Raw genomic sequence first — 114,683 nt, forward strand, 5'->3', positions numbered from 1 at the left:
GGGTTCGTCATCAACGATCAGGACATTCATATTGCGCTGGATTCCTGCGTGAGTCTCGCACAAGGATAGCGTAGACAGGTGAAGTGACGTCCGTCACCGCGATCCACGCTAAGACTAGCCCGAGCCCCAAAAAGTGCCGTACGTCGGCCAGCAATATTTGCCAGCGTTCGGGTCGCACCGCTCAGAGCCCGCTGTTTCCTGCGTTTCTCACGGGGTTGACTCAAGGACAACTCACCCGCCCCCTCTTCTTAACAGTCGGTGGCCGGACCTTTGCATGATCCGCATTCGCACCAACCCTTATGTCCACTGTAGACGTTCGTCGGAACGATATTGCTCAATCGAAAAATATCCTTTCGCAAATTCTTTGCAGAAAACGCAGGCCAGCGCTCCCCGGCCGGAAAAAACGTATCGACCTGTGTCAACGACACGATTGGCAACCCTGTTATTATCCGCGCCTGCATTCCACGCCTTTTCTCCAAGCCGATACGAGCGAATTCATGAGCACTGACAAGACCAATCAGTCCTGGGGCGGCCGCTTCAGTGAACCCGTCGACGCCTTCGTCGCCCGCTTCACCGCCTCCGTCACTTTCGACCAGCGCCTGTATCGCCACGACATCATGGGCTCGATCGCCCACGCTACCATGCTGGCCAAGGTCGGCGTGCTGACCGATGCCGAGCGCGACAGCATCATCGATGGCCTGAAGACCATTCAAAGCGAAATCGAGGCCGGCCAGTTCGACTGGCGCATCGACCTTGAAGACGTGCACATGAACATCGAAGCACGCCTGACCGACCGCATCGGCGTCACCGGCAAGAAGTTGCACACCGGGCGCAGCCGTAACGACCAGGTCGCCACCGACATCCGCCTGTGGCTACGCGACGAGATCGACCTGATCCTGGCCGAGATCACCCGCCTGCAAAAAGGCCTGCTGGAGCAAGCAGAGCGCGAAGCCGCGAGCATCATGCCGGGCTTTACTCACCTGCAGACCGCGCAACCGGTGACCTTTGGCCACCACATGCTGGCCTGGTTCGAAATGCTCAGCCGCGATTACGAGCGCCTCGTCGATTGCCGCAAACGCACCAACCGCATGCCGCTGGGCAGCGCTGCGCTGGCGGGCACGACTTATCCGATCGACCGCGAGTACACCGCGCAACTGCTGGGTTTCGACGCCGTCGGCGGCAACTCGCTGGACAACGTTTCGGACCGCGACTTCGCCATTGAATTCTGCTCGGCCGCGAGCATCGCGATGATGCATCTGTCGCGGTTCTCCGAAGAGCTGGTGCTGTGGACCAGCGCGCAGTTCCAGTTCATCGATCTGCCGGATCGCTTCTGCACCGGCAGCTCGATCATGCCGCAAAAGAAAAACCCGGACGTGCCGGAGCTGGTGCGTGGCAAGACCGGTCGTGTATTCGGCGCGCTGATGGGCCTGTTGACCCTGATGAAAGGCCAGCCGCTGGCCTACAACAAGGACAATCAGGAAGACAAGGAACCGCTGTTTGATGCCGCCGACACCCTGCGCGATTCGCTGCGTGCGTTCGCCGACATGATCCCGGCGATCAAACCGAAACATGCCATCATGCGTGAAGCGGCCCTGCGCGGTTTTTCCACAGCGACCGACCTGGCGGACTATCTGGTGCGCCGTGGCCTGCCGTTCCGTGACTGTCACGAGATTGTTGGCCACGCCGTGAAATACGGTGTCGACAGCGGCAAGGATCTGGCCGAAATGAGTCTTGAAGAACTGCGCCAGTTCAGTGATCAGATCGAGCAGGACGTCTTCGCCGTGCTGACCCTGGAAGGCTCGGTGAATGCCCGAGACCACATCGGTGGGACTGCCCCGGCGCAGGTCAAAGCCGCCGTCGTGCGCGGTCAGGCCTTGATTGCCAGCCGTTAAGCGCTAAAAGCTAAAAGCTTCGCGAGCAGGCTCGCTCCCACATTGGAATGCGTTCCTTTGTGGGAGCGAGCCTGCTCGCGAATAGGTACGACACAAACCCTACTTCTTCGCAGCAATCATCGCCAGAAACGCCGGCATCGCCGCATCCTTGTCCGCTGCAATCTTCTGCGCATGCGGATTTTGCTCAAGCCGCTCCAGCAACGCTTTCGCCTGCGGCATGTCGGCCAGCAAATCGATTCCGAACAGCTTTTGCCCGACCGCACAGGCGAGCGGCACGCTATAAAGAAAATACAAATCGGCAATGCTCAGGCTGTCACCCGCCACATACGGAGCGAATTTGCCGTGGCGGCCCAGCGCTGCAAAACCCAGCAGCAACTCGGTCCGGGTCTTTTCCTTGATCGCCTCCGGCAGGCTCACGCCGAAAAACGCTTCGCCATAACAGGCCCGGCCGGGCAGCTCGATATACAACTCGATCTCCTTGGCAATCGCCAACACCTGTGCACGCTCGAACGGATCGCCCGGCAGCAGCGGCTTGCCTTCCTGGGTCTGTTCGAGATATTCAAGGATGATCGCGGTTTCGTTAATGTAACCGGCCTCGACGCCCAGCACCGGAACCTTGCCACGCGGGCTGATCGCCAGTGATTCCGGGGTTTGCGTCGGGGCGAAGGTCACCTCTTCGAATGGCAAACCTTTTTCCAGGAGGGCCAGTTTGACCATGTTGTAGTAGTTGCTGACGCAGAATCCGTAGAGTTTGAACATCACAGAGCCTCCAGGCCGGGTGGGGTGGGCAGTGCCTGTTTATAGATCGCGGCGGCATTTCCCGCCAGCAGCATCACGCCGCTGAATGCGGGTAAACTGGCGCCTTTCCTTGAGGAGCCTGCCATGAGCGAGCCGACAGATATCGTCAACGATGACGACGAAGAAGCATTCACCGAGGCGACGCTGATCGAAGCCATCGAAAACCAGATCGAAAGCGACAACCCGCCGGCAGCCAAGGCGACGTTCAACAAGCTGACGCTGGTGGGCATGGAGCGCGAGGAGATTCTCAACCTGATGGCCCACGTTCTGGCCCATGAGATTGATGCGATGCTCGATGAAGACCGCCCGTTCGACACCCAATGGTACGAAACGGCGTTGCGCGCATTGCCAGAGCTGCCACCTGAAAAACAGTAACAACATGATTTCTGTGGGAGCGACCTGCTCGCTCCCACAATGTTTGTTACGTATCTATCCAGCCAACTTACTGGCCCCGACTACACTGGAATTCGCCTCAAGACAAAATCCCTGGCCTGAGCACTGGACAGGCCGCAAAAGCGGGTTCACCTTATTGGCGTTGTCGTCCAATTCCTAGAAAGTCTGGAGTCCTTATGTCGCTTAGCCCTGAGTTGGTTGCCGAACTGGAAGTCCTTGCACTCTTCCCCCTGGACAGTTCCCAGGAAGGCCTGAAAATTCATCAGACCGCTGCCCCGAAACACATTGCCGCCGCCCAACGCCTCTTTGAAAAAGAACTTACCGACCAGCCGGATGGCGGTTATCTGACCAGTCTGGGACGCGATGCCGCGCAAAATGTGCAGACCGTGCTGACGATTCTGAAAGAGCAAGAAACCGCCTGATCCTCCCTGACTTTGCCCACGGGAACTCCTGCCACGGGATTTCCGCGGGCCCACCCGGCCACTCCCGATGGAAATCTGACGTCAGAGCACAAATTCAGCTTAAACGTCCTGCAGCGCAGAGGCTAAACTGCCGCCATTCCCAGACCCTCTACGTCCGAGCCTGCAAGCCGGTTTGAGCTGACATGACGCGCACCCACGAAATCCGCCCCGACCTGGACGAAGGAATCGACCGCAAGGTACTCAGCCAACTGCGCGCACGGTTTCTCAAACTCAATGAAGGTCGCCTGAGCCGAGCGCTCGAAGGTTTATCGACGCGCCAGCAAAGTGTGCTGACCCTGCTGCCGCTGTTCTTTCACGTCAATCATCCCTTGCTGCCCGGTTATGTCTCGGGCAGTACACCGGCCGGCCTGTCGAATTACGAACCGGACGCCGAAACTCTGGCCGAAGCGCAACGCCTGACCCGTTCGTTTGCCTACAAGCCACGCCATGGCAGCAACCCGCCGCGACCGATTCATGGCCTGTTTCTGATGGGCAGCCTCGGCACGCTGGCGCAGGCCGACCAGAGCGACATGGACGTGTGGGTCTGCCATGCGCCTGACCTGAGTGAAAGCGAACTCGCCGAGTTGAGCAAAAAGTGCCAGTTGCTGGAAACCTGGGCCGCAACTCAGGGCGCAGAAGCGCATTTCTTCTTGATCGACCCGGTGCGCTTCGTCAAAGGCGAACGGGATTCCCAGCTCAGTTCGGAGAACTGCGGCAGCACCCAGCACTATCTGCTGCTCGACGAGTTTTACCGCACAGCGATCTGGCTGGCCGGGCGCACGCCGATCTGGTGGCTGGTGCCGGTTTATGAAGAAACGGCCTACGACGCTTACACCCATACCCTGCTGTCCAAACGCTTTATACGCGCCGACGAAACCCTCGACCTCGGACACATGGCGACGATTCCGCCAGGTGAGTTCATCGGTGCCGGGTTGTGGCAGTTGTTCAAAGGTATTGAGTCGCCGTACAAATCAGTGCTCAAACTGCTGCTGACCGAGGTTTACGCCAGCGAACACCCCCACGTGCAGTGCCTGAGCCTGCGTTTCAAAAAAGCCGTGTTCGCCAATCAGCTCGATCTCGATGAGCTGGACCCGTACATGGTCGTGTACCGGCGCATCGAGGAATACCTCATCGCCCGCAACGAGCCGGAACGCCTGGAACTGGTGCGCCGCTCGCTGTACCTCAAGGTCAACCGCAAGCTCACCGGCACCAGCCGTGCCCAGAGCTGGCAGCGCTCGCTGCTGGAGCGTCTGGCCAATGAGTGGCAGTGGGACCAGCGGCAACTGGCGCTGCTCGACAGTCGGAGCCAGTGGAAAGTCCGTCAGGTCAGCGCCGAGCGTCGCGCGCTGGTCAATGAACTCAACTACAGCTATCGCTTCCTGACCCAGTTTGCCCGCAGTGAACAGACCGTCAGCCTGATCAACAAGCGCGACCTCAATGTCCTTGGTCGTCGTCTGTACGCAGCTTTCGAGCGCAAGGCCGACAAGGTCGAGTTCATCAACCCCGGCATCGCCCCGGACCTGGCCGAAGACACGCTGACGCTGGTGCAGTCGCCGAACAAAAAAGAGCCGGGGCAGACCCATTGGGGGCTGTACAACGGGAGCCTCACGGCGCTGGAGTGGGAGCATTTTGCGCCGATCAAGCGCAGCCGCGAATTGCTCGAACTGCTGACCTGGTGCCACCGCAACGGCGTGATCGACAGCAGCACTCGCCTGGCGCTGCACCCCGGCACCAGCGACCTGAGCGAGTTCGAGTTGTTCAACCTGCTTGGCAGCCTGCAGCAATGCATCGCCCTGCCTTTGCCTACCGTTGCCGAAGAGCCGTTGCTGCGCGCCGCTGTGCCAACCGAAGTACTGTTGCTGGTGAACGTCGGCGTTGACCCGCTCAAGCATCACCGCGACCTGAACATTCTGATGACCACCGAACGTACCGACTCATTGAGTTACGCCGGGGTACGCGAAAACCTCGTCCTCACCCTCGATCAGGTCACGCTCAACAGCTGGAACGAAGTGTTGGTCAATCGTTTCGACGGTCCGCACGCGCTGCTCGACTGCCTGCGCGACTACCTCAACAACCTGCCACGCGGGTCTGTGCAGCCATCGTTGAAAGTGCGCTGTTTCTGCCACAACCGGGCGCAATTCATTGCCCGCCGCGTCGAAGAAATCGTCGACACCGCGCAGACCCTGCTCCTGAGTGACTTGAATCATCGCTACCTGATTCAGGTACAGCAGCACTATCACGTGCTGGAGTTGGTGCCGGGTCAGGTCAATCACGTCGCCCTCGCCACGTTGCCGGCACTGCTCGATTACCTCGGCGAAGAGCAACCGCGCTACAGCCCGCTGCACCTCGACCCGATGGCACTTGAAGACCACGACCTGGCGCTGATCCTGCCGATGGGCCAGCCGGAATGCATTCAGGTGTTCTATCGCATCAGCGAAGAGCAGGCCGAGCTGTACGTGCTGGATGAGTTCAATGCCTTGTGGCAGCAGCAATTGCCGTATCACGACGAGCAAAGTCTGCTGGTGCCGTTGCAACGTTTTCTGCAATCGATCCAGTACCGGCGTGAAGCGCTGCAGCCGATGGACGGCGGCCCTGCTGGCGGTCTTGAAACGTTGTATTACCAGCTGTTGCCGTCCGGCCCGGGGCGCTCACGCAGAGTCGAAACCCGATCGGCACCGCAGACACCGGCCAACAAGCCGTTCTACGACGTGCAGGCGATCATCGGCAAAGCCGCGCACGGCGAAGTGCAGGTCACCCTGTATTGCAATCAGCGGGAATTCAGCGAGCTGGAGCATGGCGACCAACTGTTCAGCGTGGTCGCCCGGGAAATCGTCAAGCAGCGCCGCGAGACCGAGCGCTATCGCTGCTACATCACCGATCTCGACCTGTCAGGCCTGCTCGGCGACGGCCACAGCTCAAGCAATTTGTATCTGCGCTACAAGGCGGACCTGGAGCGCTCGTTGAATGAAGCGCTCGAACAGGTTTGAGGCGAGGGTTTACTCGGGAAACGCGCCGCCGTTGACCGGCTGCGATTCCACTTCCAGCAAGGTCAGCTTCAGCGACTTGCCGCCCGGAGCTGGCCAGTCGATGTGCTGACCGACCTTCAGGCCCAGCAGCGCACTGCCTACCGGCGCCAGAATGGAGATTTTGCCTTCGTCGGCATTGGCGTCTTTTGGATAAACCAGCGTCAGGTGGTAATCCTTGCCACTGCCTTCTTCGCGGCAATGCACGCGGGAATTCATCGTCACGACATCAGCAGGCACTTCATCGTGGCCGACCACGGTATCGGCGCGGTCCAGCTCGGTTTGCAGTGCAATCACGCCCGGCGCAGCCTGGTCTTTCTCGTTCAGGCTGTCGATCAGGCGTTCCAGACGTTGCACGTCCAGACGGGTAAGGGTGATGGAAGGTGCGGTCATGATCCAGGCAGACTCCTTTCTTCTGCACAAAAAAAGCAAAACCCCGCCAAAAAAGACGGGGTTTTCACCGTGCCTCGGTGGTTTGAGGCGTCTGCGGACACTATCACAGCTCAAAAAATATACAAGTCACGCCCCGTTGGACTGCTTGCGCTGTGACGCCTGGGAGACGATCACGCGACGCCGCTCATCGTCTGCCGAGCGCCATTCGCGGATATCTTCCACATGCCGGAAGCAGCCCAGGCAAACCTTCTGTTCATCCAGCCGGCAAACGCCGCTGCAAGGCGAAGGCACCGCCGGGCTGACATTGCTGTAAAGCGGCTTCGGCGGACGGATTGGCGCGGTGTCGGTCACGAAATCACAGACCTTCGAAATCGAATTCGGCACCGGCCTGTTGCTTGACGATGCGCTCGAGCATTTCGCCCAGTTGTTCTTCGCTTTTGTCACACATCCAGCGCTCGCTCTCTTCGTCGTAGTCGAAGTGGAAACCACCGGACACGGCCGCCAGCCACAGCTGACGCAGAGGTTCCTGGCGGCTGAAAATCAATTGGCTGCCGTTTTCGAATTTGACGGTCAGCACGCCGGCCGAGCTTTCCAGATCGATGTCCAGTTCGCTTTCGTCAAAAATGTCTTCCAGCGATTGCTGGGTGGCGTCGACCAGGTCGTGGAAACGGGCTTCGGTCAAACTCATTGCGGCAACCTCAAAAAAATGTCTGATCAGGCTCAAGCAGCCGAAAGATACGGACGCTGCCGGCCGATTGCAAAGGAATACGACCAAGCACCCGCAGCGCCATTACAAACACCGCCGGACGGGAACCCCCTCGCATAGGCAAGCTGCCGGGTGGCCGGTATACTCCGGCGCAATTAACGCATTTTCAAGGATTTCGCCATGAAGCGCCTGATCTCTTCCCTTGCTGCGCTCGTCGCGGTTGCCTGCCTGGTGTCGGCCTGTGGTCAAAAAGGCCCGTTGTACCTGCCCGACGACGACCAGGACCCGGCCGAACAAGCACAGTCTTCGCAAAAGCAACCGTCCAAAGCACACAAGCACGACGTTTACTAAGGGATCGCCATGGACGCTTTTAACTACCGTGGCGGGGAACTGTTCGCGGAAGGTGTGGCGCTGTCCGCCATCGCCGACCGCTTCGGCACGCCCACCTATGTCTATTCGCGCGCGCACATCGAAGCTCAGTATCTGGCCTTCGCCGATGCGCTGGCGGGCATGTCGCACCTGGTCTGCTTTGCCGTCAAAGCCAACTCCAACCTCGGTGTTCTGAATGTCCTGGCCCGTCTAGGCGCCGGTTTCGACATCGTTTCCCGTGGCGAACTGGAACGCGTACTTGCCGCCGGCGGCAGCGCCGACAAAATCGTATTCTCCGGTGTTGGCAAGACCCGAGACGACATGCGCCGGGCGCTGGAAGTCGGGGTGCACTGCTTTAACGTCGAGTCCACCGACGAGCTTGAGCGTCTGCAACTCGTCGCTGCCGAACTGGGCGTTCGCGCGCCGGTGTCGCTGCGCGTCAACCCGGACGTCGATGCCGGTACCCACCCTTACATTTCCACCGGTCTTAAAGAAAACAAGTTCGGCATCGCCATTGCCGACGCCGAAGACGTGTACGTGCGTGCCGCGCATTTGCCGAACCTGGAAGTGATCGGTGTCGACTGCCACATCGGTTCGCAACTGACCACCCTGCCGCCGTTCATCGATGCACTGGATCGTTTGCTCGATCTGGTCGACCGCCTCGGCGATTGCGGCATTCATCTGCGCCACATTGATCTGGGTGGCGGTTTGGGCGTGCGCTATCGCGATGAAGAGCCGCCATTGGCTGCCGACTACATCAAAGCCGTGCGCGAGCGTCTGAGCGGGCGTGATCTGGCGCTCGTGTTCGAGCCGGGCCGCTTCATCGTCGCCAACGGTGGCGTGTTGCTGACGCAGGTCGAGTACCTCAAGCACACCGAACACAAGGACTTCGCCATCGTCGATGCGGCGATGAACGACCTGATCCGGCCAGCGCTGTATCAGGCGTGGATGGACGTCACAGCGGTCAAGCCGCGTGACACCGCTGCGCGCAAATACGACATCGTCGGCCCAATCTGCGAAACCGGCGATTTCCTTGCCAAGGACCGCGAACTGGCCCTGGCTGAAGGCGATCTGCTGGCCGTGCATTCGGCAGGCGCCTATGGGTTTGTGATGGCTTCCAACTACAACACCCGTGGCCGTGCTGCCGAAGTACTGGTAGATGGCGATCAAGCATTTGAAGTGCGTCGCCGCGAAACCGTGGCCGAGCTGTTTGCCGGCGAAAGCCTGCTGCCGGAGTAACCCATGCTGCTGCGTTTTACCAAAATGCACGGCCTGGGCAATGACTTCATGGTTCTCGACCTGGTCAGCCAGCACGCGCACATTCAACCCAAACACGCCAAGCAATGGGGTGATCGCCATACCGGTATCGGTTTCGACCAGTTGCTGATCGTCGAGGCGCCAAGCAACCCGGACGTGGATTTCCGCTACCGCATCTTCAACTCCGATGGTTCGGAAGTGGAACAGTGCGGCAATGGCGCACGCTGCTTCGCCCGCTTCGTGCTCGACAAGCGTCTTACCGCCAAGCGCCAGATCCGCGTCGAAACCAAGGGCGGCATCATCGAGCTGGACGTGCGTAACGACGGCCAGATCGGCGTGAACATGGGCGCACCGCGCCTGGTGCCTGTGGACATTCCGTTCGAAGCGCCAGCCCAGGCCAACAGCTATAAGCTTGAAGTCGATGGCATCACGGTCGACCTGGCCGCCGTGTCAATGGGCAATCCCCATGCAGTGATTCGCGTGGAGGACATCAACAGTGCGCCCGTGCATGAACTGGGGCCGAAGATCGAGCACCATCCGCGCTTCCCGGCACGGGTCAATGTCGGCTTCCTTCAAGTCATCGACCGCCACCGTGCGCAATTGCGCGTCTGGGAACGCGGGGCCGGGGAAACCCAGGCCTGCGGTACCGGCGCCTGTGCGGCGGCGGTTGCGGCCATCAGTCAGGGGTGGATGGATTCGCCGCTGTTGATCGACCTGCCCGGCGGGCGTCTGTCCATCGAGTGGGCAGGCCCTGGCCAACCGGTGTTGATGACCGGTCCGGCAGTGCGTGTATACGAAGGACAAGTACGTCTTTGAGCGAGCAGAAATCATGACCGACAAGCCTCAGGTACCCGCCCGACCGTCCGACGAATCAGCGCCCGAAAGCCTTGAGGCGGCGGCGGTAGCCGCCTACCTGGAAGCTCATCCGGATTTCTTCGTCGAGCACGAAGAACTGCTGCCGGCGATGCGTATTCCGCACCAGCGCGGTGACACTGTCTCGCTGGTCGAGCGCCAGATGACGATACTGCGCGAGCGCAACATCGAGATGCGCCATCGGCTTTCGCATTTGATGGACGTGGCCCGTGACAACGATCGCCTGTTCGAAAAGACTCGCCGCCTGATCCTCGCCCTGATGGATGCATCGAGTCTGGAAGACGTGGTGATCGGCGTCGAAGACAGCCTGCGCCAGGATTTCCAGGTGCCCTTCGTCAGCCTGATTCTGCTCGGCGACAACCCGGCACCGGTCGGCCGCTGGGTGACCCACGCCGACGCGCAAACCGCCATTGGCGGTCTGCTTACCGAAGGCAAAAGCGTCAGTGGCAGCTTGCGCGAACACGAACTGGACTTCCTGTTCGGCGAAGAACAGCGCAAGCAGATTGGCTCCACGGCCGTCGTCGCGATCAGCCATCAAGGCATTCACGGCATTCTGGCCATCGCCAGCCGTGATCCGCAGCACTACAAGAGTTCGGTCGGCACGCTGTTCCTCAGCTATATCGCCGAAGTCATGGGCCGCGTGCTGCCACGGGTCAACAACCCCCTGCGCTCGGTACGCTGAACATGGAACGGCAACTGGACGCTTACTGCGAACATCTGCGCAGTGAGCGACAGGTGTCGCCGCACACGCTGTCGGCTTATCGCCGCGACCTCGATAAGGTGCTCGGCTGGTGCATCAAGCAGAACATCGGCAGCTGGGCCGCGCTGGACATCCAGCGTCTGCGCAGCCTGGTCGCCCGTCTGCATGCGCAAGGCCAGTCCTCGCGCAGCCTCGCCCGCCTGCTGTCGGCGGTACGCGGCCTCTATCATTATCTGAACCGTGAAGGCCTGTGCGACCACGACCCGGCCACCGGCCTGGCACCGCCAAAAGGTGAACGCCGCCTGCCGAAAACCCTCGACACCGACCGCGCCCTGCAACTGCTGGAAGGCGCGGTGGAGGATGACTTTCTCGCCCGACGCGATCAGGCGATTCTCGAGCTGTTCTATTCTTCCGGCCTGCGCCTGTCTGAGCTGACCGGGCTTAATCTTGATCAGCTTGATCTCGCCGACGGCATGGTTCAGGTGCTCGGCAAGGGCAGCAAGACCCGGCTGCTCCCGGTGGGCAAGAAAGCTCGCGAGGCGTTGGAGCAATGGCTGCCGCTGCGGGTCATGACCAATCCGGCGGACGACGCCGTGTTCGTCAGCCAGCAAGGCCGGCGCCTAGGTCCACGGTCGATTCAGGTGCGGGTCAAACTGGCCGGCGAGCGCGAATTGGGGCAGAACCTGCATCCGCACATGCTCAGGCATTCCTTCGCCAGCCACTTGCTGGAGTCCTCGCAGGACCTGCGCGCGGTACAGGAACTGCTCGGCCACTCGGACATCAAAACCACGCAGATCTACACCCACCTGGACTTCCAGCATCTGGCGGCGGTCTACGACAGCGCCCACCCACGGGCCAAACGCATGAAAGGCGATGATTCATGAGCATTCAGCTGGTCACCTTCGATCTTGATGACACCCTGTGGGATACCGCGCCCGTGATTGCCAGCGCCGAAACCGTATTGCGCGAATGGCTGAGCGAACATGCGCCGAATCTTGGCGCGGTGCCGGTCGAGCATTTGTGGGCGATTCGCGAACGCGTGCTCGCCAGCGAGCCGGGGCTCAAACACCGCATCAGCGCATTGCGTCGGCGCGTGCTGTTGCACGCGCTGGAAGAGTCCGGGTATGCCCACGGCGAGGCGTCGACGCTGGCCGACAAGGCTTTCGACGTGTTCTTGCATGCGCGTCATCAAATCGAGGTCTTCCCGGAAGTCGAGCCGCTGCTGGAGCTGCTCGCCAATGATTACGCACTAGGGGTGGTCACCAACGGCAACGCCGATGTAAGCCGGTTGGGGCTGGCGGATTACTTCAAGTTTGCGCTGTGTGCAGAAGACATCGGCATCGCCAAACCGGATGCGCGCCTGTTTCACGAGGCATTGCAGCGAGGCGGCGTAAGCGCGGAAGCGGCGGTGCATATCGGCGATCATCCCGGCGATGACATTGCCGGTGCGCAGCAGGCTGGTTTGCGAGCGGTGTGGTTCAATCCGGCAGGCAAGGTCTGGGAAGCCGAGCGCTTGCCGGATGCCGAGATTCGCAGCCTGACTGAATTGCCAGCGGTGTTGGCACGCTGGAATGCCTGATATTTAAACCCCTGTGGGAGCGAGCCTGCTCGCGAAGGCGTCCGGCCTGTCAACTTCTTGGTTGAATGAAGACCGTTTTCGCGAGCAGGCTCGCTCCCACATTTGCCTCAGGCATAAAAAAACCCGCAGCGACGGCGGGTTTTTTCAGCAAGCAAGCGGCACGCCTCAGATAGGGCGGCTACCGTACTTGTTGTCCGGCTTCTTGGGCGGATCGGCAACGACGTTGGCTTCGACTTCCTGCACCTTGCCACCGCGCGCAAGGAACTCTTCCATGGCTCGCGCCAGGGCATCACGCTCCTTGTTCTTGGCTTCGATGCTCGGCAACTCGTCTACCGACACCGCCGCCTTGGCTTTGCCTTTGGCAGCCGGGGCCGGCGTATCGTCACCGCCATCGTCTCCAGCAACGTCTTCCGCTGCCGCTTCCAGGCCTTCCTCGGCCTCGTCTTCGTCGCCTACTTCGAGGTCGTCGTTTTCCAGATCATCGTCGCTCATGTTCTACCTCATGACTTGCCAAAAGCAGATTAGTTATAGACCAGCTTTGGCGGCTGTCGAAGCCGCCGTTAAAAAATCTTCCACCGCTGCTGATCAGCGGCTTATGTCTCTTCACCGTGCAAAGTGGCGAGAACCTTGCGGGCACCGCCATGATCACGGTGCTCGCCCAGATAAACGCCTTGCCAGGTACCCAGTGCCAACCGCCCTGCCGAAACCGGCAGACTGATCTGGCAACCCAGCACGCTGGCCTTGAAGTGCGCCGGGAGGTCGTCCAGGCCTTCGTCGTTGTGCTCATAGCCGTCCGTTCCTTGTGGGATCAGACGATTGAAAAAACGTTCGAAATCGCGACGAACCGCCGGATCGGCGTTCTCGTTGATCGTCAACGAGGCCGAGGTGTGCTGCAGCCACAAATGCAACAGACCGACCCGACAGGTCTTGAGTTCAGGCAAGCTTTTGATCAGCTCGTCCGTTATCAGATGAAAGCCCCGAGGCCTTGCCTGCAGGGTTATCAGAGTCTGTTGCCACATACAGTTCTCCGCTCGTTCGGGGCGCATTCTAGCGTGCTCTGAAAAAAAACAAAGGCCCTAATATTCCTGCAGCGGTGTAAGCCATTGCCCGCAGAAAAACCCTCGTCGTAAAGACGACCAAAGCCGTAAGAAAAAACCTTTCAGCCGCTCATTGAATGACAAATCCCGGACAAAAAAATGCCCGGCGAACCGGGCAATTTTTTACTGCGCGTGCCTACAGGTTGTAGCCGCGTTCGTTGTGCTGTGCGAGGTCGAGGCCGACCGACTCTTCTTCCTCGGTCACACGCAGACCCATGACGGCGTCCAGGACCTTGAGGATGATGAAGGTGACGATCGCGGTGTAGATCACCGTGAAGCCCACGCCCTTGATCTGAATCCAGACCTGCGCGCCGATGTCAGTCACGGTGCCAAAGCCGCCCAGCGCAGGTGCTGCAAACACACCGGTCAGAATCGCGCCGAGGATACCGCCGATACCGTGCACGCCAAACGCGTCCAGAGAATCGTCGTAACCGAGTTTGCGTTTCAGGGTAGTGGCGCAGAAGAAGCACACTACGCCTGCGGCCAGACCGATCACCAATGCACCCATCGGGCCCACGGTGCCAGCGGCCGGAGTAATCGCAACCAGCCCGGCAACCACACCCGAAGCAATGCCCAGTGCGCTTGGCTTGCCGTGGGTGACCCACTCGGCAAACATCCAGCCCAGTGCGGCGGCGGCGGTAGCGATCTGGGTGACCAGCATGGCCATACCGGCAGTGCCGTTAGCCGCAGCGGCGGAACCGGCATTGAAGCCGAACCAGCCGACCCACAGCATCGCCGCACCCATGAGGGTATAACCGAGGTTGTGCGGGGCCATCGGCGTGGTCGGGAAGCCTTTGCGCTTGCCCAGCACCAGGCACGCCACCAGACCGGCGATACCGGCGTTGATATGCACCACGGTGCCGCCGGCGAAGTCGAGTACGCCCCAGTCCCACATCAGGCCGCCGTTACCGGACCAGACCATGTGCGCGATCGGTGCATAAACCAGAGTGAACCAGACGCCCATGAAAATCAGCATCGCGGAGAATTTCATCCGCTCGGCGAATGCACCGACGATCAGCGCCGGGGTGATGATCGCGAACGTCATCTGGAACGTAATGAACACCGCCTCAGGAAACAGCGCCGCTGGGCCGGTAATGCTCGAAGGCGTGACACCGGCGAGGAACGCCTTGCCCATGCCACCGAAGAACGAATTGAAGTTGACGACGCCCTGTTCCATGCCAGTGGTGTCGAAGGCGATGCTGTAGCCATAAATGACCCACAGGATGCTGATCAGACCGGTAATGGCGAAGCACTGCATCAGCACGGAAAGAATGTTTTTGGAGCGAACCATGCCGCCGTAGAACAGCGCAAGGCCCGGGATGGTCATGAACAGCACCAGAGCCGTCGAGGTGAGCATCCAGGCGGTGTCGCCTGAATTGAGGACTGGCGCTGCCACTTCGTCTGCCGCCATGGCGATGCCGGGCATTACGATGGACAACAGGGCGCCTAGCCCTGCGAATTTACGCAGAGTCATATTGTTTTCTCCTGGGGCGTTGGGTTTGTGGCGGCGCTTAGATCGCGTCGGTATCGGTTTCGCCGGTACGGATGCGGATCGTCTGTTCCAGATTGACCACGAAAATCTTGCCGTCACCGATCTTGCCGGTGTTGGCCGCCTTGGTTATCGCTTCGATAACCCGATCCAGATCCTTGTCGTCGATGGCTACATCGATTTTCACCTTGGGCAGAAAATCGACGACATATTCCGCGCCGCGATACAGCTCGGTGTGCCCCTTCTGCCGGCCGAAGCCTTTGACTTCAGTGACAGTAATGCCCTGCACGCCGATTTCGGACAGCGACTCGCGCACGTCGTCCAACTTGAACGGCTTGATGATGGCAGTGACTAGCTTCATGAAACTCTCTCCCGAATTGGTGGACTTGCCCCAGGAAAACAAACCCGTCTCAAGTCTAAGCGCAGTGCCTGGCTTTGTAACGCATCGTTGACGCCAGCTAACCGCATCAGACGAAACTCCCCGCCTCGTCTGTCGCACTGCATTCGTCACAGCGACTGCATCAGTGCATGGGTCGATGGTGACTAAGCAGAAACCTTGCCAGCTCGACAAAAACCCTGCATTTCAATCTCTTGGCAACTATTGTTGGCACTCATGCGGTGAGGCGTCTGCCGATACGCACAACAACGGTGCGCAGCAGTCCGTCCCTCTGCGCGAAAAGCGTGCATCCCTGGCGACGCGATTTGACGATAGACACTGCGTGATACACTGCCGCCCATTGCTTACAGGACACTTCCCATGCTCGCGCCCAAAGACTTCCTCGACGCCCTGAGCGGCACCGCCTCCCGCCTTTTCAGCGGAGACACTCCACTGCCGAAAGCCGAAATCGAAAGCCAGTTCAAAATGCTGCTGCAAAGCGCCTTCAGCAAACTGGATCTGGTGAGCCGCGAAGAGTTTGATAGCCAGATGGTGGTGCTGGCGCGCACTCGCGCCCGCCTCGAAAGCCTCGAAGCGAAAGTCGCCGAGATGGAAGCCAAGCTGACACCGCCGGCTGAATAATCCGCTCCCCCTGTAGGAGCTGTCGAAGGCTGCGATCTTTTGATCTCCAGCCCTTCAACCATCCAGGCAACGTCCTACAACCTGCACCACCTCCGTCCGATTGCGCCTAAAAGCCCAGATTTTTCTAAGCTCACCCGATGCTGAATGTTCAGCACCGGGATTGGCGACCTGGATCGGATTTGACGCAATGCAACTAAACTCACAGAGATTTTTCTCTCAACGAGTTATGGCGGCTTTGCGTGAAAGACCTCAGGGTCTGCCGGTTTCGAATTCACCGGCTCGCCAACCCGCGCATAGCTGCCAGCCTATTCGTTTGGCGGGCAACCAGTGACAGCCCATCGGGTCTTGATACGTCTTGTAAACCTCTATTTCAGCACTGAAACCCGGCTCGACTACCCTTCAAAAACCCGCAGGAAGCGGCACCCGATTCAGCTCAAGGAACGAACATGTCCCTCTCCATCGTCCACAGTCGCGCCCAGATAGGCGTGGATGCTCCCGCCGTTACCGTCGAAGTCCATTTAGCCAACGGCCTGCCGTCGCTGACCATGGTCGGCCTGCCCGAAGCGGCGGTGAAGGAGAGCAAGGATCGGGTGCGCAGCGCGATCATCAATTCCGGGCTGCAGTTTCCGGCGCGGCGGATTACCTTGAACCTGGCACCGGCGGACCTGCCCAAGGATGGCGGGCGGTTTGATCTGGCGATTGCTCTGGGGATCCTGTCGGCGAGTGTGCAAGTGCCTTGCCTGACGCTGGATGAGGTGGAGTGTCTTGGCGAGCTGGCGTTGTCCGGCGCTGTCAGGCCGGTGCGTGGCGTGCTGCCGGCAGCACTGGCGGCGCGCAAGGCCGGGCGCGCCCTGGTGGTGCCGCGCGCGAATGCCGAAGAGGCATGTCTGGCTTCTGGATTGACAGTATTTGCGGTGGATCATCTGCTTGAGGCAGTGGCGCATTTCAACGGCCATACGCCAATGGAGCCTTATATTTCGGACGGTTTGATGCATGCCGCCAAGCCCTACCCCGACCTCAATGAAGTGCAAGGACAGGTAGCCGCCAAGCGTGCATTGCTGATTGCGGCTGCCGGGGCGCACAACCTGCTGTTCAGCGGGCCGCCGGGAACAGGCAAGACTTTGCTGGCGAGCCGCTTGCCGGGACTGTTGCCGCCGCTTTCTGAATGCGAAGCCCTGGAAGTGGCAGCGATTCAATCGGTCGCCAGTGGTGTGCCTTTGACTCATTGGCCGCAACGCCCCTTCCGTCAACCGCACCACTCCGCTTCCGGGCCGGCGCTGGTTGGCGGGAGCTCGAAACCGCAGCCCGGCGAAATTACCCTCGCCCACCACGGCGTGCTCTTTCTCGACGAATTACCCGAGTTTGATCGCAAGGTTCTGGAGGTGCTGCGCGAGCCTCTGGAGTCCGGGCATATCGTGATCGCGCGAGCCAAGGACCGTGTGCGCTTTCCGGCGCGGTTTCAACTGGTGGCGGCGATGAATCCCTGTCCCTGTGGATATCTTGGCGAACCCAGCGGCAAGTGCTCGTGCACGCCGGACATGGTTCAGCGCTATCGCAACAAGCTGTCGGGGCCACTGCTCGACCGGATAGATCTGCACCTGACAGTGGCGCGAGAGGCGACCGCATTGAACCCGGTAGCGAATCCCGGGGAAGACAGCGCCAGTGCCGCGGCGCTGGTGGCGGACGCCCGGGAGCGGCAGCAAAAACGCCAGGGCTGCGCCAATGCCTTTCTAGATCTCCCGGGTCTGAAGCGCCATTGCCGGTTAGCCCAAGTCGATGAGACATGGCTGGAGGCGGCCTGTGAGCGACTGATCCTGTCGCTGCGCTCGGCGCATCGCCTGCTCAAAGTTGCCCGAACACTGGCCGACCTTGAACAAGTCGATGCAATCCGCCGCGAACACCTGGCCGAGGCGCTGCAGTACCGACCGGCGACGTCTTAATGCTCGGTCAGATCAACCAGGGGCGCCTGTCGCACTTCGGTATCGCGCCCTGCCTGAATATCAGTCACGCGCGTCAAAGCATTATCCACCGCACCTTTATCCGCCAGGAGGCTGTAGCTGATCTGGAACTGTCGTTGCTCCTTTGGCGCAATAGTTGGCACCAGATTCAGCGGCCGTTGATAACGACGGTTGTAGGAAAAACTGGTCCCTGGTTCCAGCCCCGTCACGTAGCCCTGCCCTTGGGTGTCGGTGTTTTTCCACAGCGAGAACACTGGCAGCTGCTGTGTGTTGAAGCCAACAGCAACGCCGAGACTCCCGACCTTGTTGTGCAGCACCGTCAAGGTATCGCCCTTTGCGTCCGCATAAGGCACGACGTTGTAGACCGTTTCGTCATAATCTTTGGTCGGGCCGCGATAGGTCTGCCAGTCAGCCAGATCGCCCTTGGCCTTGTCGTTGAACGGCGAGACCTGTTTTACCGGAGCGGCAAATTTCGCGCCTTGCTCGAGGAACGGCGTACTGAAGTTGCTGTGGTACAGCGCCTGATATTCTTTCGGATAGTCGCCGTTGTTGGTCAGGGTGTCGTTGAGGGCGAAGCTTGCACTGCCCGGTTCGGTGACCAGTTCTGTGGCGACCGAGAAATCGACCTTCTTGAACGCCTGCTCCTTGAGCTCGCCGCGCAGCGTGATGGCATACGGCGGCTTCTCATCGATGTGCAAAGTGACGGTGCTGGCCGGGATGTTCGCGGCGCGACCGTGCAGGGTCAACAATTCACCGTTATCCACGCCGGGATGGCCGACCCACTCGTAACCACAACGCGTGACCAATTCGTTGAAGCCTTCGAGCCAACCCAGGCCACCACGTCCGTTGAGCTCGATGAACGCCGGATTGACCACCTCCTTGACCGGCGAATCCCAGCCCATGCGCACATCGCCCACCGAGGCTTGCAACACGTTCATGCCGCGGGTCGGCACCACCGACAACTTCATCGTGCCGTTATCGATATCGACAATGCTCACGCCCTCCTGGCGACCACCGTGCAGGGTGCGCAGGGTCACGGAAAACGGTTTGGCGGTTTTTACACCGAGTTGTTCGCTGGTGATCGTCCAGTTTTTTGCAGGGGTGTTGGCATCGAGCAGGACATAGTCCCAGGCCATGGCATGGGAGGCAGCGGAGAATGCGCCGAGGGCGACGATGAATTTGAGCGGAGTCATGGCAGCAGCCTTTTTGGAGTTGTGCCATTTTTATAGCGCTGCGGAAACGTTTCAGCAAGCGCATTCGCGAGCAGGCTCGCTCTTACAGGGATCTCGGGTGTTCACAAAAAACTGCGATTCACACCGAAAACTGTGGGAGCGAGCCTGCTCGCGAACGCTGTTTCAAAGGCGAATCAACGGAAGCGATCAACCTCGGAGCGCAGATCCGATGCCAGCTTTTCAAGCTCTTTGGCGGTTATAGCCAGATTCGACACCACCTCACGTTGCTCACTGTTGGCCAGCGCAATGCTCTGCAAATTGCTGCTCAGCAACGTCGCGGTGCTGCTCTGCTCTTGCGTCGCGGTAGTGATCGCAGCAAATTGCTGCCCTGCCGAACGGCTCTGCTCATCGATCCGCGCCAGCGCCGAGGCGACATTGGCGTTACGCGACAGACCTTCCTGCATCAGCACATTGCCTTGCTCCATGGTGCTGATCGCGTTGCCGGTTTCCTGCTGGATGCTGTGGATCATGCTGGAGATTTCATCGGTCGCCTGACGGGTACGCGAGGCCAGGCTGCGCACTTCGTCAGCCACCACGGCAAAGCCACGGCCCTGCTCGCCGGCGCGGGCCGCTTCGATCGCAGCGTTGAGCGCCAACAGGTTGGTCTGTTCGGCAATCGAGGTGATCACCCCGACAATGCCGCCGATTTCCTGGGAGCGTTGACCCAAGGTATTGATCACCGTCGCGGTGCTGTTCAGCGCACCGGCGATTTGCTCAAGCGAAGACGACGCTTCTTCCATCGAGCTGCGACCGATCTGCGTTTGCTGGGCATTTTCCTGCGCCAGACGCTGGGTCGCGCCCATGTTGTCGGCGATGTTCAACGATGTGGCGCTGAACTCTTCCACGGCACCGGCCATGCTGGTGATTTCGCCCGACTGCTGCTCCATCCCCTCGTACGCACCGCCGGACAAGCCGGACAAGGCCTGGGCACGGCTGTTGACCTCTTCCGAGGCGCGACGGATGTGCTCGACCATGGTCGACAGTGCCTGGCTCATCTGGTTGAAGGCACGGGACAACTGCCCGATTTCGTCGTGGCTCGACACATTCAGGCGCACGCTCAGATCACCGGCACCCAACGCTTCAGCCTGGCGCACCAGATCGCCCAGCGGCGCCAGTTTGCTGCGCAGCAGCCAGACCACGGAGCCGACTGCCAGCAACATTGCCAACAGACTGCCGATGGCCAGTTGCGTACCGACGCTCCAGGTCACCGCCCGGATCTCGGCTTTCGGCATGCTCGCCACCACCGACCATGGGCCATCCTCGAACGGCACGGCAACGCTGTAGAAGTCTTCGCCGTTGTCATTCCAGAACTGGCCCTTGCCAGGCGTTTTCACCAGATTATTAATCGCCGGAGCGGCTTGGTCCAAGGCTTCGACGCCGGCAATCGGCACCAGCCACTTGTTCTGCTCGTCGAGCAAGGCCAGCGAGCCGGTCTGACCGATGCGGAAGCGCTTGAGGTTGGCGAACTGTGCGTTCTGCGCGTCGGTGTAATCGAAGCCGACGTACAACACGGCGATGATCTTGCCGCCAGCGTCACGCACCGGGGTGTATTGCGACATGTAGTAGCGTTCGAACAACAAGGAGCGCCCGACAAAACTTTGCCCGGCCATCAACCGCGCGTAAGCCGGGTTGGCGTGATCGAGCACGGTGCCAATGGCACGGGTGCCGTCCTGCTTGGTGACGTTAGTGCTGACGCGGATGAAGTCTTCGCCGCTGCGCACGAACACCGTGGCCACGCCGGCGGTCATCTGCTTGAATTCATCAACTTCCTTGAAGTTGTTATTCAGCACCTCGCTGCCCAGATGCAACCCCGGCGTTTGAATGCCGGCCACGGTCACTGGCTGGTCTGGATGCACGCTCAAGCCGCTGCCGAAACGTTTCTCGAACAGGCCGCTCAAACGCAGGGTGCTTTCACGCAGTGTGCCGTGAAAGGTACTCAACTGATCGGCGAGCAACCGGGCCTCGCTGGCCAGGTGCTCTTCACGCGTGGCGAGGTTGGCGGAATCCAGCGAACGCAAAGCAAAAACCGTACTGCCAGAGATGACAATCGCCAATATCACAGCGAGGGCAAGACCCAGCTGCGACGCGATCCGAGCACGTGGTTGAGACATGAACAGCTCCTGGCCGAGCCACCGAATCCTCCTTGATCGCGGTAATTGCCCGGAAAATATTCTAATAATGGGGGTGTAGCGCGAACCGGCACGACGGTTCCACATGCTCGTAGTCGGCGGTAAAACCGAATACTTGAGCGCTTCGCGTGGGTATGGCGCAGTAGTGGCATTGTGCCGGCTCGAACGTTTCAGCTCAAGCGCGCCACCGCCGGCAGTTGCATGGCGCGGACTTCGCCCTGCAGGAAGTCACTCAGGCGGCGCAAACGTTCACCTCCCGGACGCGGTTTTGGCCACACGAGGTAATAATTCAATCCACTGGCGACCGCCGTTGGCCACGGCAGACTCAACCGCCCTTGCGCCACATCTTCAGCGACCATCAACAAATCGCCCATCGACACCCCGTAGCCGCGCGCCGCCGCAATCATGCCCAGCTCCAGCGTATCGAAAACCTGTCCCCCTTTTAGCGACACCTGGTCGGACAGGCCCATGCGCTCCAGCCAGCTGCGCCAGTCCCGTCGATCCGGAGTCGGATGGAGCAATTCAGCGCTGGCCAGTCTCGCGACATCCCACGGTTGATCGTTCAGCAGATTCGGCGCGCCCACCGGGATCAGTTCTTCAGGAAACAACAGACTCGCCTCCCAGTCCGGCGGAAAGTGCCCGTCACTGAGCAACACGGCGCAATCGAATGGCTCATTGTTGAAGTCCACCGAATCGACGTCCATCCAGGCGCTGGTCAATTGCACCTCATTGCCCGGCTGTAAATGCCGAAAACGGCTCAGCCGCGCCAGCAGCCAGCGCATGGTCAGCGTCGATGGCGCCTTCATGCGCAGGATGTCGTCCTCGGCACGCAGGGTATTGCACGCCCGCTCAAGGGCGGCGAAGCCTTCACGGATACCGGGCAACAACAACCGAGCCGATTCGGTGAGTTGCAAGTTCCGGCCGCTTCGATGAAACAAACGGCAGGCGAAATGTTCTTCAAGGGTGCGCATGTGCCGACTGACTGCACTCTGGGTGATCGACAGTTCTTCAGCCGCGCGAGTGAACGAGCTGTGTCGCGCTGCTGCTTCGAATGCGCGCAGGGCATACAACGGCGGAAGGCGTCGGGACATACACAAAGCTCCAGTACCGGGATGCAGCCAATCTGGCCAGGATTTTTCAGCATGAGTTTTAATCATGCAACCCATCCTTTTTATCCCTTTGTGCAAAGCCTGCCAAGCGCCGAGAATCGACGGTATCCTGTTCTTTCTGATATTTGGGTGACGATGACCATGCAGCATCCTGTGCGCACCGAACTCTGGGCCATCCTGCGGCTGGCAGGGCCGTTGATTGCTTCACAGTTGGCGCACATGCTGATGGTGCTGACCGACACCCTGATGATGGCTCGCCTGAGCCCCGAAGCACTGGCCGGTGGCGGCCTCGGCGCGGCGAGCTATTCGTTCGTGTCGATTTTCTGCATCGGCGTGATCGCAGCCGTCGGCACCCTGGTGGCGATCCGTCAGGGCGCAGGCGACATTATCGGCGCGGCACGGCTGACTCAGGCCGGTTTGTGGCTGGCCTGGTTGATGGCGCTGGGCGCCGGACTGCTGCTGTGGAACCTCGAACCGGTGCTGTTGCTGTTCGGCCAGACCGAAACCAACGTCAACGCGGCAGGGCAATTTCTGATCGCCCTGCCCTTCGCCTTGCCGGGCTATTTGAGTTTCATGGCCTTGCGCGGCTTTACCAGTGCGATCGGCCGGGCGACACCCGTCATGGTGATCAGCCTTGCCGGGACCGTGGCCAACTTCCTGCTAAATTACGCGCTGATTACCGGCATGTTCGGCCTGCCGCAATTGGGTTTGATGGGCATCGGGCTCGTCACCGCGATTGTTGCCAACTGCATGGCGCTGGCGCTGGCCTGGCATATTCGTCGGCACCCGGCGTATGACGTCTATCCGCTGCGCGCCGGCCTGTTGCGGCCGAACCGGCAGTACCTGAAAGAGCTCTGGCGGCTGGGCCTGCCCATCGGCGGCACGTACGCGGTGGAAGTCGGGCTGTTCGCCTTTGCCGCGCTCTGCATGGGCACCATGGGCAGTACGCAAATGGGAGCGCATCAGATCGCTCTGCAGATCGTTTCGGTGGCATTCATGGTGCCGGCCGGTATGTCTTACGCCATCACCATGCGCGTCGGCCAGCACTATGGCGCCGGGCAACTGGTCGATGCGCGCATGTCTGGACGTGTTGGCATCGCCTTCGGCGCGGTGGTGATGCTTGGCTTTGCCCTGGTGTTCTGGCTATGGCCGAACGAGTTGGTCGGCCTGTTCCTCGATCATAACGATCCGGCGTTTGCCGAGGTCATCCGGCTGGCGGTGAGTCTGCTGGCGGTGGCCGCGTGGTTTGAGCTGTTCGACGGGACACAAACCATTGCCATGGGTTGTATTCGTGGTTTGAAAGACGCCAAGACCACGTTTCTCGTGGGGCTCGGTTGTTATTGGCTGATTGGCGCGCCGGCGGCGTGGTGGATGGCATTCCACCTCAACTGGGGGCCGACGGGCGTCTGGTGGGGTCTGGCGCTGGGGTTGGCGTGCGCGGCGGTGAGCCTGACTCTGGCGTTTGAATGGAAGATGAAGCGAATGATTCGGCGCGAGCCGGTTTCGGAGAGGTTCGAGGCCATCGGAGCGGATTAAGATCAAAAGATCGCAGCCTTCGGCAGCTCCACAAGGGAATGCATCCCAAGGTAAGAGCTGCCGAAGGCTGCGATCTTTTTAAATGGCTTCCACCGAAGCCTGCTGACTGGCTCCAGAGGTCAGATATTCCACCAACTCATCCAGCGGCAACGGCCGGCTGATCAGATAGCCCTGCACCTGATCGCAACCAAAGCCGCGCAGCAGATCCAGCTGCTCCGGCGTCTCGACCCCCTCCGCCACGACTTCCAGATTCAGGTTGTGCGCCAGATTAATCATCGCGTGTACCAGTTTGCGGTTCTCTTCGCGCTGCTCCATGCCGCCGACAAAACTCTTGTCGATCTTCAGCAGGGTGATCGGCAGGCTGTTGAGGTGCACGAACGACGAGAAACCGGTGCCGAAGTCGTCCAGTGAGAAACGCACGCCGAGGCGGCCGAGGGCGTCCATGGTCTGCTTGACCAGGTCGCTGCGGCGCATCACGGCGGTTTCGGTCAGTTCGAATTCCAGCCACTGCGCCTCGACGCCACGTTCGGCAATCAGGCGGCTGAGCGTCGGCAGCAATTGGCTGTCCTGAAACTGGCGAAACGACAGATTGATCGCCATGTGCAGCGCAGGCAGGCCTTGTTCGCGCAGCGCCTGCATATCGCGCAGCGCCCGGGAAATAACCCAGTAACCCAACGGCACGATCAAACCGCTCTGCTCGGCCAGCGGCACGAATTCACTGGGCGGCAACAGACCGCGTTCACCATGGCGCCAGCGCACCAGCGCTTCAAGGCCGACGATCTGGCCATCCTCAAGATTCAGGCGAGGCTGGTAATGCAGTTCAAGCTCATCACGACGCAAGGCCCGGCGCAGCTCACTTTCGAGGTCGGCCATGCTTCGCGCGTTGCGGTTGATGCGTTCGTTGAAGATATGAAAGGTGCAGCCCTGCGTGCTCTTGGCCTGCTGCATGGCGATGTGCGCGTGCCACATCAGCGGGTCGGCGCCGCCGTTGGCGCGGGCGTGAGCAATGCCCAGACTGGAGCCGATCAGCAGGCTTTCGCCGTCGACCCAATAAGGTTCGGCCAACGCCTCGGTGATGCGTTCGGCCATCCACTCGGCGCGTTGTGGCGCACGGCGGGTATCGATCAGCAGGGCGAACTCATCGCTGCCCAGGCGTGCGAGCTGATCGCCGGCCTCCAGCTGACTTTTCAGCCGGGCGACGACCTGCAGGATCAAGCGGTCGCCTGCCTGATGGCCAAGGGCATCGTTGGCGTGGCGAAAGTTATCAAGATCCAGATGCCCGAGGGCCAGGCCGCGACCATCGCCTTCAGCAAGACGTGCGGCCAGCAGGGTCTGAAACCCCTGGCGGTTGGCGATGCCGGTCAGCGGATCCTGTTCGGCGAGGCGCTGCAAGGTATTTTCCAGAACGCCGCGTTCGCGCACATGGCGCAGGCAACGCTGCAGCATGCCGGCGTCGAGTGCGTCGAACACCAGCCAGTCACTGACACCGACCGGCGCGATGGCCGGTTCGTGCTCCAGCAACAATACCGTCGGCAGATTGCAGCGACCGGGCGTCGGTTGCAGTGCGGGGAGGGTCAACAACACCGCGTGGCGGTTGTCTTCGAACAGACGGCTGACCGACTCCCAGTTCGGCGCGCTGATGAGCACCGCCGCGCTCCCCATCGGAGCCAGACACTCACGCAACAACGCTGTCCACGCCGGCTCTTCGGCCAGTAGCAGCAAACGCAAGGGTTCGACAGGCGTAGACAAGCTGACTCCCTAGACTCTGCAAAGATGTAGGCGGGGCATTATGCCGTTGTGCTGAACAATGACCAATGAGCTGGCCGATGACAACGGCATCGAAACGTTATTTTGCGTCATGAATGAGAACATTAGCCGCAAAATCCCCGCGCATCCTGCGTGAAAGTAACAAAAGCGGCAATTTGAATCGCGTGTTGGGTCACAAGTCGGACAGAGCAGCACAAATCGCTGAGCCTGTTAAAATGCCGGCCCATTTCGTCAACGACTCCCGAATTTCGTATGTCCCGACTCAATCCCCGGCAGCAAGAAGCCGTGAACTACGTCGGCGGCCCTCTATTGGTGCTCGCCGGCGCTGGCTCCGGCAAGACCAGCGTGATCACGCGCAAGATTGCGCACCTGATCCAGAACTGCGGCATCCGCGCCCAGTACATCGTCGCCATGACCTTTACCAACAAGGCCGCGCGCGAGATGAAAGAGCGGGTCGGCACCCTGTTGCGGGCTGGCGAAGGCCGTGGCCTGACGGTCTGCACCTTCCACAACCTGGGCCTGAACATCATCCGCAAGGAACACGCGCGGCTGGGCTACAAACCCGGTTTCTCGATTTTCGACGAAACCGACGTGAAAGCCCTGATGACCGACATCATGCAGAAGGAATACGCGGGCGACGACGGCGTCGACGAGATCAAGAACATGATCGGCGCCTGGAAAAACGACCTGATCCTGCCGCCCCAGGCGCTGGAAAATGCGCGCAATCCCAAGGAACAGACCGCCGCCATCGTCTACACCCACTATCAGCGCACGCTCAAGGCGTTCAACGCGGTGGACTTCGACGACCTGATCCTGTTGCCGGTCAAGCTCTTCGAGGAGCACGCCGACATTCTCGAAAAGTGGCAGAACAAGGTTCGCTATCTGCTCGTCGACGAATACCAGGACACCAACGCCAGCCAGTACCTGCTGGTGAAGATGCTCATCGGCAAGCGCAACCAGTTCACCGTGGTGGGCGACGACGACCAGTCGATCTACGCCTGGCGCGGCGCACGCCCGGAAAACCTGATGTTGCTCAAGGACGACTACCCGTCCCTGAAAGTGGTGATGCTGGAGCAGAACTACCGCTCCACCAGCCGTATCCTGCGCTGCGCCAACGTGCTGATATCGAACAACCCGCACGAATTCGAAAAACAGCTGTGGAGTGAAATGGGCCACGGCGACGAGATCCGCGTGATCCGCTGCCGCAACGAGGACGCCGAAGCCGAGCGCGTGGCGATGGAAATCCTCAGCCTGCACTTGCGTACCGACCGACCGTACAGTGATTTCGCCATTCTCTATCGCGGCAACTACCAGGCCAAACTGATCGAACTGAAGTTGCAGCACCACCAGGTGCCGTACCGCCTGAGCGGCGGTAACAGCTTCTTCGGTCGCCAGGAAGTGAAGGACCTGATGGCCTACTTCCGCCTGATCGTGAACCCGGACGACGACAACGCCTTCCTGCGGGTGATCAACGTGCCGCGCCGCGAGATCGGCTCGACCACCCTGGAAAAACTCGGCAACTACGCCACCGAGCGCAAGATCTCGATGTACGCCGCCACCGACGAAATCGGCCTGGGCGAGCATCTGGACAGCCGTTTCACCGATCGCCTGTCGCGCTTCAAGCGCTTCATGGACAAAGTCCGTGAGCAGTGCGCGGGCGAAGATCCGATCTCGGCCCTGCGCAGCATGGTCATGGACATCGACTACGAGAACTGGCTGCGCACCAACAGCTCCAGCGACAAAGCGGCGGACTACCGGATGGGCAACGTCTGGTTCCTGATCGAGGCGTTGAAAAACACCCTCGAGAAGGACGAAGAAGGCGAGATGACCGTCGAGGACGCCATCGGCAAACTGGTGCTGCGCGACATGCTGGAACGTCAGCAGGAAGAAGAGGACGGCGCCGAAGGCGTGCAGATGATGACGCTGCACGCCTCCAAAGGGCTGGAATTCCCTTACGTGTTCATCATGGGCATGGAAGAGGAAATCCTCCCGCACCGCTCCAGCATCGAAGCCGACACCATCGAGGAAGAACGCCGTCTGGCCTACGTGGGCATCACCCGCGCCCGCCAGACCCTGGCGTTCACCTTTGCCGCCAAGCGCAAACAGTACGGCGAAATCATCGACTGCGCGCCGAGCCGTTTCCTCGATGAGCTGCCGCCGGACGATCTGGCCTGGGAAGGCAACGACGACACACCGACCGAAGTCAAAGCCGTGCGCGGTAATAGCGCATTGGCCGATATACGCGCGATGTTAAAGCGCTAGAATCGACTACTTTTTAATCTACCTTCGGCGCCCATGCGCCAACAGAGGAAGCTGTTGTGGAAGCACTGCACAAAAAAATCCGCGAAGAAGGCATCGTGCTTTCCGATCAGGTCCTGAAAGTCGACGCCTTTCTGAACCACCAGATCGACCCGGCCCTGATGAAGCTGATCGGCGACGAGTTCGCCGCGCTGTTCAAGGACTCGGGCATCACCAAGATCGTCACGATTGAAGCCTCGGGCATCGCCCCGGCAATCATGACCGGCCTGAACTTGGGCGTGCCGGTGATCTTCGCCCGCAAGCAGCAGTCTCTGACCCTGACTGAAAACCTGCTGTCAGCGACCGTCTACTCGTTCACCAAGAAGACCGAAAGCACTGTGGCCATCTCCCCACGCCACCTGACCAGCAGCGACCGCGTGCTGATCATCGACGACTTCCTGGCCAACGGTAAGGCCTCGCAAGCGCTGATTTCGATCATCAAACAGGCTGGCGCCACCGTTGCCGGCCTGGGCATCGTCATTGAAAAGTCGTTCCAGGGCGGCCGTGCAGAGCTCGACTCGCAGGGCTACCGCGTTGAATCGCTGGCCCGAGTGAAGTCGCTGAAGGATGGCGTGGTTACCTTCATCGAATAACACCACACCACCGAGTTACCCCTGTGGGAGCGAGCCTGCTCGCGAATGCATTGTGTCAGTCACCATCTTCAGTTGATGGCACACCGCTTTCGCGAGCAGGCTCGCTCCCACATTTGCTTTTGTGGGGGGTAGTTTACTGCGCGGTGGCTTTCAGGCCTGTGAGCAGCAAGCGCTGGAACAGGTCTTCCTTAAGCCCTTCCGGATTCGTCAGTTGCATTCGCTCAAGGTGTTCCGGGAATGCCGAGGCTTCGGGTGCATCCAGCGCGGCCTTGCCCAGTTCCAGGATCTCGGTCAGTTTGAACTTGCTCTTGAGCCAGTTCAGCGCCCGCAGCAGATCGCGTTCGATCGCGGTGAAATCACAACCCAGCGGATACTCCGGAAACAGGTTCGGATGCCGGGCGGCAATCGCCTGCAAGCGTTGCGGGGTGTTGTCGGCGAAGCGTGGATCGAGGCGGAAATCCTTTGGCAGCTTGCCGACCTTCTGCGCCTGCTCGATCAGGCCCGGCTGGAAGCGAGAATCGCTGATGTTCAGCAACGCCTCGATCACGGCCGCGTCGGCCTTACCGCGCAGATCCGCGATGCCGTACTCGGTGACGACGATGTCGCGCAGATGTCGCGGGATCGTGCAGTGACCGTACTCCCAGACAATATTCGAACTCACGTCGCCACCCGACTCACGCCAGCTGCGCAGAATCAGCATTGAGCGTGCACCCGCCAGTGCATGGCCCTGGGCGACGAAGTTGTACTGCCCGCCTACACCGCTGAGCACGCGCCCGTCTTCGAGCTGATCGGCCACGCCGGCACCGAGCAAGGTCATCGTGAACACCGTATTGATGAATCGCGCATCAATGCGCTGCAGGCGCTTGAGCTCTTCCTGGCCGTACAGCTCGTTGATATAGCTGATGCGGGTCATGTTGAATTCGAGCAGTTTGCTCTGCGGCAACTCACGCAGTCGCTCATAGAAACTTCGCGGGCCCAGAAAGAACCCGCCGTGCACCGAGATACCGTCAGGCTGCGCGGCTTCATCGAGGGTGCCGGCGTTGGCCTGCTCTTGCGTCGGCACGTCCGGATAGACCTTGCGCCGGACGATACCGGCGTCCGCCAGCACCAGAAGGCCGTTGACGAACATTTCGCTGCAGCCGTACAGGCCCTTGGCGAACGGTGCGGTGCCGCCTTCGCGCTGAATCAACTGCGCCCATTGGCTGAGGTTGATGTCATCGAGCAATGCCTGATACCCGGCATTGTCGGCCTGGCGGGCAAGCAACGCGGCAGTCAACGCATCGCCCATCGAGCCGATGCCAATCTGCAACGTGCCGCCGTCGCGCACCAGCGTACTGGCGTGCAGACCAATGAAGTGATCCTGGAACCCCACCGGCATGTTCGGCGTGGAAAATAGCGTGCTGCTGTCTTTCTCGTCGATCAACAGGTCGAAGGTGTCGATGTCGACTTCGGCGTCACCGGGCATGTACGGCAGATCGGTGTGCACCTGGCCGACCAGCACGATGGTCTCCCCTGCGTCGCGGCGCTTGGCGATCATCGGCAACAGATCAAGGGTAATGTCCGGGTTGCAGCTCAGGCTCAGACGATCGGGATGTTCGGTGCTGCTGGCAAGCAATTGCGCCACCAGGTTCAGGCCGGCGGCGTTGATATCGCGGGCTGCATGGCTGTAGTTGCTGCTGACGTAGTCCTGCTGGGCCGGCGCGCTGTTGAGCAGGCTGCCGGGCTGCATGAAGAACTGCTCGATGCGAATGTTGGCAGGCAGGCTGTCGCCGCGCAGATCGGCCAGGAACTCGAATTCCGGGTAATCGCCGAACACGCGCTCGACGAAAGGCTCGATGAAGCGCTTTTGCAAACCGTCGCCAAGGCTTGGTCGTCCGAGGCACAGGGCCGTATAAATCGTCAGTTGCCGCTCGGGCAGTTCGACGATGCGCCGGTACAACGCGTTGACGAAATGATTCGGCTTGCCCAGCCCCAGCGGCAGGCCCATGTGGATGTGCGCCGGCAACTGCGCCAGCACCTCATCCACCGCCTGTTCGATCGAACACAACTGCACCATCTGAAGCCTCCCGCCCGTTCCGTGAATAGGGGTAGACCGAGATTGCCGGGGAATTGCTTCCGAGGGAAGGCAATCGAAAAGAAAAAATCGCTAAATTGATTGAAGGGCCGAATCGGAGGTTAGGTTGCGAATACCTACAAAAAATATTCATCAATAACAATGAATTGTCGGCGCCCAATGAATCACCTCACAAGCGTATAGATATTTTCCTACATAGACCCGAATTTAATCATGCATTACTACAGGAAGCGTCTGAATTGAAGTTATTTCATTCCTCGCTAGGATTCGTAACGTAACACTTCAATAACATCCGCCATCAAGGCAGACACTAACTCACGTGAAGGCAAAAATATGGAAATCGACTTCCTGGCAATTCGTCGTGCTCGCGCACGCATTTTAAACTCATCGACACCTATCTCAACTTTGGCAATTCAAGCATTCAGTAACTTGAGTGCAGCAAGCAGCGGGTCGCGCCCATGCACTAGCTGCTGCTCACAATGTTGGCAAGGATGCTGCTACGCAACCTATATGTAGTTATAAGTGGGGCGGCACTCGAACTGAGTAGCCTCCCTCACCTATTGAAGGATCAAACATTGAAAACCCCTATAGATTTCTTAAGTGAAACGACGAGTCCCGAGCGCAGCTACACCACTGACTGTCCAGTCTGGCCCTACCTGTCTTATTACATCTTCCAGATCGAAAAAAATCTTTCACAGCTATGCGAAGACGATGAAGCGTTCAAATCAGCTGTTATAAATGGCTTCGTGACCAACCTTGCAGCAAGAATTACTAACGCCGCCAACAATGTCTTGATAACGGAAAAGCTGGTATTCGAAAAAACGACATGCAACAAGGTGGAGACTCCCGCATACTTCACTTTGGTTAGTGAAAATAAAAACTACCTCTTCGAAATCATTAACGCTTATCCCGAACTTGACCGAGTCCTAACCAAACTTTCAAACAATTTTGTTGAATTCACGATACAGTTAATTAAAGCTTTCGTCGATGACAGGAAAGACATCAGCACGAAATTCAACATACCAACCGGGGCCCAGCTTTCCGCTATTGAGGTTTCATCTAGCGAAACTCATAATGGATCCAGAACCATTTGTACGCTCTCCTTTGATTCCATCAAGGTAATTTACAAACCGAGAAATCTGGAACTTGAAGCCGAAGCATCTGATTTGCTGCTGTATTTGAGCAATGCGGCTGGAGATGATTACCAAAACTGGAAAATACCAAGGTACCTTGTAAAAAAAGAACATGGTTGGTCAGAACATACACCTCAAACGCAGGCAGAAAGCGAAGACGAAGTTTCTTCTTACTTTAAAAGAGCTGGATTTCTTCTAGGTTACTGCACCACCTTTATGGCGACTGATATTACCTCTGACAATTTGATCGCACATGGTTCATGTCCCATTCCAATCGACCTCGAAACCATTTTCTACAGCACTCTAAACATTGACACCATCCCAAAAGAAGTACGCTGGAATGTCACCCAAACAAGCATACTTCCAAACTGGACCTGGAAAGGCACAGATGGTATCGGTGTAGACCTGAGCGCATTAGGTGGACTATCGGAGCAATATGTCAGCCTAAACCTCTATCAACATTTAGAAGACGAGAATGGACATAGCCAGTTTGGCATGGACGGAGTGAAAATATTCCCAAACCAAAACGTTCTATACCTCAATGGAAAACCGGCACTGCCGTGGAACTACGAAAAAGAAATCATTGAAGGCTTGAACACGTTATTTTCTGTTGTGTGTAATGAAAAGGCTTCAATCATCGAAACTATTGGCTCACTCCGAGGACGAAGAAACAGGTATATCCCGAGACCGACCGCAACATACCATTATGCCATCCAGTGTTCGTTGCATGCGACCTTAATGCGGTGCACTAAAAAACGTACAGCCTTCTTGGAGAACATTCTTAATAATGACACCGCCCCTGCCATAGGTTTTCTTAACGCAGAGATTGCCGCTTGCTTGGATTTAGACGTACCGTTTGCTCAAGGACAAACCGGGGCCCTTGAATTCTATGAACCAAGATACGACGGCTGTGGATACCTAGATAGTAATGATTATATAAACGGGATAGACAACAGCGTTCAATACGTCAAAACCATAAGCAAAAATAGAATTGCATTTGAAGAAAAATTGACTGCAAATACTCTATTGGCAATGAGAAACATGTATGAGCACGGGAATAAGCTGACAGACCACACGTTCATACAACACGATGACCTGAACGACCCTCGCTATTCAAGCATAGACGCGATCATTAACAAAATCAGATCATCATCAGAGATCAATTCGAAACTGATCAATGAAATGTTAAGCACTGAAATTTCTAGTAACGGGCTTTGGCTAGGATTTCATTCATCACCTGGCGGTTACATGGAATTCTCCGAGCTAGGAGACGATTTCTACTATGGACTGTCTGGTATTCTCTACGGCTGCGCAGTCGCCGCTAGCCGCAGCAGCGCTGTAGATAACGATTGCTACAGCAGAATAAACCAAAAACTTTCGAATAAAGGGACGCACTTAGGTGGATTTCACTTCGGTTTATCCTCTGCAATTATACCGCTATTGATAAGCTTGGACTATTTCTGTGACGAAAGAGAAAGTGAACTACTAGAACTCTACAAAAGATACGTCGAAGATGTCCTTACTGAACCATGGTGGCAGAAATTTTTCTGGGGTTCAGACTTTCTGTCAGGTATGTTCGGCACTCTAAACGTATTAACACATCTCTTCAGCCTAACGAAAGACTCACACTTCTCTCATTTAGCCAAGTCCTTGTACGAAAAGATAGAAACAGAACTCTCGCCTATAGCTGGGAAAAAGCTAACGTCATTCGATAATGCAGTTACAACGAGAAGCGATGCCTTATTGAGCGGCCTGTCTCATGGAATCATGGGCTGCGCATATTCATTATTTTATTTCAACGCCCTCATTGCAAAAAAAGATTCAGTTAATGAGTTGTTCTTGGGATTTCTATCTTGGGAGCTTGACGAATATGATGAAGCAATTGAAAACTGGCATGACTATAGAAAACGTTCAGCATCAAGTGCAGGCGAGTTCTCATGGAGCCATGGGTTGCCAGGAAACTACTTGATAATTGACTACTTCGCTAAAAACGGGGTGCAACAGGCAATAGATTTCCTAGCGAAAAACCCATCCACAACTGTATTTTCATACTGTAATCTAGAAAAAAGAAAGCGTCCTATCAACGATTCCTTATGTCATGGCGCTTATGGAATCCTCAATATCATAAAAAAGCTTTCACCAGAATCGCTAAATGATCCAAAGGTATTTCTATGGTCAAATATCATTAACCTAAGTGAGCAAAACAGCAAAGCACTTAGAACAAAAACTGCAGATCCTTTAGGTTTGTGGATCGGACGAGTGGGGGCACTAATCGGATCTATTGCGCTAATCGAACATGACTATGAATTTCCATTCCTCCCCCACCAAATGAAATTCTTAAAATGAAAAAAACAACGTGATTCTTTGCGGCTTTGGAGTGGGCATTGCGATTCTAACAAGTGCATCACCTTATTTAATCGGCAACTCGATAAATTTGTATTTAGCAAGCGACAGCTTTTATTTATATGCGCTCGCAGGCGCTTCTATCTTCATTATCGCCATTACCCCAATTAAGCTCGCAGCTAATATCTATCTACAGAAAACCGCGTCCCAGACAAGATTTAGTCTAAAAAAGACAATCCTGACCCACGTACTTAACACAAGCTTCGGGCCTACGGTAAAACCAGGTGAGCGGATCGAACTAATCGATGGCGACGTTGACGGCTCGATGTATCTATATCATTCATTATATTTTGATATTTCATTAAACTGCAGCATCATCATCGTTGCGCTTCTCATAACTTCCAACTACCACCCACTTTTGGCGCTCGCGCCTCTAAGCGGTCTCCTTTATGCTTCAATTGCATACCTTGCAACTCGAAAAAGAAGCAACTCCTTATATACAGCCTATGTCAAAGACAACACCGTAATAGTCGGCGCTATCTGTGAGCATTTATACGATTCAAAACCATACACTGACAGGATCAAGCTAGACATAAAAAATATTGAACGCCTCGCTTTTCGCTCAAGCCTCAAAGCATCGACTTTCGAATCAATCTCAGGTTCATGTTATCCGGTGGCGATAGTAGTTTTATTTTTTGTGTCGGCCCATCTGCTAAGCGTCGGCGATTCTAATATAGGGAGTATTTTTGCCTCAGCCATTTACCTTGAGCGTGTGCTGAGCCCGACGATGTCGATGATATCCATCTACTACTCAAGCAGAGAGGCATCTTACAGACGTAGTCGAATTCGCAGCTACGAACTACAGCATGAGGGGCATTAAATTATGTTTATATGTCTGCGAAAAAATCTGATCGTTTTTTTTCTTTCGGTCACTTGCCTCTCGTTAGCAGCCGCATGTCAATTATTAATACCCTCGGTCATCGCCAAAAGCCTGACGGCTCTAACCACTGGGGCTATTAGCGCTGGTTTTTACTTTGTCCTTATTGCCGTTTTCTTAACCAAGCTTTCAACGCAAACTCTGGGCAACTCCTTGGCGACGCTCATGGAAGCGAGATCCCGTTTTTTACTTATCAACTTCATTGTGCATGACGAACGGCCCTCTTCATTATGCTCTCGCGTAACGATGATAAAAGAAGATGCGGAGAAAATTGCTTCCGTCATTCATGACGCAATCCATCTCATCGGCTCTTGCATTTTGACATTCTCCTCAGCCTATCTCCTGCTTAAGGAAAACATTTACTTTCTCCTGCCGATCGCTTCAATTGTGATATTGACGTGTGGGCAATTGAGGTACGCAAAACCTGTGATCCAACGTCTATATGAAGCCGAAATGTCGAAGGAAGAAATGTATAAGGAGTCGCTCATAAAAATATTCAACTTATCCAGCCACGACGAGCAAACAAAAATTGAATTTGCTAGAAGTTGCGGATATTTGAAGGACACCGTACGAGCGCATTACAAATATCAGAGGGAGAGTACCATTCAGTCCTTCTGGCCGGAACTGGCTATCTCGGCGGGGACGGTATCGGTCATTTTGTTCAGCGCGACTGCCACGCCGGAACTGTTTGGCGAGCGGCTCATTGCCTGTCTTGGCTATATTGGGATCTTTACCATGGCGAGCACGAGTTCGATAAGACTCGGCATAACAATGATAGGAGTGCAGGTATCCATCACCAGGATATTCAGAGGGCATCGGTATGAATGAGTTGTTTATCCAGCAAATACGCCTGAAGCCAGACATAACGGTGGCTGACTTTTTACATAATCTATTTCCGCTTGAGTTCAGCAGCTCAATAACTGTTTTTATTGGAGAAAATGGCTCTGGAAAATCCACTTTACTTGAAGCTCTCGCCATAAAAATGGGGTGCAATCCGGAAGGCGGTGGCAAGAATTTCAATTTCTCGACTGAGAACACCCATTCGAGATTGCACGAAACCCTGACGCTTTCTAGAGGCTACCGGAGGGAAAAGGACGTTTTTTTCTACCGCGCAGAAACCTTCTATAACTTGAACACCGCGATTCGCAAGCTTGATGCGGAGGCGAGCTTTGATCCCGAAATCAAGACCTATTACGGCGGCGTGGACATGCATTGCCTATCGCATGGTGAAGCCATGGAGGCGCTGTTCCAACACCGATTCAAAGACCAGGGACTGTACGTTCTCGATGAACCAGAGGCGTCGCTATCTCCGTTGAGGCAATTGGTGTTTATCAACCGGGTAATGGAGCTGGCGCACAAGGGCGCGCAATTCATTATCGCTACCCACTCTCCCCTCATCATGTCTATTCCGGGCTGCGATCTAAGGCAGATATCGAAAGGGCGCTGCGAGCAAATAGCCCCCGAAGATACGGACGCTTATACTGTGTACAAAGCCGTGCTCAACTCTGCCGGCGCCTATATCACGAGAAACATGCAGTGATAATGCAGACACAAAAAAACCGTCCGAAGACGGTTTTTTCCATCAGAAGCCAGGCTTATTTCAAGCCGGACATTTCCTGGATCGCGCCTTTGAGCTCTTCATCCGAGCAATCGGCGCAGGTGCCTTTTGGCGGCATGGCGTTGACGCCGGTGATGGCCTTGGCGAGGATGCCGTCGAGGCCGCCCTGGTGATCGGCGCGCTCTTTCCAGGCGGCGGTGTCGCCGATTTTCGGCGCGCCCAGCAGGCCAGTACCGTGGCAAGCGTTGCAGTGCTTGGCAATCACGTCTTTAGGTGCCTTCGCCCCGCCACCGCCGCCAGCGGTTGCAGCCACTTCCATGCCCTTGCATTCCTGCCCTTGAACACACACCTGGCCGACCGGCTCGAGGCGTTTGGCAATGTCGTCATTCGTCGCAGCTTGAGCGCTGACAGCCCAGAGGGCCAGTACGGTTGCTGGTGCAGCCAGCATTTTCATAATTAGGTTCACGCGTTCACCCTCAATGGTGGCTATTCACGCCTGCGGCCACGGTTCGCAGGCGGGCGCAAGTATAGCGGGTAGCCCGCCACACTGAAACAACCCCATGGTTAAAGGGGTCTTGTTGCGCATCGGTAAAACGGTCCGGGTGCCTGCGGCCTGATGGCCTGGCGCCTCTTGGTTAGAAATTCGCCGGCGTGGCTGCGCTGATTAGTCGCGCAGGCAAGTCGAACGGATTACGGAAACGATGCGGCTTGGTACTTTCAAAATAGTAGCTGTCGCCGGCTTCGAGGATAAAAGTTTCAAGGCCCACCACCAGTTCCAGGCGACCTTCCACGACTATCCCGGTTTCCTCGCCCTCATGGGTGAGCATTTCTTCGCCGGTATCGGCGCCAGGCGGGTAGATTTCGTTGAGGAAGGCGATGGCGCGGCTAGGGTGCGCGCGGCCGACCAGTTTCATGGTCACGGCGCCGTCGGAGATATCGATCAGCTCGTTGGCCTTGTAGACGATCTGGGTCGGTTTTTCCTGCAGGATTTCTTCCGAGAAGAACTCGACCATCGACATCGGAATTCCGCTGAGCACCTTTCTCAGCGAACTGATCGAGGGGCTGACGCTGTTCTTTTCGATCATCGAAATGGTGCTGTTGGTGACGCCCGCGCGTTTGGCGAGTTCACGCTGGGAAAGCCCTTTGAGCTTGCGGATCGATTGCAGTCGTTCACCGACGTCCAAGGCGGGAGCCTCCTGATGTTGTAAGAATATCGAGCGTTATCATGGCGACAGCGTTCAGTATTTACAACACTCCAGGCCCCCATCTGCCTCAACCCTCGGAATAGAGCCTCGGCACCCGGCGCAGGTTACAGAAGATCTGATAAGGGATGGTGTCGGCCCACTTCGCCACGTCGCTGGCGAGGATGTTTTTACCCCACAACTCGACCGCGGACCCGAGACCCGCTTCCGGCACGTCGGTGAGGTCGATGCAAAGCATGTCCATCGACACGCGCCCCAGCAGGCGGCTGCGTTTTCCCGCCACCAGCACCGGCGTGCCAGTCGGTGCCTGACGCGGGTAGCCATCGGCGTAGCCCATCGCAACCACACCGACGCGCATCGGCTTGTCGGTGATGAATTTCGCGCCGTAGCCGATGGGTTCGCCGGCGGGCAATTCACGCACGCTGATGACTTTTGATTCCAGGGTCATCACCGGTTGCAGGCGTTCGGCCACAGCGTTGGTTTCTTCGAACGGCGTGGTGCCGTAAAGCATGATGCCCGGGCGCACCCAGTCGCTTTTGACCTCTGGCCAACCGAGCACGGCCGGCGAGTTGCGCAGGCTAACCTCGGCGGCCAGGCCCTGACGTGCCGCTTCGAACACCGCAACCTGCTCGGCGCTCGTCTGTGCATGCAGTTCATCGGCGCGGGCGAAGTGGCTCATCAGCACGATCTTGGCCACTTTGCCACTGGCCAGCAGCCGTTGGTAGGCCGTCTGATAATCCTTGGGGTGCAAACCGACACGATGCATGCCCGAATCGAGTTTGAGCCATACCGTGAGCGGTTTGCTCAGGTGCGCCTGCTCGATCGCTTCGAGTTGCCACAGCGAATGCACCACGCACCAGAAATCATGCTCGACGATCAGCGCCAGCTCTTCGGCCTCGAAGAAACCTTCCAGCAGCAGCACCGGCGCGCGAATACCCGCAGCGCGCAGCTCCAGCGCTTCTTCGATGCAGGCCACGGCAAAGCCATCCGCCTCGGCTTCCAGCGCCTGGGCGCAACGGACCGCGCCATGGCCGTAGGCGTCCGCCTTGATCACGGCGAGCGCCCTGGCGCCGGTGACTTCGCGGGCAATCCGATAATTGTGACGCAGGGCTTGAAGGTCGATCAGGGCACGGGCAGGACGCATGGCGGCAGACTTCTAGGCGGTCATGGGAAGAAAAAACCGGTGCCACTGACGACGTGAGCCGCCAGCAGCGCCGGGAGAGGGATCTGTGTATGCAATTATGGCAACGCGGCGATCACACTGATCTCGACCAGGATGCTCGGCTTGGCCATCTTCGCTTCGACGGTAGCGCGGGCCGGCGCAGCGCCTTTTGGCAGCCATTGGTCCCAGACCGAATTCATTCCCGCAAAGTGCGCCTCGATGTCGTTGAGGTAGATCGTCGCCGACAGCAGGTGCTCTTTATCCGTCCCGGCCAGGTCGAGCAAGCGCTCGATGTTGGCGAGCACATCGCGGGTCTGCTGTTCGACTCCCGCCTCGAAGTCGTCACCGACTTGCCCGGCCAGATACACGGTGCCGTTGTGGCTGACGATCTGACTCATGCGCTCATTGGTGAGCTGGCGCTGGATTGCCATGTTTTGCGGACTCCTGAGTTGTGTTGCCGTAACGGGAAATATCGAGGCCTTCAGCGCTGATCTGCGGCTTTTTCTTCGCCATCAGATCGGCCAACAGGCGACCGGAGCCGCACGCCATGGTCCAGCCGAGCGTGCCATGGCCGGTGTTGAGGAACAGGTTCTTGAACGGCGTCGCGCCAACGATCGGCGTACCGTCCGGCGTGGTCGGACGCAGACCAGTCCAGAAGCTCGCCTCGGCCAGATTGCCGCCCTGAGGATAAAGGTCGTTGACGATCATCTCCAGGGTTTCACGCCGACGCGGGTTGAGCGACAGGTCAAAACCGGCAATCTCGGCCATGCCGCCGACGCGGATACGGTTGTCGAAACGGGTGATCGCGACCTTGTAGGTCTCGTCGAGAATGGTCGATGTCGGCGCCATCGCCGGGTTGGTGATCGGCACGGTCAGCGAATAACCCTTGAGCGGATAGACCGGCGCCTTGATGCCCAGCGGCTTGAGCAATTGCGGCGAGTAGCTGCCCAGGGCGAGCACGTAGCGGTCGGCGGTTTCCAGCTTGCCGTCGATCCAGACACCGTTGATGCGATCACCGGCGTAGTCGAGTTTCTGGATGTCCTGACCGAAACGGAATTCCACGCCGAGGCTCACGGCCATTTCGGCGAGGCGGGTGGTGAAGATCTGGCAATCGCCGGTCTGGTCGTTCGGCAAGCGCAGGGCACCGGCGAGAATATCGGTCACGCCCGCCAGCGCCGGTTCGACGCGGGCAATGCCGGCGCGGTCGAGGACTTCAAACGGTACGCCGGATTCTTTCAGCACAGCGATGTCCTTGGCGGCGTTGTCCAGTTGCGCCTGGGTGCGGAACAACTGCGTGGTACCGAGGCTGCGGCCTTCGTAGGCGATGCCGGTTTCGGCGCGCAATTCGTCGAGGCAGTCGCGGCTGTACTCGGACAGACGCACCATGCGCTCCTTGTTCACCGCGTAACGATTGGCGGTGCAGTTGCGCAGCATTTGCGCCATCCACAGGTACTGATCGATGTCGGCGGTGGCCTTGATCGCGAGGGGGGCGTGGCGCTGCAGCAGCCACTTGATCGCCTTGAGCGGTACGCCCGGCGCAGCCCATGGCGAGGCGTAGCCCGGCGAGACCTGCCCGGCGTTGGCGTAACTGGTCTCCATGGCCGCGGCTGGCTGCCGGTCGACAACCACCACCTCGAACCCGGCACGCGCCAGATAGTAAGCACTGGCGGTACCGATGACGCCGCTACCCAAGACCATGACGCGCATGTTGAATCCCTCATCGCGGCTTTTCGCCGAGCTGTGTTGTTAGAGCAATGATGAGCGCAGTGTAAAAAAGAAACGCCAGTGCTTTTCACTGTATAAGCGCCTATATTTGGCGACAATTCTCGGCAAAAACCCTTTTCACGGAGGCGCATCCCCTATGCGTACCAACACTCAGACCAAACGTGAGCTGGACAAGATCGACCGCAATATCCTTCGAATCCTGCAGGCGGACGGGCGGATTTCCTTCACCGAGCTTGGGGAAAAGGTCGGTCTCTCCACCACGCCATGCACCGAGCGGGTGCGGCGTCTGGAGCGCGAGGGGATCATCATGGGCTACAACGCCCGGCTTAATCCGCAGCACCTGAAGGGTAGCTTGCTGGTGTTCGTCGAGATCAGCCTCGACTACAAATCCGGCGACACCTTCGAAGAGTTCCGACGCGCGGTGCTGAAATTGCCCCATGTGCTGGAGTGCCATTTGGTCTCTGGAGATTTCGACTATCTGGTGAAAGCGCGGATTTCCGAGATGGCCTCGTACCGCAAATTGCTCGGCGACATTCTGTTGAAGCTGCCGCATGTGCGGGAGTCGAAGAGCTACATCGTGATGGAAGAAGTCAAAGAGAGCCTGTGCCTGCCTATTCCAGACTGAAATCGGCGGCGTCCCCTTCGCGAGCAGGCTCGCTCCCACATTTGAATGCAATCTCCTGTGGGAGCGAGCCTGCTCGCGAAGAAGTCGACTCGGAGTGAAGTGAACGCAACAGCTAAACCAGCACCTGCCGATTCGCCGCCATGTATTCGAAGATCTGTTTCTCGACCTTTGGATGAATCAACTCCAGCGGCCGCCGCTCGTTCGGGCACGGTAGCGTCTTGGTGGTGCCGAACAACCGGCAAATCAGCGGCCGCTCTTCATACACCGTGCAGCCATCGGGCCCCAAGTGCACACAGTTGAGCGCTTCCATCGCCGCGTCCTGTTCGGCACGGGTCTTGCGCGGCAGCCGGGCCATTTCTTCGGGCGAAGTGGTCACCGGGCCACAGCAGTCGTGGCAGCCGGGCACGCACTCGAACGAGGGGATCTGCTGGCGCAAGGTGCGGATTTTCTGGCTGTTGCGGCTCATTGAAACGGGAACCCGAGTTGGATAGACGCTAATTGTGCCGCAAACGCCCTGATCCAGACAGCAATGGCCGACTGCTGTTGCCCACCTTCGCGCGTGCGGCTTATGCTCCGTCAAATTTTCTCGACACTCAGCCGCTGGATGACGCCCATGACCGCCCGCACCTTCGCGAGCCAACCACACGCCGCTTCCTACTACGCCGCCAGCAGTCTGCCGCAACCCAATCATCCGAAGCTGCAAGGGGACATGACGGCGGACGTCTGCGTGGTCGGCGGCGGGTTTTCCGGACTGAACACGGCGCTGGAGCTGGCCGAGCGGGGCTTGAGCGTGGTGTTGCTGGAAGCGCACAAAATCGGTTGGGGCGCCAGCGGTCGCAACGGCGGCCAGTTGATTCGCGGCGTCGGTCATGGCCTCGATCAGTTTGCCAATGTCATCGGCGCCGATGGCGTGCGTGAAATGAAACTCATGGGCCTGGAAGCCGTGGAGATTGTCCGCCAGCGCGTCGAGCGTTTCCGGATTGCCTGCGACCTGACCTGGGGCTATTGCGACCTTGCCAACAAACCCTCCGACCTCGAAGGGTTTGCCGAAGACGCCGAAGAGCTGCGCGGCCTCGGATATCGCCATGAAACCCGTTTGCTGCAAGCCAATGAAATGCACACCGTGGTCGGCTCAAAGCGCTACGTTGGCGGTTTGATCGACATGGGTTCAGGACATCTGCATCCGCTGAATCTGGCGTTGGGCGAAGCCGCAGCCGCGCAACAATTGGGTGTCCGGTTGTTCGAGCATTCGGCGGCGACGCGCATCGACTACGGCCCTGTAGTGAAGGTACACACGGCCCAAGGCTCGGTGCGGGCAAAAACGCTGGTGCTGGGCTGCAATGCCTATCTCAATGGCCTGAACTCGCAACTGAGCGGCAAAGTCCTGCCCGCCGGCAGCTACATCATCGCGACCGAGCCTTTGTCCGCAGAACAGGCCCATGACCTGCTGCCACAGAACATGGCGGTCTGCGACCAGCGTGTGGCACTTGATTATTACCGGCTCTCGGCGGATCGCCGATTGCTGTTCGGCGGCGCCTGCCATTATTCAGGGCGCGACCCGAAGGACATTGGCGCCTACATGCAGCCGAAGATGCTCGAAGTCTTTGCGCAGCTAACCGGCGTAAAAATCGACTATCAGTGGGGTGGAATGATCGGCATCGGCGCCAACCGCTTGCCGCAAATTGGCCGGCTCGCCGATCAGCCGAATGTGTATTACGCCCAGGCCTATTCCGGGCATGGAGTGAATGCAACGCACCTGGCGGGCAAGCTCCTGGCCGAGGCGATCAGCGGCCAGCACGGCGGTGGTTTTGATCTGTTTGCCAAGGTTCCACACATCACTTTCCCCGGTGGCAAGCATTTGCGCTCGCCGTTGCTGGCGCTGGGGATGCTGTGGCACCGGATGAAAGAGTTGGTCTGACAGATCGAGTTCGTTCCCGCGCTCTGCGCGGGAACGATCAGCAGGATTCAGATCCGCCAGAACGGCTTCAACCCCTCCTCCCGCGCCTGCTCGCGCGTCAGCCCGACGTCCCTGAGCTGTTCCGCCGTCAACCCCAGCAACGCCTTGCGCGTGTGCAGACGATGCCAGAACAGACCCCAGCGACTCAGGCCGGACGGCGCGTTGCGCATTTGATTGCGCGCGCTGTCCTTCTGCCCTGCCGCCAGTTCCTGACTGTGTAACGTCAGCCGCACATCGCTCAAACCGTTCATTTGCGTTGCTCCTGTTTACTTGCGTAGCGAGAGATTCCATGATGCGCGGGCAAGCAAAACCATTACAGATTCAAAGAACATGTATTAATTCCATACAGACTCGCTGAACTGTCGTCTGAATCATTGTTTTGTATCGCATCTGTACTGGTTTTCAGCCCAACGCATCGAGGCAACCATGACTCTGTATGTAAACCTCGCCGAATTGCTCGGCACCCGCATTGAACAAGGCTTCTATCGCCCCGGCGACCGATTGCCGTCGGTGCGTGCCTTGAGCGTCGAACACGGGGTCAGTCTGAGCACGGTGCAGCAGGCTTATCGCGTGCTTGAAGACAGCGGTCTGGCGACGCCGAAACCCAAGTCCGGCTACTTTGTGCCGGTCGGTCGCGAGCTGCCGGAACTGCCCGCGATCGGCCGCCCCGCGCAACGGCCGGTGGAGATTTCGCAGTGGGATCAGGTGCTGGAATTGATTCGCGCAGTGCCGCGCAAGGACGTGGTGCAGTTGGGCCGCGGCATGCCCGATGTCGGCTCGCCGACCATGAAACCGCTGCTACGCGGGCTCGCGCGCATCAGCCGTCGGCAGGACATGCCCGGTCTGTATTACGACAATATCCACGGCAACCTGGAACTGCGTGAACAGATCGCACGCTTGATGCTCGATTCCGGTTGCCAGTTGAATGCCGGCGATCTGGTGATCACCACCGGTTGCCACGAGGCGCTGTCCACCAGCATCCACGCGATCTGCGAGCCGGGAGATATCGTCGCGGTGGATTCGCCGAGTTTCCACGGCGCCATGCAGACCCTCAAAGGCCTGGGCATGAAAGCCTTGGAAATCCCTACCGACCCGCTCACCGGCATCAGCCTCGACGCGCTGGAGCTGGCGCTGGAACAATGGCCGATCAAGGCCATTCAGTTAACGCCCAACTGCAACAACCCGCTCGGCTACGTCATGCCCGAGTCGCGCAAACGTGCGTTGTTGACGCTGGCCCAGCGTTTCGACGTGGCGATCATCGAAGACGACGTGTATGGCGAACTGGCCTACACCTACCCGCGCCCGCGCACCATCAAGTCCTTCGACGAAGATGGCCGTGTTTTGCTGTGCAGTTCGTTCTCCAAAACCCTGGCTCCGGGACTGCGCATTGGTTGGGTGGCGCCAGGCCGGTACCTGGAGCGGGTGCTGCACATGAAATACATCAGCACCGGATCGACCGCGCCGCAGCCGCAAATTGCCATTGCCGAATTTATAAAGGCCGGCCACTTCGAACCCCACTTGCGGCGCATGCGCATGCAGTACCAGCGCAATCGTGACGCGATGATTGACTGGGTGACTCGCTACTTCCCCGCCGGCACCCGCGCCAGTCGACCGCAGGGCAGCTTCATGCTGTGGGTTGAATTACCGGAAGGTTTCGACACGCTGAAACTGAATCGCGCCTTGCACGACCAGGGCGTACAGATTGCAGTGGGCAGCATCTTTTCCGCCTCGGGCAAATATCGTAATTGCCTGCGGATGAACTACGCTGCCAAGCCAACAGCGCAGATTGAAGAAGCGGTGCGCAAGGTCGGCGCTGCCGCGATCCGCTTACTGGCCCTCGGCTGATTCGCAGACAGCGTCGACCGTTGCATATAATTTATCGGTGTTGGCGGTCTCCGGTGCATCGACCTCGACCCGGCAGTCCTGACCGCTGCCGGCGTCGATCCGCAACCGCACCAGAACTGGCGCATCGGTCAGGTACACCAGCCCGGCATCCACCACACTGGTCAGATAGTGACCTTGACCATCCTGCACCGATGCGCCTTTGGGTACGGGCACACCGTCGGGCGTACGCACCTGCAGCATCAGACGGCGCACGGTGTCCACGGGAAAATCCAGGCGCGGCACGGCGCCGCGTCCGGCTTCGACCTCTTGGTAACCATTGGTCACGTCAACATTGCGGGGCAGGCTGCGCGTGTCGATTTCAACTCGGTTGGTGCGCCACGCCGACAAGCCGGAAGCCACTGCTCGCCCCGCGCCATCGGTCCAAACCGGACCTTGCGGTGTGCTCAGTTGGATACCGGCATCCTCACCTGCCTTGACCAGCGCAAATGTATCGCGCACCGGATAAGGCGAAAGCGTCACGCCCGCTTCGTGCAGCACCAGACCACCGCGCAGTCCGGCGTCATAACGGCTCGAGCCGACACTGTTACGCGAGTAGCCAAGGTCGACGCTGGTGTAACGCGGCAATGCACTGAGCCGGGCATTGAAGTCGCTCTGCCCGTTCGGTGTGCGCTCCATGCCCACGCTGTAATCCAGCGTGTCACTTAATTGTTCGGCGTAACGGGCGCCTGTGCGCAATCCCCGCCGCTCGTCGCGGCGGGCGGATGAGCTCAGTCTGCGTTTGCTCCCCAGCGAAAAACCAACGGTCAGGTAGGCGCTGTCACCCCGAGCACCCATGCCGGAACCGCTGCTTTCGCGCTGGACGTTGAGCGAAAGGTTGGCCCTGGAAAAAGTCTTTGACCATGTCGCGCCCATCCGCGATTGTTGTGTGCCGCCCCGCCCCGCATATTGCGACCAGAAGCCGGAAAAGGCGCCCCAGTCACGGCTAGAATGGTTAATCGCCGCGCCCCATTGTCGCTCGGCCTGCTGGTCGGACTCTTCCCGAATATCCTGCCCCACCTGCGCCAAGGTACGAAAACCCGCGCTGCGGCGGCTCATGTTGATACTGGCGGAGAGGCCGTAGCCCAACGGCAACCCGAGCGCCGCTTGCATCTCCCGGCCCTGGCCCGAATTCACGCTCAAAGAATTGAGCTGCTGCACGCTGACCACGGCCCCCATTCCCAAAGCCTGCTGTAATTCCCAGCCTGCGGAGCGGTAGTCGCCGCCTCCCAGGAGCCCCGCGCTGAAGCCGGTTGCCGAGCCCAACAACCAGTCCTTGTTTGCCGCCACGAACGTTGGCGCTTCGCGATCATCATTGCGCATTCGCCGGATCTTTCCTGCCGCCAGGCCATATCCCGGTTTCGCAGACAGGGTCGGGACGCTCAAGGAAGCTGCCGGAACGAGAAAAACGTGACGCTCACCACTTTCGGCCACGACCGTGACCTCAAGATCCAGATGACGGCTCAACAACGGCAAATTGCGCAGGGCAAACGGCCCGCCCGGTACCACCGTGGAATAGACCACCACGCCGCTCTGCCGAACTTCGATCCGTGCGGGTGAAGGTGCATGACCTTCAACGACCGAGCCGCTGCCTGGATCCTCTGTCACGGCCCCGGCCAAGGCCGAGTCGGGTACGATTTGAATACCCGTGAACGACTCCCCCGCGAACAAGGACGAACGCATGTTGAGCTGCCCAAGCTGCACCTGCGCCGCATACGCCTCCCATGTACGCGAAGCCTGGGTGTAGAGGAGATCGAAACGCTCGGTGCCCGCGGATGAATTGTAGTTCTGCCGACTGCGCACCACCCAGTCAGCGGCGTTGAATCCCAATTCGGTGCCAAGGTTTCGATATTGGGTCGAATGGCCAGGGCTGGTCTCGGTCACCACTAGCGCGTCGTAGTTGAACAGTCCGGCGCTGCCGCCCGACTGCCAGGCGCGCACTGCAGACTTTGGTTCAAGCAGCAAGCCGGTCGGCACCAAGAGCATCACCCGTTGCAAGCCGGGATCAAGCCGTACCTGCACGCCGGGTAGATGCTCGTCCATCTGCGCGCAGCTGCCATTGTTGGCGTTGTCGGGCAAGCCGGAAGGCACTGCAATCGAAGCCTGATCGAGCAATCGGATATCAAGACACAACTGACCGTCGTCATCAAATCTCGTCATAACCGAACCCAAAGCCGTGCCATTGACCTCAAGCGCCACTCGACTGCGTCCGGCCGTAAAACGTGGTTCCGCGCCGAAAAACCTGGCGGTGGCAGGGTCGATACCGCGAGCTTCCAGCACCGCCGGATCGAATTCGGTATAGGCCTTGGCCGAGGCTGTCGAAGGTATCAGCAGGAGCGTTGCCAGCCACCCGGGAACAGCGCAGAACACCCGCAGTAGCAGCGTGCTGCGTTTCACTTTTGGACGGTCAACGGTGCGTCGTAGCTGTCGACGGCAAAACCGTACGTTGTCGCCGGAAACAACCGTACGTGACTGGCCAATGTCGACGGTGTGGTGAGCAACAGCACTTCGCCCGGCAAAATGTAAGTGCGTTGCAGGTCGAGAGTGACGCCACCGGGAATAAGATTCACCGCTTTGGACAGCCTGACCACATACGGGCTCGGGTTACTGACGCGCACTTGTTTGCCCGCGACGCTCCAGACCAGGCGCTTCCAGGGCGTACGGTCGATAGCCAGATTGGCCGGCCGGACAATTACCGGAATGTTCTGGCGCACAGTCAGATGCACCTGCGCGCCGCTCCCCTCTTGCCGTGGGCTGATTCCTTCGAATACCACGCGTTGCAGTCGCTCGGTTTTCAGCGGTTCGACATCACGCAATATGAACCGCACCTGCTGACTTTTGCCCGGCTCGACCCGCGCCACCGGAGGACTCAGCAATAGCAGCGGCGCGGTATCCTCGCGGATGTGCTCGATGGTGCTGTAAAGCAATGCCGGCCGGGCGTCGGTGTTGCGCACGTTCACAGTTGCCTCCCCTGAGGCTTGATCGACCACTACAACAGGGGTTTCAGGAACCATGCCCGCGGCATGGCTACTGACGCACGTAAATGACACGCACACGGCCACGAAGGCGGCAGGCACCTGGAAAGGAAAACGGGGGTACATGAGATTCTCCAGCGGGCATCGGCCGAATCCGCCAGGCGATTTCGGTCGATACCGTTTTACGAAATATGCGCTAACGCTGTTCGGACCCTGCGAAGCGCGCGTCAGGCGATCCGCATGGACACGTCAGCCATTCAAATCAGAGGTAGAACACGTCGAACGTGACCGAACCATCGAGCTGGAACTCGTCGGTGGTCGGCGGCAGAGCGGCGGTCGGGCGAATCGCTGCAGCGACCTTCATCGGGAACACGTGCAACCGGGCAGCGGCAGGACCCGCAGCAGCACTCGGCCCCCAGGAATACGAGGTGGGTGCGTTGGACACCAGACCGGTGGCCGGTACTCGCCATACCGGGTTTTGCGGGGTGCGTACCAGGAAGGTTTGTGGCGTGCCATCGGTCATTGGCTGGCCGGTCAATAGACCGAAACCACCGATGCCCACACCCTGTGTGCTGCCCAGACCGTAATAGAGCGTGTCGGACGTCCGGCCATTGAACGTCAAGCCCGGCACTTTCGTAGCGGCACGGTTATCGGTGGCTGCAATTTCAACCGCCGCCGGTGCGTCGCACGCAATCTTGAGGGAAATATCCCGGGCGGGCAGATCGTTTTGCTGGGTCGGGCTCAGGCTGGCGGCGAAAATACGCCCCAGATCAACGTTGCTGCCGCCGGCAAACGCCGGAATGCAAGACGTCGGAATCACCGTCCCGGAGACCGTCAGGTCGACGTTGGCGGCCTGGGCCGCAAAAGGGGATAGCGCCAATACCAAGGCACTGGCCGCGTAGAGTTTTTTCATACTTGTTTACCTGTTGATGGTTGAGCACATGCACAGGTCGCGTCAGGACCATTAGGCAATCCTGAACGGGCTTGATGCCCGCACATCATTCCCGCTTCAGAAAGGCTTTTCTGTAGGTTCCAGGCACGCCGTGGAAGCGGCGTTTACGACGTAGCGTGTAGTCCATTTCAGCGAGCATCGTCAGGGCTGACGCAAAGTCATGAGTGAATTTTATCCAACCGAGTAATGTCCTACAGCCGTGCCATACTTCGACCTTCGACCCGCCACGAGACGATCCTCCTTGAGATCCAGAACGGTCCTGCTTTTCCCTGTACTTCTCGTGCTCCTGCTCAGCGGTTGCGCAAACCTGCATGCGCAGCGCGAACCGAGCCAGGCGTTGCCGGCGTCCGACTCGGCTTTCGGCCGGTCGATTCAGGCCCAGGCGGCCCCGTATGGAGGACAGTCGGGATTTCGCCTGCTCTCCGACAGCGGCGAGGCATTCACCGCCCGGGCCGAGCTGATCCGCAACGCCCAGACCAGCCTCGACTTGCAGTACTACATCGTCCACGACGGTGTCAGTACGCGAATGCTTGTGGAAGAACTGTTGAAAGCCGCCGACCGGGGCGTGCGCGTTCGCATTCTGCTCGACGACACCACCAGCGATGGCCTCGATCAGATCATCGCGACCCTGGCGGCGCACCCGCAGATCCACATCCGCCTGTTCAATCCGCTGCACTTGGGACGCAGCACCGGCGTGACCCGCGCGGCGGGGCGGCTGTTCAACCTGTCACTGCAACATCGGCGGATGCACAACAAGCTGTGGCTAGCGGACAACAGCGCGGCCATCGTCGGCGGGCGCAATCTGGGCGACGAGTATTTCGATGCCGAACCCAATCTGAATTTCACCGACATCGACATGCTCGGTATCGGGCCGGTCGCCGAGCAACTCGGGCACAGTTTCGATCAGTACTGGAACAGCGCGCTGAGCAAGCCGATCGACGAATTCCTCTCCACCAAACCGACCGCAGCGGACTTGGAAAACACGCGCACGCGCCTGGAGGAATCGCTGGAAGAAACCCGCAAACAGAATCACGGGCTCTATCAACAATTGATGAAATTCACCACCGACCCGCGCATGGACATCTGGCGCAAAGAGTTGATCTGGGCCTGGAATCAGGCCTTGTGGGATGCGCCGAGCAAGGTGCTGTCCAAGGGCGAACCCGATCCGCACCTGTTGCTGACCACGCAACTGGCGCCGGAGCTGACCGGCGTCAGCAAAGAGCTGATCATGATTTCCGCGTACTTCGTGCCGGGCCAGCCGGGGCTGGTCTACCTGACCGGGCGCGCCGATGCCGGGGTTTCCGTGAGCCTGCTGACGAATTCGCTGGAGGCGACTGACGTACCGGCGGTGCACGGCGGTTATGCGCCTTATCGCAAGGCCTTGTTGCAGCATGGGGTGAAGCTTTATGAACTGCGGCGCCAGCCTGGGGATAACTACGGCAGCGGCCCTCGGGTGTTCTACAGCAAGTCGTTTCGCGGCTCGGACTCCAGCCTGCACAGCAAGGCCATGATCTTCGATCGACGCAAATCGTTTATCGGCTCGTTCAATTTCGATCCACGTTCGGTGCTGTGGAACACCGAAGTCGGCGTACTGGTCGACAGCCCGGAACTGGCCGTGCACGTGCGCGCACTGGCGCTGCAAGGCATGGCGCCGAACCTGAGCTATCAGGCGAAACTTGAGGATGGCAACGTTGTTTGGGTCACCGAAGACAATGGTCAGATGCATACTTTGACCAAAGAACCTGGGAGCTGGTGGCGACGCTTCAACTCATGGTTCAGTACCAGCGTAGGGCTCGAGCGGATGTTGTAATCAGACAGGGAGGTGGCGAGGGAGCTTGCTCCCGCTGGGCTGCGCAGCTGCCCCAAAGATCTTGTGAGCGCTGCGCACTCAAGCGCGAGCAAGCTCCCTCGCCACATTGTTTATCCGAAACGCCGTATCAGGCAGGCTCGGTCATCGGGCCGAAAGCGCCTTGGCGGAACAACAAAAGCACCAGCCCAAACGCCCCGGCCGCCATCAACAACGGCAACGCATGCCCGTTGATCCACTGGCTTCCCGCACCCGCCGCCAACGGGCCGACCAGACACCCAACGCCCCACAACTGCGCGATATGCGCATTGGCGCGCACCAGCGCATCGTCACGATAGCGCTCGCCGATCAGAATCAACGACAGGGTGAACAAGCCGCCGGCGCTGGCGCCGAACAGCACCCACAACGGCCAGATCAGCAACGTATCGAGCAGCAGCGGAATCGCCAGACTCGACAGCATCAACACCACCGCACAACCGGCGAACAGCGTGCGCCGCGACAGGTAATCCGCCAGTGCACCGATCGGCAGTTGCAGCAGCGCATCGCCCACCACCACGGTGCTGACCATGGCCAGGGCAATTTCGGCAGTGAAACCCTGTTGCAGGCAATACACCGGCAGCAAGGTGAGGATCATTGCCTCGAAAGCCGCGAACAACGACACCGCCCAGGCAATCGCCGGCAGCTCGCGCGCAAAGCCCCACAGGTCGCCAAACGTCACGCTGTTGGCTTCACTGCTCGGCGCACCGCTACGGCCCATCAACAGCAAAGGCGAAACCGTCAGCAGGCCGACTCCCACCCAAAAGCCGTAATCATGCCCCGTACCTATCGCCCCCAGCAGCAGCGGGCCCGACAGCTGGCTCAACGCATAGCTGCTGCCATACAGGGCCACCAGACGACCGCGCCACTGTTCGACCACCAATTGGTTGATCCAGCTTTCGCCAAGAATGAACACGATGGTCAGGATCACGCCGATCATCAGCCGCAGCACCAGCCAGATCGGGTAACTCGGCAACAATGCCAGCAAGCCGATAGACAGTGCGCCCGCCCACAAGCACAGACGCATCAGGTTGGCCGTGCCGAAATACGCGGCGAGGTGGCTGGAAATCTTCGCGCCGAGCAGCACACCAATCGCCGGCATTGCCGCCATCACGCCTATGGCGAACGAGCCATAACCCCAGCCCTCCAGGCGCAACGACACCAGCGGCATGCTCACCCCCAGCGCCAGGCCGACACTCAAGACAGACGCCAACACGGCGAAATACGTCGCCCACCGCATGCTCCACGCTCCTGTGGATATCCTTATGTGAACTACAAAACCAATGTGGGAGCGAGCCTGCTCGCGATGGCGGTGTCGCATGCAACATTCATGTCGACTGTCACACCGCCATCGCGAGCAGGCTCGCTCCCACAGGGGATCTGCTTCGCTTGGGAAACCTGCTTCTGCAGCAGGCTTCCTCAGCGGCTTACAGCTTGATCCAGGTCGCCTTCAGCTCGGTGTATTTGTCGAACGCATGCAGCGACTTGTCGCGGCCGTTGCCCGACTGCTTGAAACCGCCGAACGGTGCGGTCATGTCGCCGCCGTCGTACTGGTTGACCCACACACTGCCGGCGCGCAAGGCCTTGGCGGTCAGGTGTGCCTTGGAGATGTCCTGCGTCCACACCGCGGCAGCCAGGCCGTATGGCGTGTCGTTGGCGATCTGGATAGCCTCCTCGGCCGTGTCGAAAGCGATGACCGACAGCACCGGGCCGAAGATCTCCTCCTGGGCAATCTTCATCGCATTGTTCACGCCGTCGAAAATCGTCGGCTCGACGTAGGTGCCACCGGTTTCCTGCAAGATGCGCTTGCCGCCCGCGACCAGTTTTGCGCCGTCGGTATGGCCTGACTCGATGTACGACAGCACGGTGTTCATCTGCTGGGTGTCGACCAGCGCGCCGACATTGGTCGCCGGGTCCAGCGGGTTGCCCGGCTTCCAGGTTTTCAGTGCCTCGATCACCATCGGCAGGAATTTGTCCTTGATCGAACGCTCGACCAGCAAACGCGAACCCGCCGTGCAGACTTCGCCCTGGTTGAAGGCAATGGCGCTGGCGGCGGATTCGGCGGCCGCCTGCAGATCCGGCGCATCGGCAAAGACGATGTTGGGGCTCTTGCCGCCGGCTTCCAGCCAGACGCGTTTCATGTTCGACTCGCCTGAGTAGATCATCAGTTGCTTGGCGATCTTGGTCGAGCCGGTGAACACCAGCGTATCGACATCATTGTGCAGGGCCAGCGCTTTGCCAACGGTGTGGCCGTAGCCTGGCAGCACGTTGAGCACGCCTTTCGGAATCCCGGCCTCGACTGCCAGCGCAGCGATCCGGATGGCGGTCAGCGGGGATTTCTCCGACGGCTTGAGGATCACCGAGTTACCGGTCGACAGCGCTGGGCCTAGCTTCCAGCAGGCCATCATCAGAGGAAAGTTCCACGGCACAATGGCGCCGACTACACCTACAGGTTCACGGGTCACCAAGCCCAACTGGTCGTGCGGGGTCGCGGCGACTTCGTCGTAGATCTTGTCGATCGCTTCACCACTCCAGCTCAGCGCCTGCGCCGCACCCGGCACGTCGATGTACAGCGAATCGCTGATCGGCTTGCCCATGTCCAGGGTTTCAAGCAGCGCCAGTTCTTCGGCATGCTGTTTCAACAGGCTGGCAAAACGGATCATTGTGGCTTTGCGTTTGGTCGGCGCCAGGCGCGACCAAACGCCGGAATTGAACGTAGCGCGGGCGTTTTCAACGGCGCGCTCGGCGTCGGCAGCATCGCAGCTGGCGATCTTGCCGAGCAGACGGCCATCGACGGGGCTGATGCATTCGAAGGTTTCGCCGGAAACGGCGTCGGTGTATTCACCATTCAGGAACGCGCGGCCTTCGATTTTCAGATCGCGGGCGCGTTGTTCCCAGTCGGCACGAGTCAGGGTGGTCATTCGGGTGTCCTCCTCTTATTGAATACAAGCGCTGTGGCGCTCTTCAAGAATACTGCCCGGCCAGCCTGCATTTTCGGCCCAAGGCACCCGCCACCCTAAACCAGCGGCCGGGGTTGTTTCAATATATTTGACACAAGCCAGCGATACGGCCTTGCCGTGTTCATTTTAATAAACATAGACTTCGATCTTTCCAGTCATCACGCCGCATTCACGGGGGATAAAAACAATGAACATCCAGAACGTCGTCGACATCAACCTGACCACCAGCGAGGCTGAACGCTATCGTCCGGATCCAGCCAAAGTGCTCAAGGGCGATCCCGAACAAGCGGTGTTCAACCAATATGACAGCCCTTGCGGACAGATGAACGTCGGCGTGTGGGAAGGCGCGGTGGGTCAGTGGACGGTGAATTACACCGAACATGAGTATTGCGAAATCCTGCAGGGGGTTTCAGTGTTGCGTGACAGCGATGGCAATGCCAAGACCTTGCGGGTCGGCGATCGCTTTGTGATTCCGGCGGGGTTTCGTGGCACCTGGGAAGTGCTTGAGGCTTGCCGCAAGGTTTATGTGATTTTTGAACAGAATGCGTGAACTGCCACAGGGCCTTCTGTCACCAACAACCTGAGCGATATAAATAACTACCGCACACAATTGTCGATCGTCCCGGATGCTGCAACCTGCCTCGGAAAAAGAGGCTCGACAGCATCATCAACAAGGAAGCGATCCCCTATGATCCAGTTCTTCAAAATCAGCATCCTGGCAAGCTTTCTATTGCTTGCCAGCTTTACTTCAGCTCAGGCCGAACCGTCATCGCAGCAATGCAATACACGTTGGGCGCAGGATTTTATCGGCAAGTATCTGACACTGGCCGTCAAAGAGGAGGCCCGCAAAACGGCGCGCGCGATCACAGTGGTCGTCAACTCGCTTGATCGACAACATCAGAACAACCGCTTACGCATCCAGACTGATCTGGATTTGAAAATCACCCACCTGGATTGCGGTTGACCTGCAGGCCCGCCTAAACCCTGGATAACAAAAAAGGCCCGTATCTCACGATACGGGCCTTTTTCGCAGTCGGGAAAAATCAATTACTTGATTTTGCCTTCCTTGTAGATCACGTGCTTACGAACAACCGGATCATATTTCTTGATCTCGATTTTGTCCGGGGTAGTACGCTTGTTCTTGTCGGTAGTGTAGAAGTGACCAGTACCGGCGCTCGAGATCAAACGAATCAATTCACGCATGATTAGCTCCCTTAAATCTTGCCATCGCGGCGAAGTTCGGCGAGCACGACAGTGATGCCACGCTTGTCGATGATACGCATGCCTTTGGCAGATACGCGCAGACGCACAAAACGTTTCTCTTCTTCAACCCAGAAGCGGTGATGCTGCAGGTTCGGCAGGAAACGACGACGGGTTTTGTTGTTTGCGTGGGAAATGTTATTCCCAGTCACCGGACCCTTACCGGTAACTTGACATACTCTCGACATGCCTCAGCCCTCTAAAACCACATGCCCAACCCGGCATGGGTTGGCCGCTTAATCTCTCAGTCATTTGGCGCCAGGCGCCGCGTTTCTTTAGAGGTCTTACCGGCTACACCTACAGTGAAGGAACCGGGCCCCTAGAAAAGAGCGCTGCTTTATACCAGAAAGACCGGGGTGCAACAACAATCGGTGTGCAATCAATCGGTAAAAGGACGATTTTTTCTGCCGTAAGCGCCTTGGACAAAGGCCGGGAAGACTTTTGACCACTCGTCGCAGAAATCTCGTCCTGCAAGCGATTCGGACATTTCATCCCGCTGGCGATGACCACAACCGCACAAGAGTGCGCCTGAAAATGCAAAAAGGGGATAGTCATTTGCAATTCAGAGCTCTAGGGTAGGACTTTTCCAGACTGCACTTGCAGATGGGCCTTCGATCTGTAAAGGAAACCGACCATGCGCCTCGCTGCCCTACCCCTGTTGCTCGCCCCGCTCCTGCTGAGCCCCCTGGCCCAGGCTGCCGCACTGAGCGTCTGTACCGAGGCCAGCCCTGAAGGCTTCGATGTGGTGCAGTACAACTCGCTGACCACCACCAACGCCTCGGCTGACGTGCTAATGAATCGCCTGGTGGACTTCGACACCGCCAGCGGCAAGGTCACGCCGAGCCTGGCCGATAGCTGGGAAGTGAGCCCGGATGGGCTGACGTATGTGTTCAAGCTACACCCGCAAGTGAAGTTTCATACAACCGATTACTTCAAGCCGAGCCGCGAACTGACCGCCGAAGATGTGAAGTTCAGTTTCGACCGCATGCTCGACCCGGCCAATCCATGGCACAAAGTCGCCCAGAGCGGCTTCCCTCATGCGCAATCGATGCAACTGCCTGCCCTGATCAAGAAGATCGACGCGCTAGACCCGCTCACGGTGCGCTTTACCCTTGATCATCCGGACTCGACCTTCCTGGCGACCCTGAGCATGGGCTTCGCCTCGGTCTATTCAGCCGAATACGCCGACAAGCTGATGAAGACTGGTGCGACGGACAAGCTCAACAGCCAGCCGATCGGCACCGGGCCGTTCGTGTTCAATCGCTTCCAGAAAGACGCGGCGATCCGCTACAAGGCGAACCCGGAGTACTTTCGCGGCAAACCCGCAGTCGATCCGCTGATCTTCGCCATCACCCCAGACGCCAACGTGCGCCTGCAAAAGCTGCGGCGCAACGAATGCCAGATCGCCCTGTCGCCGAAGCCACTGGACGTACAGGCCGCACTGAAGGAGCCGACCTTAAAAGTCGAAAAGACTGACGCGTTCATGACCGCTTTCGTTGGCATCAATAGCCAGCACCCGCCGCTGGACAAGCCGGAAGTGCGCCAGGCAATCAACCTGGCCTTCGACAAGGCCAACTACATCAAAGCCGTGTTCGAAGACACCGCCGAAGCGGCCAATGGACCTTACCCGCCAAACACCTGGAGCTACGCGAAGAGCCTGCCGGGCTACCCGCACGACGTGGCGAAAGCCAAGGCGCTGCTGGCCAAGGCCGGATTGAAGGATGGCTTCCAGACCACGATCTGGACGCGTCCGTCGGGCAGCCTGCTTAACCCCAATCCAAGTCTCGGCGCACAGATGTTGCAATCGGACCTGGCGGAAATCGGCATCCAGGCCGAAATACGCGTGATCGAATGGGGCGAACTGATTCGCCGCGCCAAGGCTGGCGAGCATGATTTGTTGTTCATGGGCTGGGCTGGCGACAACGGTGACCCGGATAACTTCCTCACACCACAGTTTTCCTGCGCCGCCGTCAAGTCAGGCACCAATTTCGCCCGCTACTGCAACGCCGATCTGGACAAGCTGATCAGCGCCGGCAAGACCACCAGCGAACAAGGCGTGCGCACCAAGCTGTACGAACAGGCACAAGCGCAGATTCAGCAGCAGGCATTGTGGCTGCCGCTGGCGCACCCGACCGCTTATGCCTTGACCCGTAAAGACATCCAGGGCTATTCCGTCAGCCCGTTCGGCCGGCAGGACTACTCCAAAGTCACCCTTAAATAACTTTCCCTACACAAAACCTGTGGGAGCTGTCGAGTGCAACGAGGCTGCGATCTTTTGATCTAAAAAACAGGATCAAAAGATCGCAGTCTTCGGCAGTTCCTACAGGGAGAGTGCCTGCAGGGGGCTACATCCAGCCGCACTCCGCCATCGACAGCGGCTCGCCGTCACCGACGATGAAGTGATCCAGCACCCGCACATCAATCAGCTCCAGCGCCTTTTGCAGGCGCTTGGTCAGCAGACGATCCGCCTGACTGGGGTCAGTGTTTCCGGACGGATGGTTATGGCACAGGATCACCGCCGCCGCGTTATTGGCCAGCGCACGCTTCACCACCTCCCGAGGATGCACGCTCGTGTTGTCGATCGAGCCGCGAAACAGGGCCTCGAAATTCAGCACCTGATGTTTTGAATCCAGAAAAAGACAGCCAAACACCTCGTGCGGCTCATGGCGCAGCATGGCCTTGAGGTAATCACGCACAACCTGTGGATTTTCCAACGCCGGTTTGCGGCGCATTCGCTCCGCCAGATGTCGCCGACCCATCTCCAGCACGGCCTGCAACTGAGCGTATTTCGCCGGCCCCAAACCCAACTGTTCACTGAACGAGCCCAGGTCGGAATCGAGCAAAACCCGCAGGCTGCCGAACTGAGTCAACAAGTGTCGCGCCAGATCCACCGCGCTTTTGCCCGACACACCGGTGCGTAAAAAAATTGCCAGCAATTCGGCATCCGAAAGGCTTCCCGAGCCCTGCTCAATCAGCTTCTCCCGCGGCCGCTCTGCCGCCGGCCAATCGCGAATACTCATAGCACCTCCTTGTCTGTGGGCGCCGCTGTTCCGTAGCGGTCGCTGTGATATCGTAGCCCATCTTTTTTGCGGTCGACTCAACCCTGGGGAGGGGCATCGCACCGCAGTCATCAACGAAATGAAAGGCAGACCTATGCAGCGGCTGTATCGGAAACGCATCGTTCTGGGCGTCGGCGGCGGCATCGCGGCCTACAAGAGCGCCGATCTGGTTCGCCGCCTGATCGACCAGGGTGCCGAAGTGCGCGTGGTCATGACCCATGGCGGCGCCGAGTTCATCACCCCGCTGACCATGCAGGCCCTGTCGGGCCACCCGGTTCATCTGGATTTGCTCGACCCCGCCGCCGAAGCCGCGATGGGCCACATCGAGCTGGCAAAATGGGCCGATCTGGTGCTGATCGCCCCGGCCACCGCCGACCTGATCGCCCGTCTTGCGCAAGGTATCGCCAACGATTTGCTGACCACGCTGGTGCTGGCAACCGACGCCGTCGTTGCCGTCGCGCCAGCGATGAACCAAGCGATGTGGCGTGACCCGGCCACCCAGGCCAACCTGCAAGTCCTTGAAAGCCGTGGCCTGAAGACCTTCGGCCCGGCCTCGGGCAGCCAGGCCTGCGGCGACGTCGGCATGGGCCGCATGATGGAAGCCACAGATCTGGCGCTGCTCGCCGCCGACTGTTTCCAGCGTCAGGCGCTGACCGGCAAGCACGTCGTGATTACAGCCGGCCCGACTCAGGAAAACATCGACCCGGTACGCTACATCACCAACCACAGTTCGGGGAAAATGGGCTTTGCTCTCGCCGAAGCCGCTGTGGAAGCCGGCGCCCGCGTCACCCTGATCAGCGGCCCGGTGCACTTGCCGACCCCCGACCGCGTTACGCGCATCGACGTGGTCAGCGCCCGCGACATGCTTGCCGCCTGTGAGTCGGCGATCCCGTGCGACGTGTTCATCGCCTCCGCTGCGGTGGCGGACTACCGTCCGGAAGTGGTTGCCCCGCATAAACTCAAGAAAGACCCTACGAGCGGTGACGGCTTCGTCCTGCAAATGGTGCGCAACCCGGACATCCTGGCCACCATCGCCACTCGCCCTGACCGTCCGTTCAGTGTCGGTTTCGCCGCCGAAACCGAACACCTGCTCGACTACGCTGCACGCAAGCTCAAGGACAAGAATCTCGATCTGATCGTCGCCAACGACGTCGCCAATCCGAGCATCGGGTTCAACAGTGAAGAGAACGCATGCAGCGTGATTGACCGTGAGCTGCACGCCACGGTTTTCGCCCAGACCAGCAAGAGCAAAATCGCTCGCCAACTGGTCACTTTTATCGCCGAACGTCTGAACCAGGTTTAATTTACATGCACGCTTTGCAAGCCAAGATCCTCGACCCACGCATCGGTACCGAATTTCCGCTGCCGCAATACGCCACCCCGGGCTCCGCCGGCCTCGATCTGCGCGCCATGCTGGAGCAGGACATCGTGATCAAGCCGGGTGAAACCGTGCTGATCCCGACCGGTCTGTCGGTCTACATCGGCAACCCGAACCTCGCCGCATTAATCCTGCCGCGCTCGGGCATGGGCCATAAACACGGCATCGTCCTGGGCAATCTGGTCGGCCTGATCGACTCCGACTACCAGGGCCCGCTGATGGTGTCGTGCTGGAACCGCGGCCAGAGCGACTTCACCATGACCGTCGGCGAACGTCTGGCTCAACTGGTGCTCGTGCCGGTGGTTCAGGCGCATTTCGAAATGGTTGAAGAGTTCGTCGAAACCGAACGTGGCACCGGCGGTTTCGGGCATACCGGCACCAAGTAACTGTTAAAAAACCAATGTGGCGAGTGAGCTTGCTCCCGCTGGGCCGCGCAGCAGACCCAACATCCTGTGGGCGCTGCGCACCCAAGCGGGAGCAAGCTCCCTCGCCACAAAAATGCGCAGCAAGAGAGTCAGGTTCCAACGCTCGGTCAATGTTTTGCTGACCCAAAGCCACGCCAGCCGAGGCGTCATGGCCCTTTCATACCACGAACTCTCTGCGGAAAACGCCGTCATACCCTTCAGTTTGAGCCTGCCGACACCTGATTCGTCGGTCTGTCCCGCCACTTTCGAAATGGAGCATTTCCGTAGATGAGCACCCCAGCCAATATTGCCCCGAAGCTGCCTGACAGCATTTTCCGCGCCTACGACATTCGTGGCACCGTGCCGGAATTCCTGAACGCAGAAACCGCTTACTGGATCGGCCGCGCCATCGGCTCGCAAAGCCTGGCCCAGGGCGAACCCAACGTGTCGGTCGGTCGCGACGGCCGCCTGTCTGGCCCGGAGCTGGTTGCAGAGCTCATTCGCGGCATCGCCGAAAGCGGTTGCCATGTCAGCGATGTTGGCCTCGTGCCGACGCCGGCGCTGTATTACGCCGCCAACGTCCTGGCCGGCAAGTCCGGGGTGATGCTCACCGGCAGCCACAACCCGTCGAACTACAACGGCTTCAAGATCGTGATCGCTGGCGATACCCTCGCCAACGAACAGATTCAGGTGCTGCATGAGCGCATCAAAAACAACGACCTGAGCACTGGCCAGGGCAGCGTCACCCAGGTCGAAATCCTCGACCGTTACAACACAGAGATCGTCCAGGACATCAAACTGGCCCGCCGTCTGAAAGTCGTGGTCGACTGCGGTAACGGCGCGGCCGGTGTGATCGCCCCGCAACTGATCGAAGCGCTGAACTGCGAAGTCATCCCGCTGTTTTGCGAAGTCGACGGCAACTTCCCGAACCATCACCCGGATCCGGGCAAGCCGGAAAACCTTGTAGACCTGATCGCCAAGGTCAAGGAAACCAATGCTGATCTCGGTTTGGCGTTCGACGGCGACGGCGACCGCGTTGGCGTGGTGACCAACACCGGCAGCATCGTTTACCCCGATCGGCTGTTGATGCTGTTCGCTCGCGATGTCGTCGCGCGTAACCCGGATGCCGAGATCATCTTTGACGTTAAATGCACCCGTCGCCTGGTGCCGCTGATCAAGGAATACGGCGGTCGGCCGCTAATGTGGAAGACCGGTCACTCGTTGATCAAAAAGAAAATGAAACAATCCGGTGCGCTGTTGGCCGGCGAAATGAGCGGGCACATCTTCTTCAAGGAACGCTGGTTCGGTTTCGACGACGGCATCTACAGCGCCGCTCGGTTGCTGGAGATCCTCAGCAAGGAAAAATCCACCGCGGAAGAGCTGTTCGCCACCTTCCCGAACGATATTTCCACACCAGAAATCAATATCCATGTGACCGAAGAGAGCAAATTCAGCATCATTGATGCACTGCACGATGCTCAGTGGGGCGATGGCGCCGACCTGACCACCATCGACGGCGTGCGGGTTGATTACGCCAAAGGCTGGGGCCTGGTGCGCGCGTCCAACACCACACCGGTGCTGGTGCTGCGCTTCGAGGCCGATGACGAGGCTGAATTGCAGCGCATCAAGGATGTGTTCCACGCCCAACTGAAACGCGTTGCACCTGATCTCCAATTACCGTTCTGATCCACCCGGAGCCCTGAATGACCCTCGAACGCGAAGCCGCCGCCAATACTGCCAAGGTCCTGTCCGAAGCGCTGCCTTACATCCGACGCTATGTCGGCAAGACCCTGGTGATCAAATACGGCGGCAACGCGATGGAAAGCGAGGAGCTGAAGACCGGCTTCGCCCGCGACATCGTGCTGATGAAAGCCGTGGGCATCAACCCGGTGGTCGTGCATGGCGGCGGCCCTCAGATCGGTGACCTGCTCAAGCGCCTGTCGATCGAAAGCCATTTCGTCGACGGCATGCGCGTCACCGACGCAGCGACCATGGACGTGGTGGAAATGGTTCTTGGCGGCCAGGTCAACAAGAGCATCGTCAACCTGATCAACCGCCATGGCGGCAGCGCCATCGGCCTGACCGGTAAAGATGCCGGGCTGATTCGCGCCAGGAAGCTCACCGTTTCCCGCCAGACCCCGGAGATGACCCAGCCGGAAATCATCGACATCGGCCACGTCGGCGAAGTGGTCGGCATCAACACCGAACTGCTGAACCTGCTGGTCAAAGGTAACTTCATCCCGGTCATCGCGCCGATCGGCGTGGGTGAAAACGGCGAATCGTACAACATCAACGCCGACCTGGTGGCTGGCAAGGTTGCCGAAGCGCTGAAAGCCGAAAAGCTGATGCTGCTGACCAACATCGCTGGCCTGATGGACAAGTCGGGCACCGTGCTGACCGGCCTGAGCACACAGCAGGTCGACGACCTGATCGCCGACGGCACGATCTACGGCGGCATGTTGCCCAAGATCCGCTGTGCGCTGGAAGCGGTTCAGGGCGGTGTCGGTAGCTCGTTGATCATTGACGGTCGTGTGCCGAATGCGATTCTGCTGGAAATCTTCACGGACACAGGTGTGGGCACGCTGATCAGCAATCGCAAGCGTCCCTGATCGCCGAAGACAAAAGATCGCGGCCTGCGGCAGCTCTTGCATAGGGAATTTCATAGGTAAGAAATTCCTGTCGGAACTGACGAAGTCTGCGATCTTTTTTATGCGCGAAAGAAATGTCTGGCGTAAGACAGCGAAACGTCCGACATCCGCTCAGAACAAATCTCCCTAGGATCTTCCTCTCATCCAGCGGAGATCCATCCCATGCAAAAAAACTACGTTCCTTACGGCAGCGATATTGCCTCAGGCAGCTACGCCTGCGTGGACTGCGGCCGAGCGTATTCCGGACAGTCGAAAAAATCGATGCCGCCCTGCCCTGATTTCACCGAAGCATCTCACCCGCTGAAGGGCTGGAAAGTGCTGAGCGGCCAAGGGGACGCGCCTCAGGATCCTTACCCGGAAAAAAAGGAAAAACCCGCCGCCAGCGCGAATTAATTCGGAGCGATTGAGCCATGCAGATCACGTTCACGATCGACGCCGACGCTTTCGAGCAGGAACAAAAGGAACCGGTCAAAAAGACCCTGCGCATAGGCGACGCTGAAATCGCTCACGCGCTGCAGCGCATCGCCAAGGCCAGCCTGACCGAATACCTGAAAATGCTGGTCGAAGGCGGCATGCCCAGCCGGGCTGATGAGGCCAAGCAGGATCGCCTGCTGTATCTGATTCAAAGCTATTTCGGGCAAACGCTGCCGACGGAATCGCAGATCTCGACAATCTTTCAACTGACCCAGAGCCAAAGCAAAACCCTGCTGAAAAACACCGTTTCGCGCTTTCGCAATCAACTGGACGACATCCTGCAGCACAGCATGCGGGCAGTCATCGAAACCGCCGAACATGCGCAAACCGTTTTTCTGGTGGTGATCAGCTCGGACGTTATTCGTGATGAGCTGAACATGCTGATCACGCAAAACGAGCCGACCTTCAAACCCATCACCAAACGCAAGGGCAGCGCCGGTCAGTTTGAAATCAGCGAGGATTCCCATGCGTTGCTCTGCGCAACCCTGGGGCTCAATGCCGTTCAGTGACATCGTCGCGGTCAGTGGCTTGCTGCTGACCCTGACTACCTTCATGTTCAATCTGGCGTGGTCAGCACTCAATGAGGCACTGGCTCAAGATGAATATCAAAAGGGCTCGCAGAGTCGAAAGCGCAGTCGAGACAAGGTTCTGGGTGCTTTTTACTGGCGTGCGTTGCCGCTGACGTGCGCTTTCACAGCGTTGTTTTACGTCAACCTACCCGCCGCCGTACGCATCGTTCGTAGCAGCACGCTGGATCTGTGGGACTTTGATATAGATCGTACGCTGTACGTCATGGTGGTGATGGCGTTGCTGGCGTTTGCGCTGGTCAATGGCGCATTAGCGCTGAGACTGCTGAGGAAATGGCACAAACTGCGTTAGCCCCTGTAGGAGCTGCCGAAGGCTGCGATCTTTTGATTTTGTTTTTTAAGATCAAAAGATCGCAGCCTTCGGCAGCTCCTGCAGGTTTGTATCACACGCCAAATTGGGCGCGATACGCTTCCACGGCTGGCAAATGTTGCTTGAGCTGCGGATCGTCGGCGAGGAATTCCAGCACCTGATTCAGCGAAACGATGCTGATCACCGGGATACCGAAGTCACGCTCCACTTCCTGAATCGCCGACAACTCGCCGTTGCCACGTTCCTGACGGTTCAAGGCAATCAACACACCGGCGGCCTTGGCGCCGTCCTGGGAGGCGATGATCTGCATCACTTCACGAATCGCGGTGCCGGCGGTAATCACGTCGTCGATGATCAGCACATCACCGGTCAGCGGCGCGCCGACCAGGCTGCCGCCTTCGCCGTGGGTCTTGGCTTCCTTGCGGTTGAAGCACCACGGCAGATCCCGGTCGTGATGCTCGGCCAGCGCAACGGCCGTGGTTGCTGCCAGCGGAATGCCTTTGTATGCCGGGCCAAACAGAACGTCGAAAGCAATGCCGCTTTCAGCGATGGCGGCAGCATAGAAACGCCCCAATTGCGCCAGGGCCGAACCCGAGTTGAACAGGCCGGCGTTGAAGAAGTAGGGACTGGTGCGCCCGGACTTCAGGGTGAACTCACCGAAGCGCAAAACGCCGCGATCGATGGCAAAACGAATGAAATCGCGCTGATACGCTTGCATGAAAAAAACCCCAAATACCACGGATTTAGCTAATTAGCTTGACGCCGTGTATCATACACGCACGCGATTTTTGGGGCCATTTATGCGGATCATCAGTGTGAACGTCAATGGTATTCAGGCTGCAGTCGAGCGCGGTTTGCTCAGTTGGCTGCAAGCCCAGAATGCCGACGTCATCTGCCTGCAGGACACCCGTGCCTCCGCCTTTGAACTGGATGACCCAGCCTTCCAACTGGATGGCTACTTCCTTTATGCCTGCGATGCTGAAGTCCCTGCCCAAGGTGGCGTGGCTTTGTATTCGCGGCTGCAACCGAAGGCTGTCATCAGCGGTCTCGGTTTCGAGACGGCCGACCGCTACGGGCGCTACCTGCAAGCAGATTTCGACAAAGTCAGTATTGCCACCTTGCTGTTTCCCTCCGGGATGAACGGCGATGAGGACTTGAACCAGAAGTTCAAGCTCATGGACGATTTCGGCAAGTACCTGGACAAACAGCGACGCAAACGTCGCGAGTACATTTATTGTGGCTCGCTGTACGTTGCGCAGCAGAAGCTCGACATCAAGAACTGGCGCGACAGCCAGCAATCTCCAGGCTTCCTGGCGCCGGAACGCGCCTGGATGGACGAGATTGTCGGCAACATGGGCTACGTCGATGCGTTGCGCGAAGTCAGCCGTGAGGGCGATCAGTACAGCTGGTGGCCGGATAATGAACAGGCCGAGATGCTCAATCTGGGCTGGCGTTTCGACTACCAGATCCTGACTCCCGGCCTGCGTCGCTCGGTGCGTAGCGCGCGCCTGCCGCGCCAGCCACGTTTCTCGCAGCATGCGCCGCTGATCGTTGACTACGACTGGACGCTGACCATTTAAGCGTCCGTACCGTAGATGCAAAAAAACCGACAGCGATGTCGGTTTTTTTGTGGGCGATAGTCAGCTTGAGCGTTATTTGATCAATCGCCAGGTGAATGGATAACGATACGGAAAACCTTCGTTAGCCTTCACCCCGGCAATGATCGTCAACACCAGCGCTGCGATCGCCAGCAGGCCGAACAGGAAGAACCCGATAATCAGCAGCATGAGCAGGAAGCAGATCATCGAGGCAATCGCGACAGTGATCTGAAAATTCAGCGCCTCCTTGCCCTGTGCATCGATGAACGGGTCTTTCTCGCGCTTCATCTGCCACAGAATCAACGGCCCGATCAGATTGCCGAACGGAATCCAGATCCCCAGCAGGGCGGACAAGTGACAAAACATCGCCCATTGACGAACCTCCTGGCTCGGCTTGGGCAGCAACGCTTGCTCATCGCTCATCACGTCCTCCTTGCGGTTACGAACCTGCTCAGTCGGCCAGTGCAGCCTTTTGCAGTTCGAAGATTTCGTTCATGCCCTGCTTGGCCAGTTCCAGCATGGCGTTGAGCTCGTCAGGCTGGAATGGCGCGCCTTCGGCGGTGCCCTGCACTTCGATGAAACCGCCGGTGCTGGTCATCACTACGTTCAGGTCGGTTTCAGCGGCGGAATCTTCAAGATAGTCCAGATCCAGCACCGGCTCGCCCTGATACATGCCCACCGATACCGCGCCGATCATCTGCTTGAGCGGGTCGCCGCCTTTGAGACCGCCGCGCTTCTTGATTACTTTCAGAGCATCGACCAGCGCAACCATGGCGCCAGTGATGGATGCCGTGCGGGTACCGCCATCGGCCTGGATCACGTCACAATCGACGTACAAAGTCACATCGCCCAGCTTGGACATGTCCAGCGCCGCGCGCAGGGAACGGCCGATCAGGCGCTGGATCTCCAACGTGCGACCGCCCTGCTTGCCACGGCTCGCTTCACGCTGGTTACGCTCGCCGGTGGCGCGCGGCAGCATGCCGTATTCAGCAGTCAACCAGCCCTGGCCCTGACCTTTGAGGAAGCGTGGCACGCCGTTTTCGACGCTGACCGTGCAGATGACTTTGGTATCACCGAATTCGACCAGTACGGATCCCTCGGCGTGTTTGGTGTAGTTGCGGGTGATGCGGATCGAGCGGAGCTGATCGGCAGCGCGACCACTTGGACGTTTCATAGGGATACCTGTACTGAGGACGGAAAACTGCCGAGCATTATAGAGCGCTGCACCGCCAGTGGGCACTGGTTAAAACCGTCGCCCGACGACCGAAGCCCCTCAAGCACGCATAACCGACGGGCTGCAGCGCTTTGTCACACCGTGTGTTTGGGCGCATTCGCCGCACTGCGCTACAATCCTGCGCCTTTGCTGCCAGTCGGCTTAAATTCATTCATATCGCGCCTGCGGAACGCACGTTTCGCGCCGATCTGCATTGCGAGGTCACCGCCATGGTGCACAGCATGACCGCCTTCGCCCGCGTCGAGAAAGCCGGCGCGCAGGGCACCCTGAGCTGGGAACTGCGCTCGGTCAACAGCCGCTATCTGGAGCCGCACCTGCGTTTGCCCGAATCGTTCCGCGACCTTGAAGGCGCCGTGCGCGAAGCGCTGCGTCAGGGGCTGTCGCGAGGCAAACTGGAGTGCACGCTGCGCTTCACCGAAGAGAGCACCGGCAAACCGCTGCAAGTCGACCGGGAACGCGCCGCACAACTGGTTGCCGCCGCTGAAACGGTTGCCGGCCTGATCAGCAATCCGGCCGCGCTGAACCCGCTGGAAGTGCTGGCCTGGCCTGGCGTACTGGTGGCCGACGCCACCGACCCGCAAGCACTGAACGCCGAAGCACTGGCGCTGTTCAATCAAGGCTTGAAAGAACTGAAAGCTGGCCGCGAGCGCGAAGGCGCGGAGCTGGCCCGATTGATCAATGACCGGCTGACCTCGATCGAAGGGGACGTCGTCACCCTGCGCGAACTGGTCCCGCAGATGCTCGCGACCCAGCGCCAGAAAGTCCTCGATCGCTTCGCCGACATGAAGGCAGAACTCGACCCGCAGCGCCTGGAACAGGAAATGGTCATGCTCGCGCAAAAAAGCGACGTGGCCGAAGAACTGGACCGTCTGAGCACCCACATCATTGAAGTTCGCCGAGTGCTCCAGTCCGGCGGTGCCGCCGGGCGACGCCTGGACTTCCTGATGCAGGAACTCAACCGCGAAGCCAATACACTGGGCTCCAAAGCCTTCGACCCGCGCAGCACCCAGGCCGCCGTCAACCTCAAAGTGTTGATCGAGCAGATGCGCGAACAAGTGCAGAATATTGAGTAAGGCTACCCCGACATGACCCAGCACACCGGCACCCTGTACATCATTTCCGCACCCTCGGGCGCGGGCAAGAGCAGTCTGGTCAAGGCTTTGACCGACGCCAACCCCGAGATCCGTGTTTCGGTCTCGCACACCACCCGCGCCATGCGTCCGGGCGAAGTGGACGGCGTGAACTACCACTTCGTGACGCGCGAAGAGTTCGTCAAGATGGGCGAGCACGGTGACTTCCTTGAACGCGCCGAAGTCTTCGGCAACTTCTACGGCACCTCGCAAAGCCGCCTGCAGCAAACCCTGGATGAAGGTCACGACCTGATTCTGGAAATCGACTGGCAAGGCGCCGAGCAAGTACGCAAGCTGATGCCTCAGGCACGCTCGATCTTCATCCTGCCGCCGTCGCTTCAGGCTTTGCACCAGCGCCTGACCAACCGTGGCCAGGACAGCGACGAGATCATCGACGGCCGGATGCGCGAAGCGGTGAGCGAGATGAGCCACTATGTCGACTACGACTATCTGATCATCAACGATGATTTTGCTCACGCGCTGGACGATCTGAAGGCGATTTTCCGCACCAATCAGCTGCAACAAAAGCGTCAGCAGGTACGTTTCGGCAAATTGCTGGCCGAACTTCTCGGTTAATCAGCACTTCCCAAAACCTCTGCAAGCGCTTTACATTGGTGCTTGCAGCGCGTTGAAGGGCTTGGTCAAAAAATCAGCGCTTCCCTAATCGCTGGTGATTTTTTAAACTGCTCAGTCCGCTCGCCCAACCGGGCAGCGCGCATATTGCATTCGCTCCGAGGAATACCATGGCCCGCGTAACCGTTGAAGACTGCCTAGAACACGTGGAAAACCGCTTTGAGCTGGTCATGCTCTCTACCAAGCGTGCCCGTCAACTGGCCACCGGCGGCAAAGAGCCACTGGTCCAGTGGGAAAATGACAAGCCGACCGTTGTCGCCCTGCGTGAAATCGCTGAAGGCCTGATGAGCTACGAGTTCATCGCCAACGCTGAAATCGTCGAAGACGAACCGCTGTTCGCAGCGTTCGAGGACGAGTCGAACGAGGCCGTCTAAGCCTATGCCTGGTCGACGTAGCACGGCGCGGGGTCACAGCAATCGGCAGGAATCATCATGCCGAGCATAGACGCCCTCGCCGATCGCTTATCGACCTACCTCGGCAACGACCAGGTCAACCTGGTCCGCCGAGCGTACTTCTACGCCGAACAAGCCCATGACGGTCAACGCCGTCGCAGCGGCGAGGCGTACGTCACGCATCCTCTTGCCGTGGCAAATATTCTTGCCGACATGCACATGGACCATCAGAGCCTGATGGCCGCGATGCTGCATGACGTGATCGAAGACACCGGGATTGCCAAAGAAGCGCTGCAGGCGCAGTTCGGTGAAACCGTGGCCGAACTGGTCGACGGGGTCAGCAAACTGACCCAGATGAACTTCGAGACCAAGGCCGAAGCCCAGGCTGAAAACTTCCAGAAAATGGCCATGGCCATGGCACGCGACATCCGCGTGATCCTGGTCAAGCTGGCCGACCGTTTGCACAACATGCGCACGCTGGAAGTGCTGTCAGGCGAAAAACGCCGGCGCATCGCCAAGGAAACCCTCGAAATCTATGCGCCCATCGCCAATCGCCTTGGCATGCATGCGATCCGCATCGAATTCGAAGACCTCGGCTTCAAGGCCATGCACCCGATGCGCTCTGCGCGCATCTACCAGGCCGTTAAACGCGCGCGGGGCAACCGCAAGGAAATCGTCAACAAGATCGAAGAGTCCCTTGGACACTGCCTCGCCATCGACGGCATCCAGGGCGAAGTCAGCGGTCGTCAGAAACACCTCTACGGCATCTACAAGAAAATGCGCGGCAAGCGTCGGGCCTTCAACGAGATCATGGACGTCTACGCGTTCCGGATCATCGTCGACAAGGTCGATACCTGCTACCGCGTGCTGGGCGCTGTACATAATTTGTACAAACCGTTGCCGGGGCGTTTCAAGGATTACATCGCCATTCCCAAGGCCAACGGCTATCAGTCGCTGCATACCACGCTGTTCGGCATGCACGGCGTACCGATCGAAATCCAGATCCGCACCCGCGAAATGGAAGAGATGGCCAACAACGGCATCGCCGCGCACTGGCTGTATAAATCCAGCGGTGACGAACAGCCGAAAGGCACGCATGCCCGTGCCCGCCAGTGGGTCAAAGGCGTGCTGGAAATGCAGCAACGTGCCGGCAACTCGCTGGAATTCATCGAAAGCGTGAAGATCGACCTGTTTCCGGACGAGGTTTACGTCTTCACGCCAAAGGGCCGGATCATGGAGCTGCCGAAAGGCTCCACGGCGGTCGACTTTGCCTACGCCGTACACACCGACGTCGGCAACAGCTGCATCGCCTGCCGGATCAATCGCCGCCTCGCACCGCTGTCCGAACCGCTGCAAAGCGGCTCCACGGTCGAGATTGTCAGCGCACCCGGTGCACGGCCGAATCCGGCATGGCTGAACTTCGTGGTGACCGGCAAGGCGCGCACGCACATTCGTCATGCGCTGAAGCTACAGCGCCGCTCCGAGTCCATCAGCCTCGGCGAACGCCTGCTGAACAAGGTCCTCAACGGTTTCGACAGTTCGCTGGAAAAAATTCCGGCCGAGCGCGTCAAGGCGATGCTCACCGAATACCGCCTCGAACTGATCGAAGACCTGCTCGAAGACATCGGCCTGGGCAATCGCATGGCCTACGTCGTGGCGCGTCGCCTGCTCGGCGAAGGCGAACAGTTGCCGAGCCCTGAAGGCCCGCTGGCGATCCGCGGCACCGAAGGTCTGGTGCTCAGTTACGCCAAATGCTGCACGCCGATCCCGGGCGACCCGATTGTCGGGCACCTGTCGGCGGGCAAAGGCATGGTCGTGCACCTGGACAACTGCCGCAACATCAGCGAAATCCGCCACAACCCGGAAAAGTGCATCCAGCTTTCGTGGGCAAAGGACGTTACCGGCGAATTCAACGTCGAGCTGCGCGTCGAACTGGAACACCAGCGCGGCCTGATCGCCCTGCTGGCCAGCAGCGTCAACGCAGCCGACGGCAATATCGAGAAAATCAGCATGGACGAACGCGATGGTCGCATCAGCGTCGTGCAACTGGTGGTCAGCGTCCACGACCGTGTGCACCTGGCCCGCGTGATCAAGAAGCTGCGCGCCCTGACCGGGGTGATCCGCATCACCCGCATGCGTGCTTAACCTGCCTATTACAAGGAGTCCTACATGACCAAAACCGTCATCACCAGCGACAAGGCCCCGGCCGCCATCGGCACTTATTCCCAGGCGATCAAGGCAGGCAACACTGTTTACATGTCGGGCCAGATTCCTCTGGACCCAAAAACCATGGAACTGGTCGAGGGCTTCGAAGCCCAGACCGTCCAGGTGTTCGAGAACCTCAAAGCCGTGGCTGAAGCCGCTGGCGGTTCGTTCAAGGACATCGTCAAACTGAACATCTTCCTCACCGACCTGAGCCACTTCGCCAAGGTCAACGAGATCATGGGCAAGTACTTCGACCAGCCCTACCCTGCCCGCGCCGCCATCGGCGTGGCTGCCCTGCCGAAGGGTGCGCAGGTTGAAATGGATGCCATTCTGGTCATCGAGTGATGCGCGCGGCGCGGCCTTCCAACGCCGCGCCGACTGCTGCAAGTAAAGGTTTTGAAAGGATTCCACCATGCGCAAAGCGCTAGCTCTCTCGCTGCTCGCCATTTTCCTCGGCGGCTGCGCCAGCGACCCTGCCGACCGTGACATCAGCGGCACCTGGATCAATCAGGTGGCGATCGATGCCGCCGCCAAGGGCGGCCCTCTGCGCGAAGCGCTGCAGGCTTACGGCCCGAATCTGGAATGGGACGTCAACACCAAGGCGGGTCAGGCTCGCTACACCAACGGCTTTGAGAACGTCGAAGGGCGGCTGCTGGGCGAGCAGTCCGGCGCCTGGAAAGTCGACTTCTATGGCAGCTCCGCAAGCGAGCTGAAGCGCGACGGCGAGCAACTGCAGCAGGCCGCCAGCGAAAACGAACCTGAGCAAGTTTTTGATCGCGCCCAAATTCCGGTCCCGGAAGGCGCGCCGATCGGTGCCAGCTTCGAGCGAGCACTGTACTCGGCATACCTGGGCGGCAACTGGACCATCGCCAGCGGCCAGGGTGAAGGCGGCACCGTGCAGTTCCAGGCTGACGGCCAAGTGACCGGCCTGCCGGGCGTTGATCGTTATGCCCTGTGTCTTGCGGGTGATTGCGCATCGATGAGCAATGGCAACGACAGCATGTGGCTGCAGCTCAATGGCCAAGGCAACAACTGGATCTTTGTGCGCAAGGGCAAAGAGCTGGAAATTCTGCAGGCAGTAAATGCCGCGCTGGCCGATGAGCAACCGCAATTTGCCGCGGGTGAGCGCAAGTGGTTGCTGGAGAAGCAGTGACCCGTTGAAAAGATCGCAGCCTTCGGCAGCCCCTACAGGAAAATGCATTCCAATGGAGCTGCCGAAGGCTGCGATCTTTTGCTTTTAGCGTCCCTCAAGGATCGCGGCGTAGCCTTCACGGTAGGTCGGATAGGTTGGCGTCCAGCCCAACGCTTTCGCCCGCGCATTGCTACACCGCTTGCTGCCGGTGCGGCGCACGCTGGCATCTTCTGCCCATTCGGTCACACCCAGGTATTCACGTAGCCAGCCCACCACTTCGGCCAGCGGTGCGGGTGAATCGTCGACACCGATGTAAAGCTGTTCAAGCTTCACACCTTCCCGATCCTTCTCCAGCAGGAACGCCAGCAAGCCCGCCGCATCATCCGCGTGGATACGATTGCCGTACAGCGGCGGATCGACCGCCACGCGATAACCGCGACGCACCTGCGTCAGCAGCCATTCACGACCCGGGCCGTAAATACCGGTCAGGCGCAGCACGCTTGCCGGGATGCCGCCGTTGAGTGCGACCTGCTCGGCTTCAAGCATCAAGCGCCCCGAGTAACCGGCGGCGACAGTCTCGGAGGTCTCATCGACCCACGCCCCGTCCTGCTGGCCATACACACTACTGCTGGACACGAAGATCAGTCGCTCGGGCACTTGCCCGTAATCGTCCAGCCAGCTCAGTACATTCTGCAAACCCTGGACATAAGCCTTGCGGTAGCCCTCTTCGTCGTGGTCGGTGGCCGCAGCGCAATACACCAGATAATCCACAGCGCCCACCGGCCAGGTCGCCGGGCATTCTTCGCTGAACAGGTCGCCGGCCACACCGATCACGCCCTCAGGCAAGCGCGAGACATTACGGCGCAAGCCATGGACTTCCCAGCCAGCGGCCAACAATTGTGTGGCCAGTCGACCGCCGACATCACCACAACCGGCAATCAAAACAGAAGGCGCGGACATCAGAAAACTCCCATCAGAAAGGCACAGACTAGCTCTGGCACAGGACGAACGGCTAGCGATCTCGAAAAAAAAGTTACTGTATTACTTTTGTTAACAAGAATTACTTGCAATAATGCACGCCACTTTTGTTCTCGGCCTCACGAGGCCTGGAAGAGCAACAACGTTTTTCTATCTCAGGTCCGGCCAGCATGACACCTAATCAAATTCCCGCTTCGCCAACCAAACGACCTCGCGCCTGGAGCGCTGTGGCGGCTCTGTTGCTCAGCCTGATGCTGGCACCCACTGCCGCGTTCGCCGACGCTCAAGCGCCAGCCACTCCGGCCGCCACCGAACAGAGCGCACCTGCTGCGGCTCCCGCTGCTCCAGCCGCCGCCGATCCGGTGCAGGCTGTCGATGCCGCCGACGCACCTGAAGTCCTTGAAGCCGACAACACCCTGGGCATGGCCCACGACCTGTCGCCATGGGGCATGTACCAGAACGCGGACATCATCGTGAAAATCGTGATGATCGGCCTGGCCATCGCTTCGATCATCACCTGGACCATCTGGATCGCCAAAGGCTTCGAGCTGATGGGTGCCAAGCGTCGTCTGCGTGGTGAAATCGCCGCATTGAAGAAAGCCACCACCCTTAAAGAAGCCAGCGCCACCGCAGGCAAGGAAGGCACTCTGGCCAACCTGCTGGTGCACGATGCACTTGAAGAAATGCGCCTGTCGGTCAACAGCCGCGAGAAAGAAGGCATCAAGGAACGCGTCAGCTTCCGCCTCGAGCGCCTCGTCGCTGCCTGCGGCCGCAACATGAGCAGCGGCACCGGCGTGCTCGCCACCATCGGTTCGACTGCGCCTTTCGTGGGTCTGTTCGGTACCGTGTGGGGCATCATGAACTCCTTCATCGGCATCGCCAAAACCCAGACCACCAACCTTGCCGTTGTGGCACCGGGTATTGCTGAAGCGCTGTTGGCCACTGCATTGGGTCTGGTTGCAGCGATCCCGGCGGTGGTGATCTACAACGTCTTCGCTCGCTCGATCGCCGGTTACAAGGCGCAGGTTTCCGATGCCTCGGCAGAAGTCCTGCTGCTGGTCAGCCGCGACCTCGACCACCAGCCTGAGCGCAGCTCGCAGCCGCACATGGTTAAAGTGGGGTAATCGGCCATGGGCCTGCATTTGAAAGAAGGCGCAGACGACGATCTGGCCGAGAACCACGAAATCAACGTCACGCCGTTCATCGACGTGATGCTGGTGCTGTTGATCATCTTCATGGTGGCCGCCCCGCTGGCCACTGTGGACATCAAAGTGGACCTGCCGGCGTCAACCGCCAAACCGGCGCCACGTCCAGAGAAACCGGTGTTCCTCAGCGTTAAAGCTGATCAGCGCCTGTTCCTCGGCGACGACGAAGTGAAAGCCGAAGCACTCGGCGCCACCCTCGACGCCAAGACCCAGGGCAAGAAAGACACCACCATCTTCTTCCAGGCCGATAAAGGCGTGGACTACGGCGACCTGATGAGCGTGATGGATAGCCTGCGCGCCGCCGGTTACCTGAAGGTCGGTCTGGTCGGACTTGAGACGGCAGTCAAGAAATGATCACGACGCGCCATAAGCTGACGCGTTACAGCGGTAGCCTGGCCGTGGTGCTGGGCGTGCACGCGCTGGCCATCGCGCTGGCGCTGAACTGGACCGCCCGCCCGCCCATCGAATTGCCCCCACAGGCAATGATGGTCGAGCTGGCTCCGTTGCCTGCCCCGCCACCGCCGGCTCCGCCGAAAGTCGTCACACCGCCGCAGCCACCGGCTCCGGTTGAAGAGTTGCCGATTCCGAAACTGGCCGAAGCACCGAAAGCGGAAATCGCGGTGCCTAAACCCAAGCCGAAGCCAAAGCCTAAACCGCCGAAGCCGGTCGAGAAGAAGCAGCCCGAGCCGCCGAAGGAAAAACCCTCCGAGGAGAAACCGGCCGACACCCAGCCGACCCAGGCACCGACGCAGAAATCCGCCGCACCTGCTCCAGGTCCGTCGCCAGCGCAATTGGCTGCCAAGGCCAGTTGGCAAGGCACTCTGCTTGCGCATTTGGCCAAATACAAAAAGTACCCGCAAAGTGCTCAGTCGCGGGGCAAGGAAGGCTTGAACCGCCTTCGCTTCGTGGTCGATGGCGAAGGTAATGTACTGTCGTTCGAACTGGTGGGCCGTTCCGGTAACGCCGATCTGGACCGGGCGACCCTGGAAATGATCCGCCGCGCCCAGCCACTGCCCAAGCCTCCGGCCGACATGCTGAACAACGGCTCGATCGAAATTGTTGCGCCGTTTGTTTATTCGCTCGAACGTCGCCGCTAAGAAGCACCGCAATACCCTGTGGGAGCGAGCTTGCTCGCGAAGGGGCCAGGTCAGTCAGAGCAGTTTCGTCGGACATACCGCATTCGCGAGCAAGCTCGCTCCCACAATAGATGTGTTAACCAATAGATCCAGCCAAAAGGCACCGAAAGGTGCCTTTTGCATATCTGCCAGCGGCAAACCGATCTCGACCGGTGTCGCACTCAGCACTCAGTCTGATAACGTGCGTCTATCGATTGCAGCCGGTATGCTTGGCGCGCATCTTCATGGACGCTTGCTATGACCCTCACAGAATTACGCTACATCGTTACTCTCGCCCAAGAACAGCATTTCGGTCACGCGGCCGAGCGTTGCCACGTCAGTCAGCCGACGCTGTCGGTGGGCGTGAAAAAACTTGAAGACGAACTCGGTGTGCTGATTTTCGAGCGCAGCAAAAGCGCCGTGCGCCTGACTCCGGTCGGCGAAGGCATCGTCGCCCAGGCGCAGAAAGTGCTTGAGCAGGCCCAGGGCATCCGCGAACTCGCCCAGGCTGGCAAGAATCAGCTGACCGCTCCGCTGAAAGTCGGCGCGATTTACACCGTTGGCCCGTATCTGTTCCCGCATTTGATTCCACAACTGCACCGGGTCGCCCCGCAGATGCCGTTGTACATCGAAGAAAACTTCACCCACGTACTGCGCGACAAACTGCGCAACGGCGAACTCGACGCGATCATCATTGCCCTGCCGTTCAACGAAGCCGACGTACTGACACTGCCGCTGTATGACGAGCCGTTCTACGTACTGATGCCGGCAACGCATCCGTGGACCCAGAAAGAAACCATCGACGCCGGCCTGCTCAACGACAAGAGCCTGCTGTTGCTCGGCGAAGGTCACTGCTTCCGCGATCAAGTCCTCGAAGCCTGCCCGACTTTGGCCAAAGGCAACGACGGCGCCAAGCACACCACGGTCGAATCCAGCTCGCTGGAAACTATCCGTCACATGGTCGCCTCCGGTCTGGGCATCTCGATCTTGCCGCTCTCGGCGGTCGACAGCCATCACTACGCCCCGGGCGTTATAGAAGTGCGTCCGCTGACGCCGCCGGTGCCGTTCCGCACCGTGGCCATTGCCTGGCGCGCCAGTTTTCCGCGGCCCAAAGCCATCGAGATTCTCGCCGACTCCATTCGCCTGTGCTCGGTGGCCAAGCCTGCCGCGCCGGTTGCAGCTGGTTAAACGAGCGTCATGACGGAGCTGTCGCAAGTGTCGGTGACGGCACTCAAGGGTGTCGGGGAAGCCATGGCCGAGAAACTGGCCAAGGTCGGCCTGGAAAACCTCCAGGACGTGCTGTTTCATCTGCCGCTGCGTTATCAGGATCGCACCCGCGTGGTGCCGATTGGCGCGTTGCGGCCGGGACAGGACGCCGTGGTCGAGGGCACCGTCAGCGGCGCCGACGTGGTCATGGGCCGCCGTCGCAGTCTGGTCGTGCGCTTGCAGGACGGCACCGGCGGACTCAGCCTGCGTTTCTACCATTTCAGCAACGCGCAAAAAGAAGGCCTCAAGCGTGGCACGCGGGTTCGTTGCTACGGCGAAGCCCGGCCCGGCGCGTCAGGCCTGGAAATCTACCACCCGGAATATCGCGCGATTACTGGCGACGAACCGCCGCCAGTGGATGAAACCCTGACCCCGGTCTATCCGCTTACCGAAGGCCTGACCCAACAACGTCTACGCCAGTTATGCATGCAGACGCTGACCCTGCTCAAGCCCTCGACCTTGCCCGACTGGCTGCCGACCGAGCTGGCCCGCGATTATCAACTGGCGCCGCTGGCCGATGCGATCCGCTATCTGCACAACCCGCCCGCCGACGCCGACGTTGACGAACTCGCCCTCGGACATCATTGGGCACAGCATCGCCTCGCTTTCGAAGAACTGCTCACGCATCAACTGTCGCAGCAGCGCCTGCGCGAGAGTATGCGTTCGCTGCGCGCGCCGGCGATGCCGAAAGCCACGAAGCTGCCGCCCAAATACCTGCAAAACCTCGGATTCAAGCCCACCGGCGCTCAGCAGCGAGTCGGCAACGAAATCGCCTACGACCTCAGCCAGCATGAACCGATGTTGCGGCTGATTCAGGGCGACGTCGGCGCGGGTAAAACCGTGGTCGCTGCCCTCGCGGCACTGCAAGCGCTGGAGGCCGGTTACCAGGTCGCGCTGATGGCGCCGACCGAGATCCTCGCTGAACAGCACTTCATCACCTTCAAGCGCTGGCTCGAACCGCTGGGCATCGAGGTCGCGTGGCTGGCCGGCAAGCTCAAGGGCAAAAACCGCGTCGCCGCCCTGGAACAGATCGCCAGCGGCACGCCAATGGTGGTCGGCACGCATGCGCTGTTTCAGGATGAAGTGCAATTCAAGAATCTCGCGCTGGTGATCATCGACGAACAACACCGCTTCGGCGTGCAGCAGCGTTTGGCGCTGCGGCAGAAAGGCGTCGGCGGGCGCATGTGCCCGCACCAACTGATCATGACCGCCACGCCGATTCCACGAACGCTGGCAATGAGCGCCTACGCCGACCTCGACACCTCGATCCTCGACGAACTGCCGCCCGGGCGAACGCCGGTCAACACCGTGCTGGTCACCGACACGCGCCGCGTCGAAGTCATCGAACGGGTGCGCGGTGCCTGCGCCGAGGGTCGCCAGGCCTATTGGGTATGCACGCTGATCGAAGAGTCCGAAGAGCTGACCTGCCAGGCCGCCGAAACCACGTTCGAAGACCTCACCGCTGCTCTCGGCGAATTGAAGGTCGGGCTGATTCACGGACGCATGAAACCTGTCGAGAAAGCCGCCGTGATGGCCGAATTCAAGGCCGGCAACCTGCAACTGCTGGTTGCCACGACGGTGATCGAAGTCGGCGTAGACGTGCCCAATGCCAGCCTGATGATCATCGAAAACCCCGAACGCCTGGGCCTCGCGCAACTGCACCAGTTGCGCGGTCGCGTTGGCCGGGGCAGCGCGGCGAGCCATTGCGTGCTGCTCTATCATCCCCCGCTGTCGCAGATCGGTCGCCAGCGCCTGGGGATCATGCGCGAGACCAATGACGGTTTCGTCATCGCCGAGAAAGACCTCGAACTGCGTGGCCCCGGGGAAATGCTCGGTACGCGCCAGACCGGCCTGCTGCAGTTCAAGGTCGCCGACCTGATGCGCGACGCCGATTTGTTGCCCGCCGTGCGCGACGCCGCGCAAGCCTTGCTCGAACGCTGGCCGACCCACGTTAGCCCGCTGCTCGACCGCTGGCTGCGCCATGGGCAGCAATACGGCCAAGTGTGAGCACGGTCGCAGTTTCTGACAGAACCTTCCCGGCAAGCTGGTTATACTCCTGCCATTGTTTCAAAAACGGATCCAGACCATGACCGAAGCTGCCCTCGTCCCCGAATCTCCGCAGGCTCCGTCTGTTATTCGGCTGCTGCTCAACAAGCTGGGCGTTGCCTACGAAGAAGTCATCGACCACCACGGCCTCAATCCTTCGCGCAAGGTGCAGGCTGTGTTGCTGGACGACGCTGTCGGTGCGCTGATGGTGCTGTTTCCCCAGAGCCAGTTGCTGGATCTCAATCGCCTCGCCGAACTGACCGGCCGTCGGCTGACCGCCGTCTCGACCGAGCGCCTGGAAAAGATGCTCGGCAAACACAGCCTGAGCCTGTTGCCAGGCCTGCCGGCGCTGACCAGCTCGCCGTGCCTGTACGAAGAAAGCCTGCTGCGCGAGCCGAAGCTGCTGATCAACTCCGGCGAACCGGGCGTGCTGCTGGAAATCTCCAGCGAACACTTCAAGTCCATGCTGACCAAGGCCAGCGCCGCCAACTTCGGCGAAGCCCTGAGCAGCATCCGCCCGAACCTCGACCGCCCGGACGATGACCGCGAGGAAATCACCCAGGCCGTGCAGGCGTTCACCGCGCGGCGTATTCAGCAGCGTCTGGAAGCAACGATCGAAATCCCACCGCTGGCCGAAACCGCCCAGAAAATCATCAAGCTGCGCGTTGATCCGAACGCCACCATCGACGACATCACCGGCGTGGTCGAAACAGACCCTGCGTTGGCCGCACAAGTGGTGAGCTGGGCAGCGTCGCCGTACTACGCCTCGCCGGGCAAGATTCGGTCGGTGGAAGACGCGATCGTCCGCGTGCTCGGCTTCGACCTGGTCATCAACCTGGCGCTGGGCCTGGCCCTCGGCAAGACCCTGAGCCTGCCGAAAGATCATCCGCAACACACCACGCCGTACTGGCAGCAGTCGATCTACACCGCCGCCGTCATCGAAGGCCTGACCCGCGCCATGCCGCGCGCCCAGCGTCCGGAAGCAGGCCTGACCTATCTGGCCGGTCTGCTGCACAACTTCGGTTACTTGCTGCTGGCGCATGTGTTCCCGCCGCACTTCTCGCTGATCTGCCGCCACCTGGAGGTCAACCCGCACCTGTGTCACAGCTACATCGAGCAACACCTGCTGGGCATCAGCCGCGAACAGATCGGCTCGTGGCTGATGCGCTACTGGGACATGCCGGACGAACTGGCAACCGCCCTGCGCTTTCAGCACGACCCAAGCTACGACGGCGCCTACGCTGAATACCCGAACCTCGTCTGCCTGGCCGTGCGCCTGTTGCGCAGTCGCGGGATTGGCTCCGGGCCGGATGAAGACATCCCTGACGCCCTGCTCGAACGCGTCGGCTTGAGTCGCGAAAAAGCCAACGACGTCGTCAGCAAAGTCCTCGAAGCCGAAGTCCTGCTGCGCGAACTGGCCTCGCAGTTCAGCCAGGGCTGAAACAAAACAGGCCCGCTCCCAAGGATTTACACGAATCCCCTGTGGGAGCGAGCCTGCTCGCGAAAAATCCAACCCAATCAACCTGACCACACCTGATCAAGCCTTGATTGATCGTTCCCACGCTCTGCGTGGGAATGCATCCCGTGACGCTCCGCGTCACCGCCCCACCGCAGTCTCAAGCCTTAGGCTTGGCCTTCCTCGGCTTCAGATACTTCATCAACCCCTGAAACCACATCACCAGCGCCGGGTTGCCCTTGAGCTGGATCGACTTGTCCTGAATCCCCTGCATAAACGCCAACTGCTTGTTCTTAGCTTGCATCGTCGCAAAGCCATAACCCGCATCTTTAAACGCAATCGCAAACGCCGGCTCCGCCACCACGCCGGATTTGCTGGTGATGCGCTGATCCTTCACTACAAAATGCCGCGCCACTTTCCCATCCAGCGTCTGCAGCTGAAACACCAGATCCTTGTCACCCAACTGCTGCTGGAACGCAGGATTTGTCCGGCTGGCCTTACCCATCAACAAACCCATCATCCACAGAAGAAAACGAAATTTCATGCGCACAGCCTCAAAAGGAAAATGAACGGCCGGGGCAGTGTAAGGGATTCGGACGATAACGCCAGTATCCAGCTCCGTTGGAAGAGGATGCAGACAAGTTCGCGCACGATGACTGCCGGGTCACAATTCTGCAAGCAACGTCCTACACCTGTTAAAACACATCCCGGTAGGAGCTGGCGAAGCCTGCGATCTTTTGATCTTCCGCCCCGCAAATCTATGGGAAATTTCCTGCGAACTGCGGGGTGGTACGTGAACTAGGCGAGCTGAAGCATCATCGATAGGCTTTCTGCGTCATCGCAAATTCGGTGACCGGATGTGCAAGTCCGAATTCGGGAGCAATTATTTCTTACTCCACGGGATTTACACCGATGACAAATTCGACAACCTGCACCGAGGCCACGTCCCCCTACGAATCCTTCGATTCGAGAAAGCTACACGAAGCCGCCGAACGCGCCCTCGATACCACTTCGGCAAATCCCACCACCCTACGGCCCCACGTCGCGGAGGCCTGTTTACCCTGAACCCGGACATCGACGCCGAAGCCCTTCTGGCCAACGCCTCGGAAGACCTGCTGTCCATCAGCACCATCGCTGCGGATCTCGCGGACAACGTCGATGGCTCACGCCGTTCGGTAGCCCTTGCCCTGAGCAGAATGGCGGACGGTGTGCGGCTGATGGTGGAAGGGACGCTCGACCAGATTGAAGTGCGAAGCGTGGCGGCCAAGTCGTAGCGAGATTTGCGGATGAAAAAAGGGGACGTTAAGTCCCCTTTCTGAATATTTCCAGCTTCACCACTGGCAACCTGTTTCAGGTTTCGAATCCACGTTGTAATCGTTTTCAAACGAATACTTCTTTGCGGATTTGTAATTCGTATACGACATCGCATCAAACCCGGCCACCCTGAGTGACCATCTGATACTCACCTGTCAGTGCGCCATCAACTACTTCAACCCAAGTTGTCGTGTACTGGTAGGGCCGGCCATACACAAGTTCTTCTTGTTCAGTACTGCGATGAACCAGCCCAATAGCCTTTTTTGACTTGCTGTATTTGACGCCAGCACCGCTCCATTTGGCGACAGAGTCGTAATAGGTTCTGAATTCAAAATTTATGGGTTTGCCTTCGTAGGAGCGGAAGCAAAAAACCTCGGTCGTGACCTCGCTATGAGCAGCCAGAGGAACGAAAACGAGCAACGCAGAAAATAATGCACACGAAAATTTCAAACCGAACATTCCTTTGCGGTTTCAGGGGTATCAGCAAATTACTCTGGCCTGTTATGCCCCAGGCTCAAGCGCGCCGCACTTCAGCTCTTTGATTTGCTCACTCTGAATCGGAACCACACAGGCAAGGCGCTTCTCGCCGAGCCCACGAAGCTCCGTCAAACTGAGCGTCACGTGCAATCCATCATCGGCAAACGCATGATCCTCAAACCCGGCATCGGCATAGTCCGTCCAAAATGCCTTGCCCTCGAAACTACAGAACCGCTTAGAGGACAACACTCTCCAACCGCCGTAGGGCGCCAGTATCTGGACCGTCAGGCATGGGCTGCCAAAGGTGCTGACATAACGTGCCACGACATCGCCGAAGCGCTGGGAGCCGGAGAGGTACACCTTGTTGAGATCGACCACATTACCCGGCTCATCAGCGACGATCGTGTCCAGATAAGCCGCACGCTCTAGACCCATTCTGGCCAAGCAGTTGTTGATCGTCGTGACATGCGCTGCCACCCCAGGCTCGATTTCCGTGGCTTCAAGCGGGCATGTGGTGTCGCGTAGCTTGATCCAGGCGCGCTGGGATTCTCTGGCCATGGCGACCAGCGCCTTACCCTGCTCAGGGTCGCGCCGTTGTTGAGCCTCAAACCGTCCAAGCAGCATCTTGTAGCTGGCATTGAGTTGCGTGTCGGCTTCCTTGCGGGCCGCCTCGACACACCGATCGACCTGGGCGCTCACGGTGATTTCTTTGCAGTCGTCTTCGGCCATCGCAAAAGAGGCAAACAGGCATCCAAAGGACAACGCGATAAAACGCGCAAACATATTCAATTTTTCATTCCCTGAATGGCGGATCGCTCAACGACACGTTGAGGTATTTTCTGCGTCTTGCCGTCGGCGCTCATCGCGTCGCGGTACTGGCTGTAATAGCGCTGCGCTTCATCTTTGCGATCAAGGCGCCAGAGCGAGTCGGCAATGTTCAACATCAGTACCGTGCGTTTACCAACAGCCTCAACGCCGCGATAAAACTTCAGCGCCAGCTCATCGTTACCGCCCTCGGCCAGAAAAAAACCGAGGTCGTTGTAGACCCGAACATTTTGCGCCGGGGGATGGCACGCCATGTAGGACTCTGGACTTAGAAAGTTCAGGCTCGATTCGATGGACTCTGCGCGGGACTGTGCCGGCTCGATACTTGAGGCATATTTCAGCAAGTCCTTTGGGGACGTCGTCTCTAGGGTGGGAGTGAGCACATCGCCGTCTTCGGAAACCCATTGATTGCCCTTCCACTGACCGACACAAAAAGTCGCCCAACGATCAGCCAGCACGCAACCGGTTCCCATGGAGATCACAACGCAATGCTGTTGCGATTCAAGTTTTTCTTCGCCATTTTCGAGCGACAACATGCCGAAGATCACTGGGTCGAGTAACAAGGTTTTCTTGTCAGGACTGAGCCAGTCCGGGTGTCCATCTGCGCCAACATCGACACTGAAGAGCGGGAAAGTTTTGCCGTTGGCGGTGAACCATGCGGTCGCCGAATCCACACCGGGCATCGTCCATTTTGTTGCTCTAAACTTCACGGTGTGTCCGTTGACGCCGACTATCGGCGGGGCCAGATCGCGCTGGGTAAAAGCGTCCGAAGGCGCGGCGAAAGCTGGCAGAGAGAGCAGCAGCGAAAGGCTGCCCGCGAGAAGACTATTCATCTACTCACTCCTCATCCATCGGCGACGATTCAACGTCGGTCATGCTCAGCAGTCGAAATTCATTGTTCACAAACTCGTAGAAACGGTCCCGGTTACCACTTTCCAAAGCATTCCCTTGGGCATCTTCTTCGCCGTCGAGCGTGATGCCGGACACGATGATCATGCGGCTGTCGGGCTGATAGGCCATGCCGAAGGTGCTGCCGTCGTAAGCATTCGGCAGACCGCCAACCACTTCACCGGTCTGAGCGTCCAGCACTTCGCCGCAAATGGCGCTGCCGCCACAGCCGAGCCTGTGCAGGATGTAATGGCCGGCGAAGTTGACCTTGCCTTTCAGGGCTCGCACCCGTGCCTGATCCATCAATGGGCTGCTGTTTTCTTGCGGTACCAGCTTGTGATTGGGGCCGGTGAAAACTGGCGTAACGGTGTAATCCTTGAAGGCAGGATTGGCAGCGAATGCCAGGGATGCGGCAGCCAATATCAAGCTGCCGAGAAGAACTGAAAATCCTTTCACGTAGTAACTCCGTAAATGCAGTGGGGACCGTCGGCTTACTCAGACTGCCCTTCATAACGCGCTGTCTGCGGGTTGAATTGCCACAGATGTGGCCGGGTCATGGCCTTTTCACCCTTGTAGCGAATCCGCCCGCGCTTGTCCCTGATGTAGGAGTAGATCTCGATGTCCTTGAACTCACCTCCCCCCTTGGGTGGACCGTCCAGAACCTTGACGCCGGCGAAGTAATCGCCGCCCGAATACCTCAAATAACCACGGCACTGGATCAGGAAAGCGAATGTGCTATCCATTGAGGAGCCAATGCCGACGCGGGAATTGAAGATGAAGTCTTCGATGCCATCGCCATTTAGATCGCCGCGAAAAACCACGTGGCCCGGATCGATAGAAAACTCTTTTCCATCGAGACTGGAAAGTATGTCTTCCGGATGTTCACTGCTCTGCGACCATTGCGATAAGAAATATTTTGAGTCAGCTTCCTGATTGCAAACATCTGCCGCCATAACCGCTATCGGCAACCAGCTCACACATAACACCAGCAATCGTTTCACTTCGCATCCTTCGAATTGATCAATTCCAAATCCCCATCCCGATACAACACCTCACACCCCACCCACGCCGGATCCACCTGCGGCATCACCGCCGACGGCTTGCGCAATTCCCGCAACAACGTCGAGCCATGCGACAAGCGCCCACCCATCCGCGCAATCACCGCCCGCGCCGCTTGATAGTGCGCATGCCGCCCCGGATCAAGGGTGTCTTCGAGCAGGATGTCGGCGCCGAGGATGCCTTGCACTTGCCCCGGATAAATCATGAACCCGGTGGCCTGCTCCGCACTTTCGCGACCGTCCTGCCAGAAGCTGCCGTCTCGGGTGCGCACATCCGGATGCGGCGCAAACCAGTGCTCGCGATCCGCCAGCGGCATAGCGTGGTGCAGACGGAAGAAGATGCGCATCAGGTTGTCGCGATACCACTCGCGCACTTGCAGGTAGTAACCACGCAGGCCCGGCAGGCCGGTCGAATGGGCCAGGCGGATCAGCCCTGACCATTGCGGGAATGGTTGTAATGGCAGCTCACTCGACGCGGGTCTAGGGGTGGCCGGATCGGTCTCCCACGGCAATCGATGCGGACTGTTTTCAAGATTGTCGTAAGCGGTCGGCGGGCGGCCCAGCCAATCACCGCCACTACTGGCCAGCGCCGTGGCGATGCACAGATTGCCTTGCACCACGAACATGTAAAACCGGGTGAACCAGTCCGCAAGTTGTTGGCCATCGGCACTCTGGGCGACGAGTTCGGCCAGTTCCCGATCGAAGCGCTTCAAGCCACTTTCCAGATTCAGCAAATGGCCGCGAGCCTTGCGTTGCATGCGCAAAAACAGCGGTAACGAACGCAGCATCTTCAGCGGTTGCCACGGCAGATGCGGGGTCGCGCCGCCGACTTCACCGGCATAGTTGCTGGCGCTGATACCCCAGTCGGCGAGTCGGGCGAGGAACAGGTCATTGTTGATGTACGAAGCGCCGTCGAACACGGCGGTGAATGGCTCGTTGTCCTGCAACACCCGCGCATCCCAGCGCGCCATGATCGCCGGAATACTCGACGCTGCCCGGCGCTGGGCGTACTCAACGAAGACGCTCGGTTGCGGCGGCAGGATCTCGGCGATGTTGGCGGCGGTCAGGTGCCGACGCCATCCGTAATCGCTGATCGGCCGGTATTGCAGCAGCCACAGTTGCGCGCCGTCCCAGGCCCATTCGACGTCGCCTGGTACGTAGTGGAATACACGCAGTACGTCTTGCAAGAAGCGCCAGAGCAGGTCTTCGGTCAAGCCGTGGGACGGCGTGAACGTGCCACTTCGCCAGGCATCGCCGAGTCGCGAAAGTGTCGCGCGCGAGGGGCTGACGTGACCATCAGCCAGCGATTCGAGATGGCCTTCAACCCATTCCAGTTCTACCGACAAATGCCGCACAAACGCGATCCCGGAAACTACGGGCGTAATGAAGCGCTGCACCACCACTTCCTCGACGCCTTCGGCCGTCAGTTCGGCAATGCGTTTCGGCACATTGGCGGACGGCTCGCGCAGATAGGTCGTGCTCAACCCGGCGTTGGCCGAGTCGGCCTGATCTTCGCCATAACTGGAGGAGCGCACCGCCCAGGTCACATCAGGTTGGGCGGCGAGAAATGCCGGCAGGCGCGGATCGTTGCAATCGTTGAGCGTCAGCGCCGCTGGCACCGCTTGCCGCGCCAGTTCGGCCAGACGCAAACGACCACCCTTGGTGTGCGCGACAAACCCGCGCTCGCCCGACTCCAGCCACTGCGCGAACTGCGCGGGCGCGTCGATCCACGGATAGTGACCCCAACCGGGTTTCAGGCTGATGGTCAGATCAGCGCGGGCGAGAGTCGCCGACCACGCCGCCGCTTGTTCGATGCCCAGCACGTTGTCCTGATCGCCCCAGACCAGCTCGACCGGATCGGTGATCCACTCCAGCAGCGGCAACGCGGTGTCGGCGCGAATCAGATCCCAGTGCGGCACAAACGCACGACAGCGCGCATAGCCGGCGCCCATGCGCTGGTACTGCGCGGGCGTCCAGGTCTGGTTGGAAAACTTGCGGGCGAACAGCGTGGGTTTGTTCGACAGCAGCCAGTGAATGGTCTTGCGGATCGGCAGCGGCGACATCAACGCCGGCAATCGACGCTGCCACAAAAATGCCCCGACCGGCGCCAACAGAACACTGCGCGAAAAATGCCCCGGCCGACGTTGCAACGCATGCAGCACCAGCAAGGCGTTGACCCCGACCGCCATGATCGCGCTGCCCTGCTTCGTCATCGCCAGCAAGGTTTGCGCGTAGTCGGCAAGATCCTCACAGGGCGGCTGTGGATTGGCGCCGAAGCCCGGCAATTCCAGCGGCACCACGTCGTAACGCTTGAAGTGCGGCAGCGCGTCATCCCACCAATCGGCAGTGCTGCCGTTGCCGGCCAGCAGGTACATCAAGGGCTTGCTCATGAGCGATCCTCAGGTCAGATCGCGCAGAGCGGCGTCGAGGGTTGGATAACGGAATGTGCAGCCGGCCTCGGTCAAACGCTGCGGCACAACGCGCTGACCGTCGAAAAACAGCTCCGCCATTTCCCCGGCCAGCGCGCGCACTGGCGCCGCCGGAATGTGCAACCACACCGGGCGTTTGAGGACTTTGCCGGCCTGCTCGGCGAACGCGGCCTGACTGAGCGTTTCGGGCGCCACCATGTTGTAGGTGCAGCGCAGAGTGTCGTCGTTGAACGCCCGCGCGATCACCTGAAGCACATCGTCGCGATGCACCCAGCTCATGATCTGCCGTCCATCGCCCATGCACCCGCCGAAGCCCAGGCGGAACGGCATCAGCAGCGCCAACAACGCACCGCCGGGGCCGAACACCACGCCGAGGCGCAGCACCACCTGACGCACGCCGAACTCCGTGGCCGGTTGCGCGGCGGCTTCCCAACGCGCACAGAGTTCGGCCATGAAGCCGTCGCCCTTGCTGGCGCGTTCGTCGAGGCTTTCGCTGGCATCGCGCACGCCGTAGAAACCGATGGCTGAGGCTTGAATCCAAAGCGCGGGTTTGTGCTTGGCGTTCTTCAGCCAAGTCATCAAGGCTTCGGTGATGCCGACTCGGCTGGCGAGCAGTTGCGCCTGACGTTTGGGAGTCCAGCGTGGGCCGGCGACGGGGGCGCCGGCGAGATTTATCACTACGTCGAAGGTGTCGTCGTGGCTGAGTTCGCTGAGTGAATGCACACAGCGGACGCGGCCGTTGAATAGATTGGCCGCGCTCAACGGATCGCGCGTCAGTACGCTGACCGAATGGCCGGCATCGAGCAGTTGGTTGACCAAGGCTTCACCGATAAACCCGGTGCCGCCGGTGATCAGCACGCGCTTATAGCCGCCACTGGTAAACGGGTTGGATTGGCTCGGCATCTTTTCTGGTGGGGACTTTCGACTGTCATGCCGATACAGCCAAAACAACGGTGGCAGTAATACCAGCAATGCAAAACCATCGAGCCACACGTGCGACCAGACCTGCTGTTGTGCCGAGAGCCACATGTCCTGCGGCGCCCATAACAGGATGCCAGCGATCAACCAACCCCACATCGCCGGGGCTTTCAAGCGATTGCCTAGGTGCACCAACGCGAGCATGTACAACGAATAACTTTGCAGCGTCGCGCCGAACAGCGCGAACCACCAGACTTGTTGTTCGTGGCCGGCAGCAGGTACCGCATCGGTGCCCCAGAACGAAAGTTCGAGGACTCGCAGGTAGCCATCGAGCAAGCCGGAGTCACCGGCCCAGGTCAGGGTAAGACCGGCGAGGATATGCGTGATCGCAGCGGCATATAGCCAAAGCACCAACGCTGGGCGAAGCGAGGAAGAAAGGGCTGGCATTCCGTGTCCTGAGCGCGTTCCTTGGGGGTGGGGAGTTTAAAGGAAAATCGAGGTCGTCTGATGCTCAAGCATTAAACGTTTTAGCGTGAGGGATTCAGGCAAAACTTGTGCAAAAACCGCCTCAAACAGGCCCTCGACATTCAAATGCAGTGGCTGGCTTTGATCGGCGCAGTGGCTGACGATCCCAATCGCCCCACGTTGAAGAGGCCCAGCTGATCACCTTTGTCAGCCGCCATTTGATAACAGGCTAACGCTCGAGACATATCCTTCGTTCCCCACTCGCCTCCTTCAAAGTTGGAGGCCAGGTAATTCATCGCGTCTGTGGAGCCCAAGGTAATCGCCCGAATAACCTGCTCTTCTGCCTGCTTGGGATGAAGGCAAGGGCCGTTATAGTCGGTGGAGTTTCCAGAACAAAGAAACGTCGCATAGCCCAGCGCACCCTTTGGTATTGTCGAAGCCGCTTTGAACAGCGCCTCAACCTTGCTTGTTTCCAACTGAGACGCCATCTGCGAAAGACTCAGGCTTGCCGCCGACAGGCTCGCCTGTGCGTCACCCGACTCTGCAGCACACACAAAATTCTCCAGGGACGCCTCCATCAACTCCGCAGTCAGCGGGTATTGCTCAAGAGACCCCAGCCCACCTAAAGCTTCAGCACGCTGATAACAAAAGTTCTCGGCGCGGCTCATTCCCGGATTATCCGTTGCGACAAGATCCTTCTCGCTGATCGACCAATCCTCAATCCCCTCAAGCACCCAACATGCCTGACGAGAGAAGTTGAAGATCTTGATATTGCTGTTGCCCGCTCGCTTATCCACCACGTTGACATGACTGTCGTCGACCTCTTCGATTTCGACTCCAGGCGTTTTGCCGGGCGCGATAGCGGCCATCAGCGGGTAGGTGAAAGTAGCTCCACTGACACCCGAGGTCGAAGGCTCAAAGGTGCTACGTTCCTTTCCCGATACCGGTTTCAACACCAGCGACTTGACCGTCATCGCAGTGAAACGGCGTTGTGATTCGCTGTTGGCGGAAAACGCCGTCAGGAAAGGCGCGAACTCCTCCGAGGGGCAAGCATCGCTCGCCGACGTCGCTGAAGCGCTCTTGTCGGATGCAAGCGCAGGGACAATCTTGTCCAGATACGCCGAGCGCTCACGACTCATTCTGGCGATGCACGAGTTAACTGCGACCACATGCGCCGGCATCCCCGTCTTGATCTCGAACGCCTCCAAAGGGCAGTTCGCATCGCGCAATTTCAGCCACGCACGCTGCGACTCTTTAACCTTCGCCGCGTACTCCGCGCCCAACGCCGGATCTACTCGATAGTCAGACTCAAGCCGCGACATCAACTGCTTGTAGCTGACGTTCAACTGCGCATCGGCAGCCTTCTTCGCCGCCTCTGAGCAGGGCAGCATTTCCATGCTTGAGGTGACATGGCTGCAGTCATCCTGCGCATAGACCGCTGAAACCGGCAGCAGCAATGGGGCCAGTAGGGTAATAACGAAGTGATTCACTGCATTCATCCTTGAGTCATTCAGGCTTTGCGTTTGGTGGGAACATGGGGGCAGACCATCTCTTTCGGATACTACTAAAAGGTGGTCTGGCCCTATTTCACTACTACCACCGAGACCAGCAATCAAAAAATCGGAATCTGAAAACGCATTCTCCCCATGCACCGATCTTTAGCCTCGCCGAATAACCTGGTTGTTATCGCGCAGTTTTCTTCTGCATATTCTTTCCAAGCCGGTCCGAAATCCTCGTTACCACCGACAAACTTCAAAGCCTCCGGATAGTTCATAGCGGTGGCTTTTTCATTAACTAGCGATACAGCCTTATAAAAACCATCCCCTATGACGCCGGTCCGAAGATAAACAAGTTCAGCCACACGAAAACTCGTCAACTGTTTCTTACACGACAATTGCTCAATCGGAGACTCTCCGCCCTCTTCATCGTCGTTTTTGCAATATTCACCCCTAAGGGTTATCCATTTTTTTTGCGTAGAAAGAAGCGCCGCTCTAGTTGCTGAATCGAGTTCAGCAGACAACGCCTTGTATTGCTCATTCAGGACCTTATCAATTTTTTCAAACGATTTCTGGGAGCAACTGATAATGTCAGGATTCGTTGAACTAACGGCGCTACAATCAACCTCGGCCGACGCAACGCCGGTGGAAATAAATACGACCGATAAAACAGCAAAGACTTTCTTCGTCACTTCCAGCAATTGCATTTCAACGCCTCCTCAAAAAATACCGCTTCTTTTTCACGTCTCGTGGCTACACCGGCAGTACTAGGGTCATTCTCCCAAAGCCGCTTCATGCTACGTAGCCGGGAAGGAATCAGTTCGGGTTTATCGTTATCGAAATCTTCTTTTATCTGTTTCATCTCTAGCCGCTTCAAAGCCTTCGCTGGCGTACTCCCTGATAAGGAATTGCCTCGATTGACTACAAGGGAAAGTAATACGCCCTGACAATCCGGATGCAAATTTATAGCTTTAGGGTATACGTCAACAACTTGTTGGGCATACCGTTTTTTCATGATGACAGCCAACTTTAAAGCGTTGTCCTTACTGATGGATATCGAGCTGACGTTGTGCACATAATCGCGCGCATCTTGACCTTTCTTGCCAAGAGCACCTTTCAATCTTTCGATCTCTTCAGGGGTGTACAGGTCCTTCAGCTCTGCATCCACTCTCGCGGCTGTTTGCTGCCCCAGATCGTAACCATAACCTATCGTTATTCCACTGTTGGCATCGGACAATGCATATGGGTGTTCCCGATAAGCTTCGATTGCCAACAGAAATTCAAAAAGTTTCTTCGATACTACATATGGCCCAACTGTTGTGTCGAGGGTATACACTTCAGCCTTACACTTCTCAGGGCAGCCGGACAAGAAACCGCCCAACAAACCAAGCAAATGGATATGCTGAACGTTATTATCACTGGTTATGCCATGTTTCCCGACCAACTTATCCCACCAACTGAGGCGTTCAATTCGAAGCTTTTCTTCCACCCACTGCTGATGAGGATCCGAGACACTATGCCCCATCAGTTCGTCCAGCGAATCCCACTTTTCTTTTTTGAACTGCCACTCGCTTTCGTAACGCGTAACCATTTGAGATATCGGCTGAGAAAACCAAGGCTTGCTTAACGCTTCCTTGATTTCCGCAGGCGTAAGTTTGTTGTCGCTGTTTTTATCGAGCATTTTGTACAGATGCTGCTTAGCGGGACCGTCATTGGCGTTTCCAACATTGGGTAAATATGTCGCTCGCTCTTCCTCACTCAAATTTTCCTGAGCATGCAGGGATGCAGCGAGGTGGTCCGCATTACTGACAGTTTCTTCAATGAAACTGAAACCTTCCCACTCAAAGGGTGAATGCCGCGATAACTTGGTATCCGGCTCTGCAAACCATCCATTGAGTTCATTCCCGTCGGCATCACCCAATAATCCGTCCAGGCGCCACCACAACGTATAGGTAGTGCTTCCTCCCATGACAACAGGAACCTTTATTTTTCTTTCCGCGGGTAAAGCTTCCAGCACTCCGACAGGAACCAGAAAATCATAGCCAACTGTTTTGTGCGGATCAGTCACTTTAGGTGGATTGGCAGGACCCATTCCCTCCACGTGAGTAACCACCACGCTGCCTTTCGGAATTTTCACTAGCGTTTTTTCAGCTGCTGGCAGTCCCGCAGCCTTCTCTTTGCTCAGCGCGGTAAAGGCCTTCACGTCTTCACAGCTGAACATCTCAACGTGCAGTAGATTTTTCGGGGCCGAATCGGAGTGATTCTGATACTTCCCTACATGTCCAATCAGACTGCCCGCGGTAATCGGGAATGGAGTCGCCAAGACATGCACGGCGTCCTTTTCGGCTGGCTCACTCTTGGCCTCAAGTAGTCCTTCCCAGACATATCCAAGCACCTCTCCCGCTGCCAGCGGCGGAACAGCATTTCCACTGACGATCTCCAGCAGTTTCTGGTACTTGCCACGCGTCCCGTCGGTTCCGATTTTAACTTGCGTACCGTGCGGCAAAATTGCTTTCACAGCGCCTGACGGGCTGGCAGAGGCGCGTACAACAAGACCTTTCTGAGGCGGAGTCATTGGGTCTTTGGCAGCGGCACCAATGACGTAAGTATTGGGAGTTGGACCTGCGGTCATCTCTCTTTTGAACACCCAGCCTGTACCTGGCGGCAGGTCGCTACTGGCTGGCGTGACGCTGACAACCTTGAGCCAACCATTGTGCTCTTCGCCTGCCTCGACAACCGTGCCGCGATTCAAAACTGTCAAGACCGTTGCATACCCGGGCTTTCCTCGTGGTTCCTGGCGGACACGCAAGCCCAGAAGTTCATCGTTGGCAGTTGCCTTGACCTGCAACGTACCGCCGCTCCAAAAGGCCGGCCGCGGCAGTGCCGGGGTTTCTTCGTAGCTTTTCCATTGCAACAAATGCATATACAGACTGAAAAAGGTAAGACTCGGGCCGGGAACGGGTGCTGCAGGAGGAGATCCCGCTGGTACCGGCGGCGCTGGCGGCATCGGCACTTCCAATCGGTGTTTGACCAATACAAAGCCAGTGGAAAAGTCGGACTGGGTTGTACCGAAATTCGACTTGGGATAGATGCTATCGATTCGATAGGCAACCACTTGACCGTCCGCTATGCATCGGACTTCTGTCGAGTCCTGCACCAGACCCGAATCTTCATCGAAATGCACGCCGCCATGCCAAAGCCCATTAGCTCCCAGCGGATAGTAACCATCCTTCGCTTTGGCTAACGCCATGTAAAACTGCTGCGGATCCGTCGCCTCTGCCGTCCCGACTTTCAATGGATACGCCCATTTTTCTACTTTCTTGCTGGTTGTCTCTGTCATTACCAATTACCTGAATTCTGATCCCTGGTGGCTTGGATTGCCGTCGATGTCTTACCCGGAAAAATTGAGCATGCGTTTCGGTTTGCGTTTGATCTTTTCCTCAGACGCATTCAACAACGCCTGATCCATCAAACTCCCCGCCTTATCCTTATCCGCCGCCCCCGGCAGCACCGGCGGTTTGATCCCGATGCCAGTCCCCGACCCCGCAGAACCACCCGCATTGATCTTGATCACCGGCCCGACCACCGTAACCCCACCGCCATCCAGCTTGATAAAGCTCCCACCCCCAAGAATGGTCAGCTCCGTCCCGGCCTCAATAACAATCTTGTCTCCAGCCTTGAGGTGTATCTCTTTCCCCACGCTGGTCAGTTGCGCCGTGCCCAGCTTCACATGCTGGTTCTGCCCAATCGTCAAATGATCGTCCAGCTTCGCTTCAACCTTGCGGTCGGCAATCGTGGTGCGATGTTCTTCAGCCTTGAGTTCGGTGTAGGTGTTCTTCACCACCGTGTCATGACGTTCATTGCCGACGCGAATTTTCTGGTCGTGCTCAACGTTCTCATCCCAATCGCGCTGGGCGTGGATGTAGATCTGCTCCGCACCTTTCTTGTCTTCGATGCGCAGTTCGTTGTATCCACCGCCACCCGGTGAGCTGAGGGTTTTGAAGACGCTGCGAGTCTTGTTCGCCGGCAGGGCGTACGGCACCGGGTTTTCCTTGTGGTACAGGCAGCCGGTGACGAGGGGTTGGTCGGGGTCGCCTTCGAGGAAGGTGACGAGGACTTCCATGCCGATGCGCGGGATGGAGATCGCACCGTAGCGGTCGCCGGCCCACGAGCTGGAGACGCGCAGCCAGCAGCTGGTTTTGTCGTCGGCCAGGCCTTCGCGGTCCCAGTGGAATTGCACTTTGATGCGGCCGTACTGGTCGCAGTGGATTTCTTCGCCTTTGGGGCCGGTGACCATGGCGGTCTGGCTGCCGAGGACGCGCGGTTTCGGGTGTTCGAGGGCCGGACGGTAAAACACGTCCCACGGGGTGGCGAGGAAGCGGTTGCGGTAGCCCTGGTGGAAGTCGTCTTTTTCGTCGGTGGTGTCGCTGGTCACACCTTCTTCGAGGACTTGTGGCTGTTTGCCTTCGTGGACGATTTCTGTGAGCAGCCACAGGTCGTTCCACTCGGTGCGCGGATGGTCGGACATTTCCATGAAGTGACCGCTGACGAGTTTGGTCTGGTCGCCTCGACCTTCGGCCTGGCGGTAGTCGGCGCGATGGCGTTCGAGGGCGCGCTGGCTGAGGAACTTGCCGCGCGCGCGGTCGATGAAGCGGCCAGGGTAGTCGTAGTCTTCCAGATCCGGCTCGGTGCTCTCGGCATCGGGTTTGTACGCCGCTTCCATTTGCAGACGCGGTTTTTCGAAATCGTAGTCACGGCGCGTGGTGCGGGTGGTGCGGGTTTCCAGGCGCAGTTTGAAGCCTTTGATTACTGGCTCGTCGGCGACCATGCCGCTGCCTTGCACGTACGCAGTCGGCTGGCCGAGGTTCTGGAACACGGTCTGGTCGTCGCCGAACACCAGCAGGTGAGCTTTTTCGCTGTGCTGGAAGTGGTAGTGAATGCCTTCTTCTTCGCACAGGCGCTGGACGAAATGCAGGTCGGTTTCGTCGTACTGCACGCAGTAGTCGCGATCCGGGCACGGCTGGCTGAGCTGAAAGCTGTAGGCGTTGCCCTTGATGCCGTGTTCTTCGAGGATCAGCGCGATGATTTTCGGCGCCGACATCTGCTGGTAAATGCGCTGGTTGGTGCGGTGATGCAGGTATTGCAGTTGCGGCACGATCGAGACTTTGTAGCGGGTCAGGCGCTTGCCGGCATCGCCCTGGGCGACGCGGTAAATCTGCCCGTGAATGCCCGAACCTTGGGGATCGAACGCCAGAAACGCCTGTTTGTGCAGCAGTTGTTCGAGGTCCAGATCGGGGTTTTCGCTGACCAGTTCGAGGTCGAAGCGATACGGCTGGCTGATGCCTTCGGTGCCGGTGAACGACAGCACTTGCAGGTCGCCGACGTAGTCTTCGACCTTGAGGCTGAAGTGGGTTTCGTTAGCTGAGTTGAACATCGTGTGCTCCCTGTTCGAATGTCATCCGTTACGCCCGAAGTCGCAGACGTTGCAGCCAGGACGAAGTGGCGCCCAAGGCGTCACGCAATTGTGCGGCAGTAATGTTGCGCTCTGCCGGGTTGAAGCTCAGCGCGGTTTGCAGCGCTGGCCAGCCGTGTTTCGGTAGATTCTTCGGTGCGTGCAGCTCGCGCTCCAGGTGCTCGTCGCGGGCCTGGGTCGAAGGCAGGCGGCGGAACGGGTGTTTGCCGCTCGCCAGTTCATAGATCACGCAGGCCACGCCGTACACGTCCGCGCTGGCCGACAACGGTTGGCCCTCAAGCAGTTCCGGGGCGGCGTAGCCTGGGGTCCAGGCGTTGAAGCGCTCGCGGCTCAGGTGCGGCAGGCCGGGCAGCACGCCCTCCTCTGCCTGGCCCAGGCCGAAGTCGAAAAGACGCAGGCCGTCTTCGCTGAGCATCACGTTGCTGGGTTTCATGTCGCCATGCAGGACGCCGCGACAGTGGGCGTAGGCCAGCGTATCGAGCAGCGGCAGGACGATGTCGCGCAGTTCTTTCCACGGCAGGCCAAGGGGCCGCTCGCAGAGTAATTTGTCCAGGGTCAGGCCACGCATGTATTCCATGGTGATGAAGGCCCGCTGGCAATCGGTGTCGACTTCAAAGGTATGCGCACGCACGACGTTGTCGTGGCGCAGGCGCCGGGTCAGGGCGAACTCGCCGTAGAGCAAGGCACTGGCGTCCGGCGATTCGGCAAATTCTTCGCTGAGAATTTTCAGCGCAACGTAAGGGTCGGGATCGCCAAACTGCTCGTGCAGCAAATCCCGCGCCCGGTAAACGGCGCCCATGCCACCGGCCCCGAGCAGACGCTCGAGGCGGTAGCGACCGGCGAGTACATCCGGCAGCGCACCGATGCTGGCCCTGGTCGGTGCCAGCAATGGTTCGGCCTTGTTGCCCTTGGAGAAGGCGAAGTAGGTCAGGTTGTTGGCCTGCTCTTCGCTGATCAGCAAGTCGTCGACTGGCGATTCGAGTTCAGTCATTGGCGGATCACCACGGCAGTCAGGTTGTCACGCGCGGCGCCACGCAGGGCACCGTCGAACAAACGTTCCAGCGCCACGTGCGGCGCGCTGAGGCTGAGCGCGTTGCCCAGTGCGTCGCTGCTCAGGCCCTGATACAAACCATCGCTGCAGAGCAAAAACACATCGCCCGGATAGACCTCGAGTTCCAGCACATCCAGGGTCAGCGTTTCAGCGGCGCCGACGGCTCGGGTCAGGGCTTGAGCCGCCGGGTGTGCCGCCGCCTGTTCGGCGCTCATTTGCTGTTCGTCGATCAGTTGCTGTTGCAGTGAATGGTCCTTGGACAGCTGATACAGACGCTGTCCACGCCACATGTAGCAACGGCTGTCGCCGGCCCAGATGCAGGCCGCGCGATTGCCTTCCACCAGCAGCGCCACGACGGTGCTGCCCATGATGCTGTCGTGACGGCCGGCGGTGACGGTCAACTCCTGCCCCAGCCGCCGGTTCAGCCAGTGCAGGCACTGGCGAATGGCTTTGAGGCGTTCGTCGAAGTCGTCGTGCTGCGGCAACTCAGCCAGGCTGGCGACGATCAACTGGCTGGCGATGTCGCCACCCTGATGACCGCCCATGCCGTCCGCGACCACCCACAGCCCGTGCTGCGGGGAATCGAGAAAGGCATCTTCGTTGCGCGCCCGAACCTTGCCCGGATCGGTACGCGCCGCGCTGCGCCAGGGACTGGCCACGAGCATCAGAGCTGCACCGGCATACGGAAGGTGCGCAGCACGCCCAGGTCAAACGGGTTCGGCGTGCGCTGGCTGGTCAGCAGGTAGTTGGCGCGCAGGCCGCCTACATCAGCTTTCAGCACCAGCACGTCACGGCCGGTCAGGTACTCGGTCTGCATCAAGTCGAACAGACGGAACAGCGACCATGGGCCGGAGTTCTTCTCGATACCGATCGGGCGCCCCGCCATTTTGTCCATGACCAGACTGGTGCGACCGTCTTCAGCGTCGGTCGGCCATTTGAAAGTCATTGGCAGGATCGGGCCGTGGCGGTATTCCATGGTCTTGTCGCCGAACTTGAATTCGGAACGGCTGACCGCCGGATCGAGGGTGTACGGCTCCAGTTTGAACTGCACGGTCGGCTCGGCCGGGTTGATGGAGAAGAAGCTCTGGCGAATCGTCAGCGCTGCGGCCATCTGATCGAGGTAGACCTTGGACACCGGCAGGCTGTGACCGTCGACACTGCGCATGCGGTAGTTGCCCGGATCGCCGCTGACGAACGGGCGCATGTAGCTGTCGAAGAAACGGTCGACGATGCCTTGAGCCTTGAAGAACTCGCGGAAGTCGCTGATCGCCACGTCGCTGGTGCTGCTGGCGCTGAACGGATAACGCTTGCTGATGGTTTTGCCATAAACGCTGTACAGCTCGTTCTGATAACGGCCGTTCAGGTATTGATAGGCATCATTGAGCACCAGGCGCCACGAGTCTTCGGCCAGCACGTTGAACCACACGCTCAGTGGACGCGGCAGACGGCCGGAAGCGTTGCGCAGGTTGGTCAGCGCGTCACGCTGGCCGCTCATGCGGGTCTTGGCCATCTCAAACGCGGCTTGCTCCGGCGAACTGGAACGGGCCAGACCGGCCAGTTGCAATTGCAGGTCGTTGAGCGCGTTGAACGCCGGCGTCAGGTCAGCGCCTGGGCCGTTGTTGTCATCGAGCAAACGATGCAGCGGTTCGAAGCGACGTTGCAGGGATTTCTTCGCGGTGTCCGGCAGGTTCTTCGCCACGGTCAGCGCCGAAGCCTTGTCGGCGGCAGCCGCGGCGAGTTTGCCGACCTTGCCCAGTTTGCCTTTCTGCTCGGCCAGCGCGTCAGCCGCATCACCGGCTTCTTCGACTGGATCCGCAGCGGCTTCGAAGCGGGTGTTTTCACGCACTTCGGTGAGCAACGCGAGCACCGGCGAATTGGCCGACGTCAGCCCCGCCAGTTGCTCGGCACCTTCACCGGCGTCGCTGATCGGCGGCAATGCGACCTGGCCAACGGCCTCGCTCCAGTAGTTGGCGTAGTCGCGGAAGTACAGCTGCTCCAGCTCGACCATCAGACGACGCAAGTCCATGTCGCTGATGCCCGCGCCTTCGCCCAGCACCCAGTTGTCACGCAGAATATCGGTAACCAGCGCTGCGCCCTGAACCGAGAAATACTGTTGATAACCCTGCTGGGTGTAGAACCCCGGGATCACGTATTCGGTGCCGATGAACAGTGAGCCTTGCGGGCCGAGGTGTTGGCTGAAACGGTAGTCCGGCAGGTTGCGCGCCTGCTCGCGGAGCATGCGATAGACCACGTTGGCCAGCGATTCGCTGCGCAAGACCTGACGCGCCTGCGTCACCAGTTGATCATTCAGCGGATAGATGAACGGTTGCTTGAGCAGACGCTCAAGGTGAGTGTTCAAACCATTCTGCACGGCGGTGTTGCCGGTGTAGCGCTGCGACCAGTCAGTGGCGACCCAGTCCTTGAGCCACGCCGCGTCGCGACGGTCCTTCATGTTCAACATCAGGTACGCACGCAGGCTGTTGAGCAGGCGATCGCGGTCTTTCATGTTGGCGCGGATCTGCCCTTCGAGCATGGTCGCCACCCGTGGCAGCAGTTGCGCTTCAAGCTCGCGTTCGTAAGCGGTCTTGACCACCGGATTGATGTCTTCACCCTGATACAGGCCGCCGCGTTCGTGGTACGACACGTCGCCTTTTTTCGGGAACACCTGGGTCGCGGCGTAGCTGGTGTCGAGGACTTTCAGCACGCCCATGGCGTCATCGCGCGGCGACACGGCCGAGCGTTGTTGCGTCCAGTTCTGCGCCAGCGTGCGCAGGTTTTCCAGGCGCTCGTAGTTGGCCGAGAAACCACCGGCCCAGAGCATGCCGAACAAGGCAAGTGCCGCCAGTGCGCCGACGTACAGCGCACGCTGGCCCCAGTGGATGCGGCTGCGTTCACGCTTGTCCAGGCCGGCCAGATTGGCTTCCGGGAAGATCACCTGGCTGAGCAAATGGTGAATGAAGCGCGACCGGCCGCTGCGCAGGGTCGGCAGCACACCGGCGTTCATGCCGAGGCTGGCGCCGATGCCGGCGGTGGTCGAATCCATTTCCTGTGTCAGGTGCGGTGCGCTGGTCAGGTAAAAACCACGCAGTTGCGTTGCACGCTGATAGCGGTTGCCGGTGAACGCCATGTCGACGAACAGGCACAGGCGCTCGCCGATCTGCCCCAATTGATGCGGGAAGTCGAGGATGCGGCCACGGCGCTGGGTGTCGCGCTCGGAGTGCATGCGCATGATCACCTGGCTGTTGAGGCGACGCAGCAGTTCTTCGAACTCGTTGCGCAGCACAGCCACGTCGGTGCCGACCTGCTCCTTGCGGAAACTGGTGCCGAGCACCTGATCGCTTTCTTCGCGGGTCAGTTGATCGAAGAACTCGTCGAAGCCCAGCAGCTTGTCAGCCTTGCTCAACACCAGATACACCGGCACATCGACGTGCAGCTTTTGATGCACGTCCTGCAGACGGCTGCGCACCTGACGCGCCAGAGTTTCGATGTCCTGCTCGCTGCCAGCGGTCAGGGTTTCAACCGGAATGGTCACCAGGACGCCATTCAACGGACGGCCGCGACGGCGCTTGCGCAGCAGCTCGAGCAAGGTGGTCCAGGCGTTGCCGTCGACTTCGGCGTCCGGCTGGGTCGTGTAGCGACCGGCAGTGTCGATCAGCACACCGTGGTCGGCGAAGTACCAGTCGCAATGACGGGTGCCGAGGGTGTCGCGGGTCAGCTTGCGGTCGATCTTGTTGATCGGGAATTCCAGACCGGAAAAGTCCAGCAGGCTGGTTTTGCCGGAGGCCTGCGGGCCGATCAGCAAGTACCACGGCAAGTCGCTGCGCCAGCGCTCGCTGCGGCCGCGATACAGACTCGAGGTTTTCAGGGTTTTCAGCGCGTCCTTGAAGCGCACCTTCAACTCTTTCTGCTCTTCGTCGATCAACTCTTCGCGGCGAATGCGGTCCTGGCCATCTTCGCTTTCTTCCTCGGCTTTCTTGCGAATACCGGCGCGCCAGCTGACGAAGACCATGGTCAGGCCCCAGATCAGGAACAGCACGCTGATGGTCAGCAGGCGCGAGGTTGCGCTCTCCCAGAACTTGTAATCATCAACCGCCAACAACGGGCCGACGAACCACACCAGCAGCGCCACGAACAGCACCAGCAGCAAGGTCCAGACCCAGGTCTGGCGCAGGAAGGCGCCGACTTTCTTGAAAAACTTTTTCATCACACGTCCCTGTTTACGGCTGCGACTGCGGTTGCACCGCGGCCGGATCAAGCGGCTGATAAGGTTGCAGAACGGTGTCGCGCTGCTCGCCCAAGACCCAGGCGAAGCCCGAATACATCACCACCAGACACACCAGGGTGAAGAGCACCACCATCCACGCGGGCACGATGCGCACCAGGTTGCGGCGCTGATCGTTGAGGCCTTCCCAATGCGGCGACAACTCGCGCGGCACGTCGCCACGCAACTGACGAATCTGCCGGTACAGGGCGTCACGGATGCCTTCGAGTTCGAGCATGCCACGCGCCTGCACGCGGTACTTGCCCTCGAAACCGAGGGACAGGCACAGGTACATCAGCTCGAGCATCGGCAGGTGCTTGACCGGGTTTTTCGACAGCCGATCGAGCAACTGGAAAAACTTCTCGCCGCCGAAGGTTTCGTTGTGGAAGCTGCTGAGCAGGCTCATCTGCGACCACTCGCTTTCGTTGCCCCACGGTGTGGTCACGACGGCTTCGTCGACCACGGTGCAGAGCACGTACCGCGCGGCCATCACCTGGCTGCTTTCGGCGCCGTTGTGCAGGGCGCGCACCTCAAACAGTTTGAGCCCGGCGGTCAGACGCTCGTTGAGCGCGTAAAGGTCTTCGCGGGTCTCGCTGTGCTTGAGGCGCACCACTTCCGAAAGCAGCTCGGAGGAGGCGGCCACCAGCGAATTGAGACTGATATTGAACGCTTCTGCCGGGCGCAGGCGCGCGGCGTAGATCATGCGTTCTTCCAGTTGCTCGAAACGCGGCGGCGCGGCGAAGTCGGTCAGCGGACTCGATGCCGGTCCGTGGCCCTGACGGTCGAGCAGGACGGTTTTGTCGTCCTGGTTGTAATCCGTTTCCTTGATCATGTCGGTCAGTTCCTGATGGCCCAGAATTTCAGTTCAAGCTCGGCGAATTCGCCGGACACGTGGAACGCGAAACCGCCGGAGCGCTCGAGTTGTGCCAGGTCTTCGGAACTGAGTTCGAGGATGAAATAGGTTTTGTTCGAATGGAACGCGATCTGCCGCGGGGCCACCGGCAACGGTTTGACCTTGATCCCCGGCAGGTGCAGGTTGACCAGTTGGCGGATGCGCTCCACCGGGCCGACCTTGAGGTGCGCCGGCAAGCGATGGCGCAGTTCTTCGGAGTCGCAGTTGGCACTGGCCGCCAGCACGAACGAGGCCGAGCCGAGCAGTTTGTGGTCGTGCAACGGCGACACGATGATGCCGTACTGACGCGCTTGCAGGATCAGTTCGATGGCATGCTGCTCGAGCACCATCGACAGCACCTGACGAATCGCCTCCATCAGCTTGCGGAAGCTGGCGCCCTGGTCCGCGTGGGAATAGCGGCTGTCCAGACGCGGGCGTTTGCTCTCGCCGGAAAACGTCGCCAGATCACCAAGCATGGTCAGCAGCGTGCGGTACAACTCTTCGGGATGCACCTGCTCAAGGCCGAGGTAATGGCGCAGCAGCAGTTCGGTGCGGTTGATCAGTTGCAGCATCATGAAGTCGCCGACTTCCGCGCCACCGACCTTGCCGTTGGAACGAATCCGCTCGGCAATGGTGTCGCCCCGGTGGCTGAGCATGCTGATGACTTCTTTCAGGCACGACAGCAGATAGCTCGAGGCGTGGGCCTGAATGTAGGTCGGCACGAAATCCGGGTCGAGGCTGATCACGCCGTCGGGCGTGGTGTCGAGCACGTCGCAGATCTTCAGCTTCACGTAGGCCTGATCGCTCTGCTGCTCGCCGAGCAACAGTTTGAAGTCAGGGCGACCGCAACTGACCTGGCTGGCGGAATCGTCGCCGGCGTTGGAGTCGGCCACTTCGGCGTCATACGCGGTGTAGCGCGCCAACACGTCGGACTGCTCCGGACGGCGCGCTTCGATGTGATTGCCGGTGACCAGCGGCAGCGCCAGATAAATCGGCGTGTTGCCGGTGTTCGGCGGCACGTCCAGCGCCAGCGGCTCGGTGTTGCCACCGAGTTCGAACAGGCTGCCGTCCGGCAGAATTCCCGAGGCCTCACTGATCACCAGCTTGCCCATGTTGAGGAATTGCAGGTCGATCTCCAGATTAAGAAAACCCCACGTGTAGCCACCCAATAATTGGGTCCGGGTTTTCATCTGGTGATCGTAATAACGATCGTTGTGCTGGAAGTGCTGCGGTCGCAGCAGCATGCCTTCCTGCCAAATGACTTTATGGGTATTCATGATCAGTCATCCGCCTTGGCGAGCACTTGATGGGTGTTGCGGATGCCGGCCTGATCGAGGGTCAGATCGGCCTCGGTGACTTCCAGCGGGGTGATCTGCACGGTGTAGCGCCATTGGGTTTCAGGCAGGTCGCGATAGGCGGCGAGGATGCCCACATAACGGCTGCCCTCCTCCACGCTGAGCTTCATTTCCAATGTTTCACCCGGGCGTAGCTCAAGCTCTTCGCTGGCCACCAGATCCGGATTCAACGATTCCTTGGCGCGCTCGTACAGGCTGAAAAAATCGGCATTTTCGAAGGTCACCGGGTGCTTGAGTTCGAACAGGCGCACGACGATCGGCGAAGGACGACCGTTGAGGTCAGGGTTGAGCTGATCGCTGCCGGTCAGTTTCAGGTTGATCTTGGTCACTTTCGAGTACGGCGACAGCGACGAGCAACCGGCGAGCAGCACCAGCAGGGTGAGCGCAGTCAGCGTCTTGAAAAAAGCGGTCGAACGGCGAGACATGCGCATCATCCTTGGTGGTCGGTATGGAGGGTGGAGATCAGGCGGATCTGTTCTTCGTAGGCCTGGGCAAAGTCGCGGGCCAGCAGGCGCTCGCTCCAGTCATCGTCCTGTCGCAGGGCCTGGTGATAGCGGCCGAACGCTCTCCAGCGTCCGCCCGAGGTGGCGATCAGCGGCTTGTTGTCGCGCTCGAAACGCAAGGTCAACTGCTCTGGCGAGAAGTGCTCCAGGGTGCCGCGCACGGCGGCGCGGCTGGCGGTCAGCAGTGCCACTTGATGCGCCTGCAGGTCGCGAAACGCGCGCGAGACGGCTTGCTCGGCGGGCAGGTGTCCGGGCTTGCTCGGCTGCAACAGAATCTCCAGCGCTTCGCTCGGATCAACGGCGAATTTCAGCGGGTTCTTGTTGGTGCCCTGGACGGTGGTCTGGGCCAGGCGCAGTTCGTTTTTGAGTTCAGAACGGGTGCGCAGGCTCTGCTGCAAACCGCCGATGCTCTGGCGCAGCAAGCGCGCAGCATTCAGCGCGAGGGCTTCGCGTTCATCGTGGCCGAGGCCTTTGACGTCCACGCCCAGTGCAGCACCGAAGTGCTCCCAGAAACCTTCGCTTTGGCGCTCGACGGCTTTGGGGGCCGGAGCGGGCTCAGGTTCGACGGGGGCCGCGATCAGCTCGGGGACCATCAGGCTTTCCATGTCGATGCGCGCATAGTCGGCACGCTGGCGGGAGTCCTCAGGCTTGGTGTTCGGCGCCAGCAGCTCGTCGATTTCCGAGTACACGCGCTCCTGCTGTTCGAGGGCATTGAGGGGGTCGAGATCGAGGAACGCGTCGTCCGGGATGATGCTGCCGGCGGCACGCGGACGGCCGACCTCACCGTCGAATGTCGCCGGGTCACGCACCAGCCGCGCGCGAATTTCGAAGTCACCGAGGATGTACGTGCTGCCGTGCTCGATGCGCACCGGCTCGCCCTTGTGCAGGCGCGCGTGGCTGCTGCCGTCCTGCACACCGTTACTGCTGGTGTCGGTCAGGAAAAACGAGCCGTCGCGATAGCTGACAATCGCGTGGTGATTGGACAGATGCCGCTTGCGGTCAGGGATGATCCAGTCGCAGTCCTCGCCCCGCCCGATCACACCGCCGGCCTGTTTAAAGGTCCGCTGGCACAATTCGGTGGGCACGAACTGCTTGGTGTTCAGCATTTCGAAAACCAATTCCATGTTTGATGCTCCTTGCGGTCACTTGCCGCGATTGACCGCTTGCGGATCACCCAACGGGCGATAGTCGTTGTCGTTGAATTTGTAATTGCCGCTACAGCCGCCAAGGCCGCATAGAACGACGAGGGTCAGCAGGACAGCGTGCCAGTGACGAACAGACATCAGAGGGTCTCCAGGTGTAGACAAAGCACAAAGCGCCGACCCTTGCGGGCGGCGCTGAAATTGGTTTTTTCGGGAAAATCGATGACCTTTTTCCTAGCCATCGAAGTCTCCCAGATTGATGTTCAAGCGCCCGAGGCGATACAACAGCGTGCGTCGCGGCAGGCCCAGTTCGCGCGCGGCGAGGGTCTGGTTGCCGTCGTTCTTGCGCAGGCAGTCAAGCAACAAAGTGCGCTCGACCTGCTCCAGGCGTTCGCGCAGATTCAGGCCGCTGTTGTCCTCGGGCATCGGTTCCAGACGCAGGGAAAAATGCTCGGCGAGCAACTCGCCGCCTTCGCACAGCAGCACCGCGCGCTCGACCAGCGCTTTGAGTTCGCGCACGTTGCCGGGAAAGGTGTAACCGCACAGATGTTCCAGCGCGGCGTCCGACCAGCGCACCGGGTCGCGTTGTAAAAAGGTGCAGGTCTTCTCGGCGAAGTGACGCGCCAGATCGAGGATGTCGCCTTCGCGCTGACGCAGGGCCGGCAACTCGATCGGAAATTGCTTGAGTCGGTAGTACAAGTCCTCGCGGAATTTGCCTTCGCTGACCAATACCGCGAGGTCGCGGTGCGTCGCGGCGATGATGCGCACGTCGATCTTGTGGGTGTCGTTGGAGCCCAGCGGGCGGATCTCGCCTTCCTGCAAAACGCGCAAAATCTTGGCTTGCAGCGACAAAGGCATGTCGCCGATTTCGTCGAGCAACAGCGTGCCGCCGTTGGCCGCATCGAACAGCCCGGCACGATCGCGATCGGCGCCCGTGAAGGCACCTTTGCGATAGCCGAACAGCTCGCTTTCCAACAGGTTTTCCGGGAACGCCGCACAGTTCTGGACGATAAACGCCTGGGACCGACGCGGGCCGCAATCGTGAATCGCCCGCGCCACCACTTCCTTGCCGGTGCCGGTCTCGCCGCGTAACAGCACGGTATATGGGCTGTGAAGGATTTTGCTGATCAGCGAGTAAGTCTGGCGCATCGCCGGGCTTTTGCCGATCAGGCCGTAGCCGCTGATGCTCGGCACGCTGCGTGTGGCCGCCGCCGATTCGGCCGGTGGCTGACGCAGGCGTTGCAGCAGATGCAGTTGGCCAAGCACGAACGAACCGAGCTGCCCGAGGGAATCGGCAAAACCCTGCAGGTTGGTGCGACGACGGCTGGCGCACAGCAGCAAACCTTCAACAGCCTTTTGTTGATTGACCAGCGGCACGCACAGCAGCGACTGCCAAGGCGACGTCGCCGCCGGCAGGAAACTGGTTTCATGCAGGCTGCCGGTCAAGTCGTCGAGGCACACCACACGGTTTTGGCACAGGGCGAACTGCAGCAATTGCTCGCCGTTGTAATCCGCCGGCAGACTCGCCGACTGGCGCGGCTGCAGGGCGCCGTCGAGGCATTCGGCGTTCATCCCCAGGCACGTGTGAGTGGCATCGAGCAGGTACAGCTGCGTCAATTCGCAGCCGCTCAGCTCGGCCAGACCGCGCACGAAGTCACCCAGCAATGCAGCACCGTCCGCCGCCCGCGAAAGGCTGGCGAACTGCGCCAGCAACGCTTCGGCGTAGACCAGTGGCTGCGGCACTTGAGTGAACATCACGCCCACCTCAGGCAAACTCGCAGGTCACGCTGGATTCGCCATTGAGCGTGGCATGCACGCGCCTCAGGCTTTCACCGGTGGCCATGGCATCGAGCAGACGATCCGCCACCAGCGGCAGTACGTGCTGATCGAGCAGATGGTCGATCAGGCGCGCGCCGCTGTCGCTCTGCGTGCAACGCTCAGACAGGTGATCGACGAGGTTCTGGCACCAGGTGAATTCCAGCTGGCGACGGTTCAGGCGTTCGCCGAGACGGCCGAGTTTGATCTCGATCAGCTCGCGCAGCACCGGGCCGCCAACCGGGTAGTACGGCACCACCTTCATCCGCGCCAGCAAGGCCGGTTTGAAGTGTTTGCTGAGCACCGGGCGAATGGTTTCCTCAAGCACTTCGGCGGTCGGACGCGCGCCGTTTTCGCAGAGGTCGCTGATTCGGTCGCTGCCCAGGTTCGAGGTCATCAGGATCAACGTGTTGCGGAAGTCGATCTCGCGACCTTCGCCGTCGTTGGCCACGCCTTTGTCGAAGATTTGGTAGAACAGGTTGAGCACGTCCGGGTCAGCCTTTTCGACTTCATCGAGCAGCACGACCGAGTACGGCTTCTGGCGCACGGCTTCGGTGAGCATGCCACCTTCGCCGTAACCGACGTAGCCCGGCGGCGCGCCGATCAGGCGCGAAACGGTATGTTTCTCCTGGAATTCGGACATGTTGATGGTGGTGATGAAACGGTCGCCGCCGTACAGCAGATCGGCGAGAGCCAGCGCGGTTTCGGTCTTGCCGACGCCGCTCGGGCCGACCAGCAGAAACACACCGACCGGCGCGTCAGGTTTGTTCAGGCCGGCAGCGGTGGCGCGCATCGAGCGGTCCAAGGCATGCACGGCTTGTTCCTGACCGCGAATGCGCGTGCGCAGGTCGGTGGCGAAGCTGGCGACCTTGGCGTTGTGCTCGCGGGCCAGTTGCGCCAGCGGCACGCCGGTCCAGGCACTGATCACTTCGGCGACCAGGCGCGGGCATACTTCGAAGCTGACCAGACGTTCTTTGACTTGCGCAGCGGTCAATGCCGTGTGGGTTTCATGGAGCTGAGCTTCCAGCGCTTCGACGCTTTGGCCTTCGTCGACTTCGGCAACGACCGTCTCGATCACGGTGCCCTCAGCGTCTTCTTCAACGCTGACAGTTGGCTCGACCGCTGCGGCTTCGCGGGCCTTGGCGAGTTGCTGACGCAGTTCCAGCAGGCGCTCGGCCAGTTCTTTCTGCTCGGTCCACAGCGTCTCCAGCGCGACCATTTCACTCTCGGCTTCGTCCAGCCGCGCCTCCAGTGCTTCCAGCGCTTCGTGATCGATCAGCAGACCGGCCTCGGCATCGCGGCGCAGGGCCTGACGCTGACGGCCGCCTTCAGCCAGTTCGCCACGCAGGCGCTCCAGGCTTTCCGGGGCGGCGGCGAGGCTGATGCGCACGCGGGCACATGCAGTGTCGAGGACGTCAACGGCTTTGTCCGGCAGTTGCCGGCCGGCCAGATAACGCGCGGACAACTCAGCAGCCGAGACCACCGCGTCATCACGCAGGTAGATGCCGTGGCTCTTTTCATACACCTGGGCCAGACCTCGGAGGATGGTCACCGCTTCGCTGACGGTCGGTTCGTGCAACTGCACCGGTTGGAAACGACGGGCCAGCGCCGGGTCTTTCTCGAAGTATTTTTTGTACTCGGCCCAGGTGGTCGCGGCGATGGTGCGCAGTTCGCCACGGGCCAGCGCTGGCTTCAGCAGGTTGGCCGCATCGGAACCGCCGGCGTTACCGCCAGCTCCGATCAGGGTGTGGGCTTCGTCGATGAACAGGATGATCGGCTTCGGCGAGGCTTTGACTTCATCGATCACGCCTTTGAGCCGACGCTCGAACTCGCCTTTGACGCTGGCACCCGCTTGTAGCAGGCCCATGTCCAGAGACAGCAGCTCCACGCCTTTGAGCACTTGAGGCACTTCACCGGCAGCGATGCGCGACGCCAGACCTTCAACGATCGCGGTCTTACCGACGCCGGCTTCACCGACCACGATCGGGTTGTTCTTGCGGCGACGGGCGAGGATGTCGACCATCTGCCGGATCGCGCCGTCGCGGCACAACACAGGATCAAGTTTGCCCTCGCGGGCCTGTTGGGTCAGGTTGTGGGTGAAGCGCTGCAACAGCGATTCGCCCTGCGCAGCCGGTCTGCCATTGGCCGCCGGTTGCTCCTGTTGCGAAAGCGCAAATTCTTTCAGGCGATCGATATTCAGCCTGGCAAGCAGCGGTTGATAACGGCTGCCGGCGTAACGCATCGGGTTGCGCAGCAGCGCCAGAATCAGCGCGGCGTCTTCGACCTGGGTCTGGCCCAATTCGAGATTGGCCACCAGCAGTGCGTCTTGCAGCCATTGCACCAGTTCCGGGGCGAACACCGGATTGCGCGAAGCGCTGTGCTCGACCCGCGATTGCAGCGCCGCCGTCAGTTCACCGGCGTCGACATCAGCGTCTTGCAGGGCGCGGCTTAGCAAGCCGTTCGGACGTTCCAGCAGGCCCAGCAGCAAGTCTTCGACGAGGATCTTGCTGCCGCCACGGGCAACGCAACGCTCGGCCGAACGTTCCAGATCACGACGGGTTTCGGCGTCCAGCGCCTGGATGAGTTGTTGCAGGTCTACGTTGATCATGGCTCACGTCCTTAATGAATTTTGCTGCCCAGGGTCACCACGCCGTCCGCTTTCTCGCGGCCCAGCCAACTGGTCCAGCCGAGGCGACAGGCGTTCTGTTCACCGATGCGCAGTTCGCGGATTTCTTCCTGGCGCAGGACCAGTCGAATGTCGTAATCGAGCGGGTCACGCAAGGTGAACCGCACCAGCGCGCAGAGCGGCTGGTAACCGAAACCGATGGGCAGGAATTCATGGAACCGCTGCCAGTCGAGTTCGGTGATGTGAATGCGGAATTTGCCGCTGCGGTCGCGCACGTGTTCGCCCAGCACCAGGTCTTCGCCAAGCAGGCTGTTGGCGCGGCCCAAACGATTGCGCTGCTCTTCGAGAATTTCCACGCGGCGCTCGATGCACTGCTCGATGACGAGGTCTTCGTGCTTGAAGTAGTAACGCAGCACGGCCTCGATCAGCGCCGCCGAGTGCGCCCGCAGGCTGAGCAAACCGAGGTAAGGCAGCAGGCGTTTCCAGTTCAGTTCCTTGGCCTTGCGGATCTCTTCGCCGCCCAGGCCGATCAGCGCAAACAACTGCGCCGAGAACGGGTCGATCGCGCCGCTCTGGAAGCTCGCGCGGTAGCGATACTTACGCCAGATCGGCAGCATCAGTCGTTGCAGGCGATGGTGGAACAGGTCAAGAAAGTTGCGCGTCGGATTGCCGTCTTCGCTGTCGCCCAGCGCCTGTTCGCCATAGAACGCCGGCAGCGGCGAGCCCGAACCGACCAGGCCGATCAGGTTGAAACGCATGCGCGCGCGCATCTTGCCGTGCTCTTCGAAGAACTCCACGCGGTCGACGTCGCTGCGCGGAAAACCCAGGCTCGGGTTGGCCTGAAACTCGACCTGGTCGTACAGATCGTCTTCGCTCAGGTGCGGGTGTGCCTCGCGCAGCCGGTCGATTACCAGCAGCACGGCCTGAAACAGCGAGTACTCGCGTATTACCTTCGTCAGCCCGCTTAAAGCAGGGGCTGCAGGCCCATACGTGGTGTCCATTGGTACACCTCTCCCTGTGTGCTTTTTACCCGCAGCTCATGGAATGAATTGAGACTGGCGTAAAGCGCGAAAAACTCGTTAAGGACCGAAGCGAAAACGAACAGGTCGCCTTCGCCGATATACCCTTCCGGGTCGATGGTCAGTTCGGTGCGCAAACCGCGCACCGGCAGGCCGCGGTGCAGCCGGTCGACGTGATGATGTTTGATGTGCTTGAGGCCGCCGAGCAGGCGCTTGCTGACCTTCTCCGCGTGCTGGTCGTAGTAGCGCGGCAGGTCGTAGGTTTCCAGAATCACCTTCAACGCATTGACGTCTGCCAGCGACAGATAGTTAAGCGACATGTTGCTGATCAGCTTCCACAGGAAGTCGCGGTTCAGCGGCGGCGCGAAGCTCGGGGTGGCCGGGGTGATGTTGCGGAAACTGAGGAATTCCGGGGTCTGCTCGCTGGCCATGCAGATGTCGCCGAGCTTGAGCTTTTTCGGCAGGTTCTGGTTGGTGCACATCAGCTCGATCGACAGGGTTTCGTGGGCTTCGGTGTGGCGGATGCCGAAGCTCAGGTAGGTGTCGAGGCCGTCATGCAGCAAGGACGAACGCTGGCGGATGCTGTAATGCGGACGGCTGTTGGGCACGTCGAAACTCGGGTCGTGCTCGAAAGATTCAAACGGCACGTACTCTTGATAACCGAGGCCGCCGGGCTTCCAGCCAGTGACGGTTTCCACCGAGAACACACCGCAGTTTTCCAGGTCGTATTCCGCAGGCAGCAGCAGGTACTCGTCCTGCTTGCCGTCGAGGCGAATCGGCAGTGCGTCGTGCTCGAACAGGTTCACAATTGGCGTGCAGAACAGCTTCACGTTATCCAGGGTCGGGCGCATGCGCATGATGCCGCTCTTGCGAATGTCGAAGCGCAATTCCAGGCCGCGCATCTGCTTGAGCGTGTCTTCCGGCAGCGCCTTGAGAATGTCGAGGCCGTTGACGTCGACGAAGAGGAATTTGTCCTGGAAGGCGAAGTATTCCTGCAGGTAGCGATAGCCACGGAAGGTGTTCAGCGGATACGGGATCAACGCCTCTTCTTCGGCAAAGCCCACCGGTTTGACCCGATCCCCGGGAATCTTGAATGCCATCGGCTTACCGCTGACGCCATCGATCGGCTTGCCGGCGCCGTCGAGCGGGATCAGCTCGATGCCGTCGAGGTTGCGCAGCAGACTCAGGTAGAGCATCTGGCTGATATAGCGCTCGCCGGCAAAGTGCAGACGCAATTTGCTCAGTTCCAATTCGCCGAGGTGGCCGTCGGCGCTCATTTCCAGGCGCAGGCTAAGCAGCGAGCCGTCGCCCTTCACCGAGTAGTTCAGCGCAGCCAGATCCAGCGGCAACACCTCGGTCGGGTAGCAGGTGCGGAAGCGGCAGCGCACGTCTTCGATCGGCTTGCTCTCGATCGGCGTATCGCGCTCAACCAGCAGCGCCGGCCCGGAACGCTTGAGCGGATCGAATTGCAGAATGCTGAACGCCGGCAGCGGGCGCATGTAGTTCGGCCACAGCAGCTGCATCAGCGAATGGCTGAGCTCCGGCAGTTCGTCATCGAGCTTCTGGCGCAAACGCCCGGTGAGAAACGCAAAGCCTTCGAGCAACCGCTCCACATCCGGATCCCGCCCGGCCTGCCCCAGATACGGCGCCAGCGCCGGACTACGCTCGGCGAAACGGCGACCGAGCTGGCGCAGTGCGGTGAGTTCGCTTTGGTAGTAGTGGTTAAAGGACACGGGTTACCTGCCTGGTAGTGGAGCTCATGGAAATACCGACCTGTGGATTACGTTCGACGCCCGACTTGGTCATTGGATTGCACCTTCAGGCCGACTTGGCTGAATGCGACCTGCGATGTTTCGCAAAGCCCAGCGCAACTCGATGACTTGAGTGGTGAGGATCGCCAGCAACGTGACACAGCCTTGGGCCACGCCGTAGAACAGGGCTCTTAACGGGTTGTCGGGTAGCATCCAGAGCAGGATGAAGCCCACCATCAGAAAAAGGATGACCAGCTTGGCAATCAGATTTGGAATCAGCGCAACGATCAGGTTGACGCCCAGAAAAATGTAAAACAGTGCGTAAGTCGCAATGCCGATGGCGACACCATGGGAGGTAAATCCGCCGTTAAAAAGCTTGTAAGCATGCACAACCGCGTCATTAAAAAATGCATAAGCCACGCATCCGAGGGCGTGGGTTAATAAACATAGGGCGAGACGAACGTAGCTGTTCATACTGCTATCAGTTTTCCAGAATCTCGTAGGGTGTATTACTGATGAAAATATTCAGCCAGTTTTCTTCCCATTGCGGCATGGAAATTACAAAAGCCTTATCTTTCTTCTCGAAGGCGATCCAAGTAATTCCAACCTCGGCATCATCTTCGAATGTGCGCATATCCAATGACTGAGTATCATACAGCGGGGTTCGATATACCTTTTCTGGCTCTTTTGAATCGATAATTCTTAAATACGCCATACCACCAAGCATGAAGATCCTGCCGACACGCACATTCTCAATTGTGTAGCGGCCCGAGGGACTAGCTGTAGTTGTACTTGCAGGATAGCCTAGCATTGCGCTCACGCAATAAACGAGCAATGCAATCAACACCAAGAGCAAACTGATAGGCACTAGCCACTTCTTTTTAAGCGTAGTCATTTTTTCGCCACACCCAGTTCGACAGCGGATTGTAGATGAGTAAAAATGCGCATCATTTATTCCAAACATTAATAACTGTCGTGGGAACGCTTTGATATTGGACATCAGACAAAACCTGGAAATCACCGCCTTTTTTAAATTCCGTCCGATATTTTACAAAGTGAGAATTCGTAATATAGAAATAACGCGAGTTTTCTATTTCCCTAAACATCGCCTGAGAATCTTTCGCACTGATATAGGGGTTTGAAGCGATGTCTGACTTCATCTGCGCCGCACCGGCATTTGCGGTGGCCGCATAGGCAGGGTTGGCTATACCATCAAAGTTCCAGAACCCCAATGGCTGACTGAAATTGTCATCCGGTGCGTCATTGAAGTCATAGGCGTCCTCAGCATAAAACCCAATTCGTTCCACAAACAGCTGAATGCTGTCTACGGAAATCACCAGTTTTCCTTCTGGAAATACGCGGATGTTAAAGTTTGCCAGCGCAGCTCGCAACTCATCAGTCTTCTCTATCAGACCGAATTTAACTGCTCGATTATTACTGTATCCAAACTCTTCAACCTTCCTAGCGCTCGTAAACTTAAAAGGATAGACACCCGGTGCCGAGCCAAGATACTTATCTTTAATCTTCTTGCTTATATTATTACGACCTGCAGTATTATCCCAAGCAGACTTAAGCTCTTCAATGACAGTTTTCGCAGGTTCAAACTGCTTCAACCAGTCCATTTTTACGATGGTGTCATTTACGTAGGCGATGTCAGCAAGAGCAATATGGTCTTTGACCTCTTTACTCATCGCACCATCGGCAGTTGGCCATGGTTTGCCATCAAACCAGTGGCGCATAAGCTTCGCAGCAACTGGCCATTTCATCTTATCCATCGCATCAGGTATATCTGAGATTTTGAATTGACGGACAGCTGCAGACTTACCAGTTTGGTTACTGGCCGGCGTCAGACTTGATGCTATTTTCGTATCCGTCATAACAAAATCCTTTTATCCAATTACGACTTCAGATTGCTGTTCAATAATCAACTCATAGGACTCCGCTATAGAGGACGAGATTTTTTGCGTCTTCCCGTCGGCTCCCGTGACTCCACTGATAACTTTCCCCGAGGCTGTTTTGAAACTGTATGCCACTCCCGCCAGTGGCCTCCCGGAGTCCTGACAATTGATGACGTAGTGCTCGTTAAACGGCCATTTGATCTCCACCGGCAACGGCGGCACAAACGGCGCCGGCGTATGCGAATTGCCAATAATCACCGTCCCGGAACCTGCCGTGACCTTGTTGCCGTGAGATCCAACCGAACCTACTGTCGCAGCCGGCTTGCCGTTGATCAAAACGGTAGTGGCAAGATCGCCGACCATCGCACCACCACACGCCGAGGCATCGCCTTGGCGGGCGGCCGCGAGGCCGTCGAAGAACACGTCGCCGGAACCGGCGGCGATCGGGTTGGTACCGTGGCCTGGAAGTGGGCAAGCGGTAGGGTCGGATACGCGTGCTGCGGGTTTGCCAGACATCGGG

The 114,683-nt window shown here is 59.1% G+C and carries 106 protein-coding genes and 3 pseudogenes (1 of these 109 only partly in view); 47 read left to right on the forward strand and 62 right to left on the reverse strand.

What is annotated here, in order from left to right:
- Positions 1-30 carry the start of a LytR/AlgR family response regulator transcription factor gene (locus tag HU727_RS09860; protein WP_186530916.1) on the reverse strand. 717 nt of this gene lie to the left of the window's left edge, so 30 of the gene's 747 nt are visible here — the first part of the coding sequence; the start codon lies at positions 28-30; its stop codon lies beyond the left edge, outside the window.
- Positions 27-164: pseudogene (locus HU727_RS26080) on the reverse strand (sensor histidine kinase); the annotation flags it as partial. The gene HU727_RS09860 and the pseudogene HU727_RS26080, both read right to left, overlap by 4 nt.
- 333 nt (positions 165-497) lie before the next feature.
- Here HU727_RS26080 and argH point away from each other — a divergent pair.
- On the forward strand, positions 498-1,892 hold the full coding sequence (gene argH, locus HU727_RS09865; protein ID WP_186530918.1) for an argininosuccinate lyase: 1,395 nt from the start codon (positions 498-500) through the stop codon (positions 1,890-1,892).
- 99 nt (positions 1,893-1,991) lie between these two features.
- On the opposite strand, the gene HU727_RS09870 is transcribed toward argH, so the two are convergent.
- On the reverse strand, positions 1,992-2,651 hold the full coding sequence (locus HU727_RS09870) for a glutathione S-transferase family protein (protein ID WP_186530921.1): 660 nt from the start codon (positions 2,649-2,651) through the stop codon (positions 1,992-1,994).
- Between the two features lie 123 nt (positions 2,652-2,774).
- Here HU727_RS09870 and HU727_RS09875 point away from each other — a divergent pair, with 123 nt between their 5' ends.
- The 3 genes from HU727_RS09875 to HU727_RS09885 all read left to right on the forward strand — a co-directional run bounded on the left by HU727_RS09875 (position 2,775) and on the right by HU727_RS09885 (position 6,531).
- Positions 2,775-3,065, forward strand: a complete 291-nt coding sequence (locus HU727_RS09875) for a hypothetical protein (RefSeq protein ID WP_186530922.1) — start codon at positions 2,775-2,777, stop codon at positions 3,063-3,065.
- Positions 3,066-3,259: 194 nt separating this feature from the next.
- Positions 3,260-3,505: a TIGR02647 family protein gene (locus HU727_RS09880; protein WP_186530924.1), complete on the forward strand. Its 246-nt coding sequence runs from the start codon at positions 3,260-3,262 to the stop codon at positions 3,503-3,505.
- A gap of 182 nt (positions 3,506-3,687) precedes the next feature.
- Positions 3,688-6,531, forward strand: coding sequence for a class I adenylate cyclase (locus HU727_RS09885; RefSeq protein WP_186530926.1), 2,844 nt, complete (start codon positions 3,688-3,690; stop codon positions 6,529-6,531).
- Between the two features lie 9 nt (positions 6,532-6,540).
- Here the strand turns inward: HU727_RS09885 and rnk are convergent, their stop codons facing one another.
- From rnk to cyaY, 3 genes are all read right to left on the reverse strand, one after another.
- The gene (gene rnk, locus HU727_RS09890; RefSeq protein ID WP_186530928.1) at positions 6,541-6,960 is read right to left on the reverse strand and encodes a nucleoside diphosphate kinase regulator; all 420 of its coding nucleotides are present in this window, start codon (positions 6,958-6,960) and stop codon (positions 6,541-6,543) included.
- Between the two features lie 126 nt (positions 6,961-7,086).
- Positions 7,087-7,311 carry a DUF1289 domain-containing protein gene (locus HU727_RS09895; protein ID WP_186530930.1) on the reverse strand — a complete coding sequence of 75 codons (225 nt, stop codon included), beginning with the start codon at positions 7,309-7,311 and terminating at the stop codon, positions 7,087-7,089.
- A 4-nt stretch (positions 7,312-7,315) separates the two neighbouring features.
- Positions 7,316-7,648: an iron donor protein CyaY gene (gene cyaY, locus HU727_RS09900; protein ID WP_186530932.1), complete on the reverse strand. Its 333-nt coding sequence runs from the start codon at positions 7,646-7,648 to the stop codon at positions 7,316-7,318.
- A gap of 198 nt (positions 7,649-7,846) precedes the next feature.
- Between cyaY and lptM the strand changes: the two genes are divergently transcribed.
- From lptM to HU727_RS09930, 6 genes are read left to right on the forward strand one after another with little or no spacing between them, the layout of a single operon-like run.
- Positions 7,847-8,017, forward strand: coding sequence for an LPS translocon maturation chaperone LptM (gene lptM / locus HU727_RS09905; protein WP_016772589.1), 171 nt, complete (start codon positions 7,847-7,849; stop codon positions 8,015-8,017).
- A 9-nt stretch (positions 8,018-8,026) separates the two neighbouring features.
- A complete protein-coding gene (gene lysA, locus HU727_RS09910; RefSeq protein WP_186530934.1) occupies positions 8,027-9,274 on the forward strand; it encodes a diaminopimelate decarboxylase in 1,248 nt (415 codons plus the stop codon).
- A 3-nt stretch (positions 9,275-9,277) separates the two neighbouring features.
- Positions 9,278-10,108 (forward strand): diaminopimelate epimerase, encoded by an 831-nt coding sequence (dapF, locus tag HU727_RS09915; RefSeq protein WP_186530936.1) that lies wholly within the window; start codon positions 9,278-9,280, stop codon positions 10,106-10,108.
- Between the two features lie 13 nt (positions 10,109-10,121).
- A complete protein-coding gene (locus HU727_RS09920; protein WP_186530938.1) occupies positions 10,122-10,847 on the forward strand; it encodes a DUF484 family protein in 726 nt (241 codons plus the stop codon).
- Positions 10,848-10,849: 2 nt separating this feature from the next.
- Complete coding sequence (gene xerC, locus HU727_RS09925; RefSeq protein ID WP_186530940.1) at positions 10,850-11,749, forward strand: tyrosine recombinase XerC; 900 nt, start codon at positions 10,850-10,852, stop codon at positions 11,747-11,749.
- Entirely contained in the window at positions 11,746-12,444 is a 699-nt protein-coding gene (locus HU727_RS09930) for an HAD family hydrolase (protein ID WP_186530942.1), read from the forward strand. Before xerC ends, HU727_RS09930 begins: the two co-directional genes overlap by 4 nt.
- A gap of 165 nt (positions 12,445-12,609) precedes the next feature.
- Here the strand turns inward: HU727_RS09930 and sutA are convergent, their stop codons facing one another.
- The 4 genes from sutA to glnK form a co-directional block, all read right to left on the reverse strand.
- The gene (gene sutA / locus HU727_RS09935; RefSeq protein WP_186530944.1) at positions 12,610-12,936 is read right to left on the reverse strand and encodes a dormancy-specific transcriptional regulator SutA; all 327 of its coding nucleotides are present in this window, start codon (positions 12,934-12,936) and stop codon (positions 12,610-12,612) included.
- Between the two features lie 101 nt (positions 12,937-13,037).
- On the reverse strand, positions 13,038-13,463 hold the full coding sequence (locus HU727_RS09940) for a secondary thiamine-phosphate synthase enzyme YjbQ (RefSeq protein WP_186530946.1): 426 nt from the start codon (positions 13,461-13,463) through the stop codon (positions 13,038-13,040).
- 214 nt (positions 13,464-13,677) lie between these two features.
- Positions 13,678-15,015, reverse strand: coding sequence for an ammonium transporter (locus HU727_RS09945; protein WP_024014776.1), 1,338 nt, complete (start codon positions 15,013-15,015; stop codon positions 13,678-13,680).
- 37 nt (positions 15,016-15,052) lie between these two features.
- A complete protein-coding gene (gene glnK, locus HU727_RS09950) occupies positions 15,053-15,391 on the reverse strand; it encodes a P-II family nitrogen regulator (protein ID WP_186530948.1) in 339 nt (112 codons plus the stop codon).
- Between the two features lie 396 nt (positions 15,392-15,787).
- Here glnK and HU727_RS09955 point away from each other — a divergent pair, with 396 nt between their 5' ends.
- Positions 15,788-16,048, forward strand: a complete 261-nt coding sequence (locus tag HU727_RS09955; protein WP_007920416.1) for an accessory factor UbiK family protein — start codon at positions 15,788-15,790, stop codon at positions 16,046-16,048.
- 446 nt (positions 16,049-16,494) lie between these two features.
- Positions 16,495-17,988 carry a YifB family Mg chelatase-like AAA ATPase gene (locus HU727_RS09960; protein ID WP_186530950.1) on the forward strand — a complete coding sequence of 498 codons (1,494 nt, stop codon included), beginning with the start codon at positions 16,495-16,497 and terminating at the stop codon, positions 17,986-17,988.
- On the opposite strand, the gene HU727_RS09965 is transcribed toward HU727_RS09960, so the two are convergent.
- The 3 genes from HU727_RS09965 to HU727_RS09975 all read right to left on the reverse strand — a co-directional run bounded on the left by HU727_RS09965 (position 17,985) and on the right by HU727_RS09975 (position 22,458).
- Positions 17,985-19,199, reverse strand: coding sequence for an aldose 1-epimerase family protein (locus HU727_RS09965; RefSeq protein WP_186530952.1), 1,215 nt, complete (start codon positions 19,197-19,199; stop codon positions 17,985-17,987). The two genes, HU727_RS09960 and HU727_RS09965, sit on opposite strands and share 4 nt — an antisense overlap.
- A 173-nt stretch (positions 19,200-19,372) precedes the next feature.
- Positions 19,373-21,349: a methyl-accepting chemotaxis protein gene (locus HU727_RS09970; RefSeq protein ID WP_186530954.1), complete on the reverse strand. Its 1,977-nt coding sequence runs from the start codon at positions 21,347-21,349 to the stop codon at positions 19,373-19,375.
- 188 nt (positions 21,350-21,537) lie between these two features.
- A complete protein-coding gene (locus tag HU727_RS09975) occupies positions 21,538-22,458 on the reverse strand; it encodes a LysR substrate-binding domain-containing protein (protein ID WP_186530956.1) in 921 nt (306 codons plus the stop codon).
- 159 nt (positions 22,459-22,617) lie between these two features.
- Between HU727_RS09975 and HU727_RS09980 the strand changes: the two genes are divergently transcribed.
- Positions 22,618-24,012: a NorM family multidrug efflux MATE transporter gene (locus HU727_RS09980; protein ID WP_186530958.1), complete on the forward strand. Its 1,395-nt coding sequence runs from the start codon at positions 22,618-22,620 to the stop codon at positions 24,010-24,012.
- Positions 24,013-24,090: 78 nt separating this feature from the next.
- Here the strand turns inward: HU727_RS09980 and HU727_RS09985 are convergent, their stop codons facing one another.
- Positions 24,091-25,761, reverse strand: coding sequence for a putative bifunctional diguanylate cyclase/phosphodiesterase (locus HU727_RS09985; RefSeq protein WP_186530960.1), 1,671 nt, complete (start codon positions 25,759-25,761; stop codon positions 24,091-24,093).
- 270 nt (positions 25,762-26,031) lie between these two features.
- Here HU727_RS09985 and rep point away from each other — a divergent pair, with 270 nt between their 5' ends.
- Both rep and HU727_RS09995 read left to right on the forward strand, forming a co-directional pair.
- Entirely contained in the window at positions 26,032-28,041 is a 2,010-nt protein-coding gene (gene rep / locus HU727_RS09990) for a DNA helicase Rep (RefSeq protein WP_186530962.1), read from the forward strand.
- A gap of 56 nt (positions 28,042-28,097) precedes the next feature.
- Positions 28,098-28,670: a xanthine phosphoribosyltransferase gene (locus tag HU727_RS09995; protein WP_042607125.1), complete on the forward strand. Its 573-nt coding sequence runs from the start codon at positions 28,098-28,100 to the stop codon at positions 28,668-28,670.
- A 133-nt stretch (positions 28,671-28,803) separates the two neighbouring features.
- On the opposite strand, the gene HU727_RS10000 is transcribed toward HU727_RS09995, so the two are convergent.
- Positions 28,804-30,726: an acetyl-CoA hydrolase/transferase C-terminal domain-containing protein gene (locus tag HU727_RS10000; protein ID WP_186530964.1), complete on the reverse strand. Its 1,923-nt coding sequence runs from the start codon at positions 30,724-30,726 to the stop codon at positions 28,804-28,806.
- Between the two features lie 593 nt (positions 30,727-31,319).
- Between HU727_RS10000 and lanM the strand changes: the two genes are divergently transcribed.
- From lanM to HU727_RS10020, 4 genes are read left to right on the forward strand one after another with little or no spacing between them, the layout of a single operon-like run.
- Entirely contained in the window at positions 31,320-34,223 is a 2,904-nt protein-coding gene (gene lanM, locus HU727_RS10005; RefSeq protein ID WP_186530967.1) for a type 2 lanthipeptide synthetase LanM, read from the forward strand.
- Positions 34,224-34,233: 10 nt separating this feature from the next.
- Entirely contained in the window at positions 34,234-35,100 is an 867-nt protein-coding gene (locus tag HU727_RS10010; RefSeq protein ID WP_186530969.1) for an ABC transporter ATP-binding protein, read from the forward strand.
- 3 nt (positions 35,101-35,103) lie between these two features.
- Positions 35,104-35,985: an ABC transporter ATP-binding protein gene (locus HU727_RS10015; RefSeq protein ID WP_186530971.1), complete on the forward strand. Its 882-nt coding sequence runs from the start codon at positions 35,104-35,106 to the stop codon at positions 35,983-35,985.
- A complete protein-coding gene (locus HU727_RS10020) occupies positions 35,978-36,697 on the forward strand; it encodes an AAA family ATPase (RefSeq protein WP_186530973.1) in 720 nt (239 codons plus the stop codon). Before HU727_RS10015 ends, HU727_RS10020 begins: the two co-directional genes overlap by 8 nt.
- 55 nt (positions 36,698-36,752) lie before the next feature.
- Here the strand turns inward: HU727_RS10020 and HU727_RS10025 are convergent, their stop codons facing one another.
- The 5 genes from HU727_RS10025 to dadA form a co-directional block, all read right to left on the reverse strand.
- Positions 36,753-37,169, reverse strand: coding sequence for a c-type cytochrome (locus HU727_RS10025; RefSeq protein ID WP_186531492.1), 417 nt, complete (start codon positions 37,167-37,169; stop codon positions 36,753-36,755).
- A gap of 181 nt (positions 37,170-37,350) precedes the next feature.
- Entirely contained in the window at positions 37,351-37,899 is a 549-nt protein-coding gene (locus tag HU727_RS10030; RefSeq protein WP_186530975.1) for a cupin domain-containing protein, read from the reverse strand.
- Between the two features lie 88 nt (positions 37,900-37,987).
- Complete coding sequence (gene alr / locus HU727_RS10035; RefSeq protein ID WP_186530977.1) at positions 37,988-39,061, reverse strand: alanine racemase; 1,074 nt, start codon at positions 39,059-39,061, stop codon at positions 37,988-37,990.
- Between the two features lie 95 nt (positions 39,062-39,156).
- Positions 39,157-39,510, reverse strand: a complete 354-nt coding sequence (locus HU727_RS10040; RefSeq protein ID WP_186530979.1) for a RidA family protein — start codon at positions 39,508-39,510, stop codon at positions 39,157-39,159.
- Positions 39,482-40,786, reverse strand: a complete 1,305-nt coding sequence (dadA, locus tag HU727_RS10045; RefSeq protein ID WP_186530981.1) for a D-amino acid dehydrogenase — start codon at positions 40,784-40,786, stop codon at positions 39,482-39,484. The genes HU727_RS10040 and dadA overlap by 29 nt, the downstream gene beginning before the upstream one ends.
- A gap of 154 nt (positions 40,787-40,940) precedes the next feature.
- On the opposite strand from dadA, the gene HU727_RS10050 reads away from it, so the two are divergent.
- Positions 40,941-41,429 (forward strand): Lrp/AsnC ligand binding domain-containing protein, encoded by a 489-nt coding sequence (locus HU727_RS10050; protein WP_010465173.1) that lies wholly within the window; start codon positions 40,941-40,943, stop codon positions 41,427-41,429.
- A gap of 112 nt (positions 41,430-41,541) precedes the next feature.
- Here the strand turns inward: HU727_RS10050 and HU727_RS10055 are convergent, their stop codons facing one another.
- Positions 41,542-41,895, reverse strand: coding sequence for a YkgJ family cysteine cluster protein (locus tag HU727_RS10055; protein ID WP_186530983.1), 354 nt, complete (start codon positions 41,893-41,895; stop codon positions 41,542-41,544).
- A 147-nt stretch (positions 41,896-42,042) separates the two neighbouring features.
- Here HU727_RS10055 and HU727_RS10060 point away from each other — a divergent pair, with 147 nt between their 5' ends.
- Positions 42,043-43,347, forward strand: coding sequence for an NAD(P)/FAD-dependent oxidoreductase (locus HU727_RS10060; protein WP_186530985.1), 1,305 nt, complete (start codon positions 42,043-42,045; stop codon positions 43,345-43,347).
- A gap of 47 nt (positions 43,348-43,394) precedes the next feature.
- On the opposite strand, the gene HU727_RS10065 is transcribed toward HU727_RS10060, so the two are convergent.
- Positions 43,395-43,637, reverse strand: coding sequence for a DUF1127 domain-containing protein (locus HU727_RS10065; protein ID WP_186530987.1), 243 nt, complete (start codon positions 43,635-43,637; stop codon positions 43,395-43,397).
- Positions 43,638-43,812: 175 nt separating this feature from the next.
- Here HU727_RS10065 and HU727_RS10070 point away from each other — a divergent pair, with 175 nt between their 5' ends.
- Positions 43,813-45,231 carry an aminotransferase-like domain-containing protein gene (locus HU727_RS10070; RefSeq protein WP_186530989.1) on the forward strand — a complete coding sequence of 473 codons (1,419 nt, stop codon included), beginning with the start codon at positions 43,813-43,815 and terminating at the stop codon, positions 45,229-45,231.
- On the opposite strand, the gene HU727_RS10075 is transcribed toward HU727_RS10070, so the two are convergent.
- The 3 genes from HU727_RS10075 to HU727_RS10085 form a co-directional block, all read right to left on the reverse strand.
- The gene (locus HU727_RS10075) at positions 45,214-47,664 is read right to left on the reverse strand and encodes a fimbria/pilus outer membrane usher protein (RefSeq protein ID WP_367616993.1); all 2,451 of its coding nucleotides are present in this window, start codon (positions 47,662-47,664) and stop codon (positions 45,214-45,216) included. The genes HU727_RS10070 and HU727_RS10075 overlap by 18 nt on opposite strands.
- On the reverse strand, positions 47,661-48,368 hold the full coding sequence (locus HU727_RS10080; protein WP_186530990.1) for a fimbria/pilus chaperone family protein: 708 nt from the start codon (positions 48,366-48,368) through the stop codon (positions 47,661-47,663). Before HU727_RS10080 ends, HU727_RS10075 begins: the two co-directional genes overlap by 4 nt.
- A 136-nt stretch (positions 48,369-48,504) precedes the next feature.
- Positions 48,505-49,155, reverse strand: a complete 651-nt coding sequence (locus HU727_RS10085) for a DUF1120 domain-containing protein (protein ID WP_186530992.1) — start codon at positions 49,153-49,155, stop codon at positions 48,505-48,507.
- A gap of 280 nt (positions 49,156-49,435) precedes the next feature.
- On the opposite strand from HU727_RS10085, the gene HU727_RS10090 reads away from it, so the two are divergent.
- The gene (locus HU727_RS10090) at positions 49,436-51,004 is read left to right on the forward strand and encodes a phospholipase D family protein (RefSeq protein ID WP_186530994.1); all 1,569 of its coding nucleotides are present in this window, start codon (positions 49,436-49,438) and stop codon (positions 51,002-51,004) included.
- 127 nt (positions 51,005-51,131) lie between these two features.
- On the opposite strand, the gene HU727_RS10095 is transcribed toward HU727_RS10090, so the two are convergent.
- Together HU727_RS10095 and HU727_RS10100 are read right to left on the reverse strand one after the other, a co-directional pair.
- Complete coding sequence (locus tag HU727_RS10095) at positions 51,132-52,277, reverse strand: MFS transporter (protein ID WP_186530996.1); 1,146 nt, start codon at positions 52,275-52,277, stop codon at positions 51,132-51,134.
- Positions 52,278-52,464: 187 nt separating this feature from the next.
- On the reverse strand, positions 52,465-53,958 hold the full coding sequence (locus HU727_RS10100; RefSeq protein WP_186530998.1) for an aldehyde dehydrogenase: 1,494 nt from the start codon (positions 53,956-53,958) through the stop codon (positions 52,465-52,467).
- A 226-nt stretch (positions 53,959-54,184) separates the two neighbouring features.
- On the opposite strand from HU727_RS10100, the gene HU727_RS10105 reads away from it, so the two are divergent.
- Positions 54,185-54,547, forward strand: a complete 363-nt coding sequence (locus tag HU727_RS10105) for a cupin domain-containing protein (RefSeq protein WP_186531000.1) — start codon at positions 54,185-54,187, stop codon at positions 54,545-54,547.
- Positions 54,548-54,685: 138 nt separating this feature from the next.
- A complete protein-coding gene (locus tag HU727_RS10110) occupies positions 54,686-54,961 on the forward strand; it encodes a peptidase inhibitor (RefSeq protein ID WP_186531001.1) in 276 nt (91 codons plus the stop codon).
- An 83-nt stretch (positions 54,962-55,044) separates the two neighbouring features.
- Here the strand turns inward: HU727_RS10110 and rpmG are convergent, their stop codons facing one another.
- Entirely contained in the window at positions 55,045-55,200 is a 156-nt protein-coding gene (rpmG, locus tag HU727_RS10115; RefSeq protein WP_003177274.1) for a 50S ribosomal protein L33, read from the reverse strand.
- An 11-nt stretch (positions 55,201-55,211) separates the two neighbouring features.
- On the reverse strand, positions 55,212-55,445 hold the full coding sequence (rpmB, locus tag HU727_RS10120) for a 50S ribosomal protein L28 (RefSeq protein ID WP_007920377.1): 234 nt from the start codon (positions 55,443-55,445) through the stop codon (positions 55,212-55,214).
- A 446-nt stretch (positions 55,446-55,891) separates the two neighbouring features.
- On the opposite strand from rpmB, the gene HU727_RS10125 reads away from it, so the two are divergent.
- Positions 55,892-57,478 (forward strand): ABC transporter substrate-binding protein, encoded by a 1,587-nt coding sequence (locus HU727_RS10125; protein ID WP_186531003.1) that lies wholly within the window; start codon positions 55,892-55,894, stop codon positions 57,476-57,478.
- A gap of 124 nt (positions 57,479-57,602) precedes the next feature.
- On the opposite strand, the gene radC is transcribed toward HU727_RS10125, so the two are convergent.
- On the reverse strand, positions 57,603-58,277 hold the full coding sequence (radC, locus tag HU727_RS10130; protein WP_186531005.1) for a RadC family protein: 675 nt from the start codon (positions 58,275-58,277) through the stop codon (positions 57,603-57,605).
- 133 nt (positions 58,278-58,410) lie between these two features.
- On the opposite strand from radC, the gene coaBC reads away from it, so the two are divergent.
- From coaBC to HU727_RS10165, 7 genes and pseudogenes are all read left to right on the forward strand, one after another.
- On the forward strand, positions 58,411-59,619 hold the full coding sequence (gene coaBC / locus HU727_RS10135) for a bifunctional phosphopantothenoylcysteine decarboxylase/phosphopantothenate--cysteine ligase CoaBC (RefSeq protein ID WP_186531494.1): 1,209 nt from the start codon (positions 58,411-58,413) through the stop codon (positions 59,617-59,619).
- A 5-nt stretch (positions 59,620-59,624) separates the two neighbouring features.
- A complete protein-coding gene (gene dut, locus HU727_RS10140; protein WP_186531007.1) occupies positions 59,625-60,080 on the forward strand; it encodes a dUTP diphosphatase in 456 nt (151 codons plus the stop codon).
- Positions 60,081-60,407: 327 nt separating this feature from the next.
- Positions 60,408-61,784, forward strand: a pseudogene (locus HU727_RS10145) (phosphomannomutase/phosphoglucomutase); the annotation flags it as partial.
- Positions 61,785-61,801: 17 nt separating this feature from the next.
- A complete protein-coding gene (gene argB, locus HU727_RS10150) occupies positions 61,802-62,707 on the forward strand; it encodes an acetylglutamate kinase (protein WP_186531011.1) in 906 nt (301 codons plus the stop codon).
- A gap of 201 nt (positions 62,708-62,908) precedes the next feature.
- Positions 62,909-63,139, forward strand: coding sequence for a hypothetical protein (locus tag HU727_RS10155; protein ID WP_186531013.1), 231 nt, complete (start codon positions 62,909-62,911; stop codon positions 63,137-63,139).
- 17 nt (positions 63,140-63,156) lie between these two features.
- Positions 63,157-63,729 carry a hypothetical protein gene (locus HU727_RS10160; RefSeq protein WP_186531015.1) on the forward strand — a complete coding sequence of 191 codons (573 nt, stop codon included), beginning with the start codon at positions 63,157-63,159 and terminating at the stop codon, positions 63,727-63,729.
- Positions 63,716-64,099 carry a hypothetical protein gene (locus tag HU727_RS10165; protein ID WP_186531017.1) on the forward strand — a complete coding sequence of 128 codons (384 nt, stop codon included), beginning with the start codon at positions 63,716-63,718 and terminating at the stop codon, positions 64,097-64,099. The genes HU727_RS10160 and HU727_RS10165 overlap by 14 nt, the downstream gene beginning before the upstream one ends.
- Positions 64,100-64,190: 91 nt before the next feature.
- On the opposite strand, the gene pyrE is transcribed toward HU727_RS10165, so the two are convergent.
- Complete coding sequence (pyrE, locus tag HU727_RS10170; RefSeq protein ID WP_186531019.1) at positions 64,191-64,835, reverse strand: orotate phosphoribosyltransferase; 645 nt, start codon at positions 64,833-64,835, stop codon at positions 64,191-64,193.
- Between the two features lie 82 nt (positions 64,836-64,917).
- Between pyrE and crc the strand changes: the two genes are divergently transcribed.
- Positions 64,918-65,697: a catabolite repression control protein Crc gene (gene crc / locus HU727_RS10175; RefSeq protein ID WP_016772543.1), complete on the forward strand. Its 780-nt coding sequence runs from the start codon at positions 64,918-64,920 to the stop codon at positions 65,695-65,697.
- Positions 65,698-65,769: 72 nt separating this feature from the next.
- Here the strand turns inward: crc and HU727_RS10180 are convergent, their stop codons facing one another.
- Both HU727_RS10180 and rph read right to left on the reverse strand, forming a co-directional pair.
- On the reverse strand, positions 65,770-66,138 hold the full coding sequence (locus HU727_RS10180; RefSeq protein ID WP_186531021.1) for a DUF4870 domain-containing protein: 369 nt from the start codon (positions 66,136-66,138) through the stop codon (positions 65,770-65,772).
- Positions 66,139-66,166: 28 nt separating this feature from the next.
- The gene (gene rph, locus HU727_RS10185) at positions 66,167-66,889 is read right to left on the reverse strand and encodes a ribonuclease PH (protein WP_024014799.1); all 723 of its coding nucleotides are present in this window, start codon (positions 66,887-66,889) and stop codon (positions 66,167-66,169) included.
- A 269-nt stretch (positions 66,890-67,158) separates the two neighbouring features.
- On the opposite strand from rph, the gene HU727_RS10190 reads away from it, so the two are divergent.
- From HU727_RS10190 to HU727_RS10215, 6 genes are all read left to right on the forward strand, one after another.
- The gene (locus HU727_RS10190; RefSeq protein WP_186531023.1) at positions 67,159-68,022 is read left to right on the forward strand and encodes a YicC/YloC family endoribonuclease; all 864 of its coding nucleotides are present in this window, start codon (positions 67,159-67,161) and stop codon (positions 68,020-68,022) included.
- A 12-nt stretch (positions 68,023-68,034) separates the two neighbouring features.
- Entirely contained in the window at positions 68,035-68,655 is a 621-nt protein-coding gene (gene gmk / locus HU727_RS10195; RefSeq protein ID WP_186531025.1) for a guanylate kinase, read from the forward strand.
- A gap of 167 nt (positions 68,656-68,822) precedes the next feature.
- Positions 68,823-69,086 carry a DNA-directed RNA polymerase subunit omega gene (rpoZ, locus tag HU727_RS10200; RefSeq protein WP_003177259.1) on the forward strand — a complete coding sequence of 88 codons (264 nt, stop codon included), beginning with the start codon at positions 68,823-68,825 and terminating at the stop codon, positions 69,084-69,086.
- A 57-nt stretch (positions 69,087-69,143) separates the two neighbouring features.
- Positions 69,144-71,249, forward strand: a complete 2,106-nt coding sequence (gene spoT, locus HU727_RS10205; RefSeq protein ID WP_007920338.1) for a bifunctional GTP diphosphokinase/guanosine-3',5'-bis pyrophosphate 3'-pyrophosphohydrolase — start codon at positions 69,144-69,146, stop codon at positions 71,247-71,249.
- Positions 71,250-71,273: 24 nt separating this feature from the next.
- Entirely contained in the window at positions 71,274-71,654 is a 381-nt protein-coding gene (locus tag HU727_RS10210) for a RidA family protein (protein ID WP_014340863.1), read from the forward strand.
- Positions 71,655-71,721: 67 nt separating this feature from the next.
- The gene (locus HU727_RS10215) at positions 71,722-72,462 is read left to right on the forward strand and encodes a putative periplasmic lipoprotein (protein ID WP_186531027.1); all 741 of its coding nucleotides are present in this window, start codon (positions 71,722-71,724) and stop codon (positions 72,460-72,462) included.
- Between the two features lie 84 nt (positions 72,463-72,546).
- Here the strand turns inward: HU727_RS10215 and HU727_RS10220 are convergent, their stop codons facing one another.
- Positions 72,547-73,401: an SDR family oxidoreductase gene (locus HU727_RS10220; protein ID WP_186531029.1), complete on the reverse strand. Its 855-nt coding sequence runs from the start codon at positions 73,399-73,401 to the stop codon at positions 72,547-72,549.
- Positions 73,402-73,589: 188 nt separating this feature from the next.
- Between HU727_RS10220 and exbB the strand changes: the two genes are divergently transcribed.
- From exbB to HU727_RS10250, 6 genes are all read left to right on the forward strand, one after another.
- The gene (gene exbB, locus HU727_RS10225; RefSeq protein ID WP_186531031.1) at positions 73,590-74,543 is read left to right on the forward strand and encodes a tonB-system energizer ExbB; all 954 of its coding nucleotides are present in this window, start codon (positions 73,590-73,592) and stop codon (positions 74,541-74,543) included.
- A 6-nt stretch (positions 74,544-74,549) separates the two neighbouring features.
- The gene (exbD, locus tag HU727_RS10230) at positions 74,550-74,978 is read left to right on the forward strand and encodes a TonB system transport protein ExbD (protein ID WP_186531033.1); all 429 of its coding nucleotides are present in this window, start codon (positions 74,550-74,552) and stop codon (positions 74,976-74,978) included.
- The gene (locus HU727_RS10235) at positions 74,975-75,721 is read left to right on the forward strand and encodes an energy transducer TonB family protein (protein ID WP_186531034.1); all 747 of its coding nucleotides are present in this window, start codon (positions 74,975-74,977) and stop codon (positions 75,719-75,721) included. Before exbD ends, HU727_RS10235 begins: the two co-directional genes overlap by 4 nt.
- Positions 75,722-75,997: 276 nt before the next feature.
- Entirely contained in the window at positions 75,998-76,927 is a 930-nt protein-coding gene (locus HU727_RS10240; protein WP_186531036.1) for a hydrogen peroxide-inducible genes activator, read from the forward strand.
- A 9-nt stretch (positions 76,928-76,936) separates the two neighbouring features.
- Positions 76,937-79,012 (forward strand): ATP-dependent DNA helicase RecG, encoded by a 2,076-nt coding sequence (gene recG, locus HU727_RS10245; RefSeq protein WP_186531038.1) that lies wholly within the window; start codon positions 76,937-76,939, stop codon positions 79,010-79,012.
- A gap of 79 nt (positions 79,013-79,091) precedes the next feature.
- The gene (locus tag HU727_RS10250; RefSeq protein WP_186531040.1) at positions 79,092-80,492 is read left to right on the forward strand and encodes an aminoacyl-tRNA deacylase and HDOD domain-containing protein; all 1,401 of its coding nucleotides are present in this window, start codon (positions 79,092-79,094) and stop codon (positions 80,490-80,492) included.
- Between the two features lie 175 nt (positions 80,493-80,667).
- Here HU727_RS10250 and HU727_RS10255 read toward each other — a convergent pair whose 3' ends face one another.
- Positions 80,668-81,051 (reverse strand): helicase, encoded by a 384-nt coding sequence (locus tag HU727_RS10255; protein ID WP_039757355.1) that lies wholly within the window; start codon positions 81,049-81,051, stop codon positions 80,668-80,670.
- A 368-nt stretch (positions 81,052-81,419) separates the two neighbouring features.
- On the opposite strand from HU727_RS10255, the pseudogene HU727_RS10260 reads away from it, so the two are divergent.
- Positions 81,420-81,781, forward strand: a pseudogene (locus tag HU727_RS10260) (DUF6124 family protein).
- Between the two features lie 154 nt (positions 81,782-81,935).
- Here HU727_RS10260 and HU727_RS10265 read toward each other — a convergent pair.
- From HU727_RS10265 to HU727_RS10395, 27 genes are all read right to left on the reverse strand, one after another.
- Positions 81,936-82,271 (reverse strand): hypothetical protein, encoded by a 336-nt coding sequence (locus HU727_RS10265; protein WP_367616994.1) that lies wholly within the window; start codon positions 82,269-82,271, stop codon positions 81,936-81,938.
- A gap of 51 nt (positions 82,272-82,322) precedes the next feature.
- Positions 82,323-83,081 carry a lysozyme inhibitor LprI family protein gene (locus HU727_RS10270; RefSeq protein WP_186531495.1) on the reverse strand — a complete coding sequence of 253 codons (759 nt, stop codon included), beginning with the start codon at positions 83,079-83,081 and terminating at the stop codon, positions 82,323-82,325.
- A gap of 2 nt (positions 83,082-83,083) precedes the next feature.
- Positions 83,084-83,956 (reverse strand): tetratricopeptide repeat protein, encoded by an 873-nt coding sequence (locus HU727_RS10275; RefSeq protein ID WP_186531042.1) that lies wholly within the window; start codon positions 83,954-83,956, stop codon positions 83,084-83,086.
- Between the two features lie 4 nt (positions 83,957-83,960).
- On the reverse strand, positions 83,961-84,467 hold the full coding sequence (locus tag HU727_RS10280) for a hypothetical protein (protein ID WP_186531044.1): 507 nt from the start codon (positions 84,465-84,467) through the stop codon (positions 83,961-83,963).
- 35 nt (positions 84,468-84,502) lie between these two features.
- Positions 84,503-85,012, reverse strand: coding sequence for a hypothetical protein (locus tag HU727_RS10285; RefSeq protein WP_186531046.1), 510 nt, complete (start codon positions 85,010-85,012; stop codon positions 84,503-84,505).
- Positions 85,009-87,459 (reverse strand): alpha/beta fold hydrolase, encoded by a 2,451-nt coding sequence (locus HU727_RS10290; RefSeq protein ID WP_186531048.1) that lies wholly within the window; start codon positions 87,457-87,459, stop codon positions 85,009-85,011. The genes HU727_RS10285 and HU727_RS10290 overlap by 4 nt, the downstream gene beginning before the upstream one ends.
- A 9-nt stretch (positions 87,460-87,468) precedes the next feature.
- The gene (locus HU727_RS10295; protein ID WP_186531050.1) at positions 87,469-88,863 is read right to left on the reverse strand and encodes a TIGR01777 family oxidoreductase; all 1,395 of its coding nucleotides are present in this window, start codon (positions 88,861-88,863) and stop codon (positions 87,469-87,471) included.
- Between the two features lie 140 nt (positions 88,864-89,003).
- The gene (locus tag HU727_RS10300) at positions 89,004-90,371 is read right to left on the reverse strand and encodes a lysozyme inhibitor LprI family protein (protein WP_186531052.1); all 1,368 of its coding nucleotides are present in this window, start codon (positions 90,369-90,371) and stop codon (positions 89,004-89,006) included.
- A 122-nt stretch (positions 90,372-90,493) separates the two neighbouring features.
- The gene (locus tag HU727_RS10305) at positions 90,494-91,084 is read right to left on the reverse strand and encodes a lysozyme inhibitor LprI family protein (RefSeq protein ID WP_186531053.1); all 591 of its coding nucleotides are present in this window, start codon (positions 91,082-91,084) and stop codon (positions 90,494-90,496) included.
- The gene (locus HU727_RS10310; RefSeq protein WP_186531055.1) at positions 91,066-93,717 is read right to left on the reverse strand and encodes a pesticin C-terminus-like muramidase; all 2,652 of its coding nucleotides are present in this window, start codon (positions 93,715-93,717) and stop codon (positions 91,066-91,068) included. Before HU727_RS10310 ends, HU727_RS10305 begins: the two co-directional genes overlap by 19 nt.
- A 51-nt stretch (positions 93,718-93,768) precedes the next feature.
- Positions 93,769-95,811 (reverse strand): type VI secretion system Vgr family protein, encoded by a 2,043-nt coding sequence (locus tag HU727_RS10315; RefSeq protein WP_186531057.1) that lies wholly within the window; start codon positions 95,809-95,811, stop codon positions 93,769-93,771.
- Between the two features lie 28 nt (positions 95,812-95,839).
- A complete protein-coding gene (locus HU727_RS10320; protein ID WP_186531059.1) occupies positions 95,840-96,841 on the reverse strand; it encodes a serine/threonine-protein kinase in 1,002 nt (333 codons plus the stop codon).
- The gene (locus tag HU727_RS10325) at positions 96,838-97,566 is read right to left on the reverse strand and encodes a PP2C family protein-serine/threonine phosphatase (RefSeq protein WP_186531060.1); all 729 of its coding nucleotides are present in this window, start codon (positions 97,564-97,566) and stop codon (positions 96,838-96,840) included. The genes HU727_RS10320 and HU727_RS10325 overlap by 4 nt, the downstream gene beginning before the upstream one ends.
- Positions 97,566-101,105, reverse strand: coding sequence for a type VI secretion system membrane subunit TssM (gene tssM, locus HU727_RS10330; protein WP_186531062.1), 3,540 nt, complete (start codon positions 101,103-101,105; stop codon positions 97,566-97,568). The genes HU727_RS10325 and tssM overlap by 1 nt, the downstream gene beginning before the upstream one ends.
- A gap of 13 nt (positions 101,106-101,118) precedes the next feature.
- Positions 101,119-101,994, reverse strand: a complete 876-nt coding sequence (gene icmH / locus HU727_RS10335; RefSeq protein WP_007920301.1) for a type IVB secretion system protein IcmH/DotU — start codon at positions 101,992-101,994, stop codon at positions 101,119-101,121.
- Between the two features lie 5 nt (positions 101,995-101,999).
- The gene (gene tssK / locus HU727_RS10340; protein WP_186531064.1) at positions 102,000-103,331 is read right to left on the reverse strand and encodes a type VI secretion system baseplate subunit TssK; all 1,332 of its coding nucleotides are present in this window, start codon (positions 103,329-103,331) and stop codon (positions 102,000-102,002) included.
- A gap of 2 nt (positions 103,332-103,333) precedes the next feature.
- Positions 103,334-103,834, reverse strand: a complete 501-nt coding sequence (gene tssJ / locus HU727_RS10345; protein WP_186531066.1) for a type VI secretion system lipoprotein TssJ — start codon at positions 103,832-103,834, stop codon at positions 103,334-103,336.
- A 5-nt stretch (positions 103,835-103,839) separates the two neighbouring features.
- Positions 103,840-105,036, reverse strand: coding sequence for a type VI secretion system-associated FHA domain protein TagH (gene tagH, locus HU727_RS10350; protein WP_186531068.1), 1,197 nt, complete (start codon positions 105,034-105,036; stop codon positions 103,840-103,842).
- Between the two features lie 18 nt (positions 105,037-105,054).
- Positions 105,055-105,195, reverse strand: a complete 141-nt coding sequence (locus HU727_RS10355; protein ID WP_003229566.1) for a hypothetical protein — start codon at positions 105,193-105,195, stop codon at positions 105,055-105,057.
- A 93-nt stretch (positions 105,196-105,288) separates the two neighbouring features.
- Entirely contained in the window at positions 105,289-106,809 is a 1,521-nt protein-coding gene (locus HU727_RS10360) for a sigma-54 interaction domain-containing protein (RefSeq protein WP_186531070.1), read from the reverse strand.
- A 10-nt stretch (positions 106,810-106,819) separates the two neighbouring features.
- Positions 106,820-109,477: a type VI secretion system ATPase TssH gene (gene tssH / locus HU727_RS10365; protein ID WP_186531072.1), complete on the reverse strand. Its 2,658-nt coding sequence runs from the start codon at positions 109,475-109,477 to the stop codon at positions 106,820-106,822.
- An 11-nt stretch (positions 109,478-109,488) separates the two neighbouring features.
- Entirely contained in the window at positions 109,489-110,496 is a 1,008-nt protein-coding gene (gene tssG / locus HU727_RS10370; protein WP_186531074.1) for a type VI secretion system baseplate subunit TssG, read from the reverse strand.
- Positions 110,460-112,247 (reverse strand): type VI secretion system baseplate subunit TssF, encoded by a 1,788-nt coding sequence (gene tssF / locus HU727_RS10375; protein WP_024014825.1) that lies wholly within the window; start codon positions 112,245-112,247, stop codon positions 110,460-110,462. Before tssF ends, tssG begins: the two co-directional genes overlap by 37 nt.
- 69 nt (positions 112,248-112,316) lie before the next feature.
- Positions 112,317-112,739, reverse strand: coding sequence for a hypothetical protein (locus HU727_RS10380; protein ID WP_186531076.1), 423 nt, complete (start codon positions 112,737-112,739; stop codon positions 112,317-112,319).
- A 7-nt stretch (positions 112,740-112,746) separates the two neighbouring features.
- The gene (locus HU727_RS10385) at positions 112,747-113,265 is read right to left on the reverse strand and encodes a hypothetical protein (protein WP_186531078.1); all 519 of its coding nucleotides are present in this window, start codon (positions 113,263-113,265) and stop codon (positions 112,747-112,749) included.
- Positions 113,213-114,142: a DUF6402 family protein gene (locus HU727_RS10390; RefSeq protein WP_186531080.1), complete on the reverse strand. Its 930-nt coding sequence runs from the start codon at positions 114,140-114,142 to the stop codon at positions 113,213-113,215. Before HU727_RS10390 ends, HU727_RS10385 begins: the two co-directional genes overlap by 53 nt.
- Positions 114,143-114,154: 12 nt before the next feature.
- Positions 114,155-114,679, reverse strand: coding sequence for a PAAR domain-containing protein (locus HU727_RS10395; RefSeq protein WP_186531082.1), 525 nt, complete (start codon positions 114,677-114,679; stop codon positions 114,155-114,157).
- Positions 114,680-114,683 lie beyond the last annotated feature (4 nt).

This window comes from Pseudomonas khorasanensis (assembly GCF_014268505.2).
GTDB classification, from domain to species: Bacteria; Pseudomonadota; Gammaproteobacteria; order Pseudomonadales; family Pseudomonadaceae; genus Aquipseudomonas; species Aquipseudomonas khorasanensis.

Bases quoted from the DNA above. Each gene is read 5' to 3' on its own strand.
- argH (WP_186530918.1), top strand. From the start codon at position 498: ATGAGCACTGACAAGACCAATCAGTCCTGGGGCGGCCGCTTCAGTGAA.
- HU727_RS09870 (WP_186530921.1), bottom strand. From the start codon at position 2,651: ATGTTCAAACTCTACGGATTCTGCGTCAGCAACTACTACAACATGGTC.
- HU727_RS09875 (WP_186530922.1), top strand. From the start codon at position 2,775: ATGAGCGAGCCGACAGATATCGTCAACGATGACGACGAAGAAGCATTC.
- HU727_RS09880 (WP_186530924.1), top strand. From the start codon at position 3,260: ATGTCGCTTAGCCCTGAGTTGGTTGCCGAACTGGAAGTCCTTGCACTC.
- HU727_RS09885 (WP_186530926.1), top strand. From the start codon at position 3,688: ATGACGCGCACCCACGAAATCCGCCCCGACCTGGACGAAGGAATCGAC.
- rnk (WP_186530928.1), bottom strand. From the start codon at position 6,960: ATGACCGCACCTTCCATCACCCTTACCCGTCTGGACGTGCAACGTCTG.
- cyaY (WP_186530932.1), bottom strand. From the start codon at position 7,648: ATGAGTTTGACCGAAGCCCGTTTCCACGACCTGGTCGACGCCACCCAG.
- lptM (WP_016772589.1), top strand. From the start codon at position 7,847: ATGAAGCGCCTGATCTCTTCCCTTGCTGCGCTCGTCGCGGTTGCCTGC.
- lysA (WP_186530934.1), top strand. From the start codon at position 8,027: ATGGACGCTTTTAACTACCGTGGCGGGGAACTGTTCGCGGAAGGTGTG.
- dapF (WP_186530936.1), top strand. From the start codon at position 9,278: ATGCTGCTGCGTTTTACCAAAATGCACGGCCTGGGCAATGACTTCATG.
- HU727_RS09920 (WP_186530938.1), top strand. From the start codon at position 10,122: ATGACCGACAAGCCTCAGGTACCCGCCCGACCGTCCGACGAATCAGCG.
- xerC (WP_186530940.1), top strand. From the start codon at position 10,850: ATGGAACGGCAACTGGACGCTTACTGCGAACATCTGCGCAGTGAGCGA.
- HU727_RS09930 (WP_186530942.1), top strand. From the start codon at position 11,746: ATGAGCATTCAGCTGGTCACCTTCGATCTTGATGACACCCTGTGGGAT.
- sutA (WP_186530944.1), bottom strand. From the start codon at position 12,936: ATGAGCGACGATGATCTGGAAAACGACGACCTCGAAGTAGGCGACGAA.
- HU727_RS09940 (WP_186530946.1), bottom strand. From the start codon at position 13,463: ATGTGGCAACAGACTCTGATAACCCTGCAGGCAAGGCCTCGGGGCTTT.
- HU727_RS09945 (WP_024014776.1), bottom strand. From the start codon at position 15,015: ATGACTCTGCGTAAATTCGCAGGGCTAGGCGCCCTGTTGTCCATCGTA.
- glnK (WP_186530948.1), bottom strand. From the start codon at position 15,391: ATGAAGCTAGTCACTGCCATCATCAAGCCGTTCAAGTTGGACGACGTG.
- HU727_RS09955 (WP_007920416.1), top strand. From the start codon at position 15,788: ATGCTCGCGCCCAAAGACTTCCTCGACGCCCTGAGCGGCACCGCCTCC.
- HU727_RS09960 (WP_186530950.1), top strand. From the start codon at position 16,495: ATGTCCCTCTCCATCGTCCACAGTCGCGCCCAGATAGGCGTGGATGCT.
- HU727_RS09965 (WP_186530952.1), bottom strand. From the start codon at position 19,199: ATGACTCCGCTCAAATTCATCGTCGCCCTCGGCGCATTCTCCGCTGCC.
- HU727_RS09970 (WP_186530954.1), bottom strand. From the start codon at position 21,349: ATGTCTCAACCACGTGCTCGGATCGCGTCGCAGCTGGGTCTTGCCCTC.
- HU727_RS09975 (WP_186530956.1), bottom strand. From the start codon at position 22,458: ATGTCCCGACGCCTTCCGCCGTTGTATGCCCTGCGCGCATTCGAAGCA.
- HU727_RS09980 (WP_186530958.1), top strand. From the start codon at position 22,618: ATGCAGCATCCTGTGCGCACCGAACTCTGGGCCATCCTGCGGCTGGCA.
- rep (WP_186530962.1), top strand. From the start codon at position 26,032: ATGTCCCGACTCAATCCCCGGCAGCAAGAAGCCGTGAACTACGTCGGC.
- HU727_RS10000 (WP_186530964.1), bottom strand. From the start codon at position 30,726: ATGGTGCAGTTGTGTTCGATCGAACAGGCGGTGGATGAGGTGCTGGCG.
- HU727_RS10015 (WP_186530971.1), top strand. From the start codon at position 35,104: ATGTTTATATGTCTGCGAAAAAATCTGATCGTTTTTTTTCTTTCGGTC.
- HU727_RS10020 (WP_186530973.1), top strand. From the start codon at position 35,978: ATGAATGAGTTGTTTATCCAGCAAATACGCCTGAAGCCAGACATAACG.
- HU727_RS10025 (WP_186531492.1), bottom strand. From the start codon at position 37,169: ATGAAAATGCTGGCTGCACCAGCAACCGTACTGGCCCTCTGGGCTGTC.
- alr (WP_186530977.1), bottom strand. From the start codon at position 39,061: ATGCGTCCTGCCCGTGCCCTGATCGACCTTCAAGCCCTGCGTCACAAT.
- HU727_RS10040 (WP_186530979.1), bottom strand. From the start codon at position 39,510: ATGGCAATCCAGCGCCAGCTCACCAATGAGCGCATGAGTCAGATCGTC.
- dadA (WP_186530981.1), bottom strand. From the start codon at position 40,786: ATGCGCGTCATGGTCTTGGGTAGCGGCGTCATCGGTACCGCCAGTGCT.
- HU727_RS10050 (WP_010465173.1), top strand. From the start codon at position 40,941: ATGCGTACCAACACTCAGACCAAACGTGAGCTGGACAAGATCGACCGC.
- HU727_RS10055 (WP_186530983.1), bottom strand. From the start codon at position 41,895: ATGAGCCGCAACAGCCAGAAAATCCGCACCTTGCGCCAGCAGATCCCC.
- HU727_RS10060 (WP_186530985.1), top strand. From the start codon at position 42,043: ATGACCGCCCGCACCTTCGCGAGCCAACCACACGCCGCTTCCTACTAC.
- HU727_RS10065 (WP_186530987.1), bottom strand. From the start codon at position 43,637: ATGAACGGTTTGAGCGATGTGCGGCTGACGTTACACAGTCAGGAACTG.
- HU727_RS10070 (WP_186530989.1), top strand. From the start codon at position 43,813: ATGACTCTGTATGTAAACCTCGCCGAATTGCTCGGCACCCGCATTGAA.
- HU727_RS10080 (WP_186530990.1), bottom strand. From the start codon at position 48,368: ATGTACCCCCGTTTTCCTTTCCAGGTGCCTGCCGCCTTCGTGGCCGTG.
- HU727_RS10085 (WP_186530992.1), bottom strand. From the start codon at position 49,155: ATGAAAAAACTCTACGCGGCCAGTGCCTTGGTATTGGCGCTATCCCCT.
- HU727_RS10095 (WP_186530996.1), bottom strand. From the start codon at position 52,277: ATGCGGTGGGCGACGTATTTCGCCGTGTTGGCGTCTGTCTTGAGTGTC.
- HU727_RS10100 (WP_186530998.1), bottom strand. From the start codon at position 53,958: ATGACCACCCTGACTCGTGCCGACTGGGAACAACGCGCCCGCGATCTG.
- HU727_RS10105 (WP_186531000.1), top strand. From the start codon at position 54,185: ATGAACATCCAGAACGTCGTCGACATCAACCTGACCACCAGCGAGGCT.
- HU727_RS10110 (WP_186531001.1), top strand. From the start codon at position 54,686: ATGATCCAGTTCTTCAAAATCAGCATCCTGGCAAGCTTTCTATTGCTT.
- rpmG (WP_003177274.1), bottom strand. From the start codon at position 55,200: ATGCGTGAATTGATTCGTTTGATCTCGAGCGCCGGTACTGGTCACTTC.
- rpmB (WP_007920377.1), bottom strand. From the start codon at position 55,445: ATGTCGAGAGTATGTCAAGTTACCGGTAAGGGTCCGGTGACTGGGAAT.
- HU727_RS10125 (WP_186531003.1), top strand. From the start codon at position 55,892: ATGCGCCTCGCTGCCCTACCCCTGTTGCTCGCCCCGCTCCTGCTGAGC.
- radC (WP_186531005.1), bottom strand. From the start codon at position 58,277: ATGAGTATTCGCGATTGGCCGGCGGCAGAGCGGCCGCGGGAGAAGCTG.
- coaBC (WP_186531494.1), top strand. From the start codon at position 58,411: ATGCAGCGGCTGTATCGGAAACGCATCGTTCTGGGCGTCGGCGGCGGC.
- dut (WP_186531007.1), top strand. From the start codon at position 59,625: ATGCACGCTTTGCAAGCCAAGATCCTCGACCCACGCATCGGTACCGAA.
- argB (WP_186531011.1), top strand. From the start codon at position 61,802: ATGACCCTCGAACGCGAAGCCGCCGCCAATACTGCCAAGGTCCTGTCC.
- HU727_RS10155 (WP_186531013.1), top strand. From the start codon at position 62,909: ATGCAAAAAAACTACGTTCCTTACGGCAGCGATATTGCCTCAGGCAGC.
- HU727_RS10160 (WP_186531015.1), top strand. From the start codon at position 63,157: ATGCAGATCACGTTCACGATCGACGCCGACGCTTTCGAGCAGGAACAA.
- HU727_RS10165 (WP_186531017.1), top strand. From the start codon at position 63,716: ATGCCGTTCAGTGACATCGTCGCGGTCAGTGGCTTGCTGCTGACCCTG.
- pyrE (WP_186531019.1), bottom strand. From the start codon at position 64,835: ATGCAAGCGTATCAGCGCGATTTCATTCGTTTTGCCATCGATCGCGGC.
- crc (WP_016772543.1), top strand. From the start codon at position 64,918: ATGCGGATCATCAGTGTGAACGTCAATGGTATTCAGGCTGCAGTCGAG.
- HU727_RS10180 (WP_186531021.1), bottom strand. From the start codon at position 66,138: ATGAGCGATGAGCAAGCGTTGCTGCCCAAGCCGAGCCAGGAGGTTCGT.
- rph (WP_024014799.1), bottom strand. From the start codon at position 66,889: ATGAAACGTCCAAGTGGTCGCGCTGCCGATCAGCTCCGCTCGATCCGC.
- HU727_RS10190 (WP_186531023.1), top strand. From the start codon at position 67,159: ATGGTGCACAGCATGACCGCCTTCGCCCGCGTCGAGAAAGCCGGCGCG.
- gmk (WP_186531025.1), top strand. From the start codon at position 68,035: ATGACCCAGCACACCGGCACCCTGTACATCATTTCCGCACCCTCGGGC.
- rpoZ (WP_003177259.1), top strand. From the start codon at position 68,823: ATGGCCCGCGTAACCGTTGAAGACTGCCTAGAACACGTGGAAAACCGC.
- spoT (WP_007920338.1), top strand. From the start codon at position 69,144: ATGCCGAGCATAGACGCCCTCGCCGATCGCTTATCGACCTACCTCGGC.
- HU727_RS10210 (WP_014340863.1), top strand. From the start codon at position 71,274: ATGACCAAAACCGTCATCACCAGCGACAAGGCCCCGGCCGCCATCGGC.
- HU727_RS10215 (WP_186531027.1), top strand. From the start codon at position 71,722: ATGCGCAAAGCGCTAGCTCTCTCGCTGCTCGCCATTTTCCTCGGCGGC.
- HU727_RS10220 (WP_186531029.1), bottom strand. From the start codon at position 73,401: ATGTCCGCGCCTTCTGTTTTGATTGCCGGTTGTGGTGATGTCGGCGGT.
- exbB (WP_186531031.1), top strand. From the start codon at position 73,590: ATGACACCTAATCAAATTCCCGCTTCGCCAACCAAACGACCTCGCGCC.
- exbD (WP_186531033.1), top strand. From the start codon at position 74,550: ATGGGCCTGCATTTGAAAGAAGGCGCAGACGACGATCTGGCCGAGAAC.
- HU727_RS10235 (WP_186531034.1), top strand. From the start codon at position 74,975: ATGATCACGACGCGCCATAAGCTGACGCGTTACAGCGGTAGCCTGGCC.
- HU727_RS10240 (WP_186531036.1), top strand. From the start codon at position 75,998: ATGACCCTCACAGAATTACGCTACATCGTTACTCTCGCCCAAGAACAG.
- recG (WP_186531038.1), top strand. From the start codon at position 76,937: ATGACGGAGCTGTCGCAAGTGTCGGTGACGGCACTCAAGGGTGTCGGG.
- HU727_RS10250 (WP_186531040.1), top strand. From the start codon at position 79,092: ATGACCGAAGCTGCCCTCGTCCCCGAATCTCCGCAGGCTCCGTCTGTT.
- HU727_RS10255 (WP_039757355.1), bottom strand. From the start codon at position 81,051: ATGAAATTTCGTTTTCTTCTGTGGATGATGGGTTTGTTGATGGGTAAG.
- HU727_RS10270 (WP_186531495.1), bottom strand. From the start codon at position 83,081: ATGTTTGCGCGTTTTATCGCGTTGTCCTTTGGATGCCTGTTTGCCTCT.
- HU727_RS10275 (WP_186531042.1), bottom strand. From the start codon at position 83,956: ATGAATAGTCTTCTCGCGGGCAGCCTTTCGCTGCTGCTCTCTCTGCCA.
- HU727_RS10290 (WP_186531048.1), bottom strand. From the start codon at position 87,459: ATGAGCAAGCCCTTGATGTACCTGCTGGCCGGCAACGGCAGCACTGCC.
- HU727_RS10295 (WP_186531050.1), bottom strand. From the start codon at position 88,863: ATGCCAGCCCTTTCTTCCTCGCTTCGCCCAGCGTTGGTGCTTTGGCTA.
- HU727_RS10305 (WP_186531053.1), bottom strand. From the start codon at position 91,084: ATGCAATTGCTGGAAGTGACGAAGAAAGTCTTTGCTGTTTTATCGGTC.
- HU727_RS10310 (WP_186531055.1), bottom strand. From the start codon at position 93,717: ATGACAGAGACAACCAGCAAGAAAGTAGAAAAATGGGCGTATCCATTG.
- HU727_RS10315 (WP_186531057.1), bottom strand. From the start codon at position 95,811: ATGTTCAACTCAGCTAACGAAACCCACTTCAGCCTCAAGGTCGAAGAC.
- HU727_RS10320 (WP_186531059.1), bottom strand. From the start codon at position 96,841: ATGACTGAACTCGAATCGCCAGTCGACGACTTGCTGATCAGCGAAGAG.
- HU727_RS10325 (WP_186531060.1), bottom strand. From the start codon at position 97,566: ATGCTCGTGGCCAGTCCCTGGCGCAGCGCGGCGCGTACCGATCCGGGC.
- tssM (WP_186531062.1), bottom strand. From the start codon at position 101,105: ATGAAAAAGTTTTTCAAGAAAGTCGGCGCCTTCCTGCGCCAGACCTGG.
- icmH (WP_007920301.1), bottom strand. From the start codon at position 101,994: ATGATCAAGGAAACGGATTACAACCAGGACGACAAAACCGTCCTGCTC.
- tssK (WP_186531064.1), bottom strand. From the start codon at position 103,331: ATGAATACCCATAAAGTCATTTGGCAGGAAGGCATGCTGCTGCGACCG.
- tssJ (WP_186531066.1), bottom strand. From the start codon at position 103,834: ATGTCTCGCCGTTCGACCGCTTTTTTCAAGACGCTGACTGCGCTCACC.
- tagH (WP_186531068.1), bottom strand. From the start codon at position 105,036: ATGGAATTGGTTTTCGAAATGCTGAACACCAAGCAGTTCGTGCCCACC.
- HU727_RS10355 (WP_003229566.1), bottom strand. From the start codon at position 105,195: ATGTCTGTTCGTCACTGGCACGCTGTCCTGCTGACCCTCGTCGTTCTA.
- HU727_RS10360 (WP_186531070.1), bottom strand. From the start codon at position 106,809: ATGTTCACTCAAGTGCCGCAGCCACTGGTCTACGCCGAAGCGTTGCTG.
- tssH (WP_186531072.1), bottom strand. From the start codon at position 109,477: ATGATCAACGTAGACCTGCAACAACTCATCCAGGCGCTGGACGCCGAA.
- tssG (WP_186531074.1), bottom strand. From the start codon at position 110,496: ATGGACACCACGTATGGGCCTGCAGCCCCTGCTTTAAGCGGGCTGACG.
- HU727_RS10380 (WP_186531076.1), bottom strand. From the start codon at position 112,739: ATGAACAGCTACGTTCGTCTCGCCCTATGTTTATTAACCCACGCCCTC.
- HU727_RS10385 (WP_186531078.1), bottom strand. From the start codon at position 113,265: ATGTCCAATATCAAAGCGTTCCCACGACAGTTATTAATGTTTGGAATA.
- HU727_RS10390 (WP_186531080.1), bottom strand. From the start codon at position 114,142: ATGACGGATACGAAAATAGCATCAAGTCTGACGCCGGCCAGTAACCAA.
- HU727_RS10395 (WP_186531082.1), bottom strand. From the start codon at position 114,679: ATGTCTGGCAAACCCGCAGCACGCGTATCCGACCCTACCGCTTGCCCA.